Annotated in this window: 99 protein-coding genes, 4 pseudogenes and 1 riboswitch (1 of these 104 running past the window's edge); of the genes and pseudogenes, 61 read left to right on the plus strand and 42 right to left on the minus strand. The window is 61.9% G+C overall.

Annotated features, from left to right (window positions below):
• Positions 1 to 279: 279 nt before the first annotated feature.
• Positions 280 to 543 (plus strand): annotated as a pseudogene (locus tag A7X77_RS23975) (LysR family transcriptional regulator); the annotation flags it as partial.
• A gap of 32 nt (positions 544 to 575) precedes the next feature.
• On the opposite strand, the gene mobB reads toward A7X77_RS23975, so the two are convergent.
• Genes mobB through A7X77_RS23990 form a run of 3 tightly spaced genes read right to left on the minus strand, consistent with a single transcriptional unit; the run spans position 576 to position 2641 of the window.
• A complete protein-coding gene (mobB, locus tag A7X77_RS23980) occupies positions 576 to 1097 on the minus strand; it encodes a molybdopterin-guanine dinucleotide biosynthesis protein B (RefSeq protein ID WP_064685346.1) in 522 nt (173 codons plus the stop codon).
• Positions 1094 to 1723 (minus strand): molybdenum cofactor guanylyltransferase MobA, encoded by a 630-nt coding sequence (mobA, locus tag A7X77_RS23985; protein WP_064685482.1) that lies wholly within the window; start codon positions 1721 to 1723, stop codon positions 1094 to 1096. Before mobA ends, mobB begins: the two co-directional genes overlap by 4 nt.
• A gap of 9 nt (positions 1724 to 1732) precedes the next feature.
• Positions 1733 to 2641 carry a DMT family transporter gene (locus tag A7X77_RS23990; protein WP_064685347.1) on the minus strand — a complete coding sequence of 303 codons (909 nt, stop codon included), beginning with the start codon at positions 2639 to 2641 and terminating at the stop codon, positions 1733 to 1735.
• Between the two features lie 342 nt (positions 2642 to 2983).
• Between A7X77_RS23990 and A7X77_RS23995 the strand changes: the two genes are divergently transcribed.
• The gene (locus A7X77_RS23995) at positions 2984 to 3754 is read left to right on the plus strand and encodes an SDR family oxidoreductase (protein WP_064685483.1); all 771 of its coding nucleotides are present in this window, start codon (positions 2984 to 2986) and stop codon (positions 3752 to 3754) included.
• A 147-nt stretch (positions 3755 to 3901) separates the two neighbouring features.
• Here A7X77_RS23995 and A7X77_RS24000 read toward each other — a convergent pair whose 3' ends face one another.
• Positions 3902 to 4564, minus strand: coding sequence for a GntR family transcriptional regulator (locus A7X77_RS24000; RefSeq protein WP_064685348.1), 663 nt, complete (start codon positions 4562 to 4564; stop codon positions 3902 to 3904).
• Positions 4565 to 4982: 418 nt separating this feature from the next.
• On the opposite strand from A7X77_RS24000, the gene A7X77_RS24005 reads away from it, so the two are divergent.
• The 5 genes from A7X77_RS24005 to A7X77_RS24025 all read left to right on the plus strand — a co-directional run bounded on the left by A7X77_RS24005 (position 4983) and on the right by A7X77_RS24025 (position 11357).
• The gene (locus A7X77_RS24005) at positions 4983 to 6239 is read left to right on the plus strand and encodes an NRAMP family divalent metal transporter (RefSeq protein WP_064685349.1); all 1257 of its coding nucleotides are present in this window, start codon (positions 4983 to 4985) and stop codon (positions 6237 to 6239) included.
• A 119-nt stretch (positions 6240 to 6358) separates the two neighbouring features.
• Positions 6359 to 7123: a LamB/YcsF family protein gene (locus A7X77_RS24010; protein ID WP_064685350.1), complete on the plus strand. Its 765-nt coding sequence runs from the start codon at positions 6359 to 6361 to the stop codon at positions 7121 to 7123.
• A gap of 20 nt (positions 7124 to 7143) precedes the next feature.
• Entirely contained in the window at positions 7144 to 7950 is an 807-nt protein-coding gene (locus A7X77_RS24015; protein ID WP_064685351.1) for a putative hydro-lyase, read from the plus strand.
• A 7-nt stretch (positions 7951 to 7957) separates the two neighbouring features.
• Entirely contained in the window at positions 7958 to 9589 is a 1632-nt protein-coding gene (locus tag A7X77_RS24020; RefSeq protein WP_064685352.1) for a 5-oxoprolinase/urea amidolyase family protein, read from the plus strand.
• A gap of 10 nt (positions 9590 to 9599) precedes the next feature.
• Positions 9600 to 11357 carry an acetyl/propionyl/methylcrotonyl-CoA carboxylase subunit alpha gene (locus A7X77_RS24025; RefSeq protein ID WP_064685353.1) on the plus strand — a complete coding sequence of 586 codons (1758 nt, stop codon included), beginning with the start codon at positions 9600 to 9602 and terminating at the stop codon, positions 11355 to 11357.
• Here A7X77_RS24025 and A7X77_RS24030 read toward each other — a convergent pair.
• The 5 genes from A7X77_RS24030 to A7X77_RS24050 form a co-directional block, all read right to left on the minus strand.
• Positions 11347 to 12129: a glucose 1-dehydrogenase gene (locus A7X77_RS24030; RefSeq protein ID WP_064685354.1), complete on the minus strand. Its 783-nt coding sequence runs from the start codon at positions 12127 to 12129 to the stop codon at positions 11347 to 11349. The genes A7X77_RS24025 and A7X77_RS24030 overlap by 11 nt on opposite strands.
• Positions 12130 to 12363: 234 nt before the next feature.
• The gene (locus A7X77_RS24035) at positions 12364 to 13152 is read right to left on the minus strand and encodes an SDR family oxidoreductase (protein WP_064685355.1); all 789 of its coding nucleotides are present in this window, start codon (positions 13150 to 13152) and stop codon (positions 12364 to 12366) included.
• A gap of 101 nt (positions 13153 to 13253) precedes the next feature.
• Positions 13254 to 14732 carry a sugar ABC transporter ATP-binding protein gene (locus tag A7X77_RS24040; protein WP_064685356.1) on the minus strand — a complete coding sequence of 493 codons (1479 nt, stop codon included), beginning with the start codon at positions 14730 to 14732 and terminating at the stop codon, positions 13254 to 13256.
• Positions 14733 to 14866: 134 nt separating this feature from the next.
• Positions 14867 to 15796, minus strand: coding sequence for a sugar ABC transporter substrate-binding protein (locus A7X77_RS24045; RefSeq protein WP_064685357.1), 930 nt, complete (start codon positions 15794 to 15796; stop codon positions 14867 to 14869).
• Between the two features lie 117 nt (positions 15797 to 15913).
• A complete protein-coding gene (locus tag A7X77_RS24050) occupies positions 15914 to 16894 on the minus strand; it encodes an ABC transporter permease (RefSeq protein ID WP_064685358.1) in 981 nt (326 codons plus the stop codon).
• A gap of 212 nt (positions 16895 to 17106) precedes the next feature.
• Between A7X77_RS24050 and A7X77_RS24055 the strand changes: the two genes are divergently transcribed.
• The 4 genes from A7X77_RS24055 (at position 17107) to A7X77_RS24070 (ending at position 21382) form a co-directional block, all read left to right on the plus strand.
• Positions 17107 to 17916 carry a transketolase gene (locus tag A7X77_RS24055; protein ID WP_064685359.1) on the plus strand — a complete coding sequence of 270 codons (810 nt, stop codon included), beginning with the start codon at positions 17107 to 17109 and terminating at the stop codon, positions 17914 to 17916.
• Complete coding sequence (locus A7X77_RS24060) at positions 17916 to 18872, plus strand: transketolase family protein (protein WP_064685360.1); 957 nt, start codon at positions 17916 to 17918, stop codon at positions 18870 to 18872. Before A7X77_RS24055 ends, A7X77_RS24060 begins: the two co-directional genes overlap by 1 nt.
• Before the next feature lie 71 nt (positions 18873 to 18943).
• Positions 18944 to 20410 (plus strand): FGGY family carbohydrate kinase, encoded by a 1467-nt coding sequence (locus A7X77_RS24065; protein WP_064685361.1) that lies wholly within the window; start codon positions 18944 to 18946, stop codon positions 20408 to 20410.
• A gap of 21 nt (positions 20411 to 20431) precedes the next feature.
• Positions 20432 to 21382, plus strand: a complete 951-nt coding sequence (locus A7X77_RS24070) for a sugar-binding transcriptional regulator (RefSeq protein ID WP_064685362.1) — start codon at positions 20432 to 20434, stop codon at positions 21380 to 21382.
• 144 nt (positions 21383 to 21526) lie between these two features.
• Here the strand turns inward: A7X77_RS24070 and moaA are convergent, their stop codons facing one another.
• Complete coding sequence (gene moaA / locus A7X77_RS24075) at positions 21527 to 22573, minus strand: GTP 3',8-cyclase MoaA (protein WP_064685484.1); 1047 nt, start codon at positions 22571 to 22573, stop codon at positions 21527 to 21529.
• Between the two features lie 179 nt (positions 22574 to 22752).
• Between moaA and A7X77_RS24080 the strand changes: the two genes are divergently transcribed.
• On the plus strand, positions 22753 to 23127 hold the full coding sequence (locus tag A7X77_RS24080; protein WP_064685363.1) for a gamma-butyrobetaine hydroxylase-like domain-containing protein: 375 nt from the start codon (positions 22753 to 22755) through the stop codon (positions 23125 to 23127).
• A 29-nt stretch (positions 23128 to 23156) separates the two neighbouring features.
• Entirely contained in the window at positions 23157 to 24347 is a 1191-nt protein-coding gene (locus tag A7X77_RS24085; RefSeq protein ID WP_064685364.1) for a low temperature requirement protein A, read from the plus strand.
• A gap of 21 nt (positions 24348 to 24368) precedes the next feature.
• Here the strand turns inward: A7X77_RS24085 and A7X77_RS24090 are convergent.
• Both A7X77_RS24090 and A7X77_RS24095 read right to left on the minus strand, forming a co-directional pair.
• A pseudogene (locus A7X77_RS24090) lies at positions 24369 to 24991 on the minus strand (nuclear transport factor 2 family protein).
• Positions 24992 to 25078: 87 nt separating this feature from the next.
• Positions 25079 to 25546 (minus strand): MarR family winged helix-turn-helix transcriptional regulator, encoded by a 468-nt coding sequence (locus A7X77_RS24095; protein WP_064685365.1) that lies wholly within the window; start codon positions 25544 to 25546, stop codon positions 25079 to 25081.
• Between the two features lie 45 nt (positions 25547 to 25591).
• Here A7X77_RS24095 and A7X77_RS24100 point away from each other — a divergent pair, with 45 nt between their 5' ends.
• Both A7X77_RS24100 and A7X77_RS24105 read left to right on the plus strand, forming a co-directional pair.
• Positions 25592 to 26563: an alpha/beta hydrolase gene (locus A7X77_RS24100; protein WP_064685366.1), complete on the plus strand. Its 972-nt coding sequence runs from the start codon at positions 25592 to 25594 to the stop codon at positions 26561 to 26563.
• A 36-nt stretch (positions 26564 to 26599) separates the two neighbouring features.
• Positions 26600 to 27211 (plus strand): pyridoxamine 5'-phosphate oxidase family protein, encoded by a 612-nt coding sequence (locus A7X77_RS24105; RefSeq protein WP_064685367.1) that lies wholly within the window; start codon positions 26600 to 26602, stop codon positions 27209 to 27211.
• Positions 27212 to 27236: 25 nt separating this feature from the next.
• Here A7X77_RS24105 and A7X77_RS24110 read toward each other — a convergent pair whose 3' ends face one another.
• A complete protein-coding gene (locus tag A7X77_RS24110) occupies positions 27237 to 28304 on the minus strand; it encodes a GGDEF domain-containing protein (protein WP_064685368.1) in 1068 nt (355 codons plus the stop codon).
• Positions 28305 to 28653: 349 nt separating this feature from the next.
• On the opposite strand from A7X77_RS24110, the gene A7X77_RS24115 reads away from it, so the two are divergent.
• Entirely contained in the window at positions 28654 to 28833 is a 180-nt protein-coding gene (locus A7X77_RS24115) for a hypothetical protein (protein WP_064685369.1), read from the plus strand.
• A 33-nt stretch (positions 28834 to 28866) separates the two neighbouring features.
• Here the strand turns inward: A7X77_RS24115 and A7X77_RS24120 are convergent, their stop codons facing one another.
• Positions 28867 to 30474: a fumarate hydratase gene (locus tag A7X77_RS24120; protein WP_064685370.1), complete on the minus strand. Its 1608-nt coding sequence runs from the start codon at positions 30472 to 30474 to the stop codon at positions 28867 to 28869.
• 215 nt (positions 30475 to 30689) lie between these two features.
• Here A7X77_RS24120 and A7X77_RS24125 point away from each other — a divergent pair, with 215 nt between their 5' ends.
• The gene (locus A7X77_RS24125) at positions 30690 to 31517 is read left to right on the plus strand and encodes an Ig-like domain-containing protein (protein ID WP_064685371.1); all 828 of its coding nucleotides are present in this window, start codon (positions 30690 to 30692) and stop codon (positions 31515 to 31517) included.
• Positions 31518 to 31755: 238 nt separating this feature from the next.
• Entirely contained in the window at positions 31756 to 32796 is a 1041-nt protein-coding gene (locus A7X77_RS24130; protein ID WP_064685372.1) for an acyltransferase family protein, read from the plus strand.
• Between the two features lie 178 nt (positions 32797 to 32974).
• Here A7X77_RS24130 and fumC read toward each other — a convergent pair whose 3' ends face one another.
• Positions 32975 to 34366: a class II fumarate hydratase gene (gene fumC / locus A7X77_RS24135; RefSeq protein WP_064685373.1), complete on the minus strand. Its 1392-nt coding sequence runs from the start codon at positions 34364 to 34366 to the stop codon at positions 32975 to 32977.
• Between the two features lie 61 nt (positions 34367 to 34427).
• On the opposite strand from fumC, the gene A7X77_RS33180 reads away from it, so the two are divergent.
• Together A7X77_RS33180 and A7X77_RS24140 are read left to right on the plus strand one after the other, a co-directional pair.
• Entirely contained in the window at positions 34428 to 34694 is a 267-nt protein-coding gene (locus A7X77_RS33180; RefSeq protein WP_156668153.1) for a hypothetical protein, read from the plus strand.
• 76 nt (positions 34695 to 34770) lie between these two features.
• Positions 34771 to 36678, plus strand: coding sequence for a L,D-transpeptidase family protein (locus tag A7X77_RS24140; protein ID WP_064685374.1), 1908 nt, complete (start codon positions 34771 to 34773; stop codon positions 36676 to 36678).
• Between the two features lie 130 nt (positions 36679 to 36808).
• On the opposite strand, the gene A7X77_RS24145 is transcribed toward A7X77_RS24140, so the two are convergent.
• Positions 36809 to 37519, minus strand: coding sequence for an HAD family hydrolase (locus A7X77_RS24145; protein WP_064685375.1), 711 nt, complete (start codon positions 37517 to 37519; stop codon positions 36809 to 36811).
• Positions 37520 to 37749: 230 nt separating this feature from the next.
• Between A7X77_RS24145 and rpiA the strand changes: the two genes are divergently transcribed.
• From rpiA to A7X77_RS24160, 3 genes are all read left to right on the plus strand, one after another.
• Positions 37750 to 38448, plus strand: a complete 699-nt coding sequence (gene rpiA, locus A7X77_RS24150) for a ribose-5-phosphate isomerase RpiA (protein WP_064685376.1) — start codon at positions 37750 to 37752, stop codon at positions 38446 to 38448.
• 15 nt (positions 38449 to 38463) lie between these two features.
• Positions 38464 to 39021, plus strand: a complete 558-nt coding sequence (locus tag A7X77_RS24155; protein ID WP_064685377.1) for a DUF2059 domain-containing protein — start codon at positions 38464 to 38466, stop codon at positions 39019 to 39021.
• A gap of 177 nt (positions 39022 to 39198) precedes the next feature.
• The gene (locus tag A7X77_RS24160; protein WP_064685378.1) at positions 39199 to 39480 is read left to right on the plus strand and encodes an acylphosphatase; all 282 of its coding nucleotides are present in this window, start codon (positions 39199 to 39201) and stop codon (positions 39478 to 39480) included.
• Positions 39481 to 39528: 48 nt separating this feature from the next.
• Here the strand turns inward: A7X77_RS24160 and A7X77_RS24165 are convergent, their stop codons facing one another.
• Entirely contained in the window at positions 39529 to 39747 is a 219-nt protein-coding gene (locus A7X77_RS24165; RefSeq protein WP_039620082.1) for a hypothetical protein, read from the minus strand.
• 243 nt (positions 39748 to 39990) lie between these two features.
• Between A7X77_RS24165 and gor the strand changes: the two genes are divergently transcribed.
• Positions 39991 to 41376: a glutathione-disulfide reductase gene (gene gor, locus A7X77_RS24170; protein WP_064685379.1), complete on the plus strand. Its 1386-nt coding sequence runs from the start codon at positions 39991 to 39993 to the stop codon at positions 41374 to 41376.
• Positions 41377 to 41385: 9 nt separating this feature from the next.
• Here the strand turns inward: gor and A7X77_RS24175 are convergent, their stop codons facing one another.
• Positions 41386 to 42675: a VWA domain-containing protein gene (locus tag A7X77_RS24175; protein WP_064685380.1), complete on the minus strand. Its 1290-nt coding sequence runs from the start codon at positions 42673 to 42675 to the stop codon at positions 41386 to 41388.
• 226 nt (positions 42676 to 42901) lie between these two features.
• Here A7X77_RS24175 and A7X77_RS24185 point away from each other — a divergent pair, with 226 nt between their 5' ends.
• On the plus strand, positions 42902 to 44275 hold the full coding sequence (locus A7X77_RS24185; protein ID WP_064685381.1) for a class II 3-deoxy-7-phosphoheptulonate synthase: 1374 nt from the start codon (positions 42902 to 42904) through the stop codon (positions 44273 to 44275).
• Positions 44276 to 44331: 56 nt separating this feature from the next.
• Here A7X77_RS24185 and A7X77_RS24190 read toward each other — a convergent pair whose 3' ends face one another.
• The gene (locus A7X77_RS24190) at positions 44332 to 46167 is read right to left on the minus strand and encodes an ABC transporter ATP-binding protein (protein WP_064685382.1); all 1836 of its coding nucleotides are present in this window, start codon (positions 46165 to 46167) and stop codon (positions 44332 to 44334) included.
• 295 nt (positions 46168 to 46462) lie between these two features.
• On the opposite strand from A7X77_RS24190, the gene A7X77_RS24195 reads away from it, so the two are divergent.
• Complete coding sequence (locus tag A7X77_RS24195) at positions 46463 to 46861, plus strand: GFA family protein (protein WP_064685485.1); 399 nt, start codon at positions 46463 to 46465, stop codon at positions 46859 to 46861.
• Here the strand turns inward: A7X77_RS24195 and A7X77_RS24200 are convergent.
• Positions 46858 to 47388, minus strand: coding sequence for a DUF1003 domain-containing protein (locus A7X77_RS24200; protein WP_064685383.1), 531 nt, complete (start codon positions 47386 to 47388; stop codon positions 46858 to 46860). The genes A7X77_RS24195 and A7X77_RS24200 overlap by 4 nt on opposite strands.
• Before the next feature lie 177 nt (positions 47389 to 47565).
• Between A7X77_RS24200 and A7X77_RS24205 the strand changes: the two genes are divergently transcribed.
• Both A7X77_RS24205 and A7X77_RS24210 read left to right on the plus strand, forming a co-directional pair.
• The gene (locus tag A7X77_RS24205; RefSeq protein ID WP_064685384.1) at positions 47566 to 49245 is read left to right on the plus strand and encodes an NAD+ synthase; all 1680 of its coding nucleotides are present in this window, start codon (positions 47566 to 47568) and stop codon (positions 49243 to 49245) included.
• A gap of 27 nt (positions 49246 to 49272) precedes the next feature.
• Positions 49273 to 50100, plus strand: coding sequence for a TolB family protein (locus A7X77_RS24210; RefSeq protein WP_064685385.1), 828 nt, complete (start codon positions 49273 to 49275; stop codon positions 50098 to 50100).
• Here A7X77_RS24210 and A7X77_RS24215 read toward each other — a convergent pair.
• Positions 50097 to 51164 carry a 3-deoxy-7-phosphoheptulonate synthase gene (locus A7X77_RS24215; protein ID WP_064685386.1) on the minus strand — a complete coding sequence of 356 codons (1068 nt, stop codon included), beginning with the start codon at positions 51162 to 51164 and terminating at the stop codon, positions 50097 to 50099. The genes A7X77_RS24210 and A7X77_RS24215 overlap by 4 nt on opposite strands.
• A 316-nt stretch (positions 51165 to 51480) precedes the next feature.
• A riboswitch (cobalamin riboswitch) is annotated at positions 51481 to 51666 on the plus strand.
• Between the two features lie 42 nt (positions 51667 to 51708).
• Here A7X77_RS24215 and bluB point away from each other — a divergent pair.
• Positions 51709 to 52395 carry a 5,6-dimethylbenzimidazole synthase gene (bluB, locus tag A7X77_RS24220; protein ID WP_064685387.1) on the plus strand — a complete coding sequence of 229 codons (687 nt, stop codon included), beginning with the start codon at positions 51709 to 51711 and terminating at the stop codon, positions 52393 to 52395.
• Positions 52396 to 52398: 3 nt separating this feature from the next.
• Here the strand turns inward: bluB and A7X77_RS24225 are convergent, their stop codons facing one another.
• Complete coding sequence (locus A7X77_RS24225; protein WP_064685486.1) at positions 52399 to 53499, minus strand: DUF2865 domain-containing protein; 1101 nt, start codon at positions 53497 to 53499, stop codon at positions 52399 to 52401.
• A 203-nt stretch (positions 53500 to 53702) separates the two neighbouring features.
• On the minus strand, positions 53703 to 54299 hold the full coding sequence (locus A7X77_RS24230) for a demethoxyubiquinone hydroxylase family protein (RefSeq protein ID WP_064685388.1): 597 nt from the start codon (positions 54297 to 54299) through the stop codon (positions 53703 to 53705).
• 168 nt (positions 54300 to 54467) lie between these two features.
• On the opposite strand from A7X77_RS24230, the gene A7X77_RS24235 reads away from it, so the two are divergent.
• Positions 54468 to 55004 (plus strand): ribonuclease H family protein, encoded by a 537-nt coding sequence (locus tag A7X77_RS24235; RefSeq protein ID WP_064685487.1) that lies wholly within the window; start codon positions 54468 to 54470, stop codon positions 55002 to 55004.
• A gap of 29 nt (positions 55005 to 55033) precedes the next feature.
• Here A7X77_RS24235 and A7X77_RS24240 read toward each other — a convergent pair whose 3' ends face one another.
• Complete coding sequence (locus A7X77_RS24240; protein ID WP_064685389.1) at positions 55034 to 57346, minus strand: NADP-dependent malic enzyme; 2313 nt, start codon at positions 57344 to 57346, stop codon at positions 55034 to 55036.
• Between the two features lie 65 nt (positions 57347 to 57411).
• Here A7X77_RS24240 and A7X77_RS24245 point away from each other — a divergent pair, with 65 nt between their 5' ends.
• Both A7X77_RS24245 and A7X77_RS24250 read left to right on the plus strand, forming a co-directional pair.
• Positions 57412 to 57951, plus strand: coding sequence for a GNAT family N-acetyltransferase (locus tag A7X77_RS24245; RefSeq protein ID WP_245293788.1), 540 nt, complete (start codon positions 57412 to 57414; stop codon positions 57949 to 57951).
• Positions 57952 to 58171: 220 nt separating this feature from the next.
• Positions 58172 to 59611: an FAD-binding oxidoreductase gene (locus tag A7X77_RS24250; protein ID WP_064685488.1), complete on the plus strand. Its 1440-nt coding sequence runs from the start codon at positions 58172 to 58174 to the stop codon at positions 59609 to 59611.
• Between the two features lie 37 nt (positions 59612 to 59648).
• On the opposite strand, the gene A7X77_RS24255 is transcribed toward A7X77_RS24250, so the two are convergent.
• Positions 59649 to 60398: a histidine phosphatase family protein gene (locus A7X77_RS24255; RefSeq protein ID WP_064685391.1), complete on the minus strand. Its 750-nt coding sequence runs from the start codon at positions 60396 to 60398 to the stop codon at positions 59649 to 59651.
• A gap of 197 nt (positions 60399 to 60595) precedes the next feature.
• On the opposite strand from A7X77_RS24255, the gene A7X77_RS24260 reads away from it, so the two are divergent.
• Entirely contained in the window at positions 60596 to 61405 is an 810-nt protein-coding gene (locus A7X77_RS24260) for a UDP-2,3-diacylglucosamine diphosphatase (RefSeq protein WP_064685392.1), read from the plus strand.
• A gap of 176 nt (positions 61406 to 61581) precedes the next feature.
• Positions 61582 to 62802: an MFS transporter gene (locus tag A7X77_RS24265; RefSeq protein ID WP_064685393.1), complete on the plus strand. Its 1221-nt coding sequence runs from the start codon at positions 61582 to 61584 to the stop codon at positions 62800 to 62802.
• Here the strand turns inward: A7X77_RS24265 and dgcA are convergent.
• Positions 62754 to 63737 (minus strand): N-acetyl-D-Glu racemase DgcA, encoded by a 984-nt coding sequence (gene dgcA, locus A7X77_RS24270; protein ID WP_064685394.1) that lies wholly within the window; start codon positions 63735 to 63737, stop codon positions 62754 to 62756. The genes A7X77_RS24265 and dgcA overlap by 49 nt on opposite strands.
• A 98-nt stretch (positions 63738 to 63835) precedes the next feature.
• Here dgcA and A7X77_RS24275 point away from each other — a divergent pair, with 98 nt between their 5' ends.
• The 5 genes and pseudogenes from A7X77_RS24275 to A7X77_RS24295 all read left to right on the plus strand — a co-directional run.
• Positions 63836 to 65005 carry an ABC transporter permease gene (locus A7X77_RS24275; RefSeq protein WP_197486886.1) on the plus strand — a complete coding sequence of 390 codons (1170 nt, stop codon included), beginning with the start codon at positions 63836 to 63838 and terminating at the stop codon, positions 65003 to 65005.
• A 1-nt stretch (position 65006) separates the two neighbouring features.
• A complete protein-coding gene (locus A7X77_RS24280; protein WP_064685396.1) occupies positions 65007 to 65846 on the plus strand; it encodes an ABC transporter ATP-binding protein in 840 nt (279 codons plus the stop codon).
• Between the two features lie 9 nt (positions 65847 to 65855).
• On the plus strand, positions 65856 to 67226 hold the full coding sequence (locus A7X77_RS24285) for an MCE family protein (protein WP_064685397.1): 1371 nt from the start codon (positions 65856 to 65858) through the stop codon (positions 67224 to 67226).
• A 25-nt stretch (positions 67227 to 67251) separates the two neighbouring features.
• The gene (locus A7X77_RS24290; RefSeq protein WP_064685398.1) at positions 67252 to 67863 is read left to right on the plus strand and encodes an ABC-type transport auxiliary lipoprotein family protein; all 612 of its coding nucleotides are present in this window, start codon (positions 67252 to 67254) and stop codon (positions 67861 to 67863) included.
• A 35-nt stretch (positions 67864 to 67898) separates the two neighbouring features.
• A pseudogene (locus A7X77_RS24295) lies at positions 67899 to 68657 on the plus strand (GGDEF domain-containing protein); the annotation flags it as partial.
• 8 nt (positions 68658 to 68665) lie between these two features.
• Here the strand turns inward: A7X77_RS24295 and A7X77_RS24300 are convergent.
• A complete protein-coding gene (locus A7X77_RS24300; RefSeq protein WP_064685399.1) occupies positions 68666 to 69538 on the minus strand; it encodes a D-alanyl-D-alanine carboxypeptidase family protein in 873 nt (290 codons plus the stop codon).
• Between the two features lie 348 nt (positions 69539 to 69886).
• Here A7X77_RS24300 and A7X77_RS24305 point away from each other — a divergent pair, with 348 nt between their 5' ends.
• Positions 69887 to 70396 (plus strand): AAA family ATPase, encoded by a 510-nt coding sequence (locus A7X77_RS24305; RefSeq protein WP_064685400.1) that lies wholly within the window; start codon positions 69887 to 69889, stop codon positions 70394 to 70396.
• A 287-nt stretch (positions 70397 to 70683) separates the two neighbouring features.
• Here A7X77_RS24305 and A7X77_RS24310 read toward each other — a convergent pair whose 3' ends face one another.
• On the minus strand, positions 70684 to 71241 hold the full coding sequence (locus A7X77_RS24310) for a cysteine hydrolase family protein (protein ID WP_064685401.1): 558 nt from the start codon (positions 71239 to 71241) through the stop codon (positions 70684 to 70686).
• A 101-nt stretch (positions 71242 to 71342) separates the two neighbouring features.
• Positions 71343 to 78449: a hypothetical protein gene (locus A7X77_RS24315; RefSeq protein WP_064685402.1), complete on the minus strand. Its 7107-nt coding sequence runs from the start codon at positions 78447 to 78449 to the stop codon at positions 71343 to 71345.
• Positions 78450 to 78913: 464 nt separating this feature from the next.
• Between A7X77_RS24315 and A7X77_RS24320 the strand changes: the two genes are divergently transcribed.
• Together A7X77_RS24320 and A7X77_RS24325 are read left to right on the plus strand one after the other, a co-directional pair.
• Positions 78914 to 79297, plus strand: coding sequence for an Hpt domain-containing protein (locus A7X77_RS24320; RefSeq protein ID WP_082928860.1), 384 nt, complete (start codon positions 78914 to 78916; stop codon positions 79295 to 79297).
• Between the two features lie 284 nt (positions 79298 to 79581).
• Positions 79582 to 79902, plus strand: coding sequence for a 2Fe-2S iron-sulfur cluster-binding protein (locus A7X77_RS24325; RefSeq protein WP_010029491.1), 321 nt, complete (start codon positions 79582 to 79584; stop codon positions 79900 to 79902).
• 415 nt (positions 79903 to 80317) lie between these two features.
• Here A7X77_RS24325 and A7X77_RS24330 read toward each other — a convergent pair whose 3' ends face one another.
• Positions 80318 to 80944, minus strand: coding sequence for a DUF922 domain-containing Zn-dependent protease (locus tag A7X77_RS24330; RefSeq protein WP_064685403.1), 627 nt, complete (start codon positions 80942 to 80944; stop codon positions 80318 to 80320).
• Between the two features lie 102 nt (positions 80945 to 81046).
• Between A7X77_RS24330 and folP the strand changes: the two genes are divergently transcribed.
• Genes folP through folK form a run of 3 tightly spaced genes read left to right on the plus strand, consistent with a single transcriptional unit; the run spans position 81047 to position 82789 of the window.
• Positions 81047 to 81916 carry a dihydropteroate synthase gene (gene folP / locus A7X77_RS24335; protein WP_064685490.1) on the plus strand — a complete coding sequence of 290 codons (870 nt, stop codon included), beginning with the start codon at positions 81047 to 81049 and terminating at the stop codon, positions 81914 to 81916.
• Positions 81913 to 82278 carry a dihydroneopterin aldolase gene (gene folB, locus A7X77_RS24340; protein ID WP_009986496.1) on the plus strand — a complete coding sequence of 122 codons (366 nt, stop codon included), beginning with the start codon at positions 81913 to 81915 and terminating at the stop codon, positions 82276 to 82278. Before folP ends, folB begins: the two co-directional genes overlap by 4 nt.
• Positions 82271 to 82789 carry a 2-amino-4-hydroxy-6-hydroxymethyldihydropteridine diphosphokinase gene (folK, locus tag A7X77_RS24345; protein WP_064685404.1) on the plus strand — a complete coding sequence of 173 codons (519 nt, stop codon included), beginning with the start codon at positions 82271 to 82273 and terminating at the stop codon, positions 82787 to 82789. The genes folB and folK overlap by 8 nt, the downstream gene beginning before the upstream one ends.
• Positions 82790 to 83128: 339 nt before the next feature.
• Here the strand turns inward: folK and A7X77_RS24350 are convergent, their stop codons facing one another.
• From A7X77_RS24350 to A7X77_RS24365, 4 genes are all read right to left on the minus strand, one after another.
• Entirely contained in the window at positions 83129 to 83680 is a 552-nt protein-coding gene (locus tag A7X77_RS24350) for a hypothetical protein (RefSeq protein WP_064685405.1), read from the minus strand.
• A 210-nt stretch (positions 83681 to 83890) separates the two neighbouring features.
• On the minus strand, positions 83891 to 84970 hold the full coding sequence (locus tag A7X77_RS24355; RefSeq protein ID WP_064685406.1) for a YcjF family protein: 1080 nt from the start codon (positions 84968 to 84970) through the stop codon (positions 83891 to 83893).
• The gene (locus tag A7X77_RS24360) at positions 84967 to 86442 is read right to left on the minus strand and encodes a YcjX family protein (protein WP_064685491.1); all 1476 of its coding nucleotides are present in this window, start codon (positions 86440 to 86442) and stop codon (positions 84967 to 84969) included. Before A7X77_RS24360 ends, A7X77_RS24355 begins: the two co-directional genes overlap by 4 nt.
• 132 nt (positions 86443 to 86574) lie before the next feature.
• Positions 86575 to 87069 carry a SixA phosphatase family protein gene (locus A7X77_RS24365; protein WP_064685407.1) on the minus strand — a complete coding sequence of 165 codons (495 nt, stop codon included), beginning with the start codon at positions 87067 to 87069 and terminating at the stop codon, positions 86575 to 86577.
• A gap of 276 nt (positions 87070 to 87345) precedes the next feature.
• On the opposite strand from A7X77_RS24365, the gene dksA reads away from it, so the two are divergent.
• A complete protein-coding gene (gene dksA / locus A7X77_RS24370; RefSeq protein ID WP_008525884.1) occupies positions 87346 to 87765 on the plus strand; it encodes an RNA polymerase-binding protein DksA in 420 nt (139 codons plus the stop codon).
• A gap of 203 nt (positions 87766 to 87968) precedes the next feature.
• Here dksA and A7X77_RS24375 read toward each other — a convergent pair whose 3' ends face one another.
• Positions 87969 to 88604 (minus strand): DUF1062 domain-containing protein, encoded by a 636-nt coding sequence (locus A7X77_RS24375; RefSeq protein WP_064685408.1) that lies wholly within the window; start codon positions 88602 to 88604, stop codon positions 87969 to 87971.
• Between the two features lie 410 nt (positions 88605 to 89014).
• Positions 89015 to 90043, minus strand: coding sequence for a flagellar biosynthetic protein FliO (locus A7X77_RS24380; RefSeq protein WP_197486887.1), 1029 nt, complete (start codon positions 90041 to 90043; stop codon positions 89015 to 89017).
• Positions 90044 to 90347: 304 nt separating this feature from the next.
• Between A7X77_RS24380 and cckA the strand changes: the two genes are divergently transcribed.
• Together cckA and A7X77_RS24390 are read left to right on the plus strand one after the other, a co-directional pair.
• A complete protein-coding gene (gene cckA, locus A7X77_RS24385) occupies positions 90348 to 92951 on the plus strand; it encodes a cell cycle histidine kinase CckA (protein WP_064685410.1) in 2604 nt (867 codons plus the stop codon).
• A 230-nt stretch (positions 92952 to 93181) separates the two neighbouring features.
• Entirely contained in the window at positions 93182 to 93685 is a 504-nt protein-coding gene (locus A7X77_RS24390; protein WP_064685411.1) for an AAA family ATPase, read from the plus strand.
• Positions 93686 to 93840: 155 nt separating this feature from the next.
• On the opposite strand, the gene A7X77_RS24395 is transcribed toward A7X77_RS24390, so the two are convergent.
• Together A7X77_RS24395 and A7X77_RS24400 are read right to left on the minus strand one after the other, a co-directional pair.
• Positions 93841 to 94767: a pseudouridine-5'-phosphate glycosidase gene (locus A7X77_RS24395; RefSeq protein WP_064685492.1), complete on the minus strand. Its 927-nt coding sequence runs from the start codon at positions 94765 to 94767 to the stop codon at positions 93841 to 93843.
• 89 nt (positions 94768 to 94856) lie between these two features.
• Positions 94857 to 95801 (minus strand): carbohydrate kinase family protein, encoded by a 945-nt coding sequence (locus tag A7X77_RS24400; protein ID WP_064685412.1) that lies wholly within the window; start codon positions 95799 to 95801, stop codon positions 94857 to 94859.
• A gap of 229 nt (positions 95802 to 96030) precedes the next feature.
• Between A7X77_RS24400 and recA the strand changes: the two genes are divergently transcribed.
• The 3 genes from recA to A7X77_RS24415 all read left to right on the plus strand — a co-directional run bounded on the left by recA (position 96031) and on the right by A7X77_RS24415 (position 101151).
• Entirely contained in the window at positions 96031 to 97119 is a 1089-nt protein-coding gene (recA, locus tag A7X77_RS24405) for a recombinase RecA (RefSeq protein WP_064685493.1), read from the plus strand.
• Positions 97120 to 97273: 154 nt separating this feature from the next.
• Positions 97274 to 99928, plus strand: a complete 2655-nt coding sequence (gene alaS / locus A7X77_RS24410) for an alanine--tRNA ligase (RefSeq protein WP_064685413.1) — start codon at positions 97274 to 97276, stop codon at positions 99926 to 99928.
• Positions 99929 to 100299: 371 nt separating this feature from the next.
• Positions 100300 to 101151, plus strand: coding sequence for an AraC family transcriptional regulator (locus tag A7X77_RS24415; protein ID WP_064685414.1), 852 nt, complete (start codon positions 100300 to 100302; stop codon positions 101149 to 101151).
• Positions 101152 to 101203: 52 nt separating this feature from the next.
• Here the strand turns inward: A7X77_RS24415 and A7X77_RS24420 are convergent, their stop codons facing one another.
• The 3 genes from A7X77_RS24420 to A7X77_RS24430 all read right to left on the minus strand — a co-directional run bounded on the left by A7X77_RS24420 (position 101204) and on the right by A7X77_RS24430 (position 103644).
• Positions 101204 to 101830 (minus strand): glutathione S-transferase family protein, encoded by a 627-nt coding sequence (locus tag A7X77_RS24420; RefSeq protein ID WP_064685415.1) that lies wholly within the window; start codon positions 101828 to 101830, stop codon positions 101204 to 101206.
• 86 nt (positions 101831 to 101916) lie between these two features.
• Positions 101917 to 102363, minus strand: a complete 447-nt coding sequence (locus A7X77_RS24425; RefSeq protein WP_064685416.1) for a GNAT family N-acetyltransferase — start codon at positions 102361 to 102363, stop codon at positions 101917 to 101919.
• 69 nt (positions 102364 to 102432) lie between these two features.
• On the minus strand, positions 102433 to 103644 hold the full coding sequence (locus A7X77_RS24430; protein WP_064685417.1) for an NADP-dependent isocitrate dehydrogenase: 1212 nt from the start codon (positions 103642 to 103644) through the stop codon (positions 102433 to 102435).
• A 188-nt stretch (positions 103645 to 103832) separates the two neighbouring features.
• On the opposite strand from A7X77_RS24430, the gene A7X77_RS24435 reads away from it, so the two are divergent.
• The 10 genes from A7X77_RS24435 (at position 103833) to A7X77_RS24480 (ending at position 114285) form a co-directional block, all read left to right on the plus strand.
• Positions 103833 to 104360 carry a hypothetical protein gene (locus tag A7X77_RS24435; RefSeq protein WP_064685418.1) on the plus strand — a complete coding sequence of 176 codons (528 nt, stop codon included), beginning with the start codon at positions 103833 to 103835 and terminating at the stop codon, positions 104358 to 104360.
• Positions 104361 to 104457: 97 nt separating this feature from the next.
• Positions 104458 to 106497, plus strand: a complete 2040-nt coding sequence (locus A7X77_RS24440) for an FUSC family protein (RefSeq protein WP_197486888.1) — start codon at positions 104458 to 104460, stop codon at positions 106495 to 106497.
• A gap of 4 nt (positions 106498 to 106501) precedes the next feature.
• Positions 106502 to 107332 (plus strand): RNA methyltransferase, encoded by an 831-nt coding sequence (locus A7X77_RS24445; RefSeq protein ID WP_064685420.1) that lies wholly within the window; start codon positions 106502 to 106504, stop codon positions 107330 to 107332.
• Positions 107313 to 108113, plus strand: a complete 801-nt coding sequence (gene murI, locus A7X77_RS24450) for a glutamate racemase (RefSeq protein WP_064685421.1) — start codon at positions 107313 to 107315, stop codon at positions 108111 to 108113. Before A7X77_RS24445 ends, murI begins: the two co-directional genes overlap by 20 nt.
• 127 nt (positions 108114 to 108240) lie before the next feature.
• Positions 108241 to 109752 (plus strand): ATP-binding protein, encoded by a 1512-nt coding sequence (locus tag A7X77_RS24455; protein WP_064685422.1) that lies wholly within the window; start codon positions 108241 to 108243, stop codon positions 109750 to 109752.
• Between the two features lie 224 nt (positions 109753 to 109976).
• On the plus strand, positions 109977 to 110594 hold the full coding sequence (rpsD, locus tag A7X77_RS24460) for a 30S ribosomal protein S4 (RefSeq protein ID WP_064685423.1): 618 nt from the start codon (positions 109977 to 109979) through the stop codon (positions 110592 to 110594).
• Positions 110595 to 110664: 70 nt separating this feature from the next.
• Complete coding sequence (locus tag A7X77_RS24465; protein ID WP_064685424.1) at positions 110665 to 111594, plus strand: glutaminase; 930 nt, start codon at positions 110665 to 110667, stop codon at positions 111592 to 111594.
• A gap of 89 nt (positions 111595 to 111683) precedes the next feature.
• Positions 111684 to 112556, plus strand: a complete 873-nt coding sequence (gene ttcA, locus A7X77_RS24470; RefSeq protein ID WP_064685494.1) for a tRNA 2-thiocytidine(32) synthetase TtcA — start codon at positions 111684 to 111686, stop codon at positions 112554 to 112556.
• Positions 112557 to 112604: 48 nt separating this feature from the next.
• Positions 112605 to 113432, plus strand: coding sequence for an inositol monophosphatase family protein (locus A7X77_RS24475; RefSeq protein WP_064685425.1), 828 nt, complete (start codon positions 112605 to 112607; stop codon positions 113430 to 113432).
• A gap of 28 nt (positions 113433 to 113460) precedes the next feature.
• Positions 113461 to 114285 (plus strand): inositol monophosphatase family protein, encoded by an 825-nt coding sequence (locus A7X77_RS24480; protein ID WP_064685426.1) that lies wholly within the window; start codon positions 113461 to 113463, stop codon positions 114283 to 114285.
• Between the two features lie 75 nt (positions 114286 to 114360).
• Here A7X77_RS24480 and A7X77_RS24485 read toward each other — a convergent pair.
• Positions 114361 to 114584 (minus strand): annotated as a pseudogene (locus A7X77_RS24485) (GNAT family N-acetyltransferase); it runs 254 nt beyond the window's last position.

Here is a 114584-nt window from a genome sequence, read left to right on the forward strand (position 1 = left end):
AGACGCTATTCTCATGGCGCACGGTGTTGCTCCTCTTTCGTGTCCGGGATTGTCGCCAAACATCCGAATACGAGTAGAATCAACACCGTGCGCCATGTCCACCAAATTTAAACCGGACAGCAGTGGCCTTGTGCCGGGGACATGCTGCCCCGAGCATGACGAAAGGTGTTCTCAGCGATTGACCCTTGCCTGCAGGTGCGGAGGGTAACGATCGCCTTCCACCTTGATGGTGGCCAGCGCGCTTTCGAGCTGGAAAGGTCATCGGCGGCGTGTGGCTGGGAGCCGGTGACGAAAGACATGATCGTGGTGGGCATCGGTCCCGACATGCGCATGGCCGTGGTCGGTGCGCCCGCCTATTTCGAAAGGCGGCCGAAGCCATTCGCGCCGCAGGATCTTACCGATCACAACTGCATCAACCTGCGCCTGCTAACCTATGACAATGTCTTGTCCGCCGTTCCCGGCTACCACCTCTAATATCCGAGCCGCCGGCACGCCTCGGCAGCCTTCGCCCCCGTCGTCGATACGCTTCGTTATCGAGGGTAGATCCCACTCGCTCTCGGCACCCGATCCGGGACTTACGATCGGACCTCTTCGAGCCCGACGATGCCGGCGATGAAATCGGCAATGGCGCCTGTGTCGTCCAGATCGAAGACGGGCAGGGACGTATCGGTGACAGCATGATCTGCGGCGATGGCGCAGATATGGGGATCGCTCGGCGCCAGCGGTTGGCGGTTGGCAGCCTCCCGGCGGCGGGCCTCGATTTTCGGGATGGGCTCGCGCTTGTAGCCTTCGATCAGAACGAGATCGCAGGGGGCGAGACGGGCGAGGATTTCCTCGAACTCGGGTTCCGGCGCGCCGCGCAGCTCGTGCATGATGGCGTAGCGGGTGCCGGAGACGATGGTGACCTCGTGGGCGCCAGCCTCGCGGTGGCGGTAGCTGTCGGCGCCGACCTTGTCGATGTCGAAATCATGATGGGCATGCTTGATCGTCGAGATCCTGTAGCCGCGGCGCGTAAACTCCGTCACCAGCCGGACGGCGAGCCCCGTCTTGCCCGAGTTCTTCCAGCCGGCGATGCCAAAGATTTTGGGTGCGGTCATGCGCGAAGGGCCTCCAGCCAGCGCTGCGCCTCGACAAGATCGTCCGGCGTATTGATGTTGAAGAAGGGATCGAGCAGGCTGGCGCGGGTCGGATGCAGCGGAAACGCTACTTCCGTAACGTCATGCCGTAACAGAAAGTCGCGCACGCGGCGCTTTTCGTCGGTGGCGATCCAGGCTTCGAGATCGGCGGCGAGCGTCACCGGCCAGAGCCCGAAGACGGGATGGCTGCGGCCTTCGGAAGCAGCGATGGCGATCTGCGACGGGCGTTCGAGGGCTGCCGCCAGCCGGGCGACGAGATCGGCCGGGAAGAACGGGCAATCCACCGAGACGGTGACGACATGGGTGATCCCGGGAAGGCCGGCGGCATAGAGCATGGCCGCATGGATGCCGGCCAATGGTCCGGCCTTGCCGGGAAAATGGTCGGGGACGACAGGCACATCTTCTGCGGCAACATCGGCGTTGACGGCGACGGCGGCGACCTGCTGTGCGAGGCGGCTCAGGACATGGTGCAACAGGCTTTCGGTTCCGAGCATCACGCTCGCCTTGTCGCGGCCCATGCGCTGTGAGCGGCCGCCGGCCAGCACGATGCCTGCTATATCGGATCTGTCGAGCGAGAACTCCGTCATCATCCTGCCTCAAACCGGTGAGCGCGGCGCGGATTCCTGCGCGATCGGCGGCACCCGGCGCTTGGCTTCACGATAGAACGTATAGAGGCCGGAAGCGATGACGATCGCAGCGCCGAGCAGCGTCCAGCCGTCGGGCACTTCGGCGAAGAAGAAAAAGCCGAGCAGCGAGGAAAAGATCAGGCTGGTATAGCGGAACGGCGCGACGAAGGAGATTTCGCCGGTGCGCATGGCGAGGATGACCGACTGGTAGCCGACGAGCACCAGCACCGAGGCGAGCAGCAGATGCCCAAGCGAAGTGGCGCTGACCGGCTGCCAGCCGCCGAGCACCGGGATGAGCAAAGCGCCGAAGAAAGAGATCGAGATGGCGGTGATGACGGTGATCATCAGCGAGGGAATTTCAGGGTCGATCGAGCGGGTGGCGAGATCGCGGCCGGCCGTCGTCAGCACCGCTGCGACGCAGAGGAGGGCGGCGGCGGTGAAGCCTTCGGGCCCGGGGCGAATGATGATCATCACGCCGATGAGGCCGACGAGGATCGCCGACCAGCGCCGCCAACCGACCGGTTCGTTGAAAAACAGCGCAGCGCCAAAGGTGACGACCAGCGGCAGCGATTGCAGGATTGCCGAGGCATTGGCGATCGGCATCATGCCGAGGGCGGTGATATAGGTGACGGCGGAAAACATTTCGCAGATGATGCGGAGGATGATGACCGGCCGCAGCACGATGCGCCAGGAGCGCAGAGCGCCCATCTTCCTGGCGATCAGATAGACGAGCAGACTGGTGAAGAGGCCGCGCAGGAACATGATCTCGCCGGCGTTCATGTAGGCGACCACCGATTTGGAGAGAGCATCGCTCGCGGAAAAGCCGGCCATCGCCAAGCTCATATAGATGGCGCCCTCAGTGTTGCGTGACCGCGGCATGAAGAGATTCCCTTTACCTGTGCGCCTCTTCTTAGTCGGGAAGAACCATGAAGGGAATCGGATGAATGTCACACCCGGGATAAATCGATGATGCGGCGCACAATGGTGCTGACGTCGCGGCAATTGCATGTTTGGAAACTGCGGCAAGTGAAAGTTTTACATTGCGAATTCCGATATTTCCAATGCGTCGATCGAAGCTCCCGTCCTGCTCGGCAATTCAGTGATCGCCGGCCGATAACATCGATTGCCGGCGGGTTTTCGTTTACCCGCGCGGGAAACGGGTGGCTGCGTCGCCTGATGTTTGAGATTTGGGATGCCTCGACAACTGAGGAGAAAACGGACATGACACTTCTGAACGACAAGGTCGCGATCATCACCGGCGCAAGCTCCGGCATCGGCCGGGCGGCGGCGAAGCTCTTTGCACGGGAGGGCGCGAAGCTCGTGGTCACCGGAAGGCGACAGGCGGCGCTCGATGCCGTCGTCGGCGAAATCGAGGCGGAGGGTGGGCAGGCCGTCGCGATATCGGGCGACGTCAGGGACGAGGCGCTGCAGGCACGGGTTGCCGATACGGCAGTCTCGCGCTTCGGCCGGCTCGATATCGGCTTCAACAATGCCGGCATCCTCGGTGAGATGAGGCCGGTCGCCGGGCTGTCGCTGGACGGCTGGCGCGAGACGCTCGAGACCAATCTCACCGCCGCCTTTCTCGGCGCCAAACATCAATCGGCAGCGATGGGACAAGACGGCGGATCGATGATCTTCACCTCGACCTTTGTCGGCCACACGGCCGGCATGCCCGGGATGGCTGCCTATGCGGCAAGCAAGGCAGGGCTGATCGGCTTCGTCCAGGTGCTCGCCGCCGAACTCGGGCGGCAGAACATCCGCGTCAACGCCCTGCTTCCCGGCGGCACCGACACGCCGGCCAGCATCACCAATGCGCCGGATGATGCTACGCCGGAAGTCTTGGCTTTTGTGGAGGGGTTGCATGCGCTGAAGCGCATGGCGCAGCCGGAAGAGATCGCCAATGCGGCGCTCTTCCTTGCGTCTGATCTGTCGAGCTTCGTGACGGGGACGGCGATGCTCGCCGATGGTGGGGTTTCGATCAGCCGGACGTAGGATGGGCGAGGGCAGGATCGGCACCCGATGGCCGCGGACCTGTTGAAATCCATCCGCCACCGATGGCCATGCGACGCGGGGCTATTTTCACGACCAGAGACGAATCGTCCTCTAAGCGGCATCGAAAGGCGCGGCCGAGCGTGCAATTCATTTGGCGCCACCAATTCGCGAGAAAGCGGCCAGAACAGTGCGCTCGGACTGCATCAGATACGCCTCAAGTGCCGCTGAGGCTTCGGCCGTCCTCCCTGCCTCAAGCTTTTCAAGGATTGCCGCGTTGAGGTCGACGTAAGGAGCGTGCAACAGCTCGGGATCGGAGAGCAGGCCGAAGCTGAGACGCAGCTCTGCGGCGATCTGCGCATAGAAGGTGTTCAGACGGTGACTGTCGGCGAGATCTACGATCGCCGCGTGAAAGACCATGTTCTCACTGCCGACCATACCCCAATCCTTGGCCTCGCGCGCGAGCTTGGCACGCGTGACTGCCGCGCGCATTCGTGCCACCGCCGGATGGTTGGGATAGGCCTTGGCGAGCGCCTGGCATTCGATCACACGGCGCACGCGATAGATGTCGATGATCGAGGCCATACTGGGTGTGGCGACAAAAACGCCGCGATTGGGCTCGTGTCGCAAGAGCCCTTCTTTTGTCAGGAGCCGGAATGCCTCACGCAAAGAGTTGCGCGACACATCCAGACCGGCACTTAGCGCTGCCTCGGAAAGGCGCTGGCCCGGCTTCAATTCGCCAGCAATCAGTTTGTCGCGGATTTCCTCCGCCAGGCGCGACGCAAGCGCCGATGTGATATTTTGTTCGACCATCAAATCCCCTAATACGCAGACGCGAATGAAACCTCCGCGCCCTTGCGCACCGGTATAGCGGTTTGCATCTCCGGGAGCCATAAGAGGAGTGGCTTGACCACGCGAACCGGGGCAACGCCAGACGCCGTACATGGCCCATCGGGCAGACAGAAAATGAAAGGCCCCGCAACCGCTTACTTATCGTTGATGCAAGGAAGGAGGCAAGATCCACGTCGGATGTGGCCGGAACTTGCAACAATCAATGACATCTCGCCCCAGTGAGTTTGTTGCGGTTGAAGTGGGGTTGTTTGGTAGAACGATACAGCAGAATCGTTGAACAATCTTGACAGAATTGTAAAACGTGTCACCGTGATGCCTGTCAACAAACCTAGGCAGCCCGCCGAGATCTCGGCGTCGGTCTGCACATAAGGAGGGGTTCATGGAACAGTCAGCAATTTCGATGACAACCGTTGCGCCGGCGCGGATGTCGGCCAAGTCGCGCCGCGCTGCGCTAATGGCGGCCATCTTCCTGATGGCCACGTCTGCCATCGGTCCGGGCTTCATCACCCAGACGGCGACGTTCACAACAAAACTCGGTGCGGCCTTCGCCTTCGCGATCCTTGCCTCTATCCTGATCGATTTCGTCGTTCAGCTGAACATCTGGCGGATCGTGACGCTGACGAAGATGCGGGCTTCCGATCTCGCCAACGCGGCCCTCCCGGGCTCCGGCTATCTGCTCGCAATTCTCGTCATCGTCGGCGGATTATTCTTCAACATCGGCAACATCGGCGGCACAGGCCTCGGCATCAATGCGATGATCGGCCTTGATCCGAAGCTTGGCGGGGCGATCAGCGCGCTGCTTTCGATCGGCATCTTCCTGTCGAAGCGTGCCGGCATGGCGGTCGATCGCTTCATTGTCCTGGCCGGTATCCTGATGATCGCCTTGACGGTCTATGTTGCCTTCGCATCGGCTCCGCCAGTTGGCGACGCGCTGTTCCAGACCTTTCTGCCGTCCACCATCGATTTCGCCACCATCACCACCATCGTCGGCGGCACGGTCGGGGGCTATATCACCTATTCGGGCGCCCACCGACTGCTCGACAAGGGCACGGTCGGCATCGAGAATCTCGGTGCGGTCAACCGTGCAGCACTGACGGGCATCGCTGTCACCGGCCTCATGCGCTACGTGCTTTTCCTGGCCGTCCTCGGCGTGGTTGCGGGCGGAGCCGTCATCGATGTTTCCGGCGCAGGTGCCAATCCGGCTGCCCAGGCTTTCCAGGCGGCCGCTGGCAACATTGGCCTGCGCATCTTCGGCGTCATCCTCTGGGCTGCTGCGATCACCTCGGTCATCGGCGCCGCTTACACCTCGGTCTCGTTCGTCACGATTTTCAAGAAAGACATCACCGAACGGGCCCGCAGCATCGCGACTGTCATCTTCATTGCCGTGTCGCTGTTCTTCTACGTGATCATCACCACGCCGCCGGCACAGATGCTGATCTTCGTCGGGGGGCTGAACGGATTGATTCTGCCGATCGGCCTGTCGATCTTCATCTATGCGGCCTGGGCCCGGTCCGACCTGATGGGAGGCTATCGCTATCCGCGTTGGCTGCTGGTGCTCGGCGTACTGGTCGGCGCACTGACCTGGTACATGGGCTACAAGTCGATCGGCCCGATCTTCGCGCTGCTTGCCGCGTAACGCGGGACGAGGAGGGCGCGGGCGCCTTTACGCCCGGGCCCCGCTCTGACGTTTGGAATTAATCACGCTTTCGGTTCGGGACAGCCCGGCCTACATCGTGATTCACAGGGAGATCTGACATGACTGCCATCGATCTGAACAGCGATCTCGGCGAAAGCTACGGCGCCTGGGGCATGGGCGACGACGCGGCTATGCTGGCCATCGTCTCCAGCGCCAATATCGCCTGCGGCTTCCATGCCGGCGATCCGCTCGGCATTCTGAAGACTGTCAAAGCCGCCGCTGAAAGGGGCGTTTCGGTCGGAGCCCATGTTTCCTATCCCGACCGCGTTGGTTTCGGACGGCGCGACATGGGCGTCACCAGCGCGGAACTGACCGCCGACGTCATTTATCAGATCGGCGCGCTGAAAGGCGTCGCCACTGCTGCCGGCGTCGTAGTCGGCTACGTTAAGCCGCACGGCGCGCTCTACAACCGCATTGCCCACGACCCAATACAGGGCCAGGCGGTGATCGACGGCATCAAGGCGATCGATCCGGACCTGGTTCTAATGGGCCTGGCCGGAGCACCCATCCTCAAACTCGCGCACAAATCCGGCCTCAAGACCGTGGCCGAGGCCTTCGCCGACCGCGCCTACACGCCCGGCGGGAAACTCGTTTCGCGTCGTGAACCGGGCGCAGTTGTGCACGACACAGCCGTGATCGCCCGTCGCATGCTGCAACTTGCTCACGAGGGTACGATCGAAGCGATAGACGGCTCGACCATCAAGGTCGATGCTCAGTCGATCTGCGTCCATGGCGACAGCCCCGGTGCCGTGGCGATCGCCCAGGCAATTCGTCAGGCCTTTGAGACCGACGGGATCACCGTTCGCTCGTTTCTGGCGGCGTGAGCAAATATTTGGAGGAAACCATGATTGCGATTGAGAACCTTGGCCACATCGATGCCGAAGCGGCGCGCCTCGCGCGCAGGCGCTATCGGGCCGGCAGTGCCGAGCCGACGTCGGGTGTGGCGCCGGGATTTACCCAGGCAAACATGATCGTCCTGCCGCGCGACTGGGCCTTCGATTTCCTGCTCTTTGCGCAGCGCAATCCGAAGGCCTGCCCATTGCTCGACGTTTCCGATCCTGGCTCGCACATGACGCTTCTGGCTCCGGGGGCCGACCTTCGCACGGATCTGCCGCTCTATCGCATCTGGCGCGACGGCAAGCTCGCCGAGGAAATCGCGGATGCGACAACGGCCTGGGCGGAACGCGCCGACCTCGTCAGCTTCCTCATCGGTTGCAGCTTCACCTTCGAAACGTCGATGGCCGAGGCGGGCATCGAGATCCGGCATATCACCGACAAGTCGAACGTTCCGATGTATCTGACCAACCGCGCCTGCCGCCCGGCAGGCCGGCTGCGCGGCAACCTGGTCGTGTCGATGCGGCCGATCAAGGCGAGCCGCGTTGCCGATGCCGCGACAATCTCCGGCCGCTTCCCGGCGGTGCATGGCGCGCCTATCCATATCGGCGCGCCGGAAGAAATCGGCATCCGAGAGCTGTCGAAGCCGGAATTCGGCGATCCGGTGCGTATCGAGCCGGGTGAAATCCCGGTGTTCTGGGCCTGCGGTGTGACTCCGCAGGCCGCCGTGATGGCATCCGGCGTGCCCTTTGCCATCACCCACGCGCCAGGGCATATGTTCATCACCGACATTCCCGACACCGCCTATCACGCCTGAGGATCCGATGCGCTTCCTGCCCGTCAACCTGACGACCATTTTGGTCGAACTCGACGATCTCGACCAGACGCTGGCGCTGTTTGCTTCGCTCGAAACCGATCCGGTGGAGGGCATCGAAGACATAGTGCCGGCCGCACGCACGCTGATGATCGGCTTTCGCGCAGAAAGGCTCACCGCGGAACGGCTTGCCGGCGAGATCGCCACCCGCGACCTTTCGGCCCGCATCGCGCCGTCCGACCAGCTCGTCGAAATCCCGGTTCACTATGACGGCGAAGACCTTGCCGATGTGGCGCAACTGACCGGTCTGTCAGTCGAAGAGGTCATCCGTCGTCACACCGAGAGCACCTTCACCGTCGCCTTCTGCGGCTTTGCCCCCGGTTTCGGTTATCTTGTCGGTGGTGATCCCGCGCTGCAGGTGCCGCGGCGCAAAAGCCCGCGAACTCGGATTCCGGCGGGTTCGGTTGCACTTGCTGGCGCCTTTTCCGGCGTCTATCCGCAGGCCAGTCCCGGCGGCTGGCAGATCATCGGCACGACGCTGGAAAAAATGTGGGACCTGTCGCGCGATCCGCCGGCCTTGTTCCAACCCGGCTACCGCGTGCGCTTCTTCGATCTCGAAAAGCGGGCGGTTGCGATTTCCACTCCGGCGACGAAGGTCGTAGATCCAGGCCCGGCCGAGTTCACCAGCGAGGCTGTGACACTAAAGGTCCTGGCTGCACCCATGCCGGCACTGTTTCAGGACCTCGGTCGCTTCGGCAAGACCGGCCAGGGCGTGTCCTCCTCAGGCGCGCTCGATCGAGGGGCACTCAAGGCTGCCAACCGCGTCGTCGGTAATGCTGCCGGCACCCCGTGCCTCGAAATCATCCTCGGCGGATTTTCTTTCGAGGCGTCGGGCCGGACGGTGATGGCACTGACCGGCGCGCCCTGTCCAATATCGATCCGCGATGCCTCAGGGCGCACCATTGCAGCCGAAACCTATCAGCCCATCTCGCTGGAGCCCGGCGATGTGGTGACGCTCGGCCATGCGCCGCGCGGCATGCGAAGCTATCTTTCGATCCGCGGCGGTCTCACTGTGGAGCCGGTGCTCGGCAGCGCCTCGACCGATACGCTTGCCTTCATCGGCCCGGACCCGGTCACGGCAGGGACGATCTTGACACTGCAAACGGCGACGCAGTTTCTCGGCAGCGTATCGCTTTCCGAAGCGCCGGCCTTCGCGTTTCCGGCTTCCGGCGAGATCGTGACGCTCGACGTGATCATGGGACCACGCAGCGACTGGTTCACCGAGGCCGGCATCACCAGTTTCTCGGGTCAACTCTGGCAGGTGACCCCGCAGTCCAATCGTGTCGGTATCCGTCTTTCCGGTGACATCGCCCTCGAGCGTAAGGATAAGACGGAACTGCCGAGCGAGGGAACCGCGACCGGCGCAATCCAGGTGCCGCATAGCGGCCAGCCGGTGCTTTTCCTTGCAGACCATCCGTTGACCGGCGGTTACCCAGTCATCGGCACGGTCGCCGAATATCATCTCGATCTCGCCGGGCAGATCCCGGTCAATGCCCAGATACGCTTCCGGCCCGTGACGAGGTTTGCCGATGTTCGGCCGCACGCGCCCGACACCAAAGCCCGGCCGCCGAGAATTAAATGAGGAGACATCCATGCAGAAAGTCCTGATCGCCAACCGAGGCGAGATTGCGGTGCGCATCATCCGGGCTTGTCGCGACCACGGCCTGCAATCGGTCGCCGTCTATGCCGATCCGGACATGGATGCGCTCTTCGTCAAGCTGGCCGACGAAGCCTACGGGCTCTCCGGAAGCCGTCCGGCGGAAACCTATCTCGATATCGACAAGCTGATCGACATTGCCAAACGTTCGGGCGCCGACGCCGTTCATCCCGGCTACGGGTTCCTGTCCGAGCGTGCGGAGTTCGCCCGAGCCGTCATCGATGCAGGCTTCATCTGGATCGGACCGGATCCGCATGTCATCGAAGCGCTCGGCGACAAGGTCGAGGCCCGGCGCATTGCGCTGAGTGTCGGTGCGCCCCTCGTCGCTGGCAGTGACGGTCCGGTCGAGACCGCTGCGGAAGTCACCGCCTTTGCTGAGAAACACGGTCTGCCCGTTGCCATCAAGGCGGCGCACGGGGGCGGCGGACGCGGCCTGAAGGTCGCCTGGAACATGGAGGAGGTGGCGGAACTCTACGAATCCGCCGTGCGTGAGGCCAAGGCCGCCTTCGGCCGTGGCGAGTGTTTCCTCGAACGCTTCCTCGATCGTCCGCGCCACATCGAGGCGCAGGTGCTGGCTGACAAACATGGCAATGTGCTGGTTCTCGGCACCCGTGACTGCTCGCTACAGCGGCGCAACCAGAAGCTCGTCGAGGAGGCGCCGGCACCGTTTGTTTCTGACGCTCAGCGCCAGTCGATCCACGACGCTGCGAAGAAGATCTGTGCGGCGGCCGGCTACTCGGGGGCGGGAACGGTCGAGTTCCTGCTCGGTGTCGACGGTACGATCTCCTTCCTCGAAGTGAACACGCGCCTTCAAGTCGAGCATCCGGTAACCGAAGAGACGACCGGCATAGATCTCGTGATCGAGCAGTTCCGCATCGCCGATGGCCTGCCGCTGCGCGTCACCGAAACGCCTGCCCCGCGTGGCCACTCGATCGAGTTCCGTATCAACGCCGAAGATCCCGGCCGTGGCTTCTTGCCGACACCCGGTGCGATCACGGCTTTCGACGCGCCCTCCGGTCCCGGCATTCGTCTCGACACCGGCGTCGGCGTGGGCTCGACCGTTCCCGGCACCTTCGATTCGCTGATGGCGAAGCTGATCGTCACGGGCAGTACCCGTGAGGAGGCGTTGAGCCGCGCCCGCCGTGCTCTGAAGGAGTTCAGGATCGAGGGCGTCGCAACGGTCCTTCCCTTCCACCGCGCCGCGATCGAGACCGAAGAATTTATCGGCGAGACAGGATTCAAGGTGCACACGCGCTGGATCGAGACCGGCTTCGCCGATCGGCTTTCGGCCGTCGCCCGACCCGAGCCGGTTGCCGATGGCCACCTGATCCGCACCCACGTCGAGATCGATGGCAAGCGACATGAACTCGGCATTCCCGCGGCGCTCCTTGCCGGTCTCGGTGGACTTGAAGGCGCGAGTAGCCGAGGTGCGACAGGGGCAAAGACCGACGACGCAGCGACCATAACCGCACCGATTTCCGGCACGTTGCAGGCGTTCAAGGTCGAAGATGGCGCGGAGGTTGCTGCCGGTGATCTCATCGCCGTCATGGAGGCGATGAAGATGGAAACCCAGGTCACGGCATCGCGGGCAGGGAAGATTCGGATCAAGGCAGAAGTTGGCGGATATCTTCAGGCGGGAGCGGAAATCGCCCGCTTCGAGGAGCCGGTGTCCTCTGCTCCACCTACGACATGATCAACCCGCCGTCGACATTGATGGTCTGGCCGGTGATATAAGCCGCGTCGTCGCTGGCCAGGAAGGTGACCAGGCCAGCGACGTCTTCGCCGGAGCCGGCGCGTTTCATCGGGATGCCTTCGACCCATTCCTTCATCAGTTCGCCTGGGGCGTAGTTGCCCAGCAGTTTGCCCCAGGCCTGGTCGTTATAGGCCCACATGTCTGTTTCAATGATGCCGGGGCAGAAGGCGTTGACGGTGATGTTTTCGGTCGCGACTTCCTTGGCCAGGCTCTGGGTGATGCCGACGACGCCCATTTTCGAGGCGGCATAGTGCGGCGTGTAGATAAAGCCGTCGCGGGCCTGGCCGGAGGCGGTGTTGATGATGCGGCCGCCGCGCTTGTGCTTGCGCATGCGCGATATGGCCTCCTGAGCGCAGAGGAAGACTCCCTTGGTGTTGACGGCCATGATCTTGTCCCACTCGTTTTCGGTCAGGTCCTCGATGCGGGCGATGGTGATGACGCCGGCATTCTGGATCGAGACGTCGACAGAACCGAACTCCTTCTCAGCCGCATCGTAGAGGGCGACGACGCTTGCCTTGTCGGTGACGTCGCCGATAAAGGAGATCGCCTTGCCGCCTTCGGCCCGGATGCCCTCGGCGACGCCGTGGACGAGATCCTCGTTGGCCGAGACGACGAGATTGGCGCCTTCGCGCGCAAAGCGCCTGGCGATGGCGGCGCCGATGCCGCGGCTGGCCCCGGTGATGACGACAGTCTTGTTTTCGAAGCGTTTCATGCTCTTTCCTTTCAGATATCCCGTCGGAGACGGAAATTCGCTGAACGAGTTCGCGCAGTCTCGAGCGCCAATGACGGCGCCGTGGCCTCAGCTTGTTCCATCGGCGGGAAGGGCGGGTGGACGACGATATCGTGCCGTCTTGCCCGTTGGTCCCTTCAGCGCCTCGATCTCAGCCAGGGAGGAAGCGAGATCGGTTCATGTTCCAGTTGCCGGCAACGAGCTTTATTGTTCGCATCACCAGCAGCAGAAACCGCCGTCGACGAGAAGATCGACGCCGGTCACGAAACTTGCTGCGTTCGACAGCAGGAACACCGCCGGACCGACCATCTCGTCGACCGTTGCCATGCGTTGCATCGGTGTCTGCTCTTCGAAAAGCTTGGTCTGATGAATCATCTCCGGACGGGTGTTCATGGGAGTTGCCGTATAGCCGGGGGAGATGGTGTTGACGCGAATGCCGCGGCCGACCCATTCCATCGCCATCGACTTCGACATATGGATGACGCCCGCCTTAGAGGCGTTGTAATGCGCTTGGCTGAGGCCACGGTTGACGATGACGCCCGACATGGAGGCGATGTTGACGATGGAGCCGCGTCCATTCTTCAGCATGGCGCGGGCCTCGGCCTGGCAGGACAGGAATATGCCTTTCAGGTTGATATCCATCAACGTCTGGTACTGATCCTCCTCCATATCCTCCGCCGGGTTCGCGTTGGCGATGCCTGCAGCGTTGACGGCAAGCGTCAAGGGCCCGAGGTCGGCTTCGGTTCGTGCGACTGCCTCTGCAAGCGAAGATTTGCTCGTAACGTCAGCCGCGATCTCGATCGAGCGGCGGCCGGCGGCACGAATAAGTTCAGCAGTCTTGGCCAGTCCGTCGTCGGTTCGACGGTCGAGCAGGGCCACGTCGGCGCCGCATTGCGCAAGGCCGATGGCAATGCGCTGCCCGATGCCGCTGCCGGCGCCGGTGACGATGGCAACCTGGCCGCTGAGATCGAAAAGCTTCGGGGCGTTCAGAGTGATGTCGGACACCGCTCTTCCTTTCTCTGTCTGTTTTGTTTTCACGCAATTCCCGGCAAAAGTGCTTCGCGCTTTGCCTGGCAAAACCGCTGCACACTTTTGCTGAAATTGCTTTAGGTGGTAGCTAGCTCCATGACCGAGACGTCATTTGCCTGGTCACGATTGAGAATCCCCGCCTGCTTGCCTTGGGCAAGCACGAGAATGCGATTGGAGACTCCGAGAACTTCCTCGAGGTCCGAGCTTACGACGATGACCGCGACACCCTGTTTGGCAAGATTGACGATGATGTCGTAGATGCCTGCGCGGGCGCCGACGTCGATGCCTCGCGTCGGTTCGTCGAGCACCACGACCTTGGGATCGCGCAAGAGCCACTTCGCGATCACGACCTTCTGCTGGTTGCCGCCGGAAAGGTCGGATGCGTATTGCTCAGCACGTCCCTTGACGCCGAACTTGGCAACCGCCTTTTCCGCGAAGGAGCGCTTGATGCGCGGCGTAATCCAGCCACCGCCCAATTTGTCCAGATTGGCATAAATAATGTTTTCGCTGATCCGGTGCCCGACGATCAGGCCCTGCGCCTTGCGGTCTTCCGGAACCATCACGATGCCTTTGGCGATAGCGTCGGCCGGGTCGCGCAACCTGAGTTCCTCGCCCTCCAGCTTGATCGAGCCTGCACTGATCGGGTCTGCTCCCGAAATCGCCCGCACCAGTTCGGTGCGGCCGGCGCCGACCAGTCCGGCGATGCCGAGAATTTCTCCGGCCCGCACCTCGAAGGTAACGTCACGGAAAGAGTCATCAGGCGAGCTCAGCCCTGATACCTCAAGGACCGGGCGGTCCGTCGGAATGGGCAGGGTAGGGAACAGGCGATCAAGCGGGCGTCCGACCATGCTCTCGACAATCGTTCGCACCGGGGTAGCGCTGTCTGAGAATTCCTGCACCCGCTCCCCGTCGCGAAGAACGACGATCCGGTCGGTGATCTGCTTGATCTCTTCCATGCGGTGGGAAATGTAGACGATGCCCACACCTTCCGAGCGAAGCTTGCGAACCTGTTCGAACAGAGCTTCCGTCTCCGCGCCGCCGAGGGCGGCTGTCGGTTCATCGAGGATCAGGAGCTTGGCGTTGAGGGCCAGCGCCTTGGCGATTTCGATGAGTTGTTGATTTGCGGTTGAAAGGCCGGCGACCATCCGTGTTGCCGATATATGGAGGTTCAAACGCGCGAGCTGGTCCTGGGCCCGGCGAACCATCTGAGCCCGGTTGACGACGCCGTTCTTCATCGGCCAGCGCCCGATGAAGACATTTTCGGCGATCGACAGTTGCGGCAGAAGCTGCAGTTCCTGATGGATCAGGACAACGCCCTTGTCGATCGCTTCGCGTGGGGTGGCCGGGGCATAAGGCTGCCCCAGCCATGTCATCGATCCCTCGGAGGGTGTGCGTGAGCCGGCGATGATGCCTGACAGCGTCGACTTGCCTGCTCCGTTTTCACCGAGAAGTGCCACCACTTCACCGGGGTAGACGTCCAGGCTGACATTCTTCAGCACCTGGAGCGGCCCATACCACTTGGATATGCCCCTCAGGGAAAGAACTGGATCAGTCACGGCACACCTCCTCAAGACCTCGACTTCATCATTAGAGCGCCGTGCGTCCTTTCGGACGTACAAAGGACGCTCTAACACTTTGAATCTGCACATCGTGCTTTCCGAAAATCGTTCCCGATTTTCGGGCCGATGCGCTAGGGATGGTTGGCGATGAAGCCTGCGACGTTTTCCTTGGTTGTCAGCGTGGCATCCAAGAGCTGTACCGGCGGCACTTTTTCACCGGCGACAAGCTTGGCGGCGTTTTCAACCGCGTCGCGGCCCATCTTCTGGGTCTGCTGCGTCGCCGTCACGTTGAAGACGCCCTTGCTGAGGGCTTCGAGAGCCGCGGTGTCGCCATCGAAGCCCCCGACCACGATTTTCTGCGAGGGATTTGCGACCTTGATCGCCTGAGCGGCGCCAAGCGCGAGGCCATCGGCCTGTGCGAAGACGATCGAGACGTCGGGGTTTGCCTGCAGCATATTCTGCATGATCTGGAAGCCTTCGTCCTGGCTCCAGATGTTCGAATATTGCTCGGCCACAACCTTCACATCCGGATAGGCCTTGAGCGATTCACCGCAGCCCTTGGAGCGATCGACTTCCGGGGTGGTGCCCTTCTGGCCATGGATGATGACCATCTTCCCCTTGCCGCCGGCTTCCTTCAGAATGTGGTCGCACACTGCCTTGGCCGATGCGACGGAATCCGTTGCGAGGAAAGTATCGCCCGGCGCGCCCTCGGCGTTGCGGTCGACGTTGACGACCGGAATGCCGGCGTTCTTCGCCAGCTTGACCGGAACGGTCGCCGCTGCCGCACCTGCCGGAATGTAAATCAGCGCGTCGATTTTCTGGGTCAGAAGATCCTGGATCTGGTTGACCTGCGTCGGTCCGTCGCCCTTGGCGTCGACCGTGATGACTTCGATGCCGCGCTTCTTGGCTTCGGCCTCGACCGATTGCTTGATCTGGTTGAAGAAGTTTGCCTGAAGGTTGGCAACGGCCAGGCCGAGCTTCTTCAGTTCCGCCGCGTGTACGGGACCGAGCATGAGACCGAGCAGTGCAGCGGACGCGAACATGGTGCGCGCTATTTTCATTGTATTTCCTCCGTTGTTTGATGGAACCCTCGGGTATGTCCTCCCCCTGGGGTTATTGATCCGCCCCGAATTTCCGGGACGGAATTCCGTGTCCGCCAACGCGGCGGAGCATGCGGGTCAGGCGCGACGCCGACGAATGGTCTCTGCGCCGACCGCGAGCACGATGACGATCCCGATGATCACCTGCTGCAGGAAGGGCGAGACGTTGAGAAGGTTGAGGCCATTGCGAAGCACACCGATGATCAGCACACCGATCAGCGTTCCCCCGATGCCGCCCGCGCCGCCGGAGAGCGAAGTCCCGCCGATGACGACCGCGGCGATGGTGTCTAACTCATAACCCAGGCCGCTGGAGGGCTGGACGGAATCCAGGCGGGCGGCGAGCACGATGCCTGCAAGTCCCGCCAAGACTGCGCTCACGACATAGACGGCTATGGTCACCAGCGGAACGTTGATGCCGGCAAGCCGTGCGACTTCGGGGTTGCCGCCCACCGCATAGAGCATGCGGCCTTCGGAGCGGAAGTGCAGGAAGAGCCAGGCCGCAAGAACGACCGCGAGCATGAGGAAGACCGTAGCAGTCATGACGCCGAAATGACGATCGATCGCCAGCATCATGAACCAGTCAGGAAAGCCGACGATCTGCTGGCCGTCAGTGATCATGTTCGCAACGCCGCGCGCCGCCGACATCATCGCAAGCGTGGCGATGAAGGCTGGAACCCTGAACTGCGTCACCAGAAGCCCGACGATAAGGCCTGAAATAGCCGAAGCGATCAGGGCAAAGGCGATCCCGACCGGCAGCGGCAGACCGGCGACGTTGGCCGTCCAGCCCATGACCATCATCGCCAGGGCGAGTGCGGAGCCAACGGAGAGATCGATGCCGCCGATCAGGATGACGAACGTCATTCCGACCGCCATGATGCCGAGTACGGTGATCTGGTCGAGGATGTTGAGGCCGTTTCGAACCGAAAGAAACGTGTCTGTGCTGAAGCTCAGAAAGATGCACAGGGCGAGCAATCCCACGAGCGGTCCAGTGGCTCCCTTGAGCTTACCGAGCCAAGCGCCGGACGAAAGCCTTTGTTCATTGATATCGAGCGCCACCATTGCTCCTCCCTATGCCTAGGCTTGTATCCGATATTCGTGCAAGCGAGAATATTTATTCACTCATGCTGGAAAATTCATTAACAACTTGCTTTTCCCCTGTCAACAGGATTTGTTCTGACATGTCGCCGCCGGCTTCCCGTTTAGAGGCTTGACTAATCGGCTTGTTGTGCAAAAATATTGAATACTGAATATTTATGCATAAAGAGGAACCCATGGATACGACAAAACTTGAGCGCATCGCCCGCGAGATCCGATTGCGCGATCTCCAGGCGGTCTTTGAAGCGGGCGCCGGCCATATTGGCGGGGAGATGTCAGTCATCGACATTTTGACGGCGCTCTATTTTCGTGTGCTGAATGTCTGGCCGGACCAGCCGAAGCATTCCGGCCGCGACAGGTTCGTTCTTTCAAAGGGACATACGGCTTGCGCTCTCTATGTGACGCTTGCAAAACGCGGCTTCATTCCGGAGGAGGAGATTTCCACCTTCCTGCAGCCGCATTCGAGGCTGAACGGGCATCCAAACTGCAACAAGGTTCCGGGCGTCGAAACGAATACCGGTCCGCTCGGCCACGGCCTTCCTGTTGCGGTCGGAATGGCAAAAGCCGCGAAGCTCTCAGGCGCTGGATATCGCACCTATGTCGTCACTGGCGACGGCGAGATGCAGGAGGGCTCCAACTGGGAAGCGATCATGGCGGCGGCCCAGTTCAAGCTCGATAACTTGACCCTGATCATCGATCACAACAGGTTCCAGCAGGGTGCTGCGCTGGCTGAAACCAACGATCTCGCGCCCCTTCGTCCGAAGCTCGAAGCCTTCGGCTGGGAAGTCACCGAAATCGACGGCAACAGTATGGGCGAGATCGTTCCGGCTCTCGAACACCGGGGGTTGGGACCGCATTGCATCGTCGCCCATACCAACAAGGGCCACGGAATCTCCTTCATGCAGGACCGGGTCGAATGGCACCATAAGGTGCCGAATAGGGAACAATACGAAATCGCATTGGCAGAATTGTCGGAGGCACTGTAATGAACGCGCCAGTAAACCCACCCAAGCTCCACGATTGCCGCGACGCATTCGCCTCTACGCTCGAGCGGCTGGCAGCTGAAAACGAAACGATCGTTGCCGTCTGCAACGACTCCGTCGGTTCCTCCAAGCTCGGCGGCTTCAAGTCGAGGTTTCCGGAACGCCTCGTCAATGTCGGCATCGCGGAGCAGAACATGGTCGGCGTCGGAGCAGGGCTTGCCAATGGCGGACGGCTGCCCTTCGTGTGCGGCGCTGCTCCGTTTCTCACGGGGAGGTCGCTGGAGCAGATCAAGGCCGACATTTCCTACTCGAACGCCAACGTCAAGCTGGTGGGCATTTCGTCCGGAATGGCATATGGCGAACTCGGTCCGACTCATCATTCGATCGAAGACTTCGCCTGGACGCGCGTCCTGCCCAATCTTCCCGTCATCGCGCCCTGCGACCGGATCGAAACCGCTGCTGCCGTTGCCTGGGCAGCGACCTACAGCGGTCCCTGCTTCCTGCGCCTGTCACGGGTCGGTGTGCCCGACCTTCTTCCGGAGGGGCATAGGTTCGAACTCGGCAAGGCGAATCTCCTTCGCCAGGGTTCCGACGTCACCCTGATCGCCAACGGCACCTTGACCCATCGCATCGTGAAGGCTGCCGAGATTCTCGCAGAACGCGGCGTCGATGCCAGGGTGCTCAATCTCGCAACGGTTCGTCCGATCGACGAGGAGGCGATCATCGCCGCGGCGAGGGAAACCGGCGCGATCGTTACGGCCGAAGAGCATTCGATCTTTGGCGGGCTCGGCTCCGCGGTGGCCGAAGTGGTGGTCGATTATGCTCCAGTTCCGATGAAGCGTCTCGGCGTTCCCGGCGTCTATGCCCCGACCGGTTCGGCAGAGTTCTTGCTCGACGAATACGGAATGTCGCCGCCCGCAATCGCCGACGCTGCACAGGCGCTGATCAAGCGCAAGTAACTGGGGATCGCGTGAAGCGCCGGGGCGCGTATTTTGGCGCCGCGGCGGCCGCCTGATCTGTGGAGGATGGAATGCTGGCAATTCTGGCAATCGACCAGGGCACGACCAATTCAAAGGCAGTACTCGTTTCCGAGACGGGAGAAATCATCGGCAGAGGCTCGTCTCCTGTCGGCATCTCCTATCCGAGGGAGGGCTGGGTCGAACAAGATCCACGCCGGCTCTACGCTTCGGTCTGCGAAGCGATCGGTGCCTGCCTGAAGGCCGGTCCCGATGTGACGATCGAGGCCATTGCCATTTCCAATCAGCGCGAGTCCGTCACCGCCTGGGATGCCGAAACGGGAGACGCCCTCGGACCGGTGGTCAGCTGGCAGTGCCGCCGGACGGCACGGGATTGCGAACGTCTCATTGCCGAAGGCCGCCTCGACCGTGTGCAGGCGCTGACCGGCCTGCCGCTGGATCCGATGTTTCCGGGGCCGAAATTCCGATGGCTGCTCGACCGGATTCCGGCCGGACGATCGGTGCGGCTGGGAACGGTCGACAGTTGGCTCGTCCACTGCCTGACGGGCGGGCGCCGGCATGTCTGCGACGCTTCGAACGCCGCAAGGAGCCAGTTGTTCGATCTCAGCGAACAGAGATGGAGCGAGGAACTTGGCGAGATCTTCGGCGTCGATATCGCGCTCCTGCCCGAGGTGCTCGACAGCTCTGCTGATTTCGGCAGGACGCAAGGATTGCCAGGGGTGCCGGACGGCACGCCGGTGATGGCCGCGATCGGAGACAGCCACGCAGCCCTGTTCGGCCATGGAGCATTCAAGCCGGGCGACGGCAAGGTAACCTTCGGAACCGGCTCTTCTGTCATGACGACGCTGCCGCAGTTCATCGCCCCGCGCAACGGCATCACAACCACCGTCGCATGGCGTATCGGTGGAAAACCGACTTTTGCTTTCGAGGGCAATATCCTCGTTTGCGCCGCCAGTCTTCCCTGGATGGCGGATATTCTCGGCCTGGCTGACGTCGCTGCCCTTGTCGAACTTGCGGCGAGCGCCGAGCCGGGCGCGCCCGGCTTCGTGCCGGCGTTCGTCGGACTGGGTGCGCCTTACTGGAATTCCGACGCTCGTGCTTTGTTCTCCCAGATCAACTTCAATACAACCCGCGCGCAGATGGCGCGGTCGGTTACCGATTCCATCGCCTTCCAGGTGCATGATGTGATTGCGGCCATGCGGGCACAGAGCGGCGGCGAGCTCGGGGCGCTCTATGTGGATGGTGGACCGAGCCAGAACCGCTTCCTGATGCAGTGCGTCTCCAACCTCATCGAGCATCCGGTGATCCAGTGCCAAGCACCCGAGGCGTCAGCCCTGGGCGCTGCTTATCTGGCGGGGCTCTCCCTCGGCTTGTGGAGCGACCTCCATGCCGTCTCGGCGCTGCCACGAAACACCCAGATCATTGAGCCGCAGGCCGTGGACCGGGAGGCCCTTCTGGCGACTTGGAATGATGCGCTTGCCCGCTCGACGTCCCGCGAAACACAGGCTAAAGGTGAATAAAAATTCACTCCGGGATCAGCGATGACTCGCCTCAACGAACTCCGCCTCATTTCAAGGGTCGCCCAGATGTACCACATCGAGGGGCGGCGGCAGGCGGAGATCGCACAACACCTCCGCCTGTCGCAGGCGACGGTGTCGCGCATGCTCAAGCGCGCCGAGGCGGAAGATATCGTGCGAACGAGCGTGATCCCGCCCGTCGGCACCTATAGCGAGCTCGAGGGCGCGCTTCGCGAGAAATACGATCTGCCGGAAGCGATCGTCGTCGAATGCACCGAAGACCGGGACGGCGCCATCATGGCCCGCATCGGCGAGGCGGCGGCGCATCTCCTGGAGGTGACGCTGGCACCGGGGGAGATCATCGGCGTTTCGAGCTGGAGCCAGACCATTTTCAAGATGGTCGAGAACATTCATCCGCAGAAGAGCGCTCAGGCGAAATACGTCGTCCAGACCCTAGGCGGCATGGGCGATCCTTCCGTGCAGACGCACGCGACGCAGCTGACCACGCGGCTTGCACGGCTGACCGGCGCTGAGCCGAAACTGCTCCCCGTGCAGGGTGTTACGACGTCAAGAGAGGCAAAGCTTCTGATGCAGGCCGACCCGTTCGTTCGCGAGACGATGGACCTGTTCGGCAGCATAACGCTCGCGATTGTCGGAATCGGGGCAGTCGAACCCTCCGAACTTCTCGCACGGTCCGGCAACATCTTTTCGTCTCGCGAATTGTCCGATCTCGCTGAAGCGGGTGCCGTCGGCGACATCTCGCTTCGCTTCTTCGATAAGAACGGTAAGCCGGTCAAAACACCGCTGGACGATCGGGTCATAGGGTTGCCGCTTGAGGATCTCGAGCGGGTGGACCGGGTCATTGCTCTGGCCGGCGGAGCCAAAAAGACTGAGGCTATTGCAGGTGCACTCCGCGTTGGGGTCATCGGCATGCTCGTGACGGACAAGTATACCGCGCAGCGACTGATCGACTGAAGAGGCGCGCTGGTGGGACGCCGCAGGCGCGCATGCGGCCGTTGCCGATGAAGAGACCTTGTCGGCGAAGCGGAGCGCTCGGTCGAGGTCTTGGATGGCGATCAGGACGATCGTGCCTTTGGCGCGCGCCGGCGCGGACCGGCCTCACCCACCAGTGACACTCATATGCCTGGCCACCGCAGGGCGGTTATGCGTGCGATCGATGATGAAGTCGTGGCCCTTAGGTTTACGAGTGATGGCTTCGTCGATGGCGGCATGGAGGAGGGCGTTGTCTTCGGTGGCGCGAAGTGCTGCGCGCAAATCGGCGGCGTCGTTCTGGCCGAGGCACATATAGAGCGTGCCGGTGCAGGTCAGCCGCACGCGGTTGCAGCTCTCGCAGAAATTATGGGTCATCGGCGTGATAAAGCCGAGGCGGCCGCCTGTTTCAGCGACCCTGACATAGCGTGCCGGACCGCCGGTCTGGTAGTCGATATCGACAAGCGTGAATCGGCGTTCGAGATCGGCGCGCAGCTCGGAGAGCGGCAGGTATTGGTCGGTGCGATCCTCCTCGATCTCGCCCATCGGCATGGTTTCGATGACGGTCAGGTCCATGCCGCGGCCATGGGCGAAACGCAGGAGATCGGGCATTTCGGCGTCGTTGAAACCTTTGAGCGCCACAGCATTGAGCTTGATCCTGATGCCGGCCTTCTGGGCTGCATCGATGCCTTCCATGACCTTGGCAAAATCGCCCCAGCGGGTGATCTTGCGGAACTTGTCGGGATCGAGCGTATCGAGCGAGATGTTGATGCGGCGAACGCCGCAGTCATAAAGCTCCTCCGCGTGGCGGGAGAGCTGCGAGCCGTTGGTGGTCAGCGTCAGTTCATCGAGGCCGGAGCCGACCTTTTCGCCCAGCCGGCGCACCAGATACATGATGTTCTTGCGCACCAGCGGCTCGCCGCCGGTCAGCCTGATCTTCTTTACGCCCTTGGCGATGAAGGCGGAACAGAGACGGTCGAGTTCTTCGAGCGTCAGCAGATCCTTCTTCGGCAGGAAGGTCATATTTTCCGCCATGCAATAGGTGCAACGGAAATCGCAGCGGTCGGTGACGGAGACGCGGAGATAGGTGACTGCCCGGCCGAAAGGGTCGATCATCGGATGTGCATTCGCCGTGAGCGGCGCTGCATTGCCTATCGTTCCGACTCTCGTATTCACCAATTCCTCCGCGGCCGGAATGAAGCGCCAGACCGGGTGCCTGCCTGCTTTCAAGCTATATCTTTCTATTTGTGCATATGTGATTGCGCCGTCAAGGGAAATGGATCCGTACACGCTAAATTGCGCTTGCCTCGAAATAGCCGAACGCCTACTTCTCCAAGGGAAAGAGGGTGATAGAGATGAGCGACATCTGGCCGAGCGAACTTCGCGTTTCGAAAGACCGGCAGCGGCTGGTGGTGACCTTCAATGACGGCCAGAGCTTTGATCTGTCGGCCGAGCTTCTGCGGGTGCTGTCGCCCTCGGCTGAGGTGCAGGGTCATGGGCCTGGGCAGAAGGTGACGGTGCCGGGCAAGCGCAACGTTGCGATCATCTCGATAACGCCGACCGGCAATTACGCCGTCAGGATCGGCTTCGACGACATGCACGATACCGGCATCTACACCTGGACCTATCTGCGCGAGCTCGGCGAACGGGGGGCCGAACTGTTTTCGGCCTATGAGGACGAGCTGAGCGAAAAGGGCATGAACCGCGACACGGCGGAAAGACCGCGCTGATTTTTAATTGAACAGCCACCGGGGGGCATATGGCGAGAGCGAATAGAAAGAACTGGCTGCGCGCCAAGGGCAGCGCGAGCGGCAGCAAGGTAACCTTCCTCGAACTGTTCTTCGATCTGGTCTTCGTCTTTTCGATCTCGCAGCTTTCGCATGCGCTTGCCGCCCATTATACGCCGTTCGGAGCCGCCGAGGCGGCGCTGATGACCTTCGCAGTCTGGTGGGTGTGGATCTTCACGACCTGGGTGACGAACTGGCTCGACCCGGACAAGATGCCGGTGCGCGGCATGCTGGTGGCGCTGATGATGCTCGGGCTGGTGCTGTCAGCCTCCATCCCTGAGGCATTCGGCGACAAGGGGCTGCTATTTGCCGGCGCTTATGTGGCGATGCAGGTCGGGCGCTCGCTGTTTACGACCTATGCAATGACGCGCGTCGACCGTGCCAACACGCTGAATTTCGTGCGCATCACAATCTGGCTCGCGGTGGCCGGCATTTTCTGGATCGCCGGCGGGCTGCTCGAACATGAAGCGCGGCTGATTGCTTGGGTGATCGCGCTCACCATCGAATATGCCGGGCCTGCCGCGGGCTTTGCCGTTCCGGGGCTCGGCCGCTCCGCCCCGAGCGACTGGGATGTCTCCGGCGCGCATATGGCGGAGCGTTGCGCGCTCTTCGTCATCATCTGCCTCGGCGAAGCGATCCTCGTTTCCGGCCGTACCTTCTCCGAGCTGCCGATCTCAGGTTTGACCGGCATCGTCTTCGCCACCGGCTTCGTCGGCACGGTCGCCATGTGGTGGCTCTATTTCCGCTTCGGCCATGAGCGGGCCGCTCATCGCATCGAGCACGAGGAAACGCCCGGGAGGCTGGCGCGGCTCGCCTTCACCTATGGGCACATTCCGATTCTCGCCGGCATCATCGTACATGCGGTGGCCGTGGAGTTCATGTTCTCGCACCCGCACGAGACGGGCGATCTGGGCATTGCTGCGGCGGTGCTCGGCGGTTCAGGCCTGTTCCTGATCGGCAATCTCTGGTTCAAGGGCGCGACCAGCGGGCGGATGCCGCTGTCGCATCTTGCCGGCCTCGTGGTCGTGATCCTGCTTGCCTTCATTGCGCCCTTCATCGAGATCTATCTGCTGGGCATTCTCGCGACGCTGGTGCTGATTGTGGTCGCCGCCTGGGAATATCGCTCGCTGAGCGGCACATCGCCAGCGCCGACGCTGCATTGAAGCTCGCCTGGTGGCCGGGTGTCAGGCAGGCGACAGAAATTCCTGCGGTGTGACGACGCGGCCTTCCAGCCAGCGACTGCCGCGCTCGTAGAGCGCCTCCACTTCGCGGCCTTTCAGGCAAGGCATGTCTCGCTTTACACGATAACCGATCTGCTCTTGGATATAAGCGAGGTGTCGATATCCTTCCGGAAATTCCCGGAGCAACTGCTGGTCGATTTCCGGTGCCTCAGTGGGCGAAACGGGATCGATCCCATCTTTCTCGTAGATCGGCTGCCGGATCACAATCGCCCAGCGGCCGTCTCTCATTTCGAGAAAATCATAGAACCGGCCGGTGCAAACTACGTCACACAGGCAACCGTGAACTGACGCCCTCTGGGAAATGGTCATCTTCGTCTGGGCAATTGCACGGTGCGCTCTGATGTCGATCGAGCTGCCTCCAAGAAAATGAAGGATGCTCCTCCTTTGTCCCAGCCTTGCTTGCTGACGCGGATAAACTCCGTCGCCGGCCCTTGGAACCACGTTGCCATCATCCAGGCGTCGTCGTGCCATACGGTCTGGAACCGCTCCCAATGGCCGGCATCCCGCCAGATAGCCCAATTCTGAAGAAGCTCGCCGATCGCGAGCTTGTCATCCCACGCCGCCATCGCCTTTTACCCCTGTTGCGCCGCAAGACGCGAAGATAGCATCACAGCGTCGGCGAGCAATGCAAAAGCCGGACCCGCAGCTACGTCTCAATCCTCGTCACGCAGATCCTTGAGCAGCGTGGTGATGATGCGCTCCATTGAATCGGCGGTCGCCATGCATTGCTCGATCGGCTCGTCGGAGAGCGTGCGTTCGATGAGGTCGGTCTGAATCGCCATCGCCGCCTCGGTCAGCCGGCGGCCTTCCGTGGTGAGATAAAGGCGCAGCACGCGCTTGTCGCGCGCATCGCCGCGGCGCTCGATCAGCCCACGCTTTTCCATCTGCGGCAGAAGCATGCTCATATTGGAGCGGCCGACCAAGAGCTTGCGCGCCAGCTCCTGCTGCGAGATGCCTTCGAAACGGTAGAGATTGACCAGAATGTCGAGGTGCGGCGGCTTGATATCGAGATCGGCCAGCGAGCGGGTCAGCGACTGCTGCATCAGCTGGCAGGCGCGCGCCACCGCGATCCAGCTGCGAAAACGCGGATGATCCCAGGGGAGGGATTGATTTTTGTTCATCGTTGTACTTTATTGTTCAGTGTTGAACGTATTTGGATTCCCAATATGGCAAATTTCGCGCTCAAGGTCATCCGCCTGGGATTTTCGGTTCTGCAAGCGGTTTCTCCCCAGCTTGCGGGCAGAGTGGCGTTTCTGCTGTTCTGCCGCACGCCATCGCAGCGTCCGAAGGGCGGCAAGGCGAAGGCGGCGCATGCGGCCGGTGCGGCACGGCTTGCAGGCGCCGAGCGTTTCGTCCTCAAGCTTTCCAGCGGCGCCAAAGCCCATGCCTACCGGCTGAACGGCGGGGCGCTGGGGAAGCGCAAGCGCTATCTCGTCACGCATGGCTGGGGTTCCAGTGCGGTCTATATGGCCGATCTCGTTTCGACGTTGGCGGCAACGGGTGCCGAGGTCGTGGCGCTCGACTTTCCCGGTCACGGTCGTGCGCGCGGTCGCTTCCTGCATATGGGGCTTGCTGTCGAGGCGATCGCGGCGGCAGGGGAGCGGTTCGGCGCATTCGACGCCGCGATCGGCCATTCCTTCGGCGGTGCAGCGCTGATGGTCTCGGCCGCCGCCCTCCTGCCAGATGCGGCACCGGTCACTGGCGAGCGACTGGTGCTGATCGGCGCGCCCAGCGAGATGGCCTGGCTCTTCACCGACTTCGGCCGGCTGATCGGCCTTGGCGCCGCTGCGCAGGCGGCGCTGGAGAATGAGGTTCATCGTGTCACCGGACGGCGACTCGAGGATTTCGACGCCGGCAATACGGCAGGTACGACATCGAGTTCGGTGCTCGTGATCCACGCGGAGGACGACAAGGAAGTGTCGTCGGCGCATGCCAGGCGTTATGGTACGGCGGGCAAGCGTGTACGGCTGTTCTGGGCGAACGGCTTTGGGCATCGGCGCATCGTCGGCGCGGCTCCAGTGCTTGGAGCAATCGCTGCCTTCCTGGAAGAGGAGGCGCACAAGGAGCTCGAATGCATCAAAAAAGATGCGGAAATCATTCCGATTTTTGAGCTTCCGGCGCGGCGCGCGGCATTGTAGCGTTCGGCGCGAAGATCAAGCCGCGGCGGACGCCCCATGAAAATAATCAGCAGCATCGAAGACCTCAATACGATCTATGGCGCAGGTCTGTCGCAGGCCTCGGTCGACAAGGTGACCAAGCGGTTGACGCCGCTTTACCGCCAGATGATCGCGATCTCGCCTTTTGCCGCGCTTGCCACGGTCGGGCCGGAAGGGCTCGATTGCTCGCCGCGCGGCGATCTCGGCGGCGTGGTGCGCGTCATCGACGACGAGACGCTGCATCTGCCGGACTGGCGCGGCAACAACCGAGTCGATTCGCTCTCGAATATTGTGCGTGACCCGCGACTTGCGCTGATGTTCCTGATTCCCGGCTCGAACACGACGATGCGCATCAACGGCCGCGGTGTCGTTTCCAATGACGAGGCGCTGCTTTCAAGTTTCGAGATGGACGGCAAACATCCGCGCACCGTCGTCGTCATCTCGATCGACGAAGTCTATTTCCAATGCGCGCGGGCCGTGATGCGGGCCGAACTCTGGAGCGCGGAACATTTCGCCGATCCCGCAGGCCTGCCGACGCCGGGGCAGATGCTGAAGGCTGCCGTCAGCGATTTCGACCAGGAAACCTACGACCGGGAATGGCCCGGGCGCGCGGCAAAGACGATGTGGTAAGACCGTTCACGGGCGATAACGTCCGTCAGGCCTTGTAGATCAACCAGCTCTTGCTGAAGTCCTTCTGCATCCCATCCTCGTAGACGACGATGCAGTTGCGCCCGGCATTCTTGGCACCGTAAAGGGCGATGTCGGTCTTGCTGTAAAGCTCGCCGGCATCCTCGGCATTCGAGGCCATGCAGATGCCGATCGAGACGGTGATCGGGCCGTAGTTCACGCGTGTGCGGGAGTTTTTGAACGGGGTGGTCTCCAGCGTGCGGCGGATGCGTTCGGCGATCGCCGTCACTTCCTCGGCTGTGTTGCCCTCGATGATGAGCGCGAATTCCTCGCCGCCCGCGCGGGCGACGAAAACGTCGCGCCGGACATTGCTGCGGATGACGGAGGCGACGGTGGCGAGGATCTTGTCGCCGACGGGATGGCCGTAGGTGTCGTTGATTTTCTTGAAATTGTCGATGTCGGCGAGCAGCAGGGCGGTCACCGGCCGCATGCCTGGACTGTTGAAAACGGCAGCAAGGCGGTCGTCGAAGGCGCGGCGGTTGGAAAGGCGCGTCAGCGAGTCGGTGTTGGCGATGCGCTTATATTCGTCGAGTTCCTTGCGGACCTGATCCATCTCCTGAGAGCGCTGGACGACATCCTCGACGGTGCGTTCGCCATGCGCCATGGTATCGCCAGTCGCCTGGCTTAAAAGCTCAATCGCGTTTTCGATCAGTTCGACGCTGGCATTGCTCTTGGAGGTGATGCGCTTGTGGGTCTCGCCGAGCAGTCTGGTATAGCTTTCGAGCGAGCTCTGCTCCTGCCTCAGGACTCGCAGCAAGCCGTCGAGTTCGCCTGATATGCGGGTATGGGCGTCGTCGAAGACCCGGGCCGGGCTCGTGTTGAAATATTGCGCGCCGAGCGCGTCGAGTTCGGCCTGTGTCGCATGGGCGCCGAGGGCCGCAAGTTCTCGGGTAAGGGCAGGATTGGAGCCGATATAGGCCTCGTAGAAGAGTTCGTAGTTACGGGGTATCGGGGCAACGCCCATCGAGCGCATGGCATAGGTGATCTGACCCGCGACATCGGGAACCTGCACCTTGGGCGCGACAGCCGTATTCATCCGGCGATACTCCTCATATATTCATAGGCAATATTTTAGTTGTTAGCTTAAATTTCTTGGGAAAAGATTAAAGCGACATATACCAAAGATTACATATGACAAGTTGCCGGTGGAGCAATACTTGGGGCAGGCCTATGATTTTTCATCAAAAAATGTATTTTTAGCGAGGCAATGCATACCCGTTGTGCGGGAATGGTGTCTGAAAAACTTACAGTTCTTCTTGTGCTGGGGATCGTATTCATCTTGTCGACAGTTGGTTTTGGGCGCCGGCTATTTCAGAACGAGTATTTAGCAACGATACTTCCTGACGGCCGACCCGGTCGCAGTCTGCAAATCCAGGCGTAAGATCATGCGAAGGTCTCGTCACACTTCCTTCGCCATCGTGACCGTCGCCGCCATCGCCGCCGGCGCCTTACTGCTGGAGCATACCGGCTTCCTTGCCGGAGCTTTCCGTACGGAAATCCTGGCGAGGGTGGATGACGGCGATGTGGTGAATGCTGCGGATATTGCGGGCGGAACAATGCGGTAGAAAGTCCGCCCGCGGCCATCGAGCCTGCCGCAATCACCCCAGGTTCAATTCCTGGAAGAAATCATTGCCCTTGTCGTCGATGACGATGAAGGCGGGGAAGTCTTCGACCTCGATCTTCCAGACCGCTTCCATGCCGAGTTCGGGATATTCGAACACTTCGACCTTGCGGATACAGTCCTGTGCGAGGCGGGCGGCGGGGCCGCCGATCGAGCCGAGATAGAAGCCGCCGTGTTTCTTGCAAGCCTCGCGCACGGCGCGCGAGCGATTGCCCTTGGCGAGCATCACCATCGAGCCGCCAAAGGACTGGAACTGATCGACGTAACTGTCCATGCGGCCGGCCGTCGTCGGGCCGAAGGAGCCGGAGGCGTAGCCGGCCGGCGTCTTGGCCGGGCCGGCGTAGTAGACCGGGTGGTTTTTCAGGTAATCAGGCATGCCTTCGCCCTTTTCCAGCCGTTCGCGGATTTTGGCGTGGGCGAGGTCGCGGGCGACGATGATCGTCCCGGTCAAGGACAGACGCGTCTTGACCGGATGCCGCGACAGTTCGGCAAGCACCTCGGCCATCGGCCGGTTGAGGTCGACGCGGACGGTCGATTCCGACAGTTTCGCCTCGTCGATCTCGGGCATGTATTTCGACGGATCGGTTTCCAGCTGTTCGATGAAGATGCCGTCGCGGGTGATCTTGCCCTTGGCCTGGCGGTCGGCGGAACAGGAGACGCCGAGGCCGATCGGCAGCGAGGCGCCGTGGCGGGGCAGGCGGATGACACGCACGTCATGACAGAAATACTTGCCGCCGAACTGGGCGCCGACGCCCATCTGCTGCGTCAGCTTGTGGATTTCCTTTTCCATCTCGAGGTCGCGGAAGGCGTGGCCGCTTTCGGAACCTTCAGTCGGCAGCTCGTCGAGATAGCGGGTCGAGGCGAGCTTGACCGTTTTCAGGTTCATCTCGGCCGAAGTGCCGCCGATGACGATCGCCAGATGATAGGGTGGACAGGCCGCCGTACCCAACGTCAGGATCTTCTCCTTGAGGAAGTCGATCATCCTATCATGCGTCAGGAGCGAGGGCGTGCCTTGATAGAGGAAGGTCTTGTTGGCCGAGCCGCCGCCCTTGGCGACGAAGAGGAATTCATAAGCGTCGGTGCCTTCCTCATAAATGTCGATCTGGGCCGGCAGGTTGTTCCTGGTGTTCTTCTCCTCGAACATCTTCACCGGCGCGAGCTGCGAATAACGCAGGTTCTTCTTCTCATAGGCATCCATGACGCCACGGGCGAGTGCGGCGGAATCCCCGCCCTCGGTCCAAACCCTGCGGCCCTTTTTGCCCATGATGATCGCCGTGCCGGTATCCTGGCACATCGGCAACACGCCGCCGGCGGCGATATTGGCATTCTTCAAGAGGTCGTAGGCGACGAAGCGGTCATTGTCGGTCGCTTCGGGGTCGTCGAGAATCGAGGCGAGCTGCTTTAGATGGCCGGGGCGCAGCAGGTGGTTGATGTCGGCAAAGGCGGTTTCGGCGAGTAGGCGGATGCCTTCCGGCTCGACGGTCAGGATCTCCTGACCCTTGAAGCTATCGACCGACACATGATCGCTGCTGATCTTGCGATAGGGGGTGGCATCCTTGCCGAGGGGAAAGAGATCGTCAGCCATCGAAGTGACCTTTCTGGTGGGCGCGTCGCTAAATTGGAACCGGTCTAAATCTCCTGTCGGGCAAAAGCAATTAGGATGCGGCGAGAGTTCGGCGGGTGCGCCATGCGCAGTGGACGGGGGCGAGGCGGCGACCGCCGCGACACAACACGACTTCAGTTGCCTTCGGTTCGGAGCCAGTCCATATTCCCGGTCGCGTTAACTTGCAGGAGCTTCCGATGACGAACGCAAAGCCAACTGCTAACGACGACCTCTTCATTTCTTTCGAACATGATCCGATCAGAGGGAACCTGCTCGATAACGACAGCGATCCTGAGGGCGCGCCTCTCTATCTTCGCTTTTTCGACGGTGTCCGCGTCGATGCGAAACAGGGACCGACGCAGGAGACGATCATACAGGGGAAGTACGGGACTTTCACCGTGCGACCCGATGGTCATTTTACCTACGAGCTGGATTACACGCTCGACGTGGTGAAGAACCTGCGGGCGCACGAACAACTGATTGAAGAGATCCGCTACAAGATCTCGGATGGCGCGGGGGGGACGGATGTCGGCATTTTGACCCAGGCGATCGACGGCGTCAACGAGGAGGACAAGTACCATGAGGTCCTGGATTTCGACGATATGGGCGTCTTATCGAGGGCAGATAATTTCTCCCTTCCCAATTACCGGGGCTTTGCGCTCTCCGTGAATGGCAGCCAAGACGTGACGCTTCTGAACGGCATCGTCTATGATACCATTCCTGGTGTCGACGCCATTACCGAGGACGGTTTCAGCGATACCGTACTATCCCCGGGTTCTGCGCCCGTAACCCTGAAAATGGTCGATGGCGCGGAGTTCACCTTTCAGAGCGTCTCGATCGCTGAGGTGTCCGCATCGCCCTTTCACCTGACGCTCACTGCCCTGAACAACGGCCAGATTGTCTATCAGCAGGAGCTTGAGGTCACCGGTCCCAGTCTCGAGGTCAATATCGAAGACATCGAAGAAATCCGTTTCGATTTCATGGGCAATTCGGTCGTAATGGACAATATTTCGCTGCTGGTATGAGGGCTGGTCAGTTGCTCTTACCGCGTCGCGCTTTGGCCCGTTCTGTCTCATTTATTGCATTGACGAGGCCGAAGTCTCGGCATCGCGGCGGCGGTGCTCTCGCAGCGCCGGCGGCGTGCACGGCCATCCATGGGCGACAAAGCGTATCCGGTTGATAGCGCGCTATTTAAGTTTTCGAAACTTTGATTGAATGTACAACTCTCTCGTGTCATGTTGCGACGCACAAAGCGAGGAGCTCATGGTTTATTCTATACAATACCTCCGTGCTGTTGCGGCGATCGCGGTCACGATCTTTCATGTTGCGTTCATTTTTGGTTGGAATTTTGTTCCGCTGGCAGCTGGCGTAGACCTGTTTTTCATAATCAGCGGCTTCATCATGTGGACTATTTCGGCCGCGAGACCGACCGCGCCGTTGCAGTTCATCCGAAACCGCGTTCAGCGGGTTTTGCCCATCTATTGGATCTGCACTCTGCTATTTGTGGTTGCAGCTACCGTCTCACCCAAGAATTACGACAATGCCGCCTTTAACGCGGCTGATATCATCCGGTCACTGCTGTTTGTCCCCTATGCAGACGGCACCGGTGTCGTTCAGCCGGTTCTCGTTCCAGGTTGGACGCTGAATTATGAGATGTTCTTTTATACCGCATTTTGCCTTGTCCTGTTCTTGAAAGGAAGAACGCAGCGTCTTCTGGCGATAACGGGTTTTCTTATGCTGTGCGTGGCAATCGGCCTGTTTGCGCCAGTGACCCCATATTCTATCGTTTACGCATCGCCGCTGTTGCTGGAGTTTCTGGCCGGCGTTGTCATCGCATTCGTTATGTCGAGAGCCGACGTCGCGTCACCCAGACTGTCGGTGGCATTGATGGTACTGGGACTCGTGTCCATCGTCGCTTCCTCCTTCCTTGACAAGCCACACGGTTTCGTTCGGGTTCTCGTATGGGGCGTTCCGTCGGTCCTTATCGTCCTGGGTGCCCTGGTCGCCGAACGTGCAAGCCTTTTTCCGAAATTGACATGGTTGAAGATATTGGGGGATTCGTCCTACTCGCTCTACCTGACTCATATGATTGCGATTGGTGTGGCAAAGCTCGCCATCTATATTGCCGGGGTGGAACGCTGGACGGCGCCGCTTGCCCTTCGAATTCCATTGCTCGTGGTCACGACGATATTCTGCGTTTCTGTTGGACTCGCCTTTTACTTCTGCGTCGAAAAGAAGATTGCGCAGTTTCTCAAACGGTTGGAGAGGGGCAGAAGGGCGGCTTCATACATGCCTGCTGAATAAGTCGGGGCTGCGTCGGAGCTTATTTCAGCATTCAGACATCAAGGCCGGGCGTTCTCTGCGCGCCATGCGTAGAGTGTCCGGGGAATTCACGCGGGTTCCCGCCAAAGCAGGATGGAAGAGCGGGTCGAACCTGTGGCTCAACCCGACACTGTTCGCGGGCGGGATAGGAAACGCCGGCTTATTTCGGGCCGATCATCGTTTCCGGGCGGACGATGGCGTCGTAGTCCTCGGCGGAGACGAGGCCGCTGGCGAGCGCTTCCTCCTTCAGCGTCGTGCCGTTCTTGTGGGCAGTCTTGGCGATCTTGGCGGCCGCGTCGTAGCCGATCTTCGGGGCAAGTGCCGTCACCAGCATCAGCGAGCGCTCGAGGCCGGCCTTGATGTTGTCCTCGCGCGCCTCGATGCCGACGACGCAATTGTCGGTGAAGGAGACGGCGGCGTCGGCAAGCAGCTGTACCGACTGCAGGAAATTATAGGCCATCATCGGATTGTAGACGTTGAGCTCGAAATGGCCTTGGCTATCGGCAAACGTCAGGGCGGCGTGATTGCCGAAGATGTGGATGCAGACCTGTGTCAGCGCCTCGCATTGGGTCGGGTTGACCTTGCCGGGCATGATCGAGGAGCCGGGCTCGTTTTCCGGCAGCGCCAGTTCGCCGAGACCGGCGCGCGGGCCGGAGCCAAGGAGGCGAATGTCGTTGGCGATCTTGAAGAGGGCGGCTGCTGCGGCATTGATGGCGCCATGGGAAAAGACCATGCTGTCATGCGAGGCAAGCGCCTCGAACTTGTTCGGCGCGGTGACGAAGGGCATGTCGGTGATTGCGGCAATCTCTTCGGCCACCTTCTCGGCAAAGCCCACCGGCGCGTTGAGGCCGGTGCCGACGGCGGTGCCGCCCTGAGCGAGTTCGCAGAGGCCGGGCAGGGTCATTTCGATGCGCTTGATGGCGGAGCCGACCTGGGCGGCATAACCTGAAAACTCCTGGCCGAGCGTCAGCGGCGTTGCATCCTGGGTATGGGTCCGGCCGATCTTGATGATGTGGCTGAACTCGGTGACCTTCATATCGAGGGCCGCATGCAGATGCTTGAGGGCCGGCAGCAGGTGATGGGCGATCCGTTCGGCGCAGGCGATGTGCATGGCCGTCGGATAGGTGTCGTTGGACGACTGGCTCATATTGACGTGATCGTTCGGGTGCACCGGCTTCTTGGAACCCATGACGCCGCCGAGCATTTCTATGGCACGATTGGCGATGACTTCGTTGGCATTCATGTTCGACTGCGTGCCGGAGCCGGTCTGCCAGACGACCAGCGGAAAATGGTCGTCGAGCTTGCCGTCGATCACTTCCTGGGCCGCATCAACGATGGCTTTGCCGAGGCCAGGATCGAGCTGGCCAAGCGCCATGTTGGCGCGTGCCGCGGCCTGCTTGACGATGCCGAGTGCGCGCACGATCGAGAGCGGCTGCTTTTCCCAGCCGATCTTGAAATTGCCGAGCGAACGCTCGGCCTGGGCGCCCCAATATCGGTCGGCGGCGACGTCGATGGGGCCAAAAGTATCGGTTTCGGTGCGGGTTGCGGTCATTGGGGTTCGCCTTCCTGTCACATGCTGTTTCGGGCAGCTTCGAAAGATGAGGTCTTATAGGTTGGAAACCAGATCAAGAAAACCGGATGCCGTGCGAAATATTGAAAATGCCAGTCAGGTTTGCGCTGGCTGGTGGCCGTGCCTTTTCGGCCACTTTGAAAATATTATGCATCGGCGGGTTTTTGCCGCACTGGTCTGGCGGCAGAAATTCGGTAAAAAATTAACTAATAATTTCATAATTTTGTGTGAACTGCTGCGCGGCGCCGTGCAGAATTTCCGTCACAGAGAATTCAGTCCGCCGGCGCTGGCGGCTAAGGCCGGTTTCTGATCAATGAGGCCCTACGCTGCGTGGAGTTTAGCGGGATTTGAGCTGAGAACAGCATGACATCGGGACTGGAATATATATGACGTTCGTTTTGAAAAGCGCGGTATCCGCATTGGCAGTTTCCTGCGGCCTGGCAGTGATGGCCGCTCCCGCACATGCCTACACGCTGATGGATATGCTGCGGGGCGACAGGCAGCGGAGCCAGAGCACCATCTTCATGGATCAGGCGCCGGGCCGACCGGTGCCGCGTGGTGCCGTCGGCGGCTCGCTGGGCGGGCTTGATCCGGAGGCGCCGCTGCCGAAGGTCAGCGGTCCGCGTTATTACACCTATAAAGCCGAAACGCTGCAGTTCGTCGACACCGGCAAGTTTGCTGATCCCGTCGTCACCGGAGCGGTCGCCGAGGTTTCGCCGAGCGGTGAGGCTGGCGCCGAACCGGTCGTGCAGCGCCGCCTGCTGGCGCAGGCCAAGGTACGCGCCAATGCCGACGTCGCCAAGGCGCTCGAGGCCTATTACGGTGATAGCCGCAATCCGCTCGTCTGGGTCGAAGGCAATGGGATCAACGAGCGCGCCAAAGCGGTGATGGCGGCACTTGCCGATGCGGCCTCCGTCGGCCTCGATCCCGCCGATTACGCCATCCAAACACCGGCGATCGATCCGGCCAATCCCGATCCGGTCGTCCGTGACCGGGCGCTGACCCAGTTCGAACTCGAGCTCTCGGCCAAGGTGCTTGCCTTCGTGCAGGACACGGTGCGCGGCCGCATCGATCCGAACAAGATTTCCGGCTATCACGATTTCCAGCGCAAGGTGGTCAATCTGGCGCCGGTCCTGAAACTTGCCCGCATGAGCCCCGATGCCGGCGCCTATATCGCCAGCCGCTCGCCCGATAGTCCGCAATTCGAGGCGCTGAAGGCGGAGCTTGCCAAGCTTCACGCCGCCGATGGCGGCAACGAGGAGCAGATCGTCGTTTCGCTCAGCGGCCTGCTGAGGCCCGGCGACAGCTCGCCCGAGATCGCCAATATCGTCAAGGCTGTCCAGAAGCACGGTTCCGAGACGCTGAGGACCGATCACGCCGCGACCTTTGCAGCCTACGCCGGCGGCAGCGACTATTCGCCGGAAATCGTCGCTCTGGTGGAGGATTTCCAGAAGGAGCGCGGGTTGAAGGCCGACGGCGTCATCGGTCAGGCGACGGTGCGCGCCATGACCGGCGGTGACACCAATGCCTCTAAAATCGACAAGCTCGTCGTCGCCATGGAACAGGCGCGCTGGCTGCCGGAAGATCTCGGTTCGCGCTATGTCATGATCAACCAGCCGGCCTACATGGCCTACTACCACAATGACGGCAAGGAACAGCTGTCAATGCGTGTCGTCGTCGGCGGCAAGAACAATCAGACCTATTTCTTCAACGACGAGATCGAGACGGTGGAGTTCAACCCGTTCTGGGGCGTGCCGCAGTCGATCATTATCAATGAAATGCTGCCGAAGCTGCGATCGGATCCGAACTATCTCGATCAGCTCGGCTATGAGGTCGAGGTGAACGGCCATGCCGTCGCCTCGTCCAGCGTCGATTGGTACGGCTCGACCGGCAATGTTTCGGTCCGCCAGCCCCCAAGCAGCGACAATGCCCTCGGCGAACTCAAGATCCTGTTCCCGAACAGCCATGCGATCTACATGCACGACACGCCGTCGAAGAGCTTCTTCAAGCGTGACATGCGGGCTCTCAGCCACGGCTGCGTGCGTCTTTCCAATCCGCGCGCGATGGCCGCGGCGGTGCTTGGCACGACCGTCGACGATGTCGCCAAGCAGATCGCCAACGGGCAGAACCATGCGGTGAAGGTGCCGCAGAAGGTCCCGGTTTACGTGTCCTACTTCACCGCCTGGCCGAATAAGGACGGCGTCGTGGAATATTTTGACGACGTCTACGGCCGCGACGCCTATGTCAAAAAGGCCTTCGACGCGACGACAAAGGCGCGCGGCGCGCAGATCTGACGCAGGTTTTATTGGTTATTGAATGGGCGGTCTTCGGGCCGCCCGCTTCGTTTTGGAGCGGGAGATCAACGTCGTCGTCTCGTGGGTTTGAGCTCGAGGAAGGAAGACGGAGGGGAGGCGAGTGACAGCCTCAGACCGCGACTTTCTCCGGATACTCCCGCAACAACCGCTCCACCAGCTCCGGCATCAACTCATCGTAATGCATGATGATCACATCCGGATCGAGGCTTGAAACCGGCACATCCGAATAACCGAAGGGAACGGCGATCGACGGCACGGCGGCATTCTTCGCCACCGCGATGTCGTTGATGCTGTCGCCGATCATCACGGTGCGGGTGAGGTCGCCGCCGGCACGGTCGATGGTGCCGGTGAGATGGCGGGCGTCGGGTTTGCGGTATTCGAAAGTATCGCCGCCGGTGATGGCATCGAAATAGCCGGTGAGGTCGAGCTTGTCGAGCAATCCGAACGCCAGGCTTTCCATCTTGTTGGTGCAGACGGCGAGGCGGTAGCCGGCTGATTTCAGCCGGTCCATTGCGGCGACCAGGCCGGGATAGGGTTCGGTGTGGCCTGGCATATTGCCGGCATAATGGGCGACGAAACGTTCGACCAGCGGCGGGAGGGCGTCGCTTTCGAGCGGATGGCCGCGCAGCCGGCAGGCGCGCTCGATCATCACCCGCGCGCCCTGGCCGACGAGATGGGTGAGGTCGTCATAGCTGACCGGCTCGAGGCCGAGGGCTGCGATCGTATGGTTGAGGCTTTCGACCAGGTCCGCATGGGTATCGAGAAGGGTGCCATCGAGATCGAAGACGATGAGCGCCGGGCGAACGGGGGCAGGGGTCAAGGGCTTGCCTCTTTGAGCGATGGATCTCCGGGAAACGACGGTCGCGCCCGGGAACGAGGGATCGTGCCTGAGGTAGGCGATCACGCGGCGGAAAGCAACGTCCTGTGATGGCCGGGGCGGTCGCAGGCATTTGTTTCGGCTTTTCATTTTCCGTGATGATTTTGACTTTCGTTTGCCAGGCGAGCCGTGTAAACAGCACATCCAACGCAATAAATCGGAGCTGGCGGCGCATGGATGCCCGCGAAATGAAGATCAAGGCCGCCGAGGCCGCACTCGCCCATGTCGAAGACGGGATGCGCCTCGGGATCGGGACGGGCAGCACGGCGGAGGAATTTGTCCGGCTGCTGGCGGAAAAGGTTGCGGGCGGCTTCAGGGTCGAAGGTGTTCCGACCTCCGAACGGACCGCGCGGCTCTGCGTCGAGCTCGGCGTGCCGCTGAAATCGCTGGACGAACTGCCGGCGCTCGATCTGACGGTCGACGGCGCCGATGAGGTCGATCCGGCGCTCAGATTGATCAAGGGTGGCGGCGGCGCGCTGCTGCGCGAAAAGATCGTCGCCGCCGCTTCTGAGCGGATGATCGTCATCGCCGACGAAAGCAAGCTGGTCGATACGCTCGGCGCCTACGCGCTGCCGATCGAGGTCAACCCGTTCGGTCTCGTCTCGACGCGGATGGCGATCGAGAAAGTCGCGGCCCGGCTCGGCCTTTCCGGCGAACTCAGCCTGCGTCAGTCGGGTGACGGAGAGTTTACCACGGATGGCGGCCACTACATCATCGATGCATCTTTTGGCCGCATTCCTGATGCAGAGGCGCTTTCGAGCGAGCTGAATTCCATACCCGGCGTCGTCGAACACGGGCTCTTTATCAATATGGCGGCACTTGCGATCATTGCCGGTCCTGCGGGTGCGCGCACGCTGCAGGCAAACAGATAACAGGAGCATACACTCATGATGAACATTGCAGGTCTTGGCCGTTTTGCCGCTGCGACCATCGTTCTTTCCGGGCTTGCCTTCGGCTCCGCCGTCAACGCGCAGGAGGTTTCCGATGAGCAGCTGAAGGCCGCGCGCGCTGCTGTCACTTCGATCGGCGCCACAGCCGCCTTCGACAACATCCTGCCGGGTCTGGCCGAGCGCCTGAAGGCCGGCCTGATTCAGGATTCGCCGAACTATCAGGACATCATCTCGTCGACGGTCGATGCGCAGGCGCTGGCACTGGCGCCGCGCCGCGGCGATCTCGAGAAGGAAGCGGCACTTATCTATGCCAAGACCTTCACCCTCGAGGAGCTGAAGACGATCGCCGATTTCTACAATTCCGACGTCGGCAAGAAGCTGCTGCGTGACGGCCCTGTCGCCTTGCGCGAGATGGGGAAGGCCGCCGATATCTGGGGTCAGGGCATTTCCCGCGATCTGGAAAAGCAGAGCAACGCCGAGCTTTCCAAGGTTATCAAGGCACCGCCGCCGGCAACCGACAGCCCGGTTGCCCCGGCACCGGCGGCCCAGCAGTAACGACCGCCCACCAGAATTCGCGAAAGCCCGGCATCGTCCGGGCTTTTTTGTTATGATGCACCAGAGCATGATGCCGAAAAGTGTGAGCGGTTTTCGGACGACATCATGCCGTAACTCTTTAATTTAGAACAGGATCACCTGTTCTAGAGCCCGGCGGCGAGGGTTCGTGAGGCAGATATGTCCGATCGTGACGAGGCTGTGCGAGTACGAATATCAGGCAAGGTCCAAGGTGTGGGTTTTCGAATGTGGACGCGCGATGAGGCGCTGCGGCTCGGGCTGACCGGCTGGGTGCGCAACGAGGCGGACGGATCCGTCGCCGCCTTGGTTGCCGGGCCGTACAACGCGATCTCGACGATGATCGAGCGTTTGAGGCGCGGGCCTGCAGGGGCGTCTGTTTCTGGCGTGGAGACGGAAGTGACCCGGCTTGAGAAGATGCCGACGGATTTCCGCATCACCTGACGACAGCAGCAATCCGGCAAGGGACGGGGTCGCGGATGCGCCTGACGCTCAGCCCCAATCTTTCGAGCTCTTGGCCAATTGCCATGCGCCTGTCTCGTCCGGCTCTACGCGCTTGTTGCCGCGGTAGAAAATCGGCAGTCCGGTTTTCTTGTCCATCGCGAAGCGGCTCGGCGTGAATTTCTCGTCTTCGTGGCCCTCGATGGCGAGATTGAGCGCCTCCTTGAATTTGCCGGCCTTGCACAGCTTGGCGAACAGAGTTTGATCCATCTTTTGCTCCGGCATCCTTTTCCGTCTCAACCATTGCCCTGCCAGCCTCCGCCGGCCGGGTCAACCGTAAACGGTGACCGGGTCAACCGTAAACGGTGACCGGGTCAACCGTAAACGGGACCGGTTCAGATCAAGATTCGGCAATGGAGAGTGGGAAGAGGCAGGGGCGGGGGCTTTTGTTTTCATGGGGATCGCCCCTATATCAGGAACGTCCTTTCCTGCGATTCCCTTCCGGAGTTCCTCATGTCTTCCTACGACTACGACCTCTTCGTCATCGGCGGCGGTTCCGGGGGCGTGCGCGCCGCCCGCGTTGCCGCCTCGCTCGGCAAGAGGGTGGCGATCGCCGAGGAATATCGCTATGGCGGCACATGCGTCATCCGCGGCTGCGTGCCGAAGAAGCTCTTCGTCTATGCCTCGCAGTTTCATGAGCATTTCGAGGATGCGGAGGGCTTTGGCTGGACCGTGGGCGAGAGCCGTTTCGACTGGATGAAGCTGGTGGCGGCCAAGGATGCCGAGATTGCGCGGCTGGAAGGCCTCTACAAGAAGGGGCTCGCCGGCGCCAATGCCGAGATCCTGGAAACGCGCGCCGAACTGGTCGACGCTCATACGGTCCGGCTTGCGAAAACAGGGCAGACGGTGACCGCAAAAACGATCGTCATCGCCACCGGCGGAAGGCCGAACCCGCATGCGGCCCTTCCCGGCCACGAGTTCTGCATTTCCTCCAACGAGGCCTTTCATCTTGAGGAATTGCCGAAATCAATCGTGATCGCTGGCGGCGGCTATATCGCCGTCGAATTCGCCAATATTTTCCATGGTCTCGGCGTCGAAACGACGCTGATCTATCGCGGCGCCGAAATCCTGTCGCGCTTCGACGAGGATCTGAGGCGCGGGCTGCACGAGGCGATGGTCGCCAAGGGCATATGCATTCTCTGCCACGACACGCTGCAGAAGGTGTCCAAAGGCGAGGACGGGCTCATTCTGGAGACGATGAATAATGGCCCGCTGCAGGCAGGAGTCGTCCTGCTGGCGCTCGGGCGCGATCCCAACACCGAAGGCCTCGGTCTTGAGGAGGCTGGGGTCGCTGTCGACGAGCGCGGCGCCATCATCGTCGACGAGTATTCCCGCACCAACATCGAAAACATCTATGCCCTCGGCGATGTCACCAACCGGGTACAGCTGACGCCGGTGGCGATCCACGAGGCAATGTGCTTCATCGAAACCGAGTACAAGAACAATCCGACGAGGCCGGACTACGAGCTGATCCCGACCGCCGTCTTCTCGCAGCCGGAAATCGGCACGGTCGGCCTCTCCGAAGAGGAGGCGGGCAAGCGTTACGGCGAACTCGAGGTTTATCGTGCCCAGTTCCGGCCGCTGAAGGCCACGCTTTCGGGCCGGGCCGAACGCATGATCATGAAGCTGATCGTAGATGCGGCGAGCCGGAAGGTGGTCGGCGCCCACATCCTCGGCCACGACGCCGGGGAAATGGCGCAGCTGCTCGGCGTCACGCTGAAGGCCGGCTGCACCAAGGATGATTTCGACCAGACGATGGCGCTGCATCCGACCGCGGCCGAAGAACTCGTCACCATGTATGCGCCGAGCTACCGTATCCGCGACGGGAATCGCGTCTAAGCAAAATTCTCAACTGGTGATGCGCGGCGCGCGGATGACCTTCAGGAACAGCGCCTTCATGGCATCGGCGATACCTTCGGTCGGGGTCACCTCGAAATAAAGGCCCGGCGAGGCGCATTCCTGCATCTTTGTCGGGATCTGGCTCTGGAAGGGGCTGATCCAGGTATTGTACCAGCTGTTTTTCGGCAGAGGCAGGTAGGTCGTGTAGAGTACTGCGATCCTGATGCCCTTGTCCTTCAGCGGCTTGCAAAAGGAGGTGTCGATCGGCTCCTGGCAGCGCTTCCCGGTGAGTTTCTTGGTGCAGCCCTTCGGTTTCTCGCTGTCGCCGACGCCGTCCGAGACGAAGAACAGGATCTTCTGCGGTGTCGTGGAGGTGCTGCCGTCGCCGGGGGTGGTGATTATGTCTTTCATCTGCGTCAGCGCGTTGTCAAAGCTCGTCTGCTGGTCGTTGTTGTAGCCCTGATACGGAATGGTCATCAGATCGACGGCGTCGGTATAGGTTCGGACCTGGTCGAGATTGTCGGTCGGCGTGGATATGGTTGTGAGCTTGGCGTCTTCGGCCTTGGTGCCGAAGGTGTACACGCCCATGCGGAATTGATTGGTGGAAACGCGCGTAGCCTTCGCGGTCAACGTCAGTTCCTTGGTCGCCTGGCGCACGACGTCGATGCGCATGCTGACGCCGAGCTTCTTGGCGAGATTGTAGTAGTTGTTGCTGTTCTGCGTTTCGTGACAGGCGAAGGCGCAGCTATCGCTGGTGTTCTTTTCCATCGTCGAAACGTCTTTCGCGGTGGCGCCGACGCCCATCGACGGGGTGTTGTCGAGCAGTATGTAGAAATCCATGAAGGAGGCGGTCTGATATTCGGCCGTCGCCGTGCCAGAGATAGTGATCGAGTCTCGGCCGAGAACGCGCATGAAGGTGGTCGGCACGGTCGCCGCAAAGGAAACCTGAGAGTTCAGCTTGTTGGCAGCCTTGGTAACGTCGATGCTGAGATCGACTTGAACCCCGGTCAGCTCGCCCGACATCTGGGACATAAAGATGTTGCGGGCGTCGGTTTTGCCAAGCGATATCGTGCCGTTGCCGCTCATCGTCATCGCGGCGGCGACAGCTCCGGATTTTTCGGCGATTGAACCGACGGCGGCAGCATCGGCGGCGGCAAAGAGCTGGGTACGCAGGCTCATGGCGTGAGCGAAATCCACCGCAATGCCCGCCGTGCCAAGGAGCGGCACCATCAGCAATGCCGTCATGATGCCGAAATTGCCCGAACGATCCGATATGAAGCCGGACGGAAGGATCGCCATGCCATGTCCTCGATGTTGAAACTCTTCCGGTTCTACATTCAAAGTCTAAAATATGGGGAAATCGACATGGTATATGCCGGTTTAACCGGGCAATGGTCGACTGCGGCGGCCAGACGAGACGCTTTGGGCGATTGATCTTTGCAAGCCGGATCTAAAGGGCTATAAGCCGCCGGATTATCAAGGGTAGGCCGCATTCCAGGAACTGGGGCGAGAACAGGTGAGTGACATGGCAGACAATTGGACCCCGAGCAGCTGGCGGCACAAACCGATCCTGCAGGTTCCCGAATATCCGGATGCAGCCGCTTTGGCGGCAACGGAAGCAACGCTCGCCAGTTATCCGCCGCTCGTCTTCGCCGGCGAGGCGCGCCGGCTGAAGAAGCATCTCGCCAATGTTGCAGAAGGCAACGGTTTCCTGCTGCAGGGCGGCGACTGCGCCGAGAGCTTCGCCGAACACGGCGCCGACAATATCCGCGACTTCTTCCGCGCTTTCCTGCAGATGGCTGTCGTGCTGACCTTCGGCGCGCAGCTGCCGGTGGTCAAGGTCGGCCGCATTGCTGGCCAGTTCGCCAAACCGCGTTCGTCGAATGTCGAGAAGCAGGGCGAGGTGACGCTGCCGGCCTATCGCGGCGACATCATCAACGGCATCGAATTCACCGAGGAGTCGCGCATTCCGAACCCGGAACGCCAGGCCATGGCCTATCGCCAGTCGGCCGCGACGCTCAACCTTCTGCGCGCTTTCGCGATGGGCGGTTATGCCAACCTCGAAAACGTGCATCAGTGGATGCTCGGTTTCGTCAAGGACAGCCCGCAGGGTGAGCGGTACCGCAAGCTTGCCGACCGCATCAGCGAAACCATGGATTTCATGAAGGCGATCGGCATCACCTCGGAAAACCACCCGAGCCTGCGCGAGACCGATTTCTTCACCAGCCATGAGGCGCTGCTGCTCGGTTACGAGGAGGCGCTGACTCGCGTCGATTCCACCTCGGGCGACTGGTACGCCACATCAGGCCACATGATCTGGATCGGCGACCGCACGCGCCAGGCCGACCATGCGCATATCGAATACTGCCGCGGCATCAAGAACCCGATCGGGCTTAAATGCGGCCCATCGCTGCAGGCCGACGATCTGCTGCAGCTGATCGATATCCTGAATCCGGCTAACGAAGCCGGGCGGCTGACGCTGATCTGCCGTTTCGGCCATGAAAAGGTCGCCGAAAACCTGCCGCGCCTCATCCGCGCCGTCGAGCGCGAGGGGCGCAAGGTCGTCTGGTCCTGCGACCCGATGCACGGCAACACGATCACGCTCAACAACTACAAGACCCGTCCCTTCGAGCGGATCCTGTCGGAAGTCGAAAGCTTCTTCCAGATCCACCGCGCTGAAGGCACGCATCCCGGCGGCATCCATGTCGAAATGACCGGCAAGGACGTGACGGAATGCACCGGCGGTGCCCGCGCCGTCACCGCCGACGATCTGCAGGACCGCTACCACACCCATTGCGATCCGCGCCTTAACTCCGACCAGGCGCTCGAACTCGCCTTCCTGCTTGCCGAGCGCATGAAGGGCGGCCGCGACGAGAAGCGCATGGTCGCCAACGGCTGAGACAGCCGAAATAGAGTGACGAACAACCCGGCGTGATGCCGGGTTTTTTGTTGTCTTCAGATGCTGGCCTGAACGCTGTGCAGGTTGGCGTAAACGCCGCCTTGCGCCATCAGATCGTCATGCGTGCCCTGTTCGACGATGCCGTCGCCCGTCAGCACCAGGATGCGGTCGGCATGGCGGACGGTCGACAGGCGATGGGCGATGACCAGGGTGGTTCGGCCGTTCGCCAGGCTCAGCAGCGCCTGCTGCACCGCCCGTTCGCTCTCATTGTCGAGCGCGCTGGTCGCCTCGTCGAAGATCAGAATCTCAGGATTCTTGAGGAAGGCGCGGGCGATGGTGATGCGCTGGCGCTGGCCGCCCGATAGTTTGACGCCGCGCTGGCCGATATCGGTGTCATAGCCATAGGGCAAGGCCGTGATGAAATCGTGCGCGTTGGCGGCACGGGCAGCCGCTTCGAGCTCGGCATCAGTCGCGTCCGGCCGGCCGTAGCGCAGGTTCTCCGCAATTGTGCCGGCGAACAGATAGACGTCCTGCTGAACCACGCCGACATGGCGCCGGAGCGAAGCTAGTGTCACGTCGCGAATATCGGTGCCGTCGATCCGGATCGCCCCGGCCGCGACATCGTAGAAGCGCGGGATGAGGGCGCAGAGCGTGCTCTTGCCGACGCCGGATGGGCCGACCAGAGCGACGAACTCTCCGGGGGCGATGGTCAGCGACAGCCGCTCCAGAACGCGGGGGCCATCGGCCTCATAGCCGAAAGCGACGTCGCAAAAGCTGATCTCGCCCTTAGGCGCCGGCATCGGACGGGCTTTCGGTCGATCGGTGATATCAGGGGCGATCTCCAGGATTTCCATAGCCCTGATGAAGCCCGTATAGCCCTCCTGCCAGAGCCGCACGAAATTGGCGAGCCGCTGCACTGGATCGACCAGCACCGCGACGCAGAGCAGGAAGGTCAGCATATCGGGGACGGTGAGATCCGCTGACAGGATGCGCAGGCCGCCGACGATGATCACCAATATCGTCACGAGCTGGGCGAAGGTTTCGGTGCCGACCGAAAACCAGGCTTCGCTGCGATAGCCCTCGGCGCGGCTTTGCAGGAAGCGCTGGTTCTGTGCGTCGAAGCGCTGCCTTTCCAGTGCTTCGTTGGCGAAGGACTGGACGACACGGATACCTGCCAGCGCGTCCTCGACGCGCTCGTTGACGGCGGCGATCTGCTGCTTGCTGGCTTCGAGCGCGCGGTTCATGCGCCGGTTGAAATAAAGCGCATAGGCGACCGCGGCCGGCGTGAGCAGCAGGATGAGGGTCGCCAAGGGTGGGTCGATGAAGAACAGCACCAGCATGGCGCCGGCATATTTCAGCACGGCGATAGCAAGATCCTCGGGGCCGTGGTGGAAGAGTTCGCCGAGCCAGAGGGAGTCGTTGGTGATGCGGCTCATCAGCTGGCCGGTGCGCTGGCGGTCGTAGAAGCTGAAGGAAAGTTTCTGGCAATGCTCGAAGAGTTCTTGCCGCACCGTCGCTTCGATACGGGCGCCCATGACGTGGCCGCGATAATCGACGAAGAAGATCGCGGCGATCTGGATTGCCAGAACGGCCAGCATGAGGCCGCCCATCATCAGGATCTGGGTGAAAGCCTGCGGCGCATCGGGCAGGGCCAGAAGCCGGCTGGTGACGATATTGGCGCAGAGCGGCAGGGCGACCGCCGTGCCGGCAACGAGGATAGCGCAAAGCAGATCCGCCAGCAGGAGAGGTAGATGCGGGCGGTAGTAGGAGAGAAATTTTCGCATACGCGACCAGCGTCGGCCGCGGTCGGCGGCGGGGTCGTCCCGGAAGAATTTCAGGAAGGTGTTATGGCGTCGCGCGTTTTTCCTCGCGCGGGAGAAGCGAATATTCATGAGGCAGAATGTCCTTGTGGGCGATGTTTCCTTTCTGTTTGGACAGGATCGCTCTCATGACAGTCTCCCAAAGGTTGAAAGAATTGAACCATTAGTATCGCCGAGAAACCGGATCAATTCAACTTGGTGACAGGAGGAGATCGGTCGGTGTTGTCGACAAGCAACAGCGGGAGGTCGTGCCGGCCATGCTCATGCGAAGCGAGCGTGCTTCAAGTTTTCTGATCTCTCGTTGAACGGAATGGATTTGACGCCCGCGGCGATCGGCGGCAACCTCCTGCAAAATGGAGGGGTGGTCATGACCGAACGGCATACAGGCGGCTGTCTTTGCGGCGCCGTGCGATATTCGATTGCGGGCAAGCCCGGACCCGTCGTCGGCTGCCATTGCTCGCAGTGCCGCCGGCAGACGGGGTTCTATTATGCCGCGGTCAACGTGCCGCGTGCGGCTCTTTCGGTGGAAGGCACCGAGGCGGTCCGCTGGTATCGGTCGAGCGGCGAGGCGCAGCGCGGCTTCTGCGGGAATTGCGGCTCGGCGCTGTTCTGGCAGGGCGATGAATCGCCTGAGGTTTCGGTCCTGGCCGGAAGCTTCGACGAGCCGACCGGCCTTTCCTTCAGTCACCACATTTACTGCACTGACAAGGGCGATTTCTACGAGATATCGGATGGCCTGCCGCAATATGACAGATATCCCGTCTAGCTTTTGGCAGAAAGAGCGGCGGTCAGGCGGGCTACATCCTCGCGCAGTGCCGTCAGTTCGGTCAGCACGCTCATGTCGATCTTCTGGTGCAGCGAGAGCACTTCGAGTTCGGCCTTGAGATTGACTTCGTAATCCTTGGCGGCCTCGAAGCGATCGCGTTCGGCCTGGCGGTTCTGCGACATCATAATGATCGGCGCCTGGATGGCGGCAAGCATCGACAGGATCAGGTTCAGGAAGACGAAGGGGTAGGGGTCGAAGGCGCCGGTCGCCAGGATGATGGTATTGATCACCGTCCAGACGACGAGGAAAGCCAGGAAGGCGATGATGAACGACCAGGAGCCGCCGACGCGGGCGATGCCATCGGCGACACGCTCGCCGAAGGAAGCTTCGGCAGAGAAGGCGGCATTGACGTCGGTCGAGATGATCTTGCGTTCGTGTGCTTTCTTTAGCACGCGTTTTTCGATGATGCCGAGCTCATCGGCCGGCTTGTCGAAGTGATGATGGAGGATATTCGAAAGAGTATTCATGGCCGTGTTTCCGATGCTGTCGGTTTCGGCGCAGTATTCCGCTCCTCCGGGAAATTGCAATGTGTATCGAGCGGCGAGGCGCTCTGGCGCACCCTTCATAAAAATTTCGTCACTGCAAGGCGGACCTTTCGGAGCGAACATGTTGCCGTCGCGGAAGCTGCAAGCTAAATAAATGACATGACACAGGAAAACGCTCTCTCCGATATCTTCCGCATTGCCGTCGGTCAGCTCAACCCCACGGTTGGCGATGTTGCCGGCAATCTCGTCAAAGCCCGTGAGGCGCGCGCCGATGCGGCTCGGGAAGGCGCCCATCTGCTTATCCTGACCGAACTCTTCATCTCCGGCTATCCGCCGGAGGACCTGGTGCTGAAGCCGGCCTTCATCCGCGCCTGCTGGAAGGCGGTCGAAAGCCTTGCGACCGATACCGCCGACGGCGGTCCGGGCGTCATTATCGGCTTTCCCCGGCAGGACGAGAACCGGCGTTATAATTCCGTCGCCGTGCTCGACGGCGGCAAAGTCATCGCGGTGCGCGACAAGGTCGATCTGCCGAATTATGGTGAGTTCGATGAAAAGCGGGTCTTCCATCAGGGCGCCATGCCCGGGCCGGTCAATTTCCGCGGAGTGAGGCTCGGTATTCCGATCTGCGAGGATATCTGGGGCGACCTCGGCGTCTGCGAGACGTTGGCCGAAAGCGGCGCCGAAATCCTGCTGTCGCCGAATGGGTCTCCCTACTACCGCGGCAAGGTCGATATCCGTCATCAGGTGGTGCTGAAGCAGGTGATCGAGACCGGTCTGCCGCTGATCTACGCCGCCCAGCTCGGCGGCCAGGACGAGCTCGTCTTCGACGGCGCGAGTTTCGCATTCAATGCCGACAGGTCGCTTGCCTTCCAGATGAGCGAGTTCGAGACGGCGCTTGCGGTGACGACGTGGAAGCGCGGCGAAAGCGGCTGGCACTGCGCCGAAGGGCCGATGGCGCGGATTCCCGAGGGCGAGGAGGCTGATTACCGCGCCTGCCTGCTCGGCTTTCGCGATTACGTCAACAAGAACGGCTTCAAGACGGTCGTGCTCGGCCTTTCCGGCGGCATCGACTCGGCGATCTGCGCGGCCATTGCCGTCGATGCGCTCGGCGAGGAGCGGGTGCGCACCGTCATGCTGCCCTACCGCTATACTTCGGAGGATTCGCTGAAGGACGCGGCCGATTGCGCCAAGGCGCTCGGTTGCCGCTACGACATCGTGCCGATCGAGCAGCCGGTGACGGGCTTCAGCAGTGCGCTTTCGGATCTCTTCGAGGGTACGGAGAGCGGCATCACCGAGGAGAACCTGCAGAGCCGCGCGCGGGGCGTCATCCTGATGGCGATCTCCAACAAGTTCGGCGCGATGGTGGTGACGACGGGCAACAAGTCGGAAATGTCGGTCGGCTACGCCACGCTCTATGGCGACATGAACGGCGGCTTCAATCCGATCAAGGACCTTTACAAGATGCAGGTCTATGCACTGGCCCGCTGGCGCAACGACAATGTGCCGCCGAGTGCGCTGGGGCCGTCGGGCGAGGTGATCCCGCAGAATATCATCGACAAGGCGCCCTCCGCAGAACTGCGTCCCGACCAGAAAGACCAGGATTCGCTGCCGCCTTATCCGGTTCTCGACGATATTCTCGAATGCCTGGTGGAGAAGGAGATGGCGGTCGAGGAGATTGTCGCGCGCGGCCATGACGTTGCGACCGTTCACCGGGTCGAACACCTGCTTTATCTCGCCGAATACAAGCGCCGGCAGTCGGCGCCCGGCGTGAAGATCACCAAGAAGAATTTCGGTCGTGACCGGCGTTATCCCATCACCAACCGGTTCCGGGATCGTTGAAGCGATCGAGATGTCAGGAGAGCATCGATGCGCAGCTCGGTCGAGATCTACAATGTCAGGACGGGCAGGGCACGTGAGGTGTGGCAGACGGATCGGCTGGTGGAAGCGCCGAATTTTGCTACTGACGGCTCCTATCTCCTGCTGAATGGCGACGGGCTGCTCTTCCGGCTGCCGCTCGATGGCGGCGAGGTTGTTCAGGTCGATACCGGCTTTGCCGTCAACTGCAACAACGACCATGGCATTTCGCCCGACGGGACCGAGATCGTCATTTCCGACAAGAGCGAGTTCGGCAAGTCGGCGATCTATATCCTGCCGATCGAAGGCGGCACGCCGCGGCTTGTTACCGAAAACCAGCCCTCCTATTGGCACGGCTGGTCGCCGGATGGGCGTCAGCTCGCCTATTGCGGCATTCGTGAAGACCTCTTCGACATCTATACGATTAGTGTCGATGGCGGCACCGAGACGCGGCTGACGCATGGCGAGGGACGCAACGACGGACCGGATTATTCCGCCGAGGGGCAATGGATCTATTTCAATTCCAGCCGCACCGGGCTGATGCAGATCTGGCGTATCCATCCCGATGGCAGCGGGCTGGAGCAAGTGACGTCGGACAATCAGGGAAACTGGTTCGCCCATCCGTCGCCGACGAACGACAAAGTGCTGATCCTGTCCTACGACCCCAGCGTTTTCGACCATCCGCGCGATCTGGACGTGCGGCTGCGGCTGATGGACATGGACGGCGGCAATCTGAAGACATTGTTCGAGCTTTTCGGCGGGCAGGGCACGATCAACGTGCCCTGCTGGTCACCAGACGGCGACGAATTTGCCTATGTCAGGTATTTCCCGGCCGGTTAAGCTGCGACGGCTGCCTTGCGCCGCTCGCGGGCGGATTTCGCCAAGTCTTCAAGTACGGCGACCGACGTATCCCAGTCGATGCAGCCATCGGTGATGGACTGGCCGTAGACAAGCGGTTTGCCGGGAATGAGATCCTGGCGGCCGGCCACGAGGTTGCTTTCGACCATCATGCCCTTGATGTGGCTGTTGCCGGCCGCGATCTGTCCGGCGACGTCCCTGACCACCCGCGGCTGGTTCATCGGGTCCTTGTTGCTGTTGGCATGGCTGGCGTCGACGAGGATGCGCGGGATCACGCCGAGCTTGACGGCCTCGTTGACCACAGCTTGGACGTCAGCCGCTTCATAGTTCGGCTGTTTGCCGCCGCGCAGAATGATGTGGCAGTCGTCATTGCCCTTGGTCGAGGCGATTGCCGCCTGTCCGTCCTTGGTGACGGCCGGGAAATGATGCGGCTGTGAAGCGGCGAGGATCGCGTCGAGCGCCACACGAGCGCCGCCGTCGGTGCCGTTCTTGAAGCCGATCGGGCAGGAAAGGCCGGAGGCGAGCTGGCGATGGATTTGGCTTTCGGTCGTGCGCGCGCCGATCGCGCCCCAGCTGACGAGGTCTGCAATGTATTGCGGCGTGATCGTCTCGAGGAATTCGACGCCGGCGGGCAGGCCCATCGCATTGACGTCGAGCAGCAGGCGCCGGGCGATCCGCAGCCCTTCCTCGATGCAGTAGCTGCCGTCGAGATGCGGGTCGTTCATCAGACCCTTCCAGCCGACCGTGGTGCGGGGCTTTTCGAAATAGACGCGCATGACGATTTCGAGATCACCGGAGAAGCGCTGCCGCTGTTGCACCAACCGCTCGGCATATTCTCGCGCCGCAGCAGGATCGTGGATGGAGCAGGGACCGATGACGACGATCAGGCGGTCGTCGTCTCCCTCAAGAATCTTATGGATCGCATGACGGTTGCTGGTCACCGTCTCGCTAACGGCAGCGGTTCGGGGGATTTCCGCGATGATATCTGCGGGTTTGGTCAGCGGGGTGATCTCGAGGATACGCAGATCGTCAATGGTATCGGACACGGTGTGGCTCCTGTTTGGTCATACCGTGCGGAAACAAAAAAGCCGCCAGGTAGACTAGCGGCTGTTCGGGTTGTCGTCGCGTCGAATTCAGTTACGCATGGACCCGCATCCGCTGGGAGCAGCGGTACGAATAAAATCGCGAGGCGTAGACAGAAGTGATCGACATGGGGCGTGTTTAGCGTGGCGGCCTCCTGTTGTCACGCAGAATCTGCAGCCTGAAAGAGGGCTCGGGCGTGCGCCGCCTGTGCACCGGCACGTCAGCCAGCCAAATTGCCTCACGGCCGGCTGCCGCCGCTTGCCCGCGAAGCCGTTTCCTGAAATAGATGCTTCGTCAGGTGCCCGCTTTCACGCGGGAGAATCGGGAATCCGGTGCAAGACCGGAACGTGCCCAACGCTGTAAGGCCGACGCCTGCCGCTTCATCATGCCACTGGCTTTTGCCGGGAAGGCTGCGGCAGCTGAATGACGCCAAGTCAGAAGACCGGCCTGGCAAGATAGACCCAACCCGCGCGGACGGCGGGCGGTTGCGTTGTTGGGGATTTGACGATGCGACCCTTTGAGGATGCCATCTCGGCGGCATCCGGTTTTTCTCTCGCCGAACGCGAGGCCGTATATCACGCGATCATGACGCGACGCGATGTTCGCAGCCAGTTCCTGCCAGATCCTGTACCGGACGATATCGTGGCGCGGCTCTTGACGGCCGCCCATCACGCTCCCTCCGTCGGCTTCATGCAGCCGTGGAACTTCATCCTGGTGAAAAGCGAGGCCGTGCGGGGGCGGGTGAGGGATGCCTTCGCCAAGGCCAACGAGGAGGCGGCATTGATGTTTGAGGGCGAGCGGCGGCAGGCATACCGCTCGCTCAAGCTCGAAGGCATCGTCGAGGCGCCGCTCGGCATATGCGTGACCTGCGATCCCACGCGCAGCGGCGGCGTCGTTCTGGGCCGCACGCACAATCCGCGGATGGATAGCTATTCCACCGTCTGTGCCATCCAAAATCTCTGGCTCGCGGCGCGCGCCGAAGGAATCGGCATTGGCTGGGTCAGCATCTTTCGCGAAGGCGAGCTGAAAACCATTCTCGGCATACCCGATCATATCGAGGTGGTCGCCTGGCTCTGCGCCGGTTTCGTCGATCGGCTTTACGACGAGCCGGAACTCTCCGTGAAAGGTTGGCGGCAGCGGTTGCCGCTCGAGGAACTCGTCTTCCACGATGGCTGGGGACGGCGCGAGCCGTAGTGGTCACTGCTGTTGCGGTTGCGGGCCGGGTGTTGCCGGGTTGGCAAGATCGATCGAACCCTGGTCCCCGGCCAGAAACTGCGGTCCGACCTGCCGGACCTTGTTTTGCGCAGGGTCATAGGGACGCTCCGGGACTGACGGCTGGGGTGCCGTTGGCGCAGCCGCGGTATCTTTCGCCGGCGGATTGGTGCGGATCGTGGTTATCGATCCCTGCTGCGGCGGTTCGCTCAGAGCCTGCTTGCCGCGCATCTCTTCGTAATAGGCCGCGAGATTGCAGGCGCAGGCATTTTTCTCGCCGGGCGCGCGGTTTTTGTAGGCGAAGGCGTTCTGCATGTCGCTGTAGGGCGTGCCGGTTGCCACCGAAATCATGTTCGAGGCTTCGGTGCTCCTCACGTCTTGATAGAAAAGCTCGGTCTCGATGCCGGGACACATCTTGGCGCAGGTCTCAGCATCGCGGCCGAAATCGACCGAGGTGGTGTTCGAACTGATCGGGAAGAAGCCGCCGTCGCAGCTGCGCACGCAGATGGTGCTGACCGGCGAAAGCATCTCGGTCCTCGGCGGGCCGTAACGCGGGTCGACCTCTTCACCGCCACCGAGCGGAATGAAGGTGTCGGCGCGCATCGCCTGTTCCTCGATGCTCGGGGCAGGGTCGTTGGCGCTGCGCTCGGACGGGGCGTAAAAATTCTCGCTGTTGCAGCCATTGCGCTCAAGAGCAGCCATCAGTTCGCGGCGCCTGCCGTCATCACCGCCGCCCTGACCGCGCAATTCGGCGCGGCGATCCTGGAGATACCGGATATTGTCGATCATCCGGGCTTCAGCCTGCGAGAGCTCATCACAATAATCGGCATTCTCGCCGCCGATCACTACCATGCTGCCCGAGGTGCAGCCGTAGCTGCGCAGGTCGTTGCGGACCTTGCGCAATTCGAGGTTCTGCTCGGCTATAGCACCGGCAAACTGGCGCGCTTCCGGACCATTGCCGTTGCCGATCGATCGCGGCAGGTCGGCGAGGCGGCCGCGCAGGTCGTCGCAGATGGCGCTCGTCTGCGCGGCGACGGGCGTCGCGAAGGCAAGGAGAAGCGCAAGAGACAGGTTTCGGCGTTTCACGGCGTCGTCCCGGAATGAGCACACGGTCGATGGGTCGAATGCGACGTCACTTCGCCGCCCGTTTCCTCTTAGCGTGTTTCTCTTAATAAGCTCAGAGAAATTCTTAGCGTATTTTCGCGATCTTATCCAGCAGAGGCCGGCGATTCGCTGGATGGACCGCGTCGCGCTAGAAGTCGCTCGCGGACAGATTCGGTCGCGTAGTGTCAGCTCTGCTTCGAGCGGGCCATTTCGGCACGCATCCAGCTTGAGTCTCCCCAAGTCGAGAGCCAGATCATCAGATCGGTGAGTGCGGCGACGACGGGCAGAAGCAGTGTGTGACTCACTCCGCGTGCTGTCTGGTTTTTCTCGGCCTCCCTGAGATGTGCCAATTCTTCCTCTTGAATGGAGGCGATAAGGCCATGAAGCTCGGGGTCACCGGCCTCCAGAAAAGCCAATTGATCCTCAAGGTGACGGTGAACGGTGCTTTCAACCGCTTCGGTACAGATCCAGACCATGTTACGACCGCCGAGGGCTGTCAGGAAACCGAGCAGGTAGCCGCCGAGGCTCCAGAATGCCATGACGCGGCATGGCCTGGCCTTCCTGGACGGCATTGCGTCGCGAAACAGGCGGCAATGCTTGATCTCGTCGTCTCGCATTTCGCGGAGTGCGGGAACGATGTCGGGAAACAGCCTACGGGCCATCCAGATCTGTGCGCCATAGATGCGAATTGCGCCGAATTCGCCAGCATGATTGACCTTGAGAATACGACGAACGGTTACGCTTCGATCGCGTTGACCGGCATTGCTCAACGGATTGTCCATGATCGACGCTGCCCCATAGTTCCCCCTCGGCAATAGGCACCACCGCCGCTACTATCGTCAATGGTCGACACAATCGACGGGGTGCATTCCGCATCAGGCGGCGCGCAGACCGTCGCAATTCGCGCTGGTCTGGGCGGCGGGCGCAGCAAAGGCGAGGGCGGGGCGAGAATGATAGGCATCTTCAGCGAACTCCACTCGCCTGCAACAATAGCCGGCGGGATGCGTGAAGCTCAACACGGCCTGCACATCTTCGTGGACGGTTGTTACGAACCCGGTTCCCAGCGCGGCGGCTGGGCATTTGTGGCCTATCGCGATGCGGTGGAAATCGCCTCCGGATTCGGTGGCGTCCAGCAGTCGGCCAATAATTCGATGGAATTGACCGCCGTCCTGAAGGCTGCAATTTGGATCAATAGCGCAGCAGCCGGCGAAGCTGCGACCATCTGGTCCGATTCCGTCTATGCCGTCAAAGGCTGCAACAGCCGGCGACATATCTGGAAGAACAATGGCTGGAAGAAGAGCAGCCCGAATGGAAATGCTCGAAAGCGAACGATCGACAATGCGGACCTGTGGAAGGCAGTCGATCTTCAACTATCGCAGAACGCCCTGGTGACCGTTACCTGGTGCAAAGGCCATTCTGGCATTGCCGGCAACGAACGTGCCGATGCGCTCGCGGATCAAGGGCGCCTGTCGATCCGGGCTGTCTGATATTGCTCGCCGGCTCACGAGCAGCCGGCTTATGCCGGCTGCGATGCCTCGACGACGGCCAATGCCGCCATGTTGACGACGCCACGCGAGGTGACCGAGGGCGCGAGGATATGGGCGGGCATGGCGGCGCCGAGCAGGATCGGGCCGACATGCAGTCCATCCGTCATCGATTTGACCACGCCGAGGGTGATGTTGGCGGCATCGAGGTTAGGGAAGACCAGCAGGTTCGCTTCGTCGTGCAGCGTCGTGTGCGGCATGACGCGCTTGCGCAGGGCTTCGGTGATGGCGCTTTCACCGTGCATTTCGCCGTCGACCTCGAGATCGGGGGCGGCGTCGCGGACGAGCTGCAGGGCGTTGCGCATCTTGGTGGCGCTTTCGGATTCGCGCGAGCCGAAGTTGGAATGCGAGACGAGGGCAGCGCGCGGCGTGATGCCGAAACGGCGAATTTCCTCGGCCGCCAGCACCGTCGCCTCGGCGATCTCTTCGGCGCTCGGATTGAAGGTGACGTAGGTGTCGGTGAAGAAGGTGGCGCCGCGCTGCGAGATCATCAGGCTGAGCGCGGAGAAATCACGCACGTCCTTGCGCTTGCCGATGATCTGGCGCACATCGCGCAGATGCTTTTCATAGCGGCCCTCGAGGCCGCAGATCAGCGCATCGGCTTCGCCGCGCCTCAGCGCCAGCGCGCCGATGACTGTCGTGTTCGTGCGCACGATGGTGCGGGCGGCTTCCGGAATGACGCCGCGGCGGCCGACGAGCGAGAAGTAGAGATCGACATATTCGCGGAAGCGCGGGTCGTCTTCCGGATTGATGACCTCGAAATCCTGCAGCGGCCGGATGCGTAGGCCGTAGCGCTTGAGCCGCGTTTCGATGACCTGCGGACGGCCGATCAGGATGGGTTTGGCAAGGCCTTCCTCGAGCAGCACCTGGGCGGCGCGCAGCACACGCTCGTCTTCACCTTCGGAGAAGATGACGCGCTTGCGTTCGGCAGCCTTGGCCGCGGTGAAGATCGGCTTCATGACGAAGCCGGAGCGGAAGACGAAGCGGTTCAGCTGATCGAAATAGGCGTCGAAATCCTGGATCGGGCGGCGTGCCACGCCGCTCTGTTCGGCGGCTTTGGCGACGGCCGGCGCGATGCGCAGGATGAGGCGCGGATCGAAGGGCGAGGGGATGAGGTAATCAGGGCCGAAGACCGGGGTTTCGCCGGAATAGGCGCGGGCGGCGACGTCGGACGGCTCTTCGCGGGCGAGTGCTGCGATGGCGCGCACGGCCGCCATCTTCATTTCCTCGTTGATCGTCTCGGCGCCGCAATCGAGCGCGCCGCGGAAGATATAGGGGAAGCAGAGGACGTTGTTGACCTGATTGGCGAAATCCGAGCGGCCGGTGCAGATCATTGCATCCGGACGGGCGGCACGGGCGAGGTCCGGCATGATCTCCGGCGTCGGATTGGCGAGCGCCATGATCAGCGGCTTGTCGGCCATCTGTGCCAGCAGTTCCGGCTTCAGCACGCCGGCGGCCGACAGCCCGAGAAACACATCGGCGCCGCCGATGTTTTCAGCCAGTGTACGCGTGTCGCTCTTCTGGGCGTAGACGGCCTTCCACTCATCCATCAACTCGGTGCGGCCCTCATAGACGAGGCCTTCGAGGTCATGGACCCAGATGTTTTCGCGCTTGGCGCCGAGGGTCACCAGCAGGTTCAAGCAGGCAAGAGCGGCGGCACCCGCGCCGGATGCGACGATCTTGACGTTCTCGATTGCCTTGCCGGCCAGTTCGAGCCCGTTCAGGATCGCGGCCGCGACGATGATTGCCGTGCCGTGCTGGTCGTCGTGAAAGACCGGGATCTTCATCTTCTCGCGCAGGCGCCGCTCGACCTCGAAGCATTCAGGCGCCTTGATGTCTTCGAGATTGATGCCGCCGAAGGTCGGCTCCAGCGAGCTGACGGTCGAGACCATCTGCTCGACGCTTGCCGCGTCGATCTCGATGTCGAAGACGTCGATGCCAGCGAATTTCTTGAAGAGCACGGCCTTGCCCTCCATGACCGGCTTCGAAGCGAGCGGGCCGATATTACCGAGGCCAAGCACGGCGGTGCCGTTGGAGATGACGGCGACGAGATTGGCGCGCGACGTATATTCGGCCGCCATCTCAGGATTGTCGCGGATGGCAAGGCAAGGGGCGGCAACGCCCGGCGAATAGGCGAGCGCCAGATCGCGCTGGTTGCCGAGCGGCTTGGTCGCCTGGATCTCCAGCTTGCCGGGGCGGGGGTAGCGGTGGAAGAAGAGCGCCTGCTCGTCGAGATCGCCACTCGTCAGGTTCTTGTCCGTCTTGGATTTATCCGGGTGATCCATTGCCGCCTCCGTGCACGTCTTTTTCTGGAGTTCCCTCCATACATCAATCGGATACGGGCGACAGTATGGAAATGGGGGATGGGAGAAGTTTTCGTCGACCGAGCGAGGGGCGGCATGGGCTCGCTTGCAGGCTAGACACTGCACAGCCCTTGCCTCATCCTGCAGAGATGCTGCCCGTTTTCGAAATTCTCGCCACCGAGCCTACTTACGAAGAGCAAAACAAGGTCCTCGCATTGCTGTTGGCCTTTAATGCTCGTCATACCGCGCAGGTGATCGACCGGCCCCACCTCGGCATCGTCCTCAAAGATCCAAACACGTCGGAAATCATCGGGGGTCTCTATGCGGTGGATGAATACAATTGGCTTTTCATCAAATATTTAATTGTTCCCTCGGCGCTCAGAGGCAAAGGTTTCGGCACGAAACTGATGAATGTGGCGGAGCGCATAGCGCGTGAGCGTTCTTATGTCGGCATCTTTCTCGATACGTTCGATTTTCAGGCCAAACTCTTTTATCTGAAACTTGGTTTCGAGCAGTTTGGTGAACTTGAAGGTGACGAGCAAACGCCTCGCAGGTTTTTCTTGAAGAAAGTGTTTTCCAGCGAGTGAGGACACGCGAACCCCACATGGGCGAACGGTGAGTGGCCGCCACACAAAGATTGACCCTTCGTTAGCGCTTGGATCTATTCGATTGTAAACTCAATGAGAGTCGTTTCTTTCTTCTTGTGCCAGTCTAGAGCTAATCCTTTTGGAAAACTTGTTTGACGGCTGCAGCAAGCGCAAAATGCCGGCCGCGACGGTGCGGGGCGCCGGTCGCAGGGAGGAAATCATGGACAATTTGAACCTCACGACCCTGCAAAAGGGGCAGACGATGATCAATGACGTGGCCATGGATGCTTTTGCCGCTGGATTTCGCGGCAATCTTCTGACCAGCAAGGATACGGATTACAACGAGGCTCGGGCGATCTGGAATGCGATGATTGACCGCCGGCCAGGCCTCATCGTGCGTTGCGCCGGTGCCGCCGATGTCGTGCGTGCGGTGCGGTTTGCCCGCGACAACAGTCTGCTCCTGTCGGTGCGCGGCGGCGGGCACGGCATAGCCGGCAACGCCATGTGCGAAGGAGGTATCGTCATCGATCTGTCGCCGATGAAGTCGGTGCGGGTCGATCCCGAGACGCGCCGCGCCAGGATTGAGCCGGGAGCAACGCTTGGCGACATCGATAAGGAAACGCTGGCCTTCGGCCTGGTGCTGCCGACCGGCATCAATTCGACGACCGGCATCGCCGGCCTGACGCTCGGCGGCGGTTTCGGCTGGCTCACGCGTAAATTCGGACTGACGACCGACAATCTGGTTTCGGTCGACGTGGTGACCGCCGATGGTGAGCTGGTGAGGGCGAGCGAGACGGAAAGACCGGATCTGTTCTGGGCGCTGCGTGGCGGCGGCGGCAATTTCGGCGTCGTCACCTCATTCGAGTTCCAGCTCAACCCGCTTCATTCCGAAGTACTCGCCGGACTGGTCGTGCATCCTTTCGCCGATGCGGAGAAGGTGCTGCAGGAATATCGGCAGGCGCTGGACGAGGCACCTGATGAACTGACCTGCTGGGTGGTGATGCGCCAGGCGCCGCCGCTGCCGTTCCTTCCGGCCGAATGGCACGGCAAGGAGATCGTGGTGCTCGCCATGTGCTATTGCGGAGATATTGCGGCGGGGGAAAAGGCGACGGCCAGATTGCGGGCGATCGGAAAACCGATTGTCGATGTCGTCGGTCCGGTGCCGTTCACCGGCTGGCAGCAGGCATTCGATCCGCTTCTGACACCTGGCGCGCGTAATTACTGGAAGACCCAGGATTTCGCCTCCCTCTCGGATGCGGCGATCGACGTGCTGCTTAACGCTGTGCGCAAGCTGCCGGGGCCGGAATGCGAAATATTCATCGGCCATGTCGGCGGTGCCGCCGGGCGTATTCCCACCGAAGCCACCGCCTTTCCGCAGCGCAGCTCTCATTTTGTCATGAACGTGCATGCGCGCTGGCGGGAAGCGGGGATGGATGCAAGCTGCATCGGCTGGGCGCGCGAACTCTTCGAGGCAACCAAGCCGCATGCGGTCGGCACCGCCTATATCAACTTCATGCCGGAGGATGAGACGGATCGGGTTGAGATGGCTTATGGCGCCAATTATGGGCGCCTGGCTGAGATCAAGCTGCGCTATGATCCGAACAATCTGTTCCGCATGAACCAGAACGTGAAGCCGGTGGCGGCTGTCCGGGCTGCCTGATCGATACAGAGTCGGCGCCTGTCACAACTGAGCAGATCTACTCGCCGGGCTTCGGCGTGATCGTCACGTCGGCGCCATAGGCATCGCGCAACTGGCCCTCTTGGCACGCTTCTCGGTCGGCGGCTTGGTGCAGTAAAATGGACTCGTAGCCTTGGGCGCGCGTGCCCTCGATCAGGGTGATATCGGCATTCCCGGGATTGTCGGAGCGCTCGAACCACTCGACGGGGCGGTGCAGGAAGTTCATTTCCACCGCCCGGTTGGTGACACCGTGGCTGACGATGACTACGTTATGATCGTCATTTTCGGCGTCTCGCATGACCGTCTGGAGAAACAGCCGCACCCGCTGGGCTACATCCGCACGGCTCTCGCCATCCGGCGGCCGTGCGTAGAATTTGCCGCTATTGCTGCGCAACCTCGCCCATTTTTCGAATTCCTCGGGAAACTTCTGTTTCCGTTCGGAGTGGTCGTAGATTTCGATGAAGAGACCGAAATCCTGCTCGCGCAGCAGATAATCCTCCCTGACATCGCCGACGACGCTTGCCGGCAGGGCTTCGAGCACGGCGTCCTTGCTCTGCCGCGTCCTCAGAAAGGGCGAGTACCAGATGTGCAGCTTGCCAAGACCGGGACTCGGCGCCGCCTGCAGATAGGCGGCGATCACACCACCGGCCTCCAGCGCCTGCCGGTAGCCCCATTGCGTCAGCGGCACGTTGTGATCGCCGAATTGGCGGTAGGCCCGTTCGTCGATGTTGCCGAGGGATTCGCCGTGGCGAACGAGAAAGAGACGCATCAGCCATCCCGCAGTGTCGGATTTTGAATCGCAGTCATCATGGACGCGCACAACAGGCAGGGCAAGATTGTCGCTGCGACGTCCCGCCAGAACGGCTTTGCGGGGCTTTTCCCCAGTCTGTCATCTTCCTGAAACACGAGTCTGGTTTTGGAAAGGTTATATGAAAGATGGGGCATGAGCCGTAGCTCGTGATAGACATGATGGAACCCAGACATTTCCGCACGCTCTTCATTTCCGATGTCCATCTCGGCTCAAAGGCCGCGAAGGCCGACTTCCTGCTGGATTTCCTGCGCTACCACGAGGCGGATACGATCGTTCTTGTCGGCGACATCGTCGACGGCTGGCGGCTGAAGCGCAGCTGGTATTGGCCGCAGGTCTGCAACGACGTCGTCCAGAAGCTCCTGCGCAAGGCGCGCAAAGGTACGCGCGTCGTCTATATCCCCGGCAATCACGACGAGTTCCTGCGCGATTTTCCGGGCATGCATTTCGGCGGCATCGAGGTCGTCGAGCGGATGATGCATGACGGCGCCGACGGCAAGAAATACTTGATCCTGCATGGCGACGAATTCGATGTCGTCGTTCGCAATGCCCGCCTGCTCGCCTATCTCGGCGACTGGGCCTACGATACGGCGATCCGCATCAACATCCTGTTGGCGGCCGTGCGCCGCCGCCTCGGCATGCCCTATTGGTCTTTCTCGGCCTGGGCCAAGCTGCAGGTCAAGCATGCGGTTAATTTCATCGGCGAATTTGAGCGCGTCGTCGCCGAAGAGGCACGCAAGAGCGGTGCCGACGGGGTGATCTGCGGTCATATCCACCACGCGGTCATCCAGGACATGGACGGCATTCGCTACATTAATACCGGCGACTGGGTGGAAAGCTGCACGGCGGTCGCCGAGCACGAGGACGGCACCTTCGAAATGATCACCTGGCGGACGCTCGCCAGCACCGTGCCGGCGCTGACAGCGGTCGAGCGCGAAGGCGCGGAACTGGCGCCTCAGGCCGCCTGATTTTGCCTGTTAGATCCAGCGTTGGCGCGTCTGCGTCCGCGCGACAGAAATTTAGCCGTTTCCGTCAGGCGACAGGCCCAATTTATTTTTTAAAACGTTTCAGGAGGCTATTTCTCGCAATAGTCGCCTTCCGGGTGGCGTGTTAGGACAACGTCCAGTTTCCTTCAGGTCCACCCATGATTCCCGCTCAACATTCCCCGACGGGTGAGGGAGCGCCGCCGCGCTTCCGACTGCTCAGCGCGCTTTCCTATTGTGCGCCGTTGCTGGTCAACGGCATCGTTCTGCCGTTCTTCCCCGTCTGGCTCGCGACCCACAGCTTCAGCGACCATGAGATCGGCATCATCCTTGCCATACCGATGGTGGTCCGCGTGCTGGTGGCGCCCATCGTTGCCATGATCGCCGACCGCTTGAAGGAACGCGCCGACGTTCTGCTCTGGTCGGGCGGCCTGTCACTGCTGACAGCGATCGCGCTCTACTGGACGACAAGTTTCTGGCCGGTGACGATCGTCTATACGCTGCAGGGTGCCACCTTCGCGCCCTATCTGCCGGTCGTCGAATCGATCGTCATCTCCGGGGTGCGCCGCTGGGGGCTCGACTACGGGTCGATGCGGGTCTGGGGGTCGATCGCCTTCATCGTGTCGACGCTCGTCGGCGGTCAGTTAATCAGCCGGTCGGGCGGTGAGATGGTGCTGCCGGTGATGGTGTTCGGCTTTGCCATGACCGTCGTCATGGCGATCTTCTGTCCGCGCATCGGGCCGACGCGGCGGCGCGGCCAGCCGATCAACATACCCGCCGCCACTGGCAGCGGCCTGCGCGAGCCGCATCTGCTGCTGCTTCTGATCGGCGTCGCCATCCAGCAGTCAAGCCATGCCGTGCTCAACGCTTTCTCGTCGATCTACTGGCATCAGCTGGGCTTCTCCGGCGCTGAAGTCGGCCTGCTCTGGAGCGCCGGTGTCGCTTCGGAGGTGACGGTATTCTTCCTGTCGAAGCGTCTCAACCGTCGTTTCAATGCCTGGACGCTGATCCGATTCGGCTGCGCCGTCAGCGTCTGCCGCTGGATCCTGTTTCCCATGAGCACGGGCCTTGCCGGTTTTTTCCTGTTGCAATGCTTCCACGGCTTTACCTACGCCTTCGTGCATACCGGCGTGCAGCGGCGGATCGTGGCGACGGTGCAGGAGACGCAGGAATCCTCGGCTCAAGGCGCCTATTTCTTCTATGTCGGCATGGCGATGGCGCTGATGACCATCGCAGCAGGTTATCTCTTCGCCTTACTCGGCGTCGTCAGCTTTTACGTCATGGCGCTGGTCGCGCTCTGTGGCCTCGGCCTCGTTATCTCGGCCTATTACCTTCAGCCCCAGAGGCTGCTTTCGGGCGGAAAAACCAGGGAAGCGGCGTAACGCAGGCCGGGCTCGCGGTCGTGGGCGAGCAGCAACGGGCCGTCGAGATCGACGAACTCGGCATTCTGGGCGAGCAGCACCGCCGGCGCCATGGCAAGCGAGGTGCCGACCATGCAGCCGATCATGATGGCGAAGCCGATCCGCTCGGCCTCCGTCTTCATCGCCAGGGCTTCGGTGAGGCCGCCTGACTTGTCGAGCTTGATGTTGATCGCGTCATAGCGGTCGGCAAGGCTTGCGAGGTCGCCGGTATGGTGGACGCTCTCGTCGGCGCAGACGAGGAGTGGGCGGCGGATCTCGGCAAGCAAGGCGTCGCGGCCGGCCGGCAGCGGCTGCTCGACGAGCGCCACACCCGCCTCCGCGGCGATGTTGAGGTGACGCTCCAGCGCCGCTTCCGGCCAGCCTTCATTGGCATCGAGGATGATTGCTGCCTTCGGCGCGGCCGCGCGGACGGCGCGGATGCGGCTTTCATCGTCGCCGGTGCCGACCTTGACCTTCAGCAGGGCGCGGCCGGCATGTTCGCGCGCCTGGGCCGCCATCACCTCCGGTTCGCCGAGCGAAATGGTATAGGCTGTCGTCAGCGGTTTCGGATCGGCAATGCCCAGTCGACACGCGACGCTTTGGCCCGTCTGTTTCGCTTCCAGATCCCAGAGGGCGCAATCGACGGCGTTGCGGGCAGCGCCGGGCGGCATCGCTGACAACAGGTCGCGCCGCGAGATGCCTGCCTCGATAAGCGGACGCGCGGCTTCGATCTGCGCAAGAACGCTCTGCATCGTCTCGCCGTAGCGGCGATAGGGCACGCATTCGCCATGCCCCTCAGCCCCTTCGTCCGTCAACGTGCAGGTGATGACCTCGGCCTGCGTCTTTGCGCCGCGCGCGATTGTGAAGGTTCCTGCAATCGGAAAGGAATTCATCTGGATATCAAGGATGCGCGGCATTATTGCTGTCCTGCGAGCATGGAAATTGCACGTCGCTTCTGTATATTGACGCGCCGGGCGACGAACCGCTTCGCGAGTCGGCACTGTGGCTGTAAGCATTGAAAGACACAAGTATCTTGAACGCCGAGAATCGCAACGCTGCCTCGCTTGCCGTGGACGACCAGTCCGATGGTTCGGGACAGCATGTGCGTCTTAGCGGCAACTGGCGCAGTGCCTATGTGCATCTTGTGCTGCGCGATTTCGAAAAGCTCCTGCTCCAGAAGTCCGGCAACCTGACGGTCGATCTGTCTGAGATCACCGATATCGATACGGCGGGCATCTGGCTGCTGTGCCGGCTGAAAAAGGAAGCGGAGGCGGCCGGGCGGACGGTCCGCTTCGAAGGCACCAATCCGCATATCGACGAAATGCTGGCGATGTTCTCCGAGGAGCCGGCCAAACCGGAGCCGGAGCCGAAGGAGAAGGTTTCCATCGCCGCGCGCATCCTCGCGCCGATCGGCAAAATGACCTATGACGTCTGGGACAATCTCGCCGCCGCCATGTACATCCTCGGCTCGGCGGTGCGCGGCGCGCAAATGAAGTTCGGCCGCGGCAGCGGTGTTTCGCCGGCTTCGATCGTCAATCAGATCGACCATATGGGCGTTCGCGCCGTTCCGATCATCCTGCTGATGTCATTCCTGATTGGGGCGATCATCGCCCAGCAGGGCGCCTTCCAGCTGCGCTACTTCGGCGCGGAAGTCTTCGTCGTCGATCTCGTCGGCATCCTGCAATTGCGCGAAATCGGCGTGCTGCTGACCTCGATCATGATCGCCGGCCGTTCCGGCAGCGCGATCACTGCCGAAATCGGCTCGATGAAGATGCGCGAGGAGATCGACGCACTGAAGGTGATGGGCCTGAACCCGATCGGCGTATTGATCTTCCCGCGGCTGGTGGCTCTGACCATCGCGCTGCCGCTGCTGACGGTCTTGGCGAACTTCGCCTCGCTTGCTGGCGCGGCGGCCGTCGCCTGGGGCTATTCCGGCATCACCTTCGCCAACTTCCTGGCGCGCCTGCACGAGGCGGTGACGCTTTCGACCGTGCTGTCGGGCATGATCAAGGCGCCGTTCATGGCGCTCGTCATCGGTATCGTCGCCGCCGTCGAAGGATTAAAAGTCGGCGGGAGCGCCGAATCGCTCGGCCAGCATGTGACGGCCTCGGTGGTGAAGGCGATTTTCGTCGTCATCCTGATGGACGGGCTTTTTGCGATGTTCTATGCAGCGATCAACTTCTAGCATGGCGGACCGCGTGAACGAGCAAGCGATCGAAAGCGAACGACAGGGCAGGGATGTCGTGCTCTCGGCGCGCAACGTCACCGTCGGGTTTGGCTCGAAGGTGGTGCTCGACAATCTGAACCTCGATATCTATCGCGGCGAAATCCTTGGCTTCGTCGGCGCGTCGGGCACCGGCAAATCGGTGCTGATGCGGACGGTGCTGAGGCTACTGCCGCGCCGCTCGGGCACGATCAAGATCCTCGGTCAGGACTTCGACGAACTCGACGAGCCGCAGCGCAACGCGCTCGACATGCGGCTCGGCGTGCTGTTCCAGCAAGGCGCATTGTTCTCGTCGCTGACGGTCAAGGAAAACATTCAGGTGCCGATGCGCGAATATCTCGATCTGCCGCGCTCACTGATGGACGAACTGGCGCATCTGAAGATCCGCATGGTGGGACTGGCGGCCGATGCCGCCGACAAATATCCGTCCGAGCTTTCAGGCGGCATGATCAAGCGCGCCGCCCTCGCCCGCGCCCTGGCGCTCGATCCGGATCTCGTCTTCCTGGACGAACCGACCTCAGGGCTCGATCCGATCGGGGCGGCCGAGTTCGACGAACTGATCGCCAATTTGCGGGATAGCCTGGGACTGACCGTGTATATGGTAACACATGATCTCGACAGCCTGTTTTCCGTCTGTGACCGTATTGCCGTGCTCGGAAAGAAGCGGGTAATGGTGGAAGGTACGATCGACGACATGCTGGCCTATGACGATCCGTGGGTACAGGCCTATTTTAGAGGTAAGCGGGCGCGGTCGATCGTGCCGCAGGACGAAGGCGCAGGCCACGGCGGCAGCGGGAAGTGACCGGATAAGATGGAAACCAAAGCCAATTATACAATTGTCGGTTTTTTCACGGTGCTGGTGATCGCGGCGGCCTTCGGCTTCGTCTACTGGATGGCCGAATATGGCCGCGGCGGCCCGATGACCGAACTGATCGTGCGAATTCCCGGTTCGGCGAACGGCCTCAGCGTCGGCTCGCCGGTGCGCTTCAACGGCATCCAGATTGGCTCGGTGCAGACATTGTCGATCGATGCCGACGATCCGCAATATTCGCTGGCTTTCACCCAGGTGCGCACCGATGCGCCGATCTATCCTTCGACCAAGGCCGCCCTCGAAATCCAGGGCCTCACCGGGGCCGCCTATATCGAACTGTCGGGCGGCCGCAAGGGTGAGGAGAGCATCCTCAAACATGCGATCGAGAATAACAAACGCGCCGTCATCGTCGCCGATCAGTCGAGCGTCACCAATCTTCTTGCCACTGCCGACAAGATCCTCGACCGTGCCAACAACGCCGTCGGCGAACTTCAGGGTTTCATCGAGGATTCGCGCGCGCCGCTGACCGAGACCTTCAAGAATGCCGAGACCTTTTCGGATGCGCTTGCCAAGAATTCCGACAATATCGACGCCTTCCTGCAAAGCGTCGGCGAACTCTCCGATACGGTGAAGGCGGTTTCGGGCCGGGTGGATTCGACTCTTCAAGCTGTGGAATCGCTGGTCAAGGCGGTGGACGCCCAGAAGATCGACCGTATCGTCTCGAATGCCGAAAGGATCACCGCCAACGTCGCCGATGCCTCGGGCGATCTCAGGGGCGCGATCCAGAAGTTCGATGAGACGGCCACCACGTTCAACGATTTCGGCAAGCAGGCGCAGGACACACTCGACCGCGTCGATATACTCGTCGCCCAGATCGATCCGGCCAAGCTCAAAGGGTCGGTCGACGATATCTCGCAGGCGACCAAGGATGCCCGCGCTGCCGTCGCCTCGATCCGCGATGTCGCCAACACGGTTTCGGGACGCCAGAAGGATATCGACCAGACGATCCAGGACGTATCGCAGCTGGCCAACAAGCTGAACTCAGCCTCCACCCGCATCGACGGCATTCTCATCAAGGTCGATGCGCTGCTCGGTACCGACAATACGCAATCGATGTTCGCACAAGCGCGCGAAACACTGGAATCCTTCAAGAAGGTCGCCGACAATCTGAATTCGCGAATCGGGCCGATCGCCGACAATTTGCAGAAATTCTCGAGCGGCGGCTTGCGCGACGTGCAGACTCTCGTCAACGACATGCGCGGGACAGTGAACAATCTGAACGAGACGATCACCAACTTCGACCGCAACCCACAACGCCTGATCTTCGGTGGGGACACGGTCAAGCAGTATGACGGCCGGACGCGGCGCTAACAGGGGAAGTCAGGGGTAGCCTAATATGGTCGCATCGCATCTGTTGTCGCGCCGTTCATGGATCAGGGGAACGGTGATCGCGCTGCCGCTGACGGCACTGATTCTTTCCGGGTGCGGCACCGCGGCCAAGAACGATACCTATGACCTATCGGCTGCCGTCGACGGCGACGGACCTGCGGCCAAATCCCGCCAGATCCTGATTGCCAGCCCAACGGCGCTGAGGTCGCTCGACAGCGAGCAGATCGTCATCCGCGTCTCGCCTTCGGAGATCCAATATCTTTCGCGGGCGCAGTGGGGCGACAAGCTGCCGCGCATCGTGCAGTCGAAACTGGTCGAGGCCTTCGAAAATTCGGGCAAGCTCGGCGGCGTCGGCTTGCCGGGGCAGGGGCTGGCGATCGACTACCAGGTCGTCACCGACATCCGCTCCTTCGAGATCGATGCGTCGAGCGGCAACCAGGCGGTGGTCGAAATCTCCGTCAAGCTCCTCAACGACCGCAACGGTTCGGTGCGCGCCCAAAAGGTGTTCCGCGCCACAGCGCCGGCCGGGGGGGACAATGTTGGCTTCGTTAAGGCTCTCGACCGCGCTTTTTCCACGGCCGCTTCCGAAATTGTCAGCTGGACGCTGCGCTTAGTCTGAGATGGCGTTTGGCGGCCGCTGCTTCGACATCAATGGCGATGGACCGCATTGATCTCATGCAGTCGGCAGCAACCGATAGCCTTACCGAGGCGATGACCCGCCGCGCCTTCGAGCAGGAGGCCGATCAGCTTATCTCGCTCGCCCTACGGCACCAGCATGACCTGTCGTGCATCGTCTTCGATATCGACCATTTCAAGCAGGTGAACGACAGGCATGGACATGCCGCGGGAGACGCTGTCCTCAAGGGGGTCGCGTCCGTCTGCAAGGCGACCATTCGCGCCGGTGATTTGTTCGGACGGATCGGCGGGGAGGAATTCGCCGTTGTCCTGCCGCATGCCGACCGGGAGGGTGCAGTCGCCGTCGCCGAAAAGATCAGAGCCGCCATCGCCTCGCAGCCAGTTCGCAGCGATCATGGTGTCCTGCACGTCACGGCGAGTCTGGGCAGCTCGGCGCGCTCTATCATCAGCAAGGACATCGAGACCTTGCTGGCGCAGGCGGATGCCGCCATGTATCAGGCTAAACACGACGGCCGGAATCGCTGCGTATCTTGGAGTTCCATTCATGGCGATCACGCGATCGGTGCTCGGCGGCGGGTGCTGAAGGCCGGCTCCATCCTCTTCAATGATCGGCGTTCGACCATCGACTGCACAGTCAATTCCATCGGCGGCATTTCGGTCTCCAATACGACAGGCATTCCTTCGGAATTCGTCCTTGCCATCAAAGGAGAAGGCTTCGAAACGAATTGCAGGGTGATTGCGCAAGACCGGCAACACCTCGAAGTGGCGTTCAAATAGATTACGGCCTATTTCGTTGGCTGCGTATCCGTCATTGTCGCTCCGGGCTGGGTGCCCGGTGTGGTGTACGCCGTGGCGGTTGACGGCGATAGGGTGCTGTCCAGCAGGCCGGCCATCTTGTCGTCACGCAGGCTCGCGGTTTTTTCGCCCATGACGACGCCAACCACGCGGCGGCCACCCTTCAGCGCCGACGTCACGACATTATAGCCGGATGCGTCGGTGTAGCCGGTCTTGATACCGTCGACCCCGTCATAGCGATACATCAAGTTATTGTGGCCGCGAAACTTCATGCCGCGGAACTTGAAGCCGCGCATCGAGAAGAGCTTGAACTCCTCGGGGAAGTCCCGCATCAGCGAGACGCCGAGGGTTGCCATATCACGTGCGGTTGTGACCTGCTCCGGATCGGGTAGGCCGGAAGAATTCTTGAAGACCGTATCCCTCATGCCAAGTTGACGCGCCTTGTCGGTCATCGTCTTGGCGAAGGCCTGCTCGGAGCCGCCGAGCTGTTCGGCGATCGCCACGGCAGAATCGTTGGCAGACAAGACGACGATGCTTTCGACCGCTTCACGCAGGGTCACCTTGCGGCCGGCGCCGACGGCAAGCTTGAAGGGCTCCTTGCTCTCGGCATTTTCCGACATGGTGAGCTTCTGATCCCAGGTGAGGCGTCCGTCGTGCAATGCCTCGAAAGCGAGATAGAGCGTCATCATCTTGGTCAGCGACGCCGGATAGTTGAGATCGTCCTGATTGGAAGCTTCGAGCACCTGACCGGACTGTACATCGAGGACGAAGCTTGCCTGGCCGGCCTCGGCAGGAATGAAAGCTCCCATCAGTAAAACGGATGAGAGCGCGGTGGCAAGAAGCCGGGATGTCGTCTTGGTCATCGATGTTACTGGTCTCTGTCGTTGGGCGTCGGTGGGCCGTTGGCTAAACGCAAGCGGATCGAGAAAGTTTGTGACAAAATGAAGGACAGCGGCAATTAAAAGGCCCTATCCACAGCTGATTCCTTTTGTCCTCGTGCTGGAAATGGCCATCGGTCTCGATCGGTGCGTTTATAATTGGGGCATGGCAGCCGGTCGATAGGACAGGGCGGGGCTGCAATGGCGCCAGTTCGCGGTGAAATACTACTTCCGCTTGCCTTGCGAAGCATCTCATCTACAAAGAAGTGATGGAGGAGGCCGGACTAGTCAGTCCGGCTTCGCTGGCGCATATTGGCAAACGGGTGAGAGACCATGCTGGTGATCATCGGCGGCTTGCCGGGTAGTGGAAAGACGACTATTTCGCGCGCCCTCGCGAGACGGCTCGGAGCCGTATATGTGAGGGTCGATACGATCGAGCAGGCGATCAGAACGTCGGTTGACCCTTCCAATGACATCGGCCCGGCAGGTTATGTCGTGGCCTACGGCATTGCAGAGGATAATCTGGCGCTCGGCAGGGTCGTGATCGCAGATTCGGTCAATCCGTTGCGCGTAACCCGCGAGGCATGGCTGGCGGTTGCTGCGCGCTCCGGCGTGATCGCGGCCGAGGTCGAGGTGATCTGCTCCGACAAGACGGAACATCGCCGCCGAGTCGAGACGCGGAAGACGGATGTGGAAGGTCTGGCCAAACCGACCTGGCAAAAAGTCGTCGAGCGAATTTATGATGACTGGGGGCAGAGGCCGATCATTGTCGATACGGCGGCGAGGGATTTGCCTGAGATCGTCGAGTCGTTGATCGTCAGACTTAGAGCCTTTCCTGGTTAGATTGAATCATTCTGTTGGCTCAAACGGAGTCGGATGGTCGACCGGCCGGCCTGTTTCAGCCAACCCTCCCGCAGATTTGCCTGGCAAATCTGCAAGACTGGAAAGCGCCGGTCGCACTGATCGCTTCGCCATGGCGAAGCGGTGCGGCCGGTGGGCCGGGCATCTCTAGCCAGGATCAGAGGCGATCGGCTCGGACGTACCAAGGGCTATGCCCATCGCCATCGCCACTGCCCTAGGACCGAGTGCCTGCTTCCGATTTGATATCGTCGGTTGCTGCCGGTGCTTTATTAAAAGGCGATATCGGCCGCGGGGCGGATTTCCACCGCCGCATTACCCGCGTCGAACCCGTCGAGCGTTTCGTTGTGGTGGGCGACAATCTCGGAGAAGGTGAGGGTCGCAGTATCGCCTGTGGTATGGCCGTCCGCCACCAGCGTCACATTATAGCCGAGCGAAACGGCGCGCCTGACGGTCGTGTCGACGCAGAATTGCGACATGCAGCCGCCGATGACGAGGTGGGTGATCGCCCGTTCGTTCAGGCGCTCGGCGAGATCGGTCTCGAAGAAGGAGTCGGCGCTTTGCTTGCGGACGACGACCTCGCCTTCCTGCGGCGCAATCTCCCGGCGCAGCGCCCATCCCACCGTGCCGACCGCCAACCGATGACTGCTGTCGCCGTCATGTTGGACCAGCACGACCGGCGCGCCTGCCTGTCTCGCCTGCGCCTGGAGCGATGCGAGGCGAGCGACGGTTTGATCCAGCGCGGAATCGACGAGAGACTGCCGCTCCGGCTTGGCCTTGCCGGAGAGAATTGCATTCTGGACATCAATGATCAGCAGGGCCTTGGTCATTTCGTTCGCGGTTCCATGGCTGAGAAGCAGATAATATCGGCCTCATAAGTGAAGCCGCCTGAGACGTTCAGGCGGCTTTTGATCACTGCTATCGGACAGGCTTAGCGGAGCCTGCCCGCTGCATGGGCGAGCATGGTGTAGACCTTGCCCGTATCGGAGGTGAGGTAGGACTGGGTGACGGTCTGGTTCGGGTCGGTGCGGGCGACGTCGGCAAGCAGTTTTTCGAAATCGCCGATATAGCGGTCGACGGCGGTGCGGAATTCCGGCTCGCGGTCGTATTTGCGCTTGATCTCGTCGAAGGTCTGCTGGCCCTTCAGCGTGTAGAGGCGGCGGGTGAAAACGTCGCGCTCCCCGCGCTGGTAACGGCGCCAGAGATCGACCGAGGCATCGTGGTCGATGGCGCGGGCGATATCGACGGAGAGCGAATTCAGCGATTCCACGACATGGCGCGGATTGCGGCTGTCGTTGCTGCGCGTGGCCGGTGCGGCGGCTTCCGCCGGGCGGGCCGGGGCCCGGGCGGGCGCCTCGTCGGCGGCTTCGTCACGGGATGCGCCGCGCAGGAGATCGCTGATCCAGCCGCCGCTTTCCCGCGCCGGTTCCTGGTGCCCTGAATCCTGGCGAGCGGGAGCCGGCTGCGGGGCGGCGCGCTGAGCGGCGACGGCCGGAGCAGACGGCGCGATCGTTCCACGCAGACCCGTCGCTTCGATCGGCGGCGGTGCCGCCGGCTGCGGTGGCTGAGATGCGACCGGCTGAGCGGGGCGCGCCGCCGGCTGCACCTTGGCGAGCGAGCGGGCGACGGGCTCGGAGATTTCAAGTTGCTGGCTGGAGCGGCCGACGAGCTGGGAGATATCCTGAAGCGCCTTGATCTGCTCGGCGACGGCGCGGCGCATGGCCGAGGCGCTTTCCTTAGCTTCCTCGGGCAAGTCGAAGGCGCCGCGCTTCAGTTCGGCGCGGGTGGCGTCGAGCTCGCTGCGGATGTCGGCGGCGGAGCGGCGGATATCCTCGGTGGCGCCGGAGAAGCGTCCGACGGCATCCTCGATCGCCTCACGCAGCGATTCCCGCATATGCTGAGCCGCACCGTCGGAGGCACGGCCGGCCTCGCCGAGCATGCGCTCGACTTCCGACAACGAGGCGGTTAGGCCGCCGCGAATGCGGTTGGAGAGGTCGCCGGAACGGCGCTCGACATTAGCGAAGGTGCCGTCGATCGTCGTGTTGGCTTCCTCGCCGGCGCGGGTGATCGCCTCGCGCATCGTCTCAGCCGCTTCCTGGGCGCGCTTCTCGGTTTCGGTGAGAATGCGGCCGATATCGGCGAAGGAGGACTGTACGCCCTGGCGCAGATTGCCGGTAACCTGGTTGGAGCGCTGCTCGGCCCGCTCGAACACGGTCTCGATCATGCCGCCGAGGCCGCGCATGGTCTTTTCGATCTCGTCGGAGCGTTGCACCAGGCTGACGGAGAGCGCCTGCAGCGCGCCTTCACGCTCCTCGAGCGTGGAGGCAAGGTTGGACTGGGCGGCACCCAGAAGCTGCGAGGCCTGAGTGAGAACCTTGGAATGTTCGTCGAAGCGGCCGATGATGCCGCCGACCTGCGCCAGTGTCTGGCCCGATATGTCGGAGAGACGGTCGACCTTGCCTTCAAGAAGCCGGGTCGAGGCATTGACCATTTCGGCGGCCTTGGTGGCGGAGTCGGCAAAGCGCGTCGTGGTTTCGCCGAGACGTCCATCGACGCTCGTCAGCTGCTCGGCGGCGCGGTTCATCATCATGGCCATCGCCGCGCTGCTTTCCGACATGCGCTGGACCAGACCGTTGACATTGCCGACCAGGCTATCCTCGATGGCGCTGACCGCATTGGCAACATTCTCGGTGCGGGCGGCAACCGCGCTGGCGAGCGCTTCGTTTTCGGCGCGCAGACGGTCGGCGCTGAGGTTGGCGGCGGCGGTGATGCGGGCGGCGGCCTGCTCGCCGGCATTGGTGTAGCGATCGATGATCGGGCGGGCCGTTTCGTCGAGAATGCGGGTCAATTCAACCGAGCGGCCTGCAAGCATCGAGTTGAGGTCGCGGGTGCGTTCCTCGAGCGTCGCGCGGATCGAGTTGCCGCGCGCCTCGAGCGCCCGGTCGATGTCGGAGAGGGTGGTATCGATCTCGCGGGCACGCTCCTCGAGATTGGAGCGGATGGCGCTGCTGCGAACTTCGAGCGCCCGATCGACATCCGCCATGGTGGCGGAAATCTCGCTGCCGGCCCCCGACAGCGTCGAGCGGATGGCGTCGCCGCGGGCTTCGAGAGACTGGCCGGCATCCGACAGCGCCTTGGAGATGGCATTGACCTGCGTGCCGACGATCGTCTCGGCCTCGGCGACCTTGTTGACGATGGCATTGCCGGCTTCCGAGAAAGTCTGGGCGACGGCGGCGGCCTGGGTTGCCAGACGGTTCTGGGCTTCGGCGACGCGGGTGACGATCTGCGACGAACGCTCATCCATGGTGCGGGTGAATTCATCGCTCTTTGCATTGAGATCCTCGGCGAATTGCTGGCCGGTCTTGCCGAGCAGTTCGGTGGTTCTCGTCGCTTCGCCCTCCATTCCCTGGGCTGCTTCGGCCACGGCGCTGCGCAGCGTCGAAGCGAGGCCGGCGGCCTTGCCTTCGATGGTGCGGTTGACGGCCTCGAGGCCGACGGTCAAAGCGCGATCCATGGTCGAGAGCCGTTCCTCAATGCGCTCGTTGCCGCGGTCGAGGGTTTCGCCGAGGCTTGCCGTGCGGCCCTCGATGGCGTCGGTCAGCGTGGTCGTGCTGCGGTCCAGGGTTTCGGCCAGATTGGCGGTCCGGCTGTCGATCGCCTGGGTGAGATTTGCGGCGCTCCCTTCGAGCGTCGCCGAGATGCGTTGGGTTGTGTCGTCACCAAGCGCGCCGAGACGGGAAATGCCGTCGGCGAGCACGCCGGACAGCTGGCTGCTGGCCGCTTCGACCTTGTCGGCAACGCCGCCGACGCCGTCACGAATGCGGCTCTCGATGGCAGTCAGGCCCGCTTCCATACGGGAACCGGTCTCTTCAAGGCGTCCCGCAAGGCTTGCGACGGACTGGTCGAGATGGGCGGAAAGGCCCTGGGCGGAGCTCGAAATCGTGTTGGCCGCCTCCTGGAAGCGGCCGGCGATCTGACCGGCGCTTGCATGCATGCGTTCTTCCAGTGTCTGAGCGCCGGAATCGATCGCCTGACGGATCGAAGCCTCGCGGTCTTCCAGCGACATCTCGAGCATGCTGACGCTCGTCGCCACCGATGTGCCGATGCTGGTCGCCTGTTCGGTCAGCGTATCGCTGATCAGCCTATGGGCCTGGTTCAGCGACAGGTCGATGGCGTTGGCGCGATCCTCAAGCGTCGTGCGGATGCGCTCATGGGCAGAATCCAGTCCGCTCTCGATGCGCGCCGCGGCCTCCTCGGCAAGGCCTCCGAGCCGCGCATGGGCATCGCTCAGGCGGCCTTCGATGCGGCCGGTCAAGCCACCGACGAGATCCTCGAAGCGGGCGCCGCCGGCATCGAGAACGCCCGAGAGGGCTGCACTGTGCTGGGAAAGCGCATTTTCGAGTCTCTGCTGATTGTCGGCATAGGCGTTATGGATGGCATCGGTCTTGTCGGCAAAGGCGCCGGCGACGCGCGCCTCGGCACTTGCGACGGCTTCCATGATGGAATTGCTGCGGGCTTCGAGCGCGCTGTCGAAGCGGCTCTGATTGTCGTCGAGCGAAATGGCGAGCGCCATGGTCTTTTCGTCGAGCGTATCGGTGAGCCGGTCGTGGCTTGCCGTCACAGCGCCGATGATCGCGGCGGTACGGTGCCCCAAGGCTTCCTCGATGCGAACCTGGCCCTCGTTCAACGAAGCGGCCAGCGCGCGGGCCTTTTGGTCGAGCACGCCGTTCAGGCGTTCATGCGTGCCGGAGACCGCATTGGTGATCGCATCGGCACCGGATGTCAGCGTCTCCTCGAGGCGGCTCTGGCTCTCGTTCAACGAGATGGCCAGCGCCATCGCCCGATCGTCGAGTGTCTCGGACAGCCGATCATGGGTGGCGGAAACCGCGTTGAGGAAGGAATCCGAGCGCGTCTCCAGCGTATCCTGCAGTCGCCGCTGGCCTTCGTTCAAGGTGGCAGCGAGCGCCGATGTATTCTGGTCGAGCGTTTCGGAGATGCGCTCGTGCGTGCCCGACACGGCCTTGAGGAAGGCCTCGGAGCGAGTCCCTAGCGTGTCTTCGATCCGTGCCTGGCTCTCGTTGATCGCGATGGCAAGCGTCATCGCCTTCTCGTCGAGCGTTTCGGAGAAGCGGTCGTAGGTGCCGGAAACGGAATTCAGCAAGGCCGCGGAGCGGGTTTCCAGCGTATCCTCGATGCGTGCCTGGCTCTCGTTGAGCGAAATGGCAAGTGCCATCGCTTTTTCGTCCAGGGTTTCGGAGAGGCGGTCATGGGTGCCGGAAACGGCATCCATCAGGGCGGCGGAGCGGGTTTCGAGCGTATTCTCGATACGGGCCTGGGTCTCGCTCAGCGAGGCGGCGATGGCAGACGCCTTACCGTCCAGCGCCTCGGTGAAGCGGTCGTGGGTGCCGGAGACAGCATTCAGCAGGGCAGCGGAACGGGTTTCCAGCGTGTCCTCGATGCGAGCCTGGCCTTCGTTCAAGGAAACGGCAAGCGCCATCGCCTTTTCATCGAGGGTTTCGGCAAGGCGGTCACGCGTGCCGGCGATCGTGCTGAGCAGCGCTTCGGCGCGTGTGCCGAGCGCATCCTCGATGCGGGCGTGCCTCTCGTCGAGGGACGTCGTGAGCGCCGCTGCCTTCGTATCGAGTGTTTCCGACAGCCGCTCATGCGTGCCCGACACGGCATTCAGGAAGGCTGCGGAGCGGGTTTCGAGTGTGTCCTCGATGCGGCTCTGGCTTTCGTTCAAGGAGATGGCGAGCGCCATTGCCTTCTCGTCGAGCGTCTCGGACAGTCGGTCATGCGTGCCGGAAACGGCGTTCAGCAGGGTGGCGGAGCGCGTTTCGAGCGTATCTTCGATCCGGGCCTGGCTCTCGTTCAGGGAGATGGCAAGCGCCATGGCCTTCTCGTCGAGCGTTTCGGCGAGACGGTCGTGGGTGCCCGTCACAGCGTTGATGATCGCGTCGGAGCGAGTAGTCAGCGCTTCCTCGAAGCGGCCGTGATGGCTGGTCAGCGCCTCGACGAGCGCGCCGCCGCGCTCTGCCATGACGCTGTCGATGCGTCCATGCGCGGCGCCGAGCGCCTCGCTGATTTCGGCTGTGCGCGCCGTAAGCACGCCGCTCAACGCCTCGGCGCGGCCGCCGAAGGCGGTGGTCACCTCTTGCGTGCCGGCGGCAACGGCGGCGCTCAGTTCGGTGGTGGTGGTGCGCAGCGTGTCGCGGAACTCGGCTGAGCGAGCCTGGAGATTGTTCTGCAGGTCGGAAGTGCCCGATGCAAGCGCCAGCGCGATGTCCGACGTCGCATTCTGCAGTGCCGAGGTCAGCTCGCCGGTGCGGCTGGTCAGCGCGGCGGTGATTTCTTCGCTGCGGGTGCCGAGCGTGTTTTCCAGCACTTCGTGGCTGGTGGCGAGCGCGGTGGCGAGCGCCAGCGAGTGATCCGTCATCGAGGAGCCGATGCGGTCGATGCCGGAATTAAGGATGCCGTCGATCGAATCCGAGCCGCCGGTCAGCGTCTCGTTGATGCGGGCAAGGCTTTCCATCAGCTTCGTGTCGAGCGAGCCGGTGCGCTTGTCGAAGGCGCTGGTGAATTCGGCGACGCGCTCATCGAAGGCGGTCGAAAGTTGGGCGACGGTCGTCTGCAGCCGCTCTTCGAAGAAGCCGGAGCGAAGGTCGAGATCCATGACAGCGTCGTCGGCGGTGCTCTGCAGGCTCTGGCGGAAGCTTGCGCCCTTTTCGTCAAGCGCGCTGTTCAGCTTCGACAGCACGTCGTCGAGCGTGCCGCCGATGGTGCGTTCGCCTGATGTCAGGCTTTCGTTGATCTCGCGGGTGCGGGCAATCAGGATTTCGTTGAGCTGATGCGTGCGCTCGTTCAGTGCTGCGTTCAGCTTCTCGGTGCTGCTGTCCATGGTCGAGGCGCGCGTCTCGAACTGGCTGAGAAGCTTTTCGCCGTGTTCGTTGAGGTTGACGGAGAGCGCTTCGAGGCGGTTGTCGAATTCGGTGGCCAGCGCAAAGCCGGACGCGTTGAGCGTCTGGAGCAGGCTATCGGTCTTGGCGGCGAGCAGGCTGCCCATCGACTGCAGGGCACTGTCCGATTTTTCCAGGATCGTCGCTGCGCGCGTGTCGATCAGCGAGGCGAAGGCTTCGCCCGATGTGGCGAGACGCACAGCGATCTCTTCGGTCGCAAGCGACAGTTCTTCCTTCAATTGGTCGTGGACGCTGCCGATCGACGTGCGGATGCGGTCGGCATGATTGACGATCGCCTCCCGTTCGGAGCCGAGTTCGTGGACAAGGCCGCGCACGCGCAGTTCGTTGTCCGCATAGGAACGCTCCAGCGCGTTGACTTCGGAATGAACCAGCGTTTCCAACTCGGAAGCGCGCGCGATGGTGCGCTCGATGCCTTCGTTCATGGCCGAGACTTCGCGGCGCACCGCCTGGCCTACGGTCATGATGCGTTCGGAGGCGATGGTTTCCGGCTCTGCCAGGCGCAATGCCACCTCTGCCATGGAACGGGCGGCGTTGCGCATGTCCTGGGCGCGGGAGATCATGATGGCGAAAGCGTAGAACATCATCACCGGAATGATGATGCCGACCAGGCCGGCAATGACACCAGGTAGGGCGACGAGGTCGGCCAGCGACCGGATCTGCCAGATCTGCGGCGCATAAAGCAGCGACATCAGGCCGAGGCCCGCCATCACCCAGAGCACGGAAAACAGGGTGGCGGTGCGCATCGCCGAGCGGTTGGAGGCGCCGTCGAAAGATTTCAGGATCGAGGCGGGCGTATTGCGGCTGGCATCATTGGCGGGTGCGAAGGCCGGAGCCCTGGAAGCCTGCTCGCCGTTGGCGCCGCGGCGGTTGCGGCGCTGCGCTTCTTCCTGAGCTTGCTGATTACGCACATTCGATGGATCAGACACATTCCCCTCCGGCGCCTCGGGCGCGTCGCCGCGGCGAGACGGCACATTATCCTTGCCGAAATCGATCTGGAGCGCCTCGTCCAATGCCTTGAACGCCTTGTCCTCTATCGACTCATTGTATTTGTTATTCGCCATTCGGATACGCCTCGTTACTGTCGGCCGGTCCGCCAGCGCTGCCCAGGCTTCCGCCTCACCCCGGAACAACTTTGCCGTTACGGCCCTCCATCCCAACCGCGGACGGATAAGCATGTCATTTCAGAGTAGATAGCCGCTTTTTCAAACGGAAGGTATCAAAACACTACCATTATCCACTCACTCGGCAAAGGCGCGTACCATAAACCCGCTCCACCAGTATCGTAGTGACACATCTGGGCTCTTCACACAATTAATGAAGGCTTGAGATTTGCGGCTCGTTAACCTGTTGTTAACAATTTTGAATCCTCGACCCCGCTTAAAAACCAATAATTTAGGGATATTTAACGGACATTAACCATACGCCGAGATTTCCGCGCCCGCTGTGCCGGAATTTAACGTGATGGCCACCCTCCTGGCGCAGAACTGTTGCAAGTGCGGACGACGTGAGACGGGAGAATTGGCAAATGGCGGCCCAGATGGCAGCATTGAATATCGTATTCGAGGCGCCGGACAATGCAAAGGGACCGTGTCCCTCGAAAGTCCGGCCGATCGACCTGGTTCATCTCGCAAAGCAAACGATGGGCGACAAGACGCTGGAAATCGAAGTCCTTCAGATGTTTGCCCGTCAAGCCCGAGCGTGCCTTCAGGATATTGCGAGCGGCGAGGCCGTGCGTGTCGGGGCCGCCGCGCACAGGCTGAAAGGCGCAGCAAGCTCGGTGGGCGCATTCCGCGTGTCGCAGACCGCGGAAGTCATCGAGGCGACCGGCGGCGATGCCGGCACGATGGCGGCGCTGGGCGCCGCCGTTCTCGACGCGGAGAATTTCATCCTGAAGCTCTGCCGCGGCTGATCTTTCTGCCGCTCGTTCGAGCCGCGGCGCGCGCGTATTCAGGCGCGCAAGCGAGGCTGTGGCAGTTTGAATGGCGGTATGATCCTATCCTTAAGCAATCATGCGGCAGGCCCGTTGTTCCATTGCGGAACCACGGGTCTTTTTGCGACGTCCGATATGACGCATTGAAGACGGCGGGCGACGGCCTGATCTGCGAGGTTATGGCGAATTTCCGAATGTTGACTGACGCGTCGAATTGTCGGAAGTAAAGCCGCCCACCCATTTCAAGACCGGAAATAGTGCTGATGCCCAAACTTACCATCGTCGCCTTCGACGGCACGCGCTTCGACCTCGACGTCGATCAAGGCTCCACCGTGATGGAAAATGCCGTGCGCAATGCGGTGCCCGGCATTGAGGCCGAATGCGGCGGCGCCTGTGCCTGCGCGACCTGCCACGTCTACGTCGACGAAGAATGGACGGAGAAGGTGGGCCAGCCGGAAGCGATGGAAGAGGACATGCTCGACTTCGCTTTCGATGTGCGCCCCACCTCGCGGCTCTCCTGTCAGATCCGGATGAAGGCCGCCTATGACGGGCTCGTCGTGCACGTGCCGGAACGCCAGGCCTGAGGCCGGCGCCCAAAGCGCCTCGCATCAAATTTGATTCATGCGACGCGCTTTAGCTCTTTGTTTTTATGCATGTCGTTGTCCCGGAATCGCTGCACACTTCCGGGCGACATGCATTCGCCGCGTTCGCTGCCATAGCCACAAAAAAGACGCCTCGCGCGCTGGTGCGAGCGAGGCGAGGCGGGCGCATCACCTACGGATGAGGGAGGAACATCCGCGGCTTCGGAACGCGCCAGGAGAACCCAACGATGAAAGTCCAGATGCCGTAGCTGAACTTTCGAATGTGTTCATATTAACGCGTTCCGGTTGAGTCGGCTAGGATGAAAAATGACCATTGAAACGCTGGGGAGGGGGTAAGTTTCGCACAAGTTTCGTTGCGCAGCTAAGTTTTTCTGCTCGTAACCAGCTTGAAAAAGCCTTATTTTCCGCCGGCTCGGCCGTTGATTCGATTATTCAGCAATCTCAACATGCGCTTCTGAAAATTGACCGCTTCAACTCTGTCAAATCGCGCCTGCAGCCGATCGTGCTCTTCTATACCGCGAGCTGATTCGTTGGAGACGAGCTCCTGCATGGCCTCGCAGCTGCGCTGCTGCGGCAAAGCGCGGATAGCGCGCTCCATGGCGCGGGCCTGATCTCTGGCGATCTCGGCATGACGCTCCTCGTGGCGCTTGATGTCGCTCGACAGCGCGTCCCAGATCATCGACAGCTCCTTGCTGGCACCACGGCGGCTGTTCCAGCGCGGCAGGATGATCTGGGTGTGGACCGTGACCTTGACGTTGCCGACGCGGCAGCGGCCGTCATCCTGAATATAGGTGGCCTCGCCGCCGAAGCGGATTTTGGTGGCGCCGGGATGGCGCGCCGAGGAGCCGCTTGCCGTCGGGCCGCGCCGGCTGAGTTCCTGATCGAGCTCCTCGGCGGTTTTGCCACGGATGTCGAAATAGGAATAGCTTTTCGTTGCGATTACTTCGGCTGCCGCTGGGCCGCTGACAGAAAGGGCAATGGAAAAGGCGACAGGAAGGACCATATAACGCACTGCAAGCGGCATTCTGAACGCAATCCATGTTGAAATCGACAGGAGCTTGGGGCATAGCCACCGCAAGCGCAATATCGGATGGCGGCTTTTTTCGTCATCAATAGGATAAGTCTGGTGACAGGGCTCGAAGGCAGTTTATGGCGTGTGGGCCATGGCCGGGAGATCGAACTCGGCCGTCGTTCTCTCATCATGGCGATCATCAATGTGACGCCGGACTCCTTTTCCGACGGCGGCCGCTTCAAAACCGTCGATGCCGCCGTCGATCACGCGCTGCAGGCGGTGAGCGATGGTGCCGCGATTGTCGACATCGGCGGCGAATCGACCCGGCCGGGCGCAGCATCGGTCAGCCCTTCGGAGGAGCAGGCGCGGGTGCTGCCCGTCATCGAGGCGCTGCGCGGCCGCACCCAGGCGCTGATATCCATCGACACCTATCGCGCCGACACGGCGCGGCTTGCGGTCAGCGCGGGCGCCCATATCATCAACGACGTCTCCGGACTGCAGAAGGAGAGCGGTATCGCGGACCTGGCCGCGGCGACAGGGGCGGGACTCTGCATCATGCATACCGGCCGCGACAGGGTCAAACTTGCCGATGTGATCGCCGACCAGGTGCATTTCCTCGAACGGTCGCTTGTTATCGCCGCTGCAGCAGGCGTCAACAGAGATCGCATCGTGCTCGATCCGGGCTTCGGTTTCGCCAAAGAAACGGTGGAAGTGAATCTGGAACTGATGGCGCGGTTTTCCGAACTTTCGCGCTTCGGCCTGCCGCTGCTTGCCGGCACCTCACGCAAGCGTTTCCTCGGCACCGTGACCGGGCGGGATGCGTCGGACCGGGACGTGGCGACGGCTGCGACGAGCGTGTTGCTGCGCCTCCAAGGAGCTGCGGTTTTCCGGGTGCACAATGTCGCAATCAACAGGGATGCGCTTGATGTCGCCGATGCTATGCTCAATGCGCGCCAGGAATTCGAGAGGAAGCGGCCGACATGACCACCTACACGATCACGCTGCAGAACTGCGCCTTCTTCGCGCGCCACGGCGTGCATGACGAGGAGGAATTCCTCGGTCAGCGCTTCTTCGTCGATGCCGAGCTCGATGTCGTCGCCGGCGAGGCGCTGAAAAGCGACTCGATCGACGATACCGTCAATTACGGCATCGCTTTCACCGTGATCGAGCAGATCGTTACCGGCAAGCGGCGCTACCTGATCGAAGCCCTGGCGCTCGATATCGCCAAGGGGCTCTGCGAGACATTTCCGCAGGTCCGGCGGGCGAAGATCACCGTGCGCAAGCCGAACGCGCCGGTGCCTGGCGTGCTCGATTTCGTGCAGGTGAGTGTTGAGCACTTTGCCTGAGGCCGCATCGCGATCCGCCACCCTCGGCCTCGGCGGCAATATCGGCGAGCCGGTGAAGGCGATGGCGGCGGCGCTGCAAAGGCTGGACGGGCATGACGATTGTCGAGTTACCGCCGTGTCGCGGCTCTATCGCACGCCGCCCTGGGGCAAGACGGACCAATCGTTCTTCTTCAACGCCTGCGCCGCCGTCGAAACCCTGCTGCCTCCGGAAGCTTTGCTCGATGTCTGCCTGTCGATCGAACGCGCGATGAAGCGCGAGCGTATCGAACGCTGGGGGCCGCGCACGCTCGATATCGACGTGCTGACCTATGACGACGTCATCCAGGACGCGCCGCGGCTGGAACTGCCGCATCCGCGGATGACCGAGCGCGGTTTCGTGCTGATGCCTCTTGCCGATATCGCCCCGGGCCTTGTCGTCAGGGGGCGGCCGGTCAGCGACTGGTTGCTCGACGCCGACGTGACCGGCATCGAAGTCGCCGATGAGAGCGGCGACTGGTGGCGAAGCACCTAGAGCCCTTTCCTGGTTAGATTGAAGCATTCTGCCGGAGCAGGTTTTCGTCAGGGCAGAGACGAGTGGCGATGGGCATACCCCCAGGTACGTCCAAGCCGATCGCCTCTGATCCTGGCGGAAAGATGCCCGGCCCTTCGGGTTGGCTGAAACGGGCCGCCTGCTCGACCGGCCGGCTTGGCCGTAGAGCTGGGCTACGACGCGCGCCGGCCGGTCGACCACCCGACTCCGTTTGAGCCAACAGAATGCCTCAATCTAACCAGGAAAAGGCTCTAAGCATGGATCTGAAACGCGAAACGGCGGGAAACCCGCCGCTTCAGGAAAACCCGTCTTGCGATCTGTCTACTGGATGGAGCCGACGGCCATCTCGTCGACCTGACGAGTCAATGTCAGGCCGATGACAGGGATCATCTGGCTTTCGACCTTGACCGAAACGGTGACGTTCATCGTCTTGTCGTCGCGTATGCGGGCGATCATCGCTCCGTTCAGTTTGGAGCGGTTGATGCCGACCACGACGGTATCCTCGGTGACGGCGCCGGAGACGACGTCAAGACCTTTGCCGGCGGCGCCGTCGAGAAACTTGCCTTTATAGCTTGAGCCCGACTGCGAGATGACAGCGGTCATCGGCTGCTTGAAGACGCCGACGCGGCAGGTGCCATCGAGTTTGATGCCAGCGGTGCTGTCGCCGGTCGGTTCACCGGTCAGGTTGCAGGTGAATTTCGTGCCCTTGTACTTGCCGGCGACGATCTCGCCGGGGCCTTTCCAGGAGCCGGCGACGGATTCGAAAAAGGCCTTGTCACGGGTTGCGGCGGTAGCTGCCGGAGCGACATCTGCGACCGGAGACAATGCCGCGGCGGCGAGGCCGCATACGAAGAGAAACTTGCGCGAATACATGGATTTTCCTTGGCAAACACCACTCACGAACTGGTGCCAAGTTTTGCCGAAAAATGGTTAATCCTTCCTTTCGACTGTGCCGAAATGCGAGGGATTACAGGCGTGCCATGCTGTACGGATTTCAACATCCTGCCGCTAATCTGTTGAATCGGATACTATTATTGCAACCTCACGCTGGGGAAGGCGAAAGCTGCGGAATTGCTTCGTCGGTTAAGGATTGTTGCTGCGCGGTGACATGGAAGGCGCGAGATCGCCGATGAAATCACCGATTCCCGGCCGTTTCAGCGCGCGGAAAGCCAGCGGGCGACAGAGATCCATCGCCGCGATTCCGATGCGGGCGGTCATCAGGCCGTTGATGACGCCCTCGCCGAGTCGGGCCGAGAGCTTCGAGGCCAACCCATGTCCAAGCACCTGCTGGACGAGGCTGTCACCGACGGCGATCGAGCCGGTCACGGCAAGATGCGCCAGCACGTCGCGCAGCAGACGGAACATGCCGAGCGTGCCGGGGCGGCCGCCGTAGAGTTCCGCCATGGCGCGGATGAGGCGGACGGCCTCGTATAGCACATACAGCAAGTCGACCACAGCGCGCGGGCTGACGGCTGTGACGATCGAGACACGCTTGGAGGCATTGACGATGAGGGCTCGGGCCTTGCGATCGAGCGGGGCGAGCAGCTCTCGTTCGGCCAAGGCGACCAGATGGGGGGGGTCGATGACTTCGCCCTCGGTCGCCTTCAGCGTCGCGCGTCCCTTCGATGTCTCGGGGTTGGCGGCAAGCAGCGTGGTGAGGCGCGCAACGACGGCGCGCGCCTTCGCCGGCCGGGTTTCCAGGATCGCGGCTTCCGCTTCGGCCTTGATCGTCTGGACGGCGGCAAGACGCATCATGCCTGCGGTCTCGCGAATGACGAGGGCAAGTACGGCGAGGATGCCGATCGCCAGCGCGCCAAGGGCTGCGTAACCCAACCAGTCGGCGCGGCTGAAGAGATCCCGGATCAGGCGGTCGGTCCAGAGGCCGAGGCCGAGCGACAGCAGGATGCCGAAGGCGCCGGCGGCGATCTTGCCGAAGGAGGTTCGCCGCCTGCGCGGCGTGGCCACCGGCGCTGCGCCGAGATCCCTGTCGGGATTGATGAAGGGATCGTCCTCATCGGGCGTCAAGACGATCTCTTCCGAGAAGCTTTCCGGTTTGCGCCGGCCGTGCTGCTGCCGGCCGTTGTCGCGCGGCGCGGATGCCTCATCGTCGTAGGCGAAGGCGGCGGGTGTACGACGCGGCACATCGGACGGGGGCTTGCTCATGCGAGACGGTCTCCGAATAGGAACTGCATGGCGCGGTCGAGGCGGATATGCGGCACCGACAGCTTGATGCCGCTGCCGGTTTCCTCGAGATGCGGCGGGCGGAACCTGATGACATTGATTTCGGGCAAGGTCCCGCTGGCCTCGCTCGAGAGTATACGGTCAAACAGGCCTTCCGGATCCTCCGGCAGGTCGCCGGGGAAGATCGCGGTCTTTTTCTGGCCGTCGAAGCGCTCGCCGGCAATGGTTTCACCCGCCATCGGCGTGCCGACAATGACGGGCAGGTCATGGCCGTCACGCTTGACCGATGCCTCCCTGGTAGCGCGCACGGAGGCGAGCGCCATGACATCGATGCCGGCGCCGGCCATGCCGATTCGGGCGATGGCGCGATCGACAAGGCGGCGGGTCAATGCGTCGAGCCGGTCGTGGCTCTCGTGATGGAGATGGTCAGCCTTGGTGGCGGCGACCAGCACGCGGTCGATACGGCGGCCGAGCAGCGAGGAGAGCAGCGAATTAGTGCCCGGGCGGAAACAGGCGAGCACATCGGTCAGGGCGCGTTCCAGATCCTGGACGGCTTCGGGGCCGCGGTTCATCGCCTGTAGCGCGTCGACCAGCACGATCTGGCGGTCGAGCCGGGCGAAATGCTCGCGGAAGAAGGGTTTGACCACCACCGACTTATAGGCTTCGTACCGTCGCTCCATCATCGCCCAGAGCGAGCCGCGATCGGGACGGCCGTCGGGCGGCAAGGCGAGCGGGGCGAAGGTCAGCGCCGGCGAGCCGTCGAGATCGCCGGGCAGAAGCAGGCGCCCGGGCGGCAAGGTGGAGAGCGAGCGTTCGTCGGTCTTGCAGGCCTTGAGATAATCTGCAAAGGCGGTGGCAAGCTCGCGAGCGATCATCTCGTCGGCGCCGGTATTGATATCGGCGGCACGTGTCAGCGCCAGCCATCCCCGCGACAGTGCGGAGCGGACGCCGGTTTGCGCAAGCGCCATCGTCTCCTCGCTGAACGTGCGATAATCCTTGCCGAGCAGCGGCAGGTCGAGCAGCCATTCACCGGGATAATCGACGATATCGATCGACAGCCGGCCGGGCGAGAACAGCCGGTTCCAGCCGCTGGCGCTCTGATAGTCGAGCGTGATGCGCAACTCGGAAATGGCGCGGGTCGAGTCCGGCCAGATGCGGTCCTTCACCAGCGCCCGGATATGATCTTCGTACTGGAAGCGGGGCACGGCATCATCCGGCTGCGGCTCGAGCCGCACGGCGGAAACGCGGCCGGATTGCACGGGCTCGAACAGCGGCAGTCGGCCGCCATGCAGGAGATTGTGGACAAGCGAGGAGATAAAAACCGTCTTGCCGGATCGCGAGAGGCCGGTGACGCCGAGCCGCACGGTCGGATTGACGAGGCCGTTCGCCCGGTCGGCGAGATTGTCGAAGGCGATGCGGGCGTCATCGGCAAAGGATGTCAGGCGTGGCGGCAAGGCGCGATTCCGATTCATGACTGGCGGCAATATAGGAAGGCGGCGTTGTGCGAAAAAGAAGTGGCGCGACCGCATTTCCGTTTTCCGCGGATACTGAAAATTTCTGCCGCTCTTCGAGTTGCCCGGACGATGTCAGACGACAACGAAATCAGTCAGGCGCCAGGCGGTGACGGAAGCATCGAAATCGATGACGGCAAGGCCCGCCGTCGGAAAGCCGCGGGGAAGGGCGTCGACCATCGCCTTGTGGCCGATCAGTGTCTCCAGCACCTGCTCCATGGTCGGATTGTGACCGACCAGCATCACGGCGGCAGCCTCCTGCGCATCGACGATTTCGAGATAGGTGCCGACGGTGGCGTCGTAGAGCGCATCGACATAGCGCACGTCGAGTCCGACGCCGACCGCCCGGTGGACGGCGTCGGCGGTGTCGCGGCAGCGAAGCGCCGTCGAACTGATCAGAAGATCCGGACGGTAGCCCTTGTCGGCTGCCTTGTCGGCGATGATCTCGGCATCGCCATAACCCTTTTCGCTGAGCGGCCGGTCGAAATCGCGCTGTCCGGGGTCGGCCGCAGCGGCCTGGGCATGACGCAGGAGATAGATGCGGTTGGGCGGAGGCAGCGGTACGGTCATGGGCAAATCCAGGATCGGCGGGTCTTTTTCAGTAGCGGCTGCGGTCGGCCGCCGTCAATCGCCAGCCATGCCGCAACTGCCTAAAACGTGGCTGACAACACGGCGTTTTGAAGGCGGAGCCAGAAACGGCAGCCGGAATAACCATGACAAAATAGACCGTTAGCTTAAAATTGTAACAGATTTAAAAATCTGTTTACCTGTCGTATTTGGCTTGAATCGCGGCTAGCGCTTGGGATATACACCCGCCCAGATGAGATGTTCTTCAGGAGAATCGCGTTGAGTGAGAAGATCGATCTTAGCAATTACGTTCCCTCGGAAGAGGAAGAGTTCATGAACGTAAACCAGCGTGCCTACTTCAGGGCGAAGCTGGTCGCCTGGAAAAATGATATCCTTAGAGAAGCGCGCGAAACGCTCGACCATTTGGCCGAGGAAAGCGCAAACCACCCCGATCTCGCAGACAGGGCGTCGTCGGAAACCGACAGGGCGATCGAACTTCGCGCCCGCGACCGGCAGAGAAAGCTGATCTCCAAGATCGACGCGGCCCTGCAGCGCATCGAAGACGGCACCTATGGCTATTGCGAGGAAACCGGCGAACCGATCGGTCTCAAGCGCCTCGACGCCCGCCCGATCGCGACGTTGTCGATCGAGGCGCAGGAGCGCCACGAACGCCGTGAAAAGGTCTACCGCGACGAATGATATTTTCGATATAGCAGAGACACATTGGGCGCCGCGATCTGATCGCGGCGCCTTTTTGTCGGGCCTACTCGCGGCTAGTCGATCGGTCTTCGTGCGCCGCCCATCAACGCGTCGCATCAACTTGATTCGAGCGACGCGCATCGGCCTTTGTTTTATGCATTTCGTCGTCCTGGAATCGCTGCACACTTCCGGACGAGATGCATTTACAGCGGGCCACCTGCCGCCAGAGGTTTCCACAGTCGCTCCCGCTCTGCCTCCATGGCAAGATCGATCGTGACGAGCGTGCCACTCCTGATCCGCCGCCGCATGATGTCAACCCCGCCGGGGTCCGTTCGACATAGGCCCTGATCGTGGAGAGCCTGCAGGCGCGAGCGCGACATCTTCAACTCCCCTGCCAGCAAACGATCCAGGCGTATGTTTGTCGGGAACTGGGCTGTCACTTCGATTTCCAGGCTTGTCCAGCCTGCGCTCTCGCGCCGTACCTCCTTGGCAATGTTGAATTCGGCGAACTCGTCAACGCGCTGTGCTTTGCGCCGCAGCCCATCGAGATTGAAGGTTTCCGCGCGAATCCAGTCCGGGTCGTTGGAGTGCAACGCGTCGAGCGTCAACGGATCGATGTCGCGGATAGTCCGGCGCTCGAAGATCGGCCGGTTCCATGTCCTTTCGCAGATCAGGCATTTGTAGATCAGCCAGGCGTCGAGCTTGCGACCGTTGGCATTCAACCGGATCTTGCCGCTGGATCGGAAAGCTCTGAGGCCTCCGCATCCACCACATGCAATCCATGGCTGGGGCGCTGTCTTGGGGGTGATGGTCCATCGGACCCGAAGCGTCTTGCACATATCGTCTTGGTCTTCCGTTCGGAAGTCCACCAAGATGGTGCAGGAGAAACCCTTGCGGGCGCGGTATGGCGATGTTGTGGGCGGCTGAAGAGCTGAGCAGCGGAGCTGCACATGGCACAGTGTAACAATGCCAAACCGGTCTCTCGCCACCACCCGATGAACATGGTCGCATGCCGCCAGCGTCTCGCGTTGCGGCAGTACGGGTGAAACTGGGGTGAGACCGGTATTTACTTAGGCAAAGTGTGACCTCGATGCGCCAAAGCTCTTCGCGTCCATTGATAACAAATGATCGACGCGGTGGGGAGGCCCGAAGAGTTCGAGGACCGAGAAGCCGCGGCACTGCGGCATTTTTGCAACTTCATGATGAGATCGCGAATGCGTGCAACCGTGCCTCCGCCCGTGCGGCTCAATCACTTGTCGCGGTTGACGCTCATCTCGCCAAAAATGCGGGCAACTTCCTTCTGCAGCTCCGTATCGGTGCCGGTGATCGGGGCAAGCTCGGGATCGCGGCGCGGCAGGTTGGCGGGCTGCGGCGCTGCCTGGCGCGAGGTCTGGTTTGCCGGGGTCGGCACAATGCGCTCGGCCGTTAGATTGTTCGCCATTTCCTGTTCCAGCACTCGCTGGAAATCACGGCGAATCGCCGCTGCCGATTGCGCAGCCGCTTCATCCACGGGCGTCGCGGGTGCGGTGCGCGGCGCCGGCATGTCGGGGGCGGAGACATCGGGATCGATGCGCTGCTGCGGCAGCACACGCTGGCGGGCGGCGTCAAGGATTTCGGCGGCGCTCGCCGTATCGTGATAGGGTGCGGGCTGCGCGACCGGCGGGGCAACCGGTTGTTCCGGCGGACGCGGCTGGGGCGGAGCCGGGCGCGGAGAATGGTCGCGTTCGGCCGACAGCGGAGCCGTCGCCGGCTCCGCCGGAAGCGGGCTGGTGGCCACCGGCGGCGGCACTGCCGGCTGCGCCGGCGGTTCGGGGCGCGGGCGCGGCTCCGGCGGGGCTGCGGCCGCGAAGGCGGGCTCGACGGGCGGCTCGGTACGGGCGGCAAGTGGCGGACGGCTTACGGAAACGGGCGGTGTTTCGGGGCGCGGGACGGTTGCCGGCCGCTCCGCCGCCGGCTCTGGCCGTTTGACGCTTTCGGGCTGTTCGGCCGCCTCGGCCAGGATGCGGCTTTCGATGACGATGTCGGTCGGACCGCCGATCATAATCAGATGTTCGACGTCGTCACGGCGCACCAGCACCAGCCGGCGGCGGGTATCGACGGCTGCCGCATCCAGCACCTGCAGGCGGGGCTGACGGTTGCGGCCGCCGCGCACGAAGGGCGAGGGGGCGCGGCTTCGAATCAGCCAGAGCGCCAGAATGAGCAGGAGAAGCGCCAGGCCGACGCCACCGGCCGCAAGCAGGAAACGGCTGCCGTAAGCTCCGACAAGATCATCGAACATAGTCACTCACTCCATTTCGCATTCGGCACATATTGACGACTTTTCCGTTCCTTAAACAAGGGCCGAAGGTCCTGTCCAGTGACGCACGAAGGCGATTTCCTACTGTGCCGGATGACGGCTGCCGTCTTGCGCAGGGGCAGCCGCGGCGGCTCGACAGGCAGATGGCGCTCTAGCCTGTGAATTCAAGCAGTCTTGCCGGTGACCGGTGTTTTTGCCGGCGTGGCAAATTGCTAAGAAGGAAAGAGTGCCTGATTCCTGCTTCGTGTTCGTGCTATGAAATGGGAAGGGCGTATGCGAGGAATACATGACGAAACCGCGTCAGGCCGACGACTATAACGCACCGCTTGTGGATCGTGGGGGGCGTTCTGGCACGGTTTTGCGCATCCTTCTGTTGGCGCTCGTGCTGATCGCGGCAGCCGGCGCCTTCGTCGTCTTCAAAAGATCACTCGACAACGAGATGGTGCTCGGTGGCCTCGGCGTACTCGCCATGGTCGGCATCTTCTTCCTGGTCTCCTCGGTCATCGGCTTCATCGAGGTGATGCCGCAGCACCAGTCCGACAGCCTGGCGCGCGCCTTTCTCAACAGCCATCCGGACGGCACGCTGATCACCGACGACAAGGGACGGATCATTTATGCCAACGCTGCCTACGGCGCGCTGACCGGCGCGCGCAAGGCGACCGAGGTGCAGACGCTTGAAACGCTGCTGTCGCGCCATCGCGAGTCGAACGAGGCGCTCTACCGGCTGGTCAACGGTCTGCGGGAGGGCAAGGAGGGCCGTGAGGAATTCCGTCTGCTGCGCGCCGTCGGCCCCGGCTCCAACAGCTCGGGCGCGCATTGGTACCGGCTGAAGGCGCGGCTGCTGCATCAGGAGGATAATGGCGGCAAGCCGCTGCAGATCTGGCAGATCACCGACATCACCGCCGAACGCGACGATCAGGAGCGATTCTTCAAGGAGCTGCAGAACGCGATCGACTATCTCGATCACGCACCCGCCGGCTTCTTCTCCGCCGGCCGCAAGGGCGAAATCTTCTACCTGAATGCGACGCTCGCCGAGTGGCTGGGCCTCGACCTGACCAAGTTCCTGCCGGGTTCGATGTCTATCGGCGACCTGGTGGCGGGCGAGGGGCTGGCACTGATCCAGTCGGTGCAGGCCGAACCCGGCCTGAAGAAGACCGTGACGCTCGATCTCGATTTGCGCAAGACCAACGGCCAGAGCCTGCCGGTGCAGATCATCCACAGCGTCACCTCGATGCGCGACGGCGCGCCCGGCGAAAGCCGGACGATCGTGCTGGCGCGCGAAAAGAGCAGCGAGAGCGGCCAGTCCGCTTCGGCCGCTGCCATGCGCTTTACGCGCTTCTTCAACAACACGCCGATGGCGATCGCCTCGGTTGATGGCGAAGGCCGCATTCTGCGCACCAATGCGCCGTTCCTGAAGCTGTTTTCCGGCGTCGTGTCGCGCGACGATCTCGAGAAATCACCCTCTCTCGAAACCATCGTGCAGGAGAGCGACCGGCCGCAGCTGGCCGCGGCGCTGGCGGCGGCCAAGGACCGCCAGGGCGACATCGCGCCGCTCGACACCCGCACGCCGACCGACGAGGCGCGCTATTTCCGCTTCTATGTCAATGCCGTCATCGATCAGAGCGACGAGGCGCCGGAAGAGGCGGCAATCGTCTATGCTGTCGAGGTGACCGAGCAGAAGGCACTGGAAGCGCAGATGGCGCAGACGCAGAAAATGAACGCAGTCGGAACGCTCGCCGGCGGCATCGCGCACGATTTCAACAATGTGCTAACAGCGATCCTGCTGTCGTCCGACCATCTGCTGCTGCAGGCACGTCCTTCCGATGCGAGCTTCGCCGACCTGATGGAGATCAAGCGCAACGCCAATCGCGCCGCCGTGCTAGTGCGCCAGCTGCTTGCCTTCTCGCGCAAGCAAACGATGCGGCCCTCGGTGCTGAACCTGACGGATGTGGTCGGCGACCTGCGCATGCTGGTCGACCGGCTGCTCTCCGGCACCAACGTCAAGCTCGACGTGCAATATGGCCGGGATCTGTGGCCTGTCAAAACCGACCTGTCGCAGTTCGAGCAGGTGCTGATCAATCTCTGTGTCAATGCGCGCGATGCCATGCCTGATGGCGGCACGCTGACGCTGCGCACCCGCAATCTGACGGCAGCCGAGGTCTCCGCCTTCAACTATTCCTACATGCCCGCCGAGGACATGGTGCTGGTCGAGGTCACCGATACCGGCACCGGCATCGCGCCTGAGATCATGGACAAGATCTTCGAACCCTTTTTCACCACCAAGGATGTCGGCAAAGGCACCGGGCTTGGGCTTGCCATGGTCTATGGCATCGTCAAGCAATCGGGCGGCTACATCCAACCGGAATCCGAAGTCGGCAAAGGCACGACCTTCCGCGTTTTCCTGCCGCGCCATATCCCAGAGCCGGCGGTTGCCGCCGAAGCCGGCGCGATCGACAGCGCCATTGCCGCAGTCGGCACGCCCCCTGAGGCGCCTGCCGCGCAGCAGCCCGAGGACCTGACAGGCTCGGCCGTCGTTCTTCTCGTCGAGGACGAGGAGGCAGTGCGCCGGGGCGGTAAGCGGATGCTGGAAACGCGCGGCTACACCGTGCATGAGGCGGGCTCGGGCGTCGAGGCGCTGAGCATCATGGAAGAGCTCGAGGGCAAGGTCGACATCGTCGTTTCCGACGTCGTGATGCCCGAAATGGACGGCCCGACGCTGCTGCGTGAGCTGCGCAAGTACTATCCCGACCTGAAATTCATATTCGTCTCCGGCTATGCCGAGGATGCTTTTGCCCGCAACCTGCCGCCGGATGCGAAATTCGGCTTCCTGCCGAAGCCGTTTTCGCTGAAGCAGCTGGCTGTGGTGGTCAAGGAGACGCTGGATAGTTAGCAGCTGGGCCGTGAATATCAACTGAGTGGCTGAGAGGGGGTAAGCGGGCTAGACGATGTCGTTGAGCCCATCAATGCGCTCCATCTTGATCCCTGAGCGGAGCGGTCCTATAAGACAGACCATGGCAACACACCTCTGATTGGCCGCGCCTTGCGGCATTGAGCGACGCGCAGTCCTGCACGACACCGCGGGGCCACTGCCACTTGCCAACCAAGATCAGAGATTTTCCAATGCCCACACTTTACCTCACTTGCGGTCTTCCCGGTTCAGGGAAGACGTCGCTCGCCAGCATTATCGAACATGAAGCATCTGCCCTTCGTCTGACCGGAGACGACTGGATGCACAAGCTTTACCCCGGCATCTCTACTCCAGAAGCAGAAACCGGTCCGTGCCGAGGTAGAGTCGAGAGCTTACAATGGCAGATCGCTCTGCGTGCCATCAGGCTTCAGTGTAACGTTGTGGTGGATTGGGGCGTATGGTCACGGGCAGAACGCGACGCCTGCCGGAACGAAGCTCGCGCGGCTGGTGCCCTGGTCGTTCTCTGCTTCCTCGACGTTCCCTTTGATGAGCTTTGGGACCGGGTCTCGCGACGAAACGCCGAGCTTCCAGTCGGCGCGTTCGAGATCTCGCGGCCGGACCTGCTTAGGTGGTCGAAGCTGTTCGAGCCGCCAACTGCCGAGGAGTTGGCGCTTTACGATCGGCAAAGCTATCCAGCCGTCACCGCCCTTACCTGATACGCCACACCCCCTGGCCCGCCACCCATCTCCCCACGGGCTGCGGCGCGGGAGGAGCAAGCTCGATCTCCCGGTTTAGGAAGATGGCCGGCGGGCCATGGGTGCATCACGGCAGAACAATTGTTGCGGGATGGGCCGGCGAAGCCGATAATCCCTTATTCCCCGAGCGCCACGGCAATCTCCGCCGCCAGCCGCGCATTGTTCTCGACAAGCGCAATATTCGTCTTCAGACTCTGGCCGTCCGTCAGATCGAAGATCGTCGAGAGCAGATAGGGGGTCACCGCCTTGCCGGTCACTTCGTCGCGCTCGGCGCTGTCGAGTGCGCGCTCGATATAGATCTCCATCTCTTCGCGCGGGATCTCGTCGGCCTCGGGCACCGGATTGGCGATCAGCATGCCGCCATTGATGCCGAGCTGCTCGCGCACCGTCTGGAAGTTGGCGATGGCCGCCGGGCTGTTCAGCGACAGCGGGCTGCGAAGCCCCGAGGAGCGCGACCAGAAGGCGGGGAATTCTTCGCTCTCATAGGTGACGACGGGCACGCCGCGGGTTTCCAGCACTTCCAGCGTCTTCGGAATGTCGAGAATTGCCTTGGCGCCGGCGCAGACGACGATGACGCCGGTGCGGGCCAGTTCCTCGAGATCGGCCGAGATATCGAAGCTTTCCTCGGCGCCGCGGTGCACGCCGCCAATGCCGCCTGTGGCAAAGACGCGGATGCCGGCGCGCGCCGCCGCGATCATCGTCGCTGCGACCGTGGTGGCGCCGGTGCGGCGCTCGGCGATCGCAAAGGCGAGATCGGCGCGCGACACCTTCATCACGTCGGTCGCCTTGGCGAGCTGCTCCAGTTCGCCGGCTTCAAGGCCGATATGCAGCGTGCCGTGAATGACGGCGATCGTTGCCGGTACGGCACCCTGTTCGCGAATGATCGCCTCGACGCTGCGGGCCATCTCGATATTGCCGGGATAGGGCATGCCGTGGGTGATGATGGTCGATTCCAACGCCACCAACGGCGCGCCGCGCTGCTTGGCGCTGGCGACCTCCTTCGAATAGGCGATCGGCAGAAGAGGGGAGATGGGCTGGGTCATAATCTTGTCCTGTCGTCGATAGAGCATGATGCCAAATGTGTCGGCGGTTTTTCCGACGACATAATGCTCGACAATTTCATTTGGCCGCTTCAATGCAGAATTCTGATCTGGGGAACAAGGGCAAGCGCCTCATTCAGCAGATCCGGCGTCAGATTTTCGTTGACGGCATGCGGCGACTGCACAGTCAGCGCTGCGGCCGCGGTGCCGTGGCGGATAGCTTCCTCAAGCGGCAGGCCGCGCATCAAGGCGGCGAGCGTGCCGGCGGCAAGGGAATCGCCGGCGCCGGTCACATCGGCGAGGGTCTCGGCGATCGGCGGCTGCAACGTCACGGCGCGGCCGTCGTAAAACGCCACCAACTCGCGCTGGCCGCGGGTGACGACGGCGCTTCGGATGCCGATCTCGTTCAGAAGCGGCGGCCAGCCGCCGGCGTCTTCCGGCCGCTCACCGATAAGGGCTGCCGCTTCGGCCTCGTTCAGGAACAGGTAGTCGATATCCGCGATGCAGGATTTCAGCCTGACGACCTTGGCCGGCGAAATGGCGATCGCCGCGACGGGCTTGGCCAGCGACCGTGCCTTGGCGACGATTGCAGCGATCGTCTCTTCCGGCAGATTGGCATCGAAAAGAATGAGATCATGCGCGGCGAAGGCTTCGCGCACCCAGCGGATGGAAAGACGCCGCGGCACGAAGAAGCGGTAGAGATCCATGTCGGCAAGGGCAATCACCAGGTTGCCGTCCCTCTCGATAATCGCGGTATAGCTCGGTGTCTTGCGGTCGAGAAAGACGAAGGGCCGGTCGTCGATGCCGGCAAAATCGGCGGCTTCGCCGACCATCTCGCCGATGGGATCGCCGCCGCGCGGCGAAATCATCGTCACTTGAAACCCGAGCCTCGCAAGGTTGCGCGCCGCATTGAAGCCGCCGCCGCCCGGCTCCTCGAACCAGGTGCCCGGATTGCTGGCGCCCGGTGCCGTTTCCCCGGAAATGCGGCCGCGCCGGTCGATATGGGCACCGCCGAGAACAAGAATCTTTTTCTTCATTTCAACCGCCTTCCGATGCCCCAAGCGCGAATCGAGACAAAGCCTCCCTGGCGTGGTAACGCCGGCGCATCCGGCCTAAGCCGTTGCTTTGCATCGATAAAACAAATATAGAACACAGGCTGTTTTACCTTTTTCTTTCAATCGTTTGATCGCCTATTGCGAGAGTGGAACAAATGGGGTACAAACTCGACATTGCTTGGGCGGCTTCAATAACCTAAAGGTGGATCAGATGTCTCAGAATTCATTGCGGCTGGTAGAGGACAAATCGGTGGACAAAAGCAAGGCGCTTGAAGCGGCACTCTCACAGATAGAGCGGTCGTTCGGCAAGGGCTCGATCATGAAACTCGGTTCCAACGAGAACGTCATCGAAATCGAGACGATTTCGACGGGTTCGCTTGGGCTCGATATCGCGCTTGGCGTCGGCGGCCTGCCGAAGGGCCGCATCATCGAAATCTACGGGCCGGAAAGCTCGGGCAAGACGACGCTTGCGCTGCAGACCATTGCGGAATCGCAGAAGAAGGGCGGCATCTGCGCCTTTGTCGACGCCGAACATGCGCTCGATCCCGTTTATGCCCGCAAGCTGGGCGTCGATCTCCAAAACCTTCTGATCTCGCAGCCCGATACCGGCGAGCAGGCGCTTGAGATCACCGATACGCTGGTGCGTTCCGGGGCCGTCGACGTTCTGGTCGTCGACTCGGTCGCCGCACTGACGCCGCGCGCCGAAATCGAAGGCGAAATGGGCGACAGCCTTCCCGGCCTGCAGGCACGCCTGATGAGCCAGGCGCTGCGAAAGCTTACCGCCTCGATCTCCAAGTCGAATACCATGGTGATCTTCATCAATCAGATTCGCATGAAGATCGGCGTCATGTTCGGTTCGCCGGAAACGACGACGGGCGGCAATGCGCTGAAATTCTATGCCTCCGTGCGCCTTGACATCCGCCGCATCGGCTCGGTCAAGGAGCGCGAAGAGGTGGTCGGCAACCAGACCCGCGTCAAGGTCGTCAAGAACAAGATGGCGCCTCCCTTCAAGCAGGTCGAATTCGACATCATGTATGGAGAAGGCGTATCGAAGACCGGCGAACTCGTCGATCTCGGCGTCAAAGCCGGAATCGTGGAAAAGTCGGGCGCCTGGTTCTCCTATAACAGCCAGCGTCTCGGCCAGGGCCGCGAAAACGCCAAGACTTTTCTGCGCGACAATCCGGATCTCGCCCGCGAGATCGAACTGGCGCTGCGCCAGAATGCCGGTCTCATCGCCGACCGCTTCCTGCAGAACGGCGGACCGGATGCGGATGACGGCGATGCCGCCGCGGACATGTAAGTCTCGCGCCTGACTCTTATCGGATATCTCCGCCGGCCGCATTCCTGATGAGAATGCGGCCGGTTTTGTTTGTCGGCTGGACAGTGGCGGAGGCGAACGTTAAAAGCCGATGGATTTGTATTTATCTGCCTCCGGCAGCATTGAAGGGCATAAAATGAGCGGCGTGAACGATATCCGGTCGACCTTCCTCGACTATTTCAAGAAGAACGGCCACGAGATCGTTCCGTCGAGCCCGCTCGTGCCGCGCAACGACCCGACGCTGATGTTCACCAATGCCGGCATGGTGCAGTTCAAGAACGTTTTCACCGGCCTGGAAAAGCGTCCTTATACGACGGCGACGACCTCGCAGAAATGCGTGCGCGCCGGCGGCAAGCATAACGACCTCGACAATGTCGGCTATACCGCGCGCCACCTGACCTTCTTCGAAATGCTCGGCAACTTCTCCTTTGGCGACTATTTCAAGGAGAATGCGATCGAGCTTGCCTGGAAGCTCGTGACCGAAGGCTTCGGCCTGCCGAAGCATCGCCTGCTGGTGACCGTCTATTCCGAAGACGAGGAGGCCGCGGAGTTGTGGAAGAAGATCGCCGGTTTTTCCGACGACAAGATCATCCGCATCCCGACCTCCGACAATTTCTGGCAGATGGGCGATACCGGCCCCTGCGGCCCATGCTCTGAAATCTTCATCGACCAGGGTGAGAACGTCTGGGGTGGCCCTCCAGGCTCCCCGGAGGAAGATGGCGACCGGTTCCTGGAGTTCTGGAACCTCGTCTTCATGCAGTTCGAGCAGACCGAGCCCGGCGTTCGCAACCCGCTGCCGCGTCCGTCGATCGATACCGGCATGGGCCTGGAGCGCATGGCCTGTATTCTCCAGGGCGTTCAGAGCGTGTTCGACACCGATCTCTTCCGGACACTGATCGGCGCCATCGAAGATACGATGGGCGTCAAGGCGGAAGGTAGCGCCAGCCATCGGGTCATCGCCGACCACCTGCGCTCCTCGGCCTTCCTGATTGCCGACGGCGTGCTGCCGTCGAATGAGGGCCGCGGTTATGTGCTGCGCCGCATCATGCGCCGCGCCATGCGCCATGCGCAGCTGCTCGGCGCCAAGGAACCGCTGATGTACAAGCTGCTGCCGACGCTGGTGCAGGAGATGGGCCGGGCCTATCCGGAACTGGTACGCGCCGAGGCGCTGATCTCGGAGACGCTGAAGCTCGAGGAAAACCGTTTCCGCAAGACGCTGGAACGCGGCCTGTCGCTGCTGTCGGACGCGACAACGGATCTTTCCAAGGGCGATATGCTGGATGGCGAGACCGCCTTCAAGCTCTACGACACCTATGGTTTCCCGCTCGATCTGACGCAGGATGCACTGCGTGCCCGTGAGATCGGCGTCGACATCTCCGGCTTCACCGATGCCATGCAGCGCCAGAAGGCCGAAGCACGCTCGCACTGGGCGGGTTCCGGCGAAAAGGCGACCGAAACTGTGTGGTTCGAGCTTAGGGAAAAGCATGGCGCGACCGAATTCCTGGGCTACGATACCGAAACGGCTGAGGGTGTGGTGCAGGCGATCGTCAAGGACGGCACGGTTTCGACCGAGGCCAAGGCCGGCGACAAGGTGCAGATCGTCGTCAGCCAGACGCCGTTCTATGGCGAATCCGGCGGCCAGATGGGCGATACCGGTGTGATCTCGTCCGATCACGGCAAGATCGAGATATCGGACACGCAGAAGAGGGGCGAAGGCCTGTTCGTGCATCTGGGTACGGTCATCGAAGGGGTGGTCAAGGATGGCGATGCTGTCGCGTTGACGGTCGATCACGCCCGCCGCTCGCGCCTGCGCGCCAATCATTCGGCGACGCACCTGCTGCATGAGGCGCTGCGCGAAGTGCTGGGTACCCATGTCGCTCAGAAGGGTTCGCTGGTTGCGCCCGAGCGTCTGCGCTTCGACGTTTCGCATCCGAAGCCGATGACGGCTGAAGAGTTGAAGATCGTCGAGGATATGGCAAACGAAATCGTGCTGCAGAATTCGCCGGTCACAACGCGGTTGATGAGCGTCGACGATGCGATCGCCGAAGGCGCGATGGCGCTGTTCGGCGAGAAATACGGCGATGAGGTGCGGGTCGTCTCGATGGGCACAGGCCTTCATGGTGCAAAGAGCAACAAGCCTTACTCGGTCGAGCTTTGCGGCGGCACGCACGTGTCGGCGACTGGCCAGATCGGCCTCGTTCGCATCCTCGGCGAAAGCGCCGTCGGCGCTGGCGTTCGCCGCCTCGAAGCGGTGACCGGCGAATCGGCGCGCGAGTATCTCGCCGAACAGGACGACCGCGTGAAGACGCTTGCCGCCTCGCTGAAGGTGCAGCCGTCAGAAGTTCTCTCGCGAGTCGAAGCGCTAATTGACGAGCGCCGCAAGCTCGAAAAGGAACTGGCCGACGCCAAGCGCAAGCTCGCCATGAGCGGCGGCCAGGGCGGCTCGGGCGATGCCGTGCGCGAAGTCGCCGGCGTCAAGTTCCTCGGCAAATCGATATCGGGCGTCGATCCCAAGGATCTGAAGGGCCTTGCCGATGACGGCAAGACCAGCATCGGCTCCGGCGTGGTCACCCTTATCGGCGTGTCCGATGACGGCAAGGCGAGCGCGGTCGTGGCGGTGACGCCGGATCTCGTCGAGCGTTACAGCGCCGTCGATCTCGTCCGCATCGCCTCGGCAGCCCTCGGCGGCAAGGGCGGCGGCGGCCGTCCCGACATGGCGCAGGCTGGCGGTCCTGATGGATCGAAGGCCGACGAGGCGATCGAGGCCGTGGCTCTGGCGCTCGCCGGCTGAGATGACGGTTGATTCTAAGGCGGAAGCTCGGCTCCCGCCTTAGCTTAGATGTGAACGTTCTTTACTCGGCGTTCTCCCAGACCTCCCTCATTCCTTTCCTCGGTGTTAACCCGAGGGATGTCACAGGAATCCAGTGCGCCAGAGTCCTTGAGCGCGCGAAGGAGTCTTTCTCTTTGGATACTGATTCATTCACCGCGCGGACGCGCCGTGGCTGGATTCCTGTAACGAGCACAGGAATGAGGAAGGAGAGGCGGCCTAGTCGGCAATAGCGACGCTTCTTCTGCCGCGTAGCGTCGGCGCCGGCAAGTCCGCAGGATTTGTCAAATCGGGATATGGTTCTCTGCAGCCGATCGATTTGCACGAGGTTTGACATGAATGGCGAAACGGCATGGGCACTTTATGAAAGCCGTCTGAGACGGGTTTCAGCCTATATTCACGACCACCTCGACGAGGAGCTGAATATGGAGCGCCTGGCTGAGATTGCCTGCCTGTCGAGCTATCACTGGCACAGGATCTACCGGGCGATCTATGGCGAGACGCTGGCGGCCACCGTCAAGCAGCTCAGGCTGCATCGCGCGGCGAGCGAGATCGTCGGCACGGAGCTTGCCGTCAGCGAGATTGCGAAACGATCAGGCTATCCCAATCTCCAATCGTTCAATCGCATTTTCAAGTCGGTCTACGGCATGCCGCCGGCCCGCTATCGGAAAGAGGGAAGCCACACAGCCTTTGAACCCTCACCTGACGGAAAGACCCAAACCATGTTCGACGTTACCATACGTGAGATCGCGCCGACCGAGCTGATCGGCGTCGCCCATACCGGCTCTTATATGCAGATCGGCAAAGCCTTCGAGACATTGTTCGGCACGCTTTACGCCCGCGGCCTCGGCAGGCCCGACATGCGGATGATCGGTGTCTATCTCGACGATCCCGATATCGTGCCGGCCGAACAGCTGCGCTCGATCGCCTGTGTGACCGGCTCCGCCGACGTTCCGGCCGAAGCGCCGTTCGAGCGGCGCAGGGTTGACGGCGGCGACTATGCGGTGCTGCGTCACAAGGGTCCCTATACCGACATGCACAAGGCCTATCAGTGGCTTTATGCGGAATGGCTGCCCAAATCAGGACGGCAGTTGAAGGACAACGTCATGTTCGAGGAATATCCCAACAACCCACGCGACGTGCCGCCAACCGAGCTTCTGACAGAAATCCACATGCCGCTTGCCTGACTTCATGCGAGGACGCGGCCGAGTTGCCGCGTCCTCGATCGTGCCTGAACGCTCAGGCCGCCTGCATCGTCTTGCCGGCCTCGTCATCCAGTGCATTGGCGCGCTTATAGGCTTCCCGCTCGCTGATGCGGCCGAAATAGTCGACGAAGGCCTGGCGTTTCTCGATGGAGCCGAAGCCGAGGCCCCAGCCGATATGCGCGCCGACATAGACGTCGGCGGCAGTGAAGCGCTCGCCGGTGACGTAAGTCGAGCCGGAAACGGCCATTTCGAGCGTGTTCATGACGTCGCCGAAACCGCCGCAGCCGGCCATGCGCAGGCGCTCCGTCGGAATTTCGAAACCGAGCGCCTTCATCGTCACCGCCGATTCCAGCGGACCGGCGGCAAAGAACATCCAGCGGTAATAGGCGGCGCGCTCTTCCGGCTTGGGGCCCAGCCCCTTTTCCGGGAAGGTCTCGGCGAGGTAGGCGCAGATTGCCGCGCATTCGGTGACCACGGTGTTGCCGTGGCGGATCGCCGGCACCTTACCCATCGGGTTGACTGAAAGATATTCCGGCGCCTTCATGGTTTCGCCGAAGGTCAGGAGTTCGGTGCGATAGGGCTGACCGATCTCCTCCAGCATCCAGCGCGCAATGCGCCCGCGTGACATTGGGTTCGTATAGAATACCAATTCTTCGGTCATGACATCCTCCTCCTGTTGCCGTCCTGGCAGGTATTGCCGTCGCCCGGAATCAATAGCGCGGCGAGGTCTTTGTGCAAGTCCGATCGTCAGAGAGCTTTGCGATACTGGATGAAGCCTGAGCGTTCGGCGATCCGGTCGTACAGCCGCCGCGCCGTGGCATTGGTTTCGTGCGTCATCCAGTAGAGCCTGCCGGCGTCGTTTGCGCGCGCGAGATCGGCGACCGCATCGATCAGTGCGGCACCGGTGCCGAGGCCGCGCTGGCTGGTTTCGACGTAGAGATCCTGCAGATAGCAGGTCCATTGCGGCAGCCAGCAGGAACGGTGAAAGATCACATGCACGATGCCGACGAGGCGGCCGTCTTCATCAAAGGCGCCGAGCGCGTGCATCGGTTCGTCAGGATCGTGGAAGCGGTTCCAGGTGAGATCCGTGGTTTCGGCAGGGATGCCCACCTCGTAGAAGCGCTGATACGCCTCCCATAGGGGCTGCCAAGCGGTGCGGTCAGAAGGTTCGAGCGGGCGCACGGTCGCCGTCATCTGCGGTTCTCCAAAATGAAAACGGCGGGGAAATCCCCGCCGTTTCAATGCTATCCCGAAAGGGCTGGCTTACGCCATCGCCTTCTGCAGGTTCTGGTCGATCTTGTCGAGGAAGGCGGTGGTCGAGAGCCACGGCTGGTCGGGGCCGATCAGCAGCGCCAGATCCTTGGTCATGAAGCCGGATTCGACGGTGTCGACGCAGACCTTTTCCAGCGTCGAGGCGAACTTTGCGAGTTCGGCATTGTCGTCGAGCTTGGCGCGGTGCGCGAGGCCGCGGGTCCAGGCGAAGATCGAGGCGATCGAGTTCGTCGAGGTTTCCTGACCCTTCTGGTGCTGGCGGTAGTGGCGGGTGACGGTGCCGTGGGCGGCTTCGGCTTCGACCGTCTTACCATCAGGCGTCAGCAGAACCGAGGTCATCAGGCCGAGCGAGCCGAAGCCCTGGGCGACGGTGTCGGACTGGACGTCGCCGTCATAGTTCTTGCAGGCCCAGACGTAGCCGCCCGACCACTTGAGCGCCGAGGCGACCATGTCGTCGATCAGACGGTGTTCATAGGTGATGCCGGCTTCCTTGAACTGATCCTTGAATTCGGTCTCGTAGACTTCTTCGAAGATGTCTTTGAAGCGGCCGTCATAGGCCTTGAGAATGGTATTCTTGGTCGACAGGTAAACCGGCCACTTGCGCATCAGGCCGTACATCATCGAGGCGCGGGCGAATTCGCGGATCGATTCGTCGAGGTTGTACATGGCCATGGCAACGCCGGCGCCCGGCGCGTTGAAGACCTCCTTCTCGATCACGGTGCCGTCTTCGCCGACGAACTTGATGGTCAGCTTGCCCTTGCCGGGGAATTTGAAATCGGTGGCGCGGTACTGGTCGCCGAAGGCATGGCGGCCGACGACGATCGGCTGCGTCCAGCCGGGAACCAGGCGCGGCACGTTGCGGCAAATGATCGGCTCGCGGAAGATGACGCCGCCGAGGATGTTGCGGATCGTGCCGTTCGGGCTCTTCCACATTTCCTTGAGGTTGAATTCCTTCACGCGGGCTTCATCCGGCGTGATCGTCGCGCACTTGATGCCGACGCCGTACTTCTTGATGGCATTGGCGGCGTCGACGGTGACCTGGTCGTTGGTGGCGTCGCGGTTTTCGACCGAAAGGTCGTAATAGTCGATGTCGAGGTCGAGATACGGATGGATCAGCTTATCCTTGATGAGCTGCCAGATGATGCGCGTCATTTCATCGCCGTCGAGATCGGCGACGGGATTGGCGACCTTGATCTTGTTCATGTATCTGCCTCGTTCGAGCTTGAAGGGGACAAGCGTCCCGGGTGGGTGACGTGATGAGGAGCGCTATAGCATTGTGAACCGGGAACGCAAAGCTGCATCGGCTTTCGCAATGCGTTTTTGCCGCCATTGCCAAACGCTGAAATCTGGCTAGTGTCCGCCTTGATTTGGCCGCCCCGGAACATTCGACCATGAAGACGATCGCCGTTGTTATCGCAGGCCTTATCGCCTTTTCGGGCGCTGCCCATGCGACCGATGCCACCGCTCCCGTGCAGGAGATCATGGACGCGACCAAGAGAAACTGGGCCGACAACAACAGCGACTGGACCGACATTTTCGATGCGAGCCGGCTCGATCGTCTCTACAGCAAGGACTTCGTCACAAGATACCAGGCGGCTGCGCAATTTCCCGCCGTCGACGACGACGGCATATCGCCCTTCGACTACGACGTCATCGTCAACGGCCAGGATGCATGCCCGCTGGAGGATCTGACGATGGCGGCGGCGGCACCGGTCAATGGGACGACCGAGGTAACGGTGCGCTTCAGGAAATCCGCCTGTTCGGACGCGCCCGATACCAAGGACTATACGACCGGTCGCTTCGAGGTGGTCGAGGAGGCCGGCCAGCCGGTGATCGACGATATCGTCACCGAGAATATCGAAACGCAGGGCCACAATTCCCTGAAGGCGACGATGGCGCTGATTGCCAAGGACCAATAGGCGCGCGACATTCGAGAGCGTCGAGACTCGATCTCGGGCGGTTTGCTTTCGCCAGGCATGGCATTATCTGTCGATCCTTCCGCGGCACGAGGGGTTCCTGCATTTGTTTTCCAGCTTTCAGGCTCGCGACTGGCTGCTTGCCAATGATCCGGCGCTTTCGCGCCTGCGCATGGCGCTGCGGGTGACGCTGACGATCGTTGTCTCCTTTTTGGTCCTTCTTGCCGTCCACATGGCAATCCTGCCACTGCCGACCGCGGCCTTCGGCCTCGGCATCGTGCTGTCGATCGAAGGCGGCGTGGCGGTACGCGACAAGGGCAGTTCCCGCCAACTGGTGACGCGGCTTTTCGGTTGTGCCGCCAGCCTTGCTGTCGTCGGCATTGCCATGGGGCTCGAAGATCACCGCTTGCTCTCCGATCTCGTCTTCCTGGTGGTGATCGCGCTTGCATCGGCCGGACGGGTGTTCGGGCCGCGCGGTTTTGCCATCGGCATGTTCGCCTTCACCTCTTATTTCATGGGCGCCTATTTCCGGCCGCAACTCGCCGAACTGCCGGCGGTGGCGATCGGCCCCGTCGTCGCGGTGCTTGTCGGCCATCTGGTGAGGGCGGTGCTGCTGCCCGACGATTGGCGGCGCGACCTGCTGCGCTCGCTCGAAAGCGTCAGTGGCCGGATCAACCAGATCCTCTTCAAGCTCGCCGCCATCGCCGGCGGCGCCGAGATCGGCGAAACCGACCGGCAGGAGCTGCGCCAGCTGGAAGACCGGCTGAAGGAAGTGGTACTGATGGCGGAGACCTTCATCCCGCGCCCGTCGGCCGGCGTTTTTGACGCCGCCGCCGACCCCGCCGCCGAACTGGCGATCCGGCTCTTCGACGCCCATCTCGCGGCCGAAAGTGCGATCGTGCTGAGCTTCCAGAGCCCGCCGCCTTTCGCGCTCGTCCACGCGGTGATCGCAGCCGACAAGGCCGCGCTCGCCACCTATGAAGGGATGGCGGAAGCCGCCAAGGACGCGCCGCAAGGCGAGACGGTGCGGGTGCTGCTCTGGCTCGGCGAGGCGCGGCAGCAACTTACGCAGGCGATCGACACGGGGCGGGCCTCTGGTTTTTCCGGCATCGATACGGACAAGGACACGGCGCAATCCCAGCCGATCGACTTTTCATTCGCCAATCCGCTGCTGCGGTCGGCGCTGCAGATCACGATCGCGTCGGCGATCGCCATGAGCTTCGGGCTGCTCTTATCGCGCGAACGCTGGTTCTGGGCGGTGCTCGCTTCCTTCCTCGTCTTCACCAACACCAATTCGCGCGGCGACACCGCGATGAGGGCGCTGTCGCGCTCGCTCGGGACCGTGTTCGGGATCGCTATCGGCCTTGTGCTGGCAACGCTGATTTCAGGCGAGCCTGAACTCGCCATTCCGGTTGCCGCCGTCTGTACCTTCCTCGCTTTCTATTTTCTGCAGGTTTCCTATGCGACAATGACCTTCTTCATCTCGATCGTGCTCTGCCTGGTTTACGGCATGACGGGCGTGCTGACGCTCGACCTGCTGAAGCTGCGCATCGGCGAGACGATGATCGGGGCGGTGGCCGGAACGGTGGTCGCTTTTATAGTCTTTCCCACGCGCACGCGCGGCGCGCTCGATTCCGCGCTTGCCAGTTGGTTCCAGGCGCTGCGCGATTTGCTTGGCGCCCTCGGCGAGGACAAAAGCGGTTTCGAGCTGATGGCGCAGTCGCAGAAGATCGATGCCTGCTACCGTGACGTAACGGTGGCGGCGCGGCCGCTCGGCTCTTCCTGGTCGGTGGTGACGCGGCCCGGCCAAATCCGGCAGACGTTGGCGATCTTCCTGTCCTGCACCTACTGGGCGCGTATCCTGGCGAAAAATTATGAAGCGCCGGCCGTCGACGACAATCTGAACAGGCTGATCGCGGCGGACCTGGCGCTGATCGACAATGCCGCCCCGCGCGGCTCGAGCTGTTTCCTGATCAAGCGCCAGGCATCGCGGACGACAGGACGACACCTCCCGGTGTCGCGCGAGGGCGCCAGGCTGGGGCTCGAAATGATCGGTTCGGCGCTGGAAAGGCTCTATCCGCAGGCCGACATCTTGCCGTTTGCGGCGGGCGAGGCTATTGCGCGCTCGAAACAAGGATAAGACCATGGCAGGCACGAACAGCGAGCGTCCACTTCTGGCCGAAGGGCCGGCCATCATTCTGGTCGAGCCGCAGATGGGCGAGAATATCGGCATGGTGGCGCGCGCAATGGCGAATTTCGGGCTTGCCGAACTGCGCCTCGTCAATCCGCGCGACGGCTGGCCGAACGAGAAGGCGCAGGCGACGGCCTCCAAGGCCGATCATGTGATCGCGGCGACGAAGGTGTACGACACCCTGGAGGAGGCGATTGCCGATCTCAATTTCGTCTATGCGACGACGGCGCGCAGCCGTGACAATTACAAGCCGGTACGCTCGCCGGTCTTTGCCGCCGACACGCTGCGTACGAAATTCCGAGCAGGTGAGGCGACCGGTATCCTCTTCGGTCGCGAGCGCTGGGGCCTGACCAACGAGGAAGTGGCGCTAGCCGACGAGATCGTCACCTTTCCGGTCAATCCGGCTTTTGCCTCGCTCAACATCGCCCAGGCCGTGCTGCTCATGTCCTATGAGTGGATGAAATCGGGCATGGAGGATCTGGAAGCCGTGCCTTTCCAGGCACTCGAGCAGCGCCCGTCCACCAAGGAGCAGCTCTTCGGCCTGTTCGAGCAGTTGGAAGAGGCGCTCGATTCGCGCAACTATTTTCATCCGCCCTCGAAAAAGCCGAAAATGGTCGACAACCTGCGCGCAGTCCTCTCCCGCCGGGCATTCACGGAACAAGAAATCAGCGTGCTGCGCGGCGTCATTTCCTCTCTCGACCGCTTTACGCGCAACAGTCCGCGCAAAGGCGGTTCCACCAGATCCGGCAAGAAAGCGCCCTCCGATGACAGCGCCGACGAATGAGCTGAAACCCGTCCTCGTCTTCGATTCAGGCATCGGCGGACTGACCGTGTTGCGCGAGGCGCGCGTGCTGATGCCGGAGCGCGGCTTCATATACGTCGCTGACGATGCCGGCTTTCCCTATGGCGGCTGGGAGGAACAGGCGCTGAAAGAGCGGATCATCGGGCTCTTCGGCAAGCTGCTGAATGATTATGATCCCGAAGTCTGCATCATTGCCTGCAACACCGCTTTCACCCTTGTCGGCGCCGATCTGCGCGCCGCCTTTCCCCAGATGACCTTCGTGGGCACAGTGCCGGCGATCAAGCCGGCGGCTGAGCGCACGCGCTCCGGCCTCGTCTCGGTGCTCGCAACGCCGGGAACGGTGAAGCGGGCCTATACGCGCGATCTCATCCAGTCGTTCGCGCAGCAATGCCATGTCCGTCTCGTCGGTTCGGAGAATCTGGCGCGCATGGCGGAAGCCTATATTCGCGGCGACGCCGTCTCCGATGACGCGGTGCTTTCCGAGATTGACCAGTGTTTCGTCGAGAAGAACGGTCAGAAGACCGATATCGTCGTGCTCGCCTGCACCCACTATCCTTTCATGGCCAATCTTTTCCGGCGGATTGCCCCTTGGCCGGTCGACTGGCTTGATCCAGCCGAAGCGATCGCGCGGCGCGCCCGCACGTTGGTTCCGCTGGTTGCCGATGCCGTGCACCCCGATAATTTCGACTTTGCCGTGTTTACGTCAGGCCGGCAGGATTTCGCGACGCGGCGGCTGATGCAGGGTTTCGGCCTGAAAGCGTGAGGGAATTGTCCTGTGGGTTGGTGAAATCCGGCCCTGAAAATCAGCAGATTCTTTGATAGACGGGGCGTTGCCGTTTCGGAAGAATGGCGCTTCGTTCATGTGAGTCTTTTCGTCGCGAGGATCGGCATTGCAGGTTGGTATCGATATGGGATTGGCGTCCGGCAGCCCGGCGACGCTCGATATCGAGGAACTGCTGGCGACGCGTCTGCTCGTGCAGGGCAATTCCGGATCGGGAAAGTCGCATCTGTTGCGCCGACTGCTCGAGCAATCCGCGCAATGGGTGCAGCAGGTCATCATCGATCCCGAGGGTGATTTCGTCACCCTCAGCGACAGATTCGGCCATATCGTCGTCGATGGCGAGCGCACCGAGGCGGAGCTGGCGGGTATTGCCAACCGTATCCGCCAGCATCGGGTGTCCTGTGTGTTGACGTTGGAAGGCCTCGATATCGAGCAGCAGATGCGTGCTGCGGCCGCCTTCCTCAACGGCATGTTCGATGCCGATCGTGAATACTGGTATCCCGTTCTTGTCGTCGTCGATGAAGCGCAGATGTTTGCTCCGTCCGTCGGCGGCGATGTTTCGGAAGATGCGCGCAAGATGTCGCTTGGGGCAATGACCAACCTGATGTGCCGCGGCCGCAAGCGCGGGCTTGCCGGCGTGATCGCGACGCAACGGCTTGCCAAGCTCGCCAAGAACGTTGCGGCCGAAGCCTCGAACTTCCTGATGGGCCGCACCTTCCTCGATATCGACATGGCGCGCGCAGCCGACTTGCTCGGCATGGACCGGCGCCAGGCGGAAATGTTCCGTGACCTGAAGCGCGGAAATTTCGTTGCCCTCGGACCGGCATTGTCGCGCCGGCCGCTGCCGATCCAGATCGGTGCGGTGGAGACCTCGGCGCGCTCATCGAGCCCGAAGCTGATGCCATTGCCGGATGCGCCGCAAGATGTCGAGGATCTGATCTTCACACCGGATCCGGAGGAATTCCAGCGCCCGCTCGTGCGCCGCGCGCCGCCGGCGCCGCGGCCGACGACGGATATCCTGGCCGAACTCTCACGCTCGACGCCGGCGGCATCGGCAGCGCCCGTCGAGGCGAGGGCGAGCCAGGCGGAGATATCGCCAGAGGAGCGGGAGGAGCGCCTTGCCGGCGTGCTTGCCGAAATACTCGACGATCCTGCGTCCGCCTTCCGCACGGATTCAGTGCTTTACCAGGATTTTCTCGTGCGGCTGCGCATGCGCCGCGTGCCGGGGCCGCCGATAGCGCTGCCGGATTTCCGCCGGCGCGTCGCGATCTCGCGCTCCGGCGTCGATGCCGAAACCGCCGGAACGGAAGCCTGGGCGACGGCGCTGTCGCTCTCGGCAGGCGTCACCGACGACCTGCAGGGCGTCTTCCTGATGCTCGCCAAGGCCGCCGTCTGCGGTGAGGCGTGCCCGTCGGATGCGCGCATCGCCCGCGCTTACGGTACGCATTCCGCCCGTCGCGCTCGCCGTCTGCTCGGCTATTTCGAGGAACAGGGGATCGTCGTCGTGCACACGGATTTCTCCGGCAAGCGGATCGTGGCTTTCCCTGACATGAACTGCCAGACGGCGCCCGGCGACGCGAACGCGCCGGATACGGGCGATCAGCCGCTGGCTGCGGAATAGCGGCGATTTCGTTCTTTGCCGCTGTTGACATTTTCATGACGGGCCTCTAAAGACCGCGCCAAGCACCGGGCAGCAATGTCCGGTGTTTCATTTGACATGTCCCGTGGATCGTTCCTGTTCGCTAACCGGAGCATCCTGTCAGGTCTCGAAAGAAACCAGAGGAGGGCGTGTTTCCTTCGCGCGATTTGGCAACAAACCGCTATAAACCTTTGAAAGGAAATACGATGAGCAAGCGCGAATCGTCCAAGTACAAAATTGACCGCCGTATGGGCGAAAACATCTGGGGCCGGCCGAAGTCCCCGGTGAACCGCCGCGAATACGGCCCGGGCCAGCACGGCCAGCGCCGCAAGGGCAAGCTGTCGGACTTCGGTGTGCAGCTGCGCGCCAAGCAGAAGCTTAAGGGTTACTACGGTGACCTGCGCGAGAAGCAGTTCCGCGCAATCTTCGCAGAAGCAGCCCGCCGCAAGGGCGACACCTCGGAAAACCTGATCGGCCTGCTGGAATCGCGCCTCGACGCGATCGTCTATCGCGCCAAGTTCGTTCCGACGGTCTTTGCTGCCCGTCAGTTCGTCAACCATGGCCACGTGACCGTCAACGGCGTCCGCGTCAACATCGGTTCCTACCGTTGCAAGGCCGGCGACGTCATCGAGGTTCGCGAAAAGTCGAAGCAGCTGGTGACCGTTCTGGAAGCCGTCAGCCTCGCCGAGCGTGACGTTCCCGACTATATCGAAGTCGATCACAACAAGATGGTCGCCACCTACGGCCGCGTTCCGACCCTCAGCGACGTTCCGTTCCCGGTCGTCATGGAACCACACCTGGTCGTCGAATTCTATTCGCGTTAAGAAACACCAGGCGTTTTCGCTTATGGAAAAGCCGCTCTTTCGGGCGGCTTTTTTGTTCCGGAGAGAAGCGATGGCGGATTTGCAGGCGACCCTCGATAGCATCTACACCGATATCCTGCCACGGGTCGGCGAGGGTAAGGTCGCTGACTATATTCCTGAGCTTGCCAAGGTCGATCCACGGCAGTTCGGCATGGCGATCGTTACCGTCGACGGCAAGGTCTACCGTGTCGGCGATGCAGACATCTCCTTCTCGATCCAGAGCATATCGAAGGTCTTCATGCTGACCTTGGCGCTCGGCAAGGTCGGCGAAAGCTTATGGAAGCGCGTCGGGCGTGAACCGTCCGGATCGGCCTTCAACTCGATCGTCCAGCTCGAACACGAGAGCGGCATTCCCCGCAATCCCTTCATCAATGCCGGCGCGATCGCCGTCACCGACGTCGTCATGGCCGGCCATGCACCGCGGGAGGCGATCGGCCAATTGCTGCGCTTCGTGCGTTATCTCGCCGACGACGAGTCGATCACCATCGACGACAAGGTGGCGCGCTCGGAAACGCAGACGGGGTATCGCAATGTCGCGCTCGCGAACTTCATGCGCGCCTACCGCAATCTCGATCACCCCGTCGACCACGTGCTCGGCGTCTATTTTCATCAATGCGCCCTGTCGATGAGCTGCGAGCAGCTCGCCCGCGCCGGGCTGTTCCTGGCGGCGCGCGGCAGCAATCCGATGACCGGTCATTCGGTGGTCTCACCGAAGCGGGCGCGGCGCATCAATGCGCTGATGCTGACCTGCGGCCATTACGATGGCTCGGGCGACTTCGCCTATCATGTTGGCCTGCCCGGCAAGAGCGGCGTCGGCGGCGGCATCTTCGCGGTTGCGCCGGGCGTTGCCTCGATCGCCGTCTGGTCGCCTGGGCTGAACAAGGTCGGCAACTCGCAACTCGGCGCCGTGGCGCTGGAGATGCTGGCGGCGCGCACCGGCTGGTCGGTGTTCGGTGATTGATGCTGTGTTGCCGCGCGACTTTCTGCTAAAGGCAGCGTGATAAGGCAGGCTCGAAGTTTCAAGCCTGCAATCTTCGATTGGACGAGGTCATGAATATCGCAGCCAACATCGCGGACGATCTGGAGTCTGTTGTATCAGTGGATGACATTGGCCATGCGCTGTTTGCCGACGCGCCGCCCTCGGTCTCCTTCAACAAGCTGCGCAAGCGGCTGCTGCGGCAGGTGCGCCAGGCCTTCGACGACTTCGATATGCTGAAGGGGCAGAAGCGCTGGCTGGTCGGCCTTTCCGGCGGCAAAGATTCCTATGGGCTGCTGGCGCTGCTGCTTGATCTCAAATGGCGCGGGCTGCTGCCGGTCGAGCTCATCGCCTGCAATCTCGACCAAGGGCAACCGAACTTTCCCAAGCATGTACTGCCGGATTATCTGACGAGGATCGGTGTCCGGCACCGGATCGAGTATCGGGACACGTATTCGATCGTTAAGGAGAAGGTGCCGGAAGGGGCGACCTACTGCTCGCTCTGTTCGCGGCTGCGGCGCGGCAATCTCTACCGTATCGCCCGGGAAGAAGGCTGCGATGCGCTGGTGCTCGGCCACCACCGTGAGGATATTCTCGAAACCTTTTTCATGAATTTCTTCCACGGCGGGCGCCTCGCCTCGATGCCGGCAAAGCTTCTGAACGACGAGGGCGACCTGATGCTGCTGCGGCCGCTTGCCTATGCGGCCGAAGACGACCTCGCCAAGTTCGCTGCCGCCATGCAGTTTCCGATCATCCCCTGCGATCTCTGCGGCTCCCAGGACGGGCTGCAGCGCAATGCGATGAAGGACATGCTCGCCGATATCGAACGACGGATGCCGGGGCGCAAGGACACGATGCTGCGGGCGCTTGCGCATGTGAATCCGTCGCATCTGCTCGATCCGAAGCTCTTCGACTTTTCCGGCTTGACAGTCAGCGACCCTTCGTGAAAGGCCGGCTGCGGGAGGCTGGTCGCTGCATGAAGGACATGATTTCGCATGAGCATTTCAGATAAGGATATTCTCTTTCTTGGCGATAGCGTCAGGGAGGCGGCACGCGCCGAAATCATGCCGCGTTTTCGCAATCTAGGCAGTGCCGACGTTTCGGAAAAGACCTCGGCAATCGACCTAGTGACGCAGGCGGACGTGCTCGCCGAACACAGGATCACCGCGGCGCTGAAAGAGCGTTTTCCCGCAGCACTCGTTGTCGGCGAGGAAGCCTATGACGCCGATCGGTCCGTCGTTCCGGCCCTGGCCGACGCCGAGCTCGCCTTCGTCATCGATCCTGTCGATGGCACCTTCAATTTCGCCGCCGGGCTTCCCGTCTTCGGGACGATGTTGGCGGTCACTGTCAGGGGCGAGACGGTCGCCGGCATCATTCATGATCCTGTCCTCGGCGACACGGTGACGGCGATCAAGGGAGCGGGCGCCTTCCAGACGCGACAGGACGGCCAATCGAGCAGGCTCAAGGTGGCGGAGCCCGCCGCCCTGAACCAGATGGTCGGCGGCATCTCATGGGGTCATATGGACGACCCGGATCGCTCGCGCATCTGCTCCAACCTCTCGAAGATCAGGATGACCTTCGCTTTCAACTGCTCGGCCCACGAATATTGGATGGTCGCCTCCGGCAAGCTGCATTTCATCGGCCATGCGAAGCTGATGCCCTGGGATCACCTGGCCGGCGTGCTTGCGCATCAGGAGGCCGGCGGCCATACGGCGAAATTCGACGGCACCCCCTATCGCCCCGGCGAGACAACCGGCGGCATTATCTCAGCACCCGACAGGGACAGCTGGCAGCTAATCCGCCGCGAGATCATCGGCATCTGATTTGATACGTTTCCCGAAAGGATTTGACATGACTGCGACTGTCGACGTGACCGTTCTTGCCGATCTCTTGCGGCGGGCGGCGAAGGCGGAGATTCTGCCGCGCTTCCGCCGGCTTGGCCGGGATGATGTGCGCGCCAAGAGTGAGGCGACCGATCTCGTTACCGAGGCCGACGAGCAGGCCGAGCGGATGATCAAGGCGGAAGCCGAACGGCTCTGGCCGGGCGCCCTGTTCGTCGGCGAAGAATCGGTCGCGGCCGAGCCGGCACTGCTCGGCAGGCTCGCCGATGCCGATCTCGCAATCGTCGTCGATCCGGTCGACGGCACGTTCAATTTCGCCGCCGGCATCCCAGCCTTCGGCGTCATGGCGTCGGTCGTTTCCGGCGGCGAGACGATTGCCGGCATCATCTACGATCCGATGGGCGACGATTGGGTGATGGCGGAAAAGGGAAGCGGCGCCTGGCTGCGGCGGCCGGATGGCGAAGCGCGGCGGCTGCGCGCGGCCGAGCCTGTCGCGCTCGACCAGATGGTCGGCATGGCCTCCACCGGCTACCTGCCGCAGGAGAAGCGGGCCGAGATCCTCGGCAATCTCGCCAAGGTGCGCTTCCTCACCAACTATCGCTGTGCGGCCCATGAATATCGCACCCTTGCGGGCGGCCATGTGCATTACCTCATGTACAACAAGCTGATGCCCTGGGACCATCTCGCCGGCACGCTCATTTCCCAGGAGGCCGGCGCCCATGCTGCCCGGTTCGACGGCTCTTCCTACCTGCCACACCATCTCGCCGGCGGGCTGCTGATTGCCCCCGACAAGGCCTCGTGGAAGGTGCTGCGCCGTGAGGTGGTTACTGTTTGAACGCATGAAAACCGGCCGCAGAGCGTATCCTGCGACGGGAGTTCATTCGGATAAGGTGCATCGGCGGCTCGCGCCCTATTCCGTGTAGAGCTTTTCCATGCGGAAATTTTCCAGGCTTTGCCCGCGTTTCTCCACGGTTTGCCTCGTTATCACGCGGAAACCCCTGCGCTCGAAAAATGGTCGGGCGGTTCGGCTCGCTTCCGTATAAATTCGCGTGAATCCGAGGTTCAAAGCTTCCTTCTCGACCCTGCTCAACAGGCGGCTTGCGATACCGAGGCCCTGAAAATCAGGGTGTACGA

The organism is Rhizobium bangladeshense (assembly GCF_001662075.1).
Classification (GTDB): domain Bacteria; phylum Pseudomonadota; class Alphaproteobacteria; order Rhizobiales; family Rhizobiaceae; genus Rhizobium; species Rhizobium bangladeshense_B.

Excerpts from the sequence above, each read along its gene's own strand:
- mobB (WP_064685346.1), bottom strand. The coding sequence starts at position 1,097 with ATGACCGCACCCAAAATCTTTGGCATCGCCGGCTGGAAGAACTCGGGC.
- mobA (WP_064685482.1), bottom strand. The coding sequence starts at position 1,723 with ATGACGGAGTTCTCGCTCGACAGATCCGATATAGCAGGCATCGTGCTG.
- A7X77_RS23990 (WP_064685347.1), bottom strand. The coding sequence starts at position 2,641 with ATGCCGCGGTCACGCAACACTGAGGGCGCCATCTATATGAGCTTGGCG.
- A7X77_RS23995 (WP_064685483.1), top strand. The coding sequence starts at position 2,984 with ATGACACTTCTGAACGACAAGGTCGCGATCATCACCGGCGCAAGCTCC.
- A7X77_RS24000 (WP_064685348.1), bottom strand. The coding sequence starts at position 4,564 with ATGGTCGAACAAAATATCACATCGGCGCTTGCGTCGCGCCTGGCGGAG.
- A7X77_RS24005 (WP_064685349.1), top strand. The coding sequence starts at position 4,983 with ATGGAACAGTCAGCAATTTCGATGACAACCGTTGCGCCGGCGCGGATG.
- A7X77_RS24010 (WP_064685350.1), top strand. The coding sequence starts at position 6,359 with ATGACTGCCATCGATCTGAACAGCGATCTCGGCGAAAGCTACGGCGCC.
- A7X77_RS24015 (WP_064685351.1), top strand. The coding sequence starts at position 7,144 with ATGATTGCGATTGAGAACCTTGGCCACATCGATGCCGAAGCGGCGCGC.
- A7X77_RS24020 (WP_064685352.1), top strand. The coding sequence starts at position 7,958 with ATGCGCTTCCTGCCCGTCAACCTGACGACCATTTTGGTCGAACTCGAC.
- A7X77_RS24025 (WP_064685353.1), top strand. The coding sequence starts at position 9,600 with ATGCAGAAAGTCCTGATCGCCAACCGAGGCGAGATTGCGGTGCGCATC.
- A7X77_RS24030 (WP_064685354.1), bottom strand. The coding sequence starts at position 12,129 with ATGAAACGCTTCGAAAACAAGACTGTCGTCATCACCGGGGCCAGCCGC.
- A7X77_RS24045 (WP_064685357.1), bottom strand. The coding sequence starts at position 15,796 with ATGAAAATAGCGCGCACCATGTTCGCGTCCGCTGCACTGCTCGGTCTC.
- A7X77_RS24050 (WP_064685358.1), bottom strand. The coding sequence starts at position 16,894 with ATGGTGGCGCTCGATATCAATGAACAAAGGCTTTCGTCCGGCGCTTGG.
- A7X77_RS24055 (WP_064685359.1), top strand. The coding sequence starts at position 17,107 with ATGGATACGACAAAACTTGAGCGCATCGCCCGCGAGATCCGATTGCGC.
- A7X77_RS24060 (WP_064685360.1), top strand. The coding sequence starts at position 17,916 with ATGAACGCGCCAGTAAACCCACCCAAGCTCCACGATTGCCGCGACGCA.
- A7X77_RS24065 (WP_064685361.1), top strand. The coding sequence starts at position 18,944 with ATGCTGGCAATTCTGGCAATCGACCAGGGCACGACCAATTCAAAGGCA.
- A7X77_RS24070 (WP_064685362.1), top strand. The coding sequence starts at position 20,432 with ATGACTCGCCTCAACGAACTCCGCCTCATTTCAAGGGTCGCCCAGATG.
- A7X77_RS24080 (WP_064685363.1), top strand. The coding sequence starts at position 22,753 with ATGAGCGACATCTGGCCGAGCGAACTTCGCGTTTCGAAAGACCGGCAG.
- A7X77_RS24085 (WP_064685364.1), top strand. The coding sequence starts at position 23,157 with ATGGCGAGAGCGAATAGAAAGAACTGGCTGCGCGCCAAGGGCAGCGCG.
- A7X77_RS24095 (WP_064685365.1), bottom strand. The coding sequence starts at position 25,546 with ATGAACAAAAATCAATCCCTCCCCTGGGATCATCCGCGTTTTCGCAGC.
- A7X77_RS24100 (WP_064685366.1), top strand. The coding sequence starts at position 25,592 with ATGGCAAATTTCGCGCTCAAGGTCATCCGCCTGGGATTTTCGGTTCTG.
- A7X77_RS24105 (WP_064685367.1), top strand. The coding sequence starts at position 26,600 with ATGAAAATAATCAGCAGCATCGAAGACCTCAATACGATCTATGGCGCA.
- A7X77_RS24110 (WP_064685368.1), bottom strand. The coding sequence starts at position 28,304 with ATGAATACGGCTGTCGCGCCCAAGGTGCAGGTTCCCGATGTCGCGGGT.
- A7X77_RS24115 (WP_064685369.1), top strand. The coding sequence starts at position 28,654 with ATGCGAAGGTCTCGTCACACTTCCTTCGCCATCGTGACCGTCGCCGCC.
- A7X77_RS24120 (WP_064685370.1), bottom strand. The coding sequence starts at position 30,474 with ATGGCTGACGATCTCTTTCCCCTCGGCAAGGATGCCACCCCCTATCGC.
- A7X77_RS24125 (WP_064685371.1), top strand. The coding sequence starts at position 30,690 with ATGACGAACGCAAAGCCAACTGCTAACGACGACCTCTTCATTTCTTTC.
- A7X77_RS24130 (WP_064685372.1), top strand. The coding sequence starts at position 31,756 with ATGGTTTATTCTATACAATACCTCCGTGCTGTTGCGGCGATCGCGGTC.
- fumC (WP_064685373.1), bottom strand. The coding sequence starts at position 34,366 with ATGACCGCAACCCGCACCGAAACCGATACTTTTGGCCCCATCGACGTC.
- A7X77_RS24140 (WP_064685374.1), top strand. The coding sequence starts at position 34,771 with ATGACGTTCGTTTTGAAAAGCGCGGTATCCGCATTGGCAGTTTCCTGC.
- rpiA (WP_064685376.1), top strand. The coding sequence starts at position 37,750 with ATGGATGCCCGCGAAATGAAGATCAAGGCCGCCGAGGCCGCACTCGCC.
- A7X77_RS24155 (WP_064685377.1), top strand. The coding sequence starts at position 38,464 with ATGATGAACATTGCAGGTCTTGGCCGTTTTGCCGCTGCGACCATCGTT.
- A7X77_RS24160 (WP_064685378.1), top strand. The coding sequence starts at position 39,199 with ATGTCCGATCGTGACGAGGCTGTGCGAGTACGAATATCAGGCAAGGTC.
- A7X77_RS24165 (WP_039620082.1), bottom strand. The coding sequence starts at position 39,747 with ATGGATCAAACTCTGTTCGCCAAGCTGTGCAAGGCCGGCAAATTCAAG.
- gor (WP_064685379.1), top strand. The coding sequence starts at position 39,991 with ATGTCTTCCTACGACTACGACCTCTTCGTCATCGGCGGCGGTTCCGGG.
- A7X77_RS24175 (WP_064685380.1), bottom strand. The coding sequence starts at position 42,675 with ATGGCGATCCTTCCGTCCGGCTTCATATCGGATCGTTCGGGCAATTTC.
- A7X77_RS24185 (WP_064685381.1), top strand. The coding sequence starts at position 42,902 with ATGGCAGACAATTGGACCCCGAGCAGCTGGCGGCACAAACCGATCCTG.
- A7X77_RS24190 (WP_064685382.1), bottom strand. The coding sequence starts at position 46,167 with ATGAATATTCGCTTCTCCCGCGCGAGGAAAAACGCGCGACGCCATAAC.
- A7X77_RS24195 (WP_064685485.1), top strand. The coding sequence starts at position 46,463 with ATGACCGAACGGCATACAGGCGGCTGTCTTTGCGGCGCCGTGCGATAT.
- A7X77_RS24200 (WP_064685383.1), bottom strand. The coding sequence starts at position 47,388 with ATGAATACTCTTTCGAATATCCTCCATCATCACTTCGACAAGCCGGCC.
- A7X77_RS24205 (WP_064685384.1), top strand. The coding sequence starts at position 47,566 with ATGACACAGGAAAACGCTCTCTCCGATATCTTCCGCATTGCCGTCGGT.
- A7X77_RS24210 (WP_064685385.1), top strand. The coding sequence starts at position 49,273 with ATGCGCAGCTCGGTCGAGATCTACAATGTCAGGACGGGCAGGGCACGT.
- bluB (WP_064685387.1), top strand. The coding sequence starts at position 51,709 with ATGCGACCCTTTGAGGATGCCATCTCGGCGGCATCCGGTTTTTCTCTC.
- A7X77_RS24230 (WP_064685388.1), bottom strand. The coding sequence starts at position 54,299 with ATGGACAATCCGTTGAGCAATGCCGGTCAACGCGATCGAAGCGTAACC.
- A7X77_RS24235 (WP_064685487.1), top strand. The coding sequence starts at position 54,468 with ATGATAGGCATCTTCAGCGAACTCCACTCGCCTGCAACAATAGCCGGC.
- A7X77_RS24240 (WP_064685389.1), bottom strand. The coding sequence starts at position 57,346 with ATGGATCACCCGGATAAATCCAAGACGGACAAGAACCTGACGAGTGGC.
- A7X77_RS24245 (WP_245293788.1), top strand. The coding sequence starts at position 57,412 with ATGGAAATGGGGGATGGGAGAAGTTTTCGTCGACCGAGCGAGGGGCGG.
- A7X77_RS24250 (WP_064685488.1), top strand. The coding sequence starts at position 58,172 with ATGGACAATTTGAACCTCACGACCCTGCAAAAGGGGCAGACGATGATC.
- A7X77_RS24255 (WP_064685391.1), bottom strand. The coding sequence starts at position 60,398 with ATGCGTCTCTTTCTCGTTCGCCACGGCGAATCCCTCGGCAACATCGAC.
- A7X77_RS24260 (WP_064685392.1), top strand. The coding sequence starts at position 60,596 with ATGATGGAACCCAGACATTTCCGCACGCTCTTCATTTCCGATGTCCAT.
- A7X77_RS24265 (WP_064685393.1), top strand. The coding sequence starts at position 61,582 with ATGATTCCCGCTCAACATTCCCCGACGGGTGAGGGAGCGCCGCCGCGC.
- dgcA (WP_064685394.1), bottom strand. The coding sequence starts at position 63,737 with ATGCCGCGCATCCTTGATATCCAGATGAATTCCTTTCCGATTGCAGGA.
- A7X77_RS24280 (WP_064685396.1), top strand. The coding sequence starts at position 65,007 with ATGGCGGACCGCGTGAACGAGCAAGCGATCGAAAGCGAACGACAGGGC.
- A7X77_RS24285 (WP_064685397.1), top strand. The coding sequence starts at position 65,856 with ATGGAAACCAAAGCCAATTATACAATTGTCGGTTTTTTCACGGTGCTG.
- A7X77_RS24290 (WP_064685398.1), top strand. The coding sequence starts at position 67,252 with ATGGTCGCATCGCATCTGTTGTCGCGCCGTTCATGGATCAGGGGAACG.
- A7X77_RS24300 (WP_064685399.1), bottom strand. The coding sequence starts at position 69,538 with ATGACCAAGACGACATCCCGGCTTCTTGCCACCGCGCTCTCATCCGTT.
- A7X77_RS24305 (WP_064685400.1), top strand. The coding sequence starts at position 69,887 with ATGCTGGTGATCATCGGCGGCTTGCCGGGTAGTGGAAAGACGACTATT.
- A7X77_RS24310 (WP_064685401.1), bottom strand. The coding sequence starts at position 71,241 with ATGACCAAGGCCCTGCTGATCATTGATGTCCAGAATGCAATTCTCTCC.
- A7X77_RS24315 (WP_064685402.1), bottom strand. The coding sequence starts at position 78,449 with ATGGCGAATAACAAATACAATGAGTCGATAGAGGACAAGGCGTTCAAG.
- A7X77_RS24320 (WP_082928860.1), top strand. The coding sequence starts at position 78,914 with ATGGCGGCCCAGATGGCAGCATTGAATATCGTATTCGAGGCGCCGGAC.
- A7X77_RS24325 (WP_010029491.1), top strand. The coding sequence starts at position 79,582 with ATGCCCAAACTTACCATCGTCGCCTTCGACGGCACGCGCTTCGACCTC.
- A7X77_RS24330 (WP_064685403.1), bottom strand. The coding sequence starts at position 80,944 with ATGCCGCTTGCAGTGCGTTATATGGTCCTTCCTGTCGCCTTTTCCATT.
- folB (WP_009986496.1), top strand. The coding sequence starts at position 81,913 with ATGACCACCTACACGATCACGCTGCAGAACTGCGCCTTCTTCGCGCGC.
- A7X77_RS24350 (WP_064685405.1), bottom strand. The coding sequence starts at position 83,680 with ATGTATTCGCGCAAGTTTCTCTTCGTATGCGGCCTCGCCGCCGCGGCA.
- A7X77_RS24355 (WP_064685406.1), bottom strand. The coding sequence starts at position 84,970 with ATGAGCAAGCCCCCGTCCGATGTGCCGCGTCGTACACCCGCCGCCTTC.
- A7X77_RS24365 (WP_064685407.1), bottom strand. The coding sequence starts at position 87,069 with ATGACCGTACCGCTGCCTCCGCCCAACCGCATCTATCTCCTGCGTCAT.
- A7X77_RS24375 (WP_064685408.1), bottom strand. The coding sequence starts at position 88,604 with ATGTGCAAGACGCTTCGGGTCCGATGGACCATCACCCCCAAGACAGCG.
- A7X77_RS24380 (WP_197486887.1), bottom strand. The coding sequence starts at position 90,043 with ATGTTCGATGATCTTGTCGGAGCTTACGGCAGCCGTTTCCTGCTTGCG.
- cckA (WP_064685410.1), top strand. The coding sequence starts at position 90,348 with ATGACGAAACCGCGTCAGGCCGACGACTATAACGCACCGCTTGTGGAT.
- A7X77_RS24390 (WP_064685411.1), top strand. The coding sequence starts at position 93,182 with ATGCCCACACTTTACCTCACTTGCGGTCTTCCCGGTTCAGGGAAGACG.
- A7X77_RS24395 (WP_064685492.1), bottom strand. The coding sequence starts at position 94,767 with ATGACCCAGCCCATCTCCCCTCTTCTGCCGATCGCCTATTCGAAGGAG.
- A7X77_RS24400 (WP_064685412.1), bottom strand. The coding sequence starts at position 95,801 with ATGAAGAAAAAGATTCTTGTTCTCGGCGGTGCCCATATCGACCGGCGC.
- recA (WP_064685493.1), top strand. The coding sequence starts at position 96,031 with ATGTCTCAGAATTCATTGCGGCTGGTAGAGGACAAATCGGTGGACAAA.
- alaS (WP_064685413.1), top strand. The coding sequence starts at position 97,274 with ATGAGCGGCGTGAACGATATCCGGTCGACCTTCCTCGACTATTTCAAG.
- A7X77_RS24415 (WP_064685414.1), top strand. The coding sequence starts at position 100,300 with ATGAATGGCGAAACGGCATGGGCACTTTATGAAAGCCGTCTGAGACGG.
- A7X77_RS24420 (WP_064685415.1), bottom strand. The coding sequence starts at position 101,830 with ATGACCGAAGAATTGGTATTCTATACGAACCCAATGTCACGCGGGCGC.
- A7X77_RS24425 (WP_064685416.1), bottom strand. The coding sequence starts at position 102,363 with ATGACGGCGACCGTGCGCCCGCTCGAACCTTCTGACCGCACCGCTTGG.
- A7X77_RS24430 (WP_064685417.1), bottom strand. The coding sequence starts at position 103,644 with ATGAACAAGATCAAGGTCGCCAATCCCGTCGCCGATCTCGACGGCGAT.
- A7X77_RS24435 (WP_064685418.1), top strand. The coding sequence starts at position 103,833 with ATGAAGACGATCGCCGTTGTTATCGCAGGCCTTATCGCCTTTTCGGGC.
- A7X77_RS24445 (WP_064685420.1), top strand. The coding sequence starts at position 106,502 with ATGGCAGGCACGAACAGCGAGCGTCCACTTCTGGCCGAAGGGCCGGCC.
- murI (WP_064685421.1), top strand. The coding sequence starts at position 107,313 with ATGACAGCGCCGACGAATGAGCTGAAACCCGTCCTCGTCTTCGATTCA.
- rpsD (WP_064685423.1), top strand. The coding sequence starts at position 109,977 with ATGAGCAAGCGCGAATCGTCCAAGTACAAAATTGACCGCCGTATGGGC.
- A7X77_RS24465 (WP_064685424.1), top strand. The coding sequence starts at position 110,665 with ATGGCGGATTTGCAGGCGACCCTCGATAGCATCTACACCGATATCCTG.
- ttcA (WP_064685494.1), top strand. The coding sequence starts at position 111,684 with ATGAATATCGCAGCCAACATCGCGGACGATCTGGAGTCTGTTGTATCA.
- A7X77_RS24475 (WP_064685425.1), top strand. The coding sequence starts at position 112,605 with ATGAGCATTTCAGATAAGGATATTCTCTTTCTTGGCGATAGCGTCAGG.
- A7X77_RS24480 (WP_064685426.1), top strand. The coding sequence starts at position 113,461 with ATGACTGCGACTGTCGACGTGACCGTTCTTGCCGATCTCTTGCGGCGG.